Origin of the sequence: Actinoplanes sp. NPDC051513, from assembly GCF_044454685.1 — a bacterium.
In the GTDB taxonomy this organism is placed as follows: Bacteria; Actinomycetota; Actinomycetes; order Mycobacteriales; family Micromonosporaceae; genus Actinoplanes.
The window spans coordinates 1-109,158 of record NZ_JBITDW010000032.1; the positions used below are offsets into that span (position 1 = coordinate 1).

Annotated in this window: 105 protein-coding genes and 7 pseudogenes; 71 read left to right on the forward strand and 41 right to left on the reverse strand. The window is 69.1% G+C overall.

Annotated elements, in window-relative coordinates:
* The first annotated feature begins 253 nt into the window (after positions 1-253).
* From ACIA5D_RS46090 to ACIA5D_RS46115, 6 genes are all read left to right on the forward strand, one after another.
* Positions 254-853 (forward strand): NAD(P)-binding domain-containing protein, encoded by a 600-nt coding sequence (locus ACIA5D_RS46090; protein WP_396037035.1) that lies wholly within the window; start codon positions 254-256, stop codon positions 851-853.
* A 13-nt stretch (positions 854-866) separates the two neighbouring features.
* Positions 867-1,802 (forward strand): SDR family oxidoreductase, encoded by a 936-nt coding sequence (locus tag ACIA5D_RS46095; protein ID WP_396037036.1) that lies wholly within the window; start codon positions 867-869, stop codon positions 1,800-1,802.
* A 13-nt stretch (positions 1,803-1,815) separates the two neighbouring features.
* Positions 1,816-2,115 (forward strand): SDR family oxidoreductase, encoded by a 300-nt coding sequence (locus ACIA5D_RS46100; RefSeq protein WP_396037134.1) that lies wholly within the window; start codon positions 1,816-1,818, stop codon positions 2,113-2,115.
* 151 nt (positions 2,116-2,266) lie between these two features.
* Positions 2,267-2,902, forward strand: a complete 636-nt coding sequence (locus tag ACIA5D_RS46105; RefSeq protein ID WP_396037037.1) for an NADPH-dependent F420 reductase — start codon at positions 2,267-2,269, stop codon at positions 2,900-2,902.
* Entirely contained in the window at positions 2,899-3,624 is a 726-nt protein-coding gene (locus tag ACIA5D_RS46110) for a DUF998 domain-containing protein (protein WP_396037038.1), read from the forward strand. The genes ACIA5D_RS46105 and ACIA5D_RS46110 overlap by 4 nt, the downstream gene beginning before the upstream one ends.
* A 25-nt stretch (positions 3,625-3,649) precedes the next feature.
* Entirely contained in the window at positions 3,650-3,931 is a 282-nt protein-coding gene (locus tag ACIA5D_RS46115; RefSeq protein WP_396037039.1) for a hypothetical protein, read from the forward strand.
* Between the two features lie 132 nt (positions 3,932-4,063).
* Here ACIA5D_RS46115 and ACIA5D_RS46120 read toward each other — a convergent pair whose 3' ends face one another.
* Entirely contained in the window at positions 4,064-4,678 is a 615-nt protein-coding gene (locus ACIA5D_RS46120; RefSeq protein ID WP_396037040.1) for a TetR/AcrR family transcriptional regulator, read from the reverse strand.
* A 145-nt stretch (positions 4,679-4,823) separates the two neighbouring features.
* Here ACIA5D_RS46120 and ACIA5D_RS46125 point away from each other — a divergent pair, with 145 nt between their 5' ends.
* The 3 genes from ACIA5D_RS46125 to ACIA5D_RS46135 all read left to right on the forward strand — a co-directional run bounded on the left by ACIA5D_RS46125 (position 4,824) and on the right by ACIA5D_RS46135 (position 8,431).
* Positions 4,824-5,726, forward strand: a complete 903-nt coding sequence (locus tag ACIA5D_RS46125; protein WP_396037041.1) for an NADP-dependent oxidoreductase — start codon at positions 4,824-4,826, stop codon at positions 5,724-5,726.
* Positions 5,727-7,160: 1,434 nt separating this feature from the next.
* Positions 7,161-8,120, forward strand: a complete 960-nt coding sequence (locus tag ACIA5D_RS46130) for a hypothetical protein (protein WP_396037042.1) — start codon at positions 7,161-7,163, stop codon at positions 8,118-8,120.
* 83 nt (positions 8,121-8,203) lie between these two features.
* Entirely contained in the window at positions 8,204-8,431 is a 228-nt protein-coding gene (locus ACIA5D_RS46135) for a hypothetical protein (RefSeq protein WP_396037043.1), read from the forward strand.
* Positions 8,432-8,978: 547 nt separating this feature from the next.
* On the opposite strand, the gene ACIA5D_RS46140 is transcribed toward ACIA5D_RS46135, so the two are convergent.
* The 4 genes from ACIA5D_RS46140 to ACIA5D_RS46155 all read right to left on the reverse strand — a co-directional run bounded on the left by ACIA5D_RS46140 (position 8,979) and on the right by ACIA5D_RS46155 (position 13,566).
* Complete coding sequence (locus ACIA5D_RS46140) at positions 8,979-9,185, reverse strand: hypothetical protein (RefSeq protein ID WP_396037044.1); 207 nt, start codon at positions 9,183-9,185, stop codon at positions 8,979-8,981.
* 377 nt (positions 9,186-9,562) lie between these two features.
* A complete protein-coding gene (locus ACIA5D_RS46145) occupies positions 9,563-9,706 on the reverse strand; it encodes a hypothetical protein (protein ID WP_396037045.1) in 144 nt (47 codons plus the stop codon).
* Complete coding sequence (locus tag ACIA5D_RS46150) at positions 9,703-9,861, reverse strand: hypothetical protein (protein WP_396037046.1); 159 nt, start codon at positions 9,859-9,861, stop codon at positions 9,703-9,705. The genes ACIA5D_RS46145 and ACIA5D_RS46150 overlap by 4 nt, the downstream gene beginning before the upstream one ends.
* Positions 9,862-9,915: 54 nt before the next feature.
* Positions 9,916-13,566, reverse strand: coding sequence for a CHAT domain-containing protein (locus ACIA5D_RS46155; protein ID WP_396037047.1), 3,651 nt, complete (start codon positions 13,564-13,566; stop codon positions 9,916-9,918).
* A gap of 70 nt (positions 13,567-13,636) precedes the next feature.
* Between ACIA5D_RS46155 and ACIA5D_RS46160 the strand changes: the two genes are divergently transcribed.
* The 5 genes from ACIA5D_RS46160 to ACIA5D_RS46180 all read left to right on the forward strand — a co-directional run bounded on the left by ACIA5D_RS46160 (position 13,637) and on the right by ACIA5D_RS46180 (position 17,355).
* Positions 13,637-14,200, forward strand: coding sequence for a hypothetical protein (locus ACIA5D_RS46160; protein WP_396037048.1), 564 nt, complete (start codon positions 13,637-13,639; stop codon positions 14,198-14,200).
* Between the two features lie 6 nt (positions 14,201-14,206).
* Positions 14,207-15,103: a hypothetical protein gene (locus tag ACIA5D_RS46165; RefSeq protein WP_396037049.1), complete on the forward strand. Its 897-nt coding sequence runs from the start codon at positions 14,207-14,209 to the stop codon at positions 15,101-15,103.
* Between the two features lie 57 nt (positions 15,104-15,160).
* Positions 15,161-16,447 (forward strand): ABC transporter permease, encoded by a 1,287-nt coding sequence (locus ACIA5D_RS46170; RefSeq protein WP_396037050.1) that lies wholly within the window; start codon positions 15,161-15,163, stop codon positions 16,445-16,447.
* A gap of 15 nt (positions 16,448-16,462) precedes the next feature.
* The gene (locus ACIA5D_RS46175) at positions 16,463-16,654 is read left to right on the forward strand and encodes a hypothetical protein (RefSeq protein WP_396037051.1); all 192 of its coding nucleotides are present in this window, start codon (positions 16,463-16,465) and stop codon (positions 16,652-16,654) included.
* 134 nt (positions 16,655-16,788) lie between these two features.
* The gene (locus tag ACIA5D_RS46180; protein WP_396037052.1) at positions 16,789-17,355 is read left to right on the forward strand and encodes a phosphatase PAP2 family protein; all 567 of its coding nucleotides are present in this window, start codon (positions 16,789-16,791) and stop codon (positions 17,353-17,355) included.
* Positions 17,356-17,413: 58 nt separating this feature from the next.
* Here ACIA5D_RS46180 and ACIA5D_RS46185 read toward each other — a convergent pair whose 3' ends face one another.
* The 5 genes from ACIA5D_RS46185 to ACIA5D_RS46205 form a co-directional block, all read right to left on the reverse strand.
* The gene (locus ACIA5D_RS46185) at positions 17,414-18,694 is read right to left on the reverse strand and encodes a hypothetical protein (RefSeq protein ID WP_396037053.1); all 1,281 of its coding nucleotides are present in this window, start codon (positions 18,692-18,694) and stop codon (positions 17,414-17,416) included.
* Positions 18,695-18,969: 275 nt separating this feature from the next.
* A complete protein-coding gene (locus ACIA5D_RS46190) occupies positions 18,970-19,782 on the reverse strand; it encodes a PIG-L deacetylase family protein (protein ID WP_396037054.1) in 813 nt (270 codons plus the stop codon).
* Positions 19,779-20,984 carry a glycosyltransferase family 4 protein gene (locus tag ACIA5D_RS46195; protein WP_396037055.1) on the reverse strand — a complete coding sequence of 402 codons (1,206 nt, stop codon included), beginning with the start codon at positions 20,982-20,984 and terminating at the stop codon, positions 19,779-19,781. Before ACIA5D_RS46195 ends, ACIA5D_RS46190 begins: the two co-directional genes overlap by 4 nt.
* Entirely contained in the window at positions 20,906-22,048 is a 1,143-nt protein-coding gene (locus ACIA5D_RS46200; protein ID WP_396037056.1) for a YbhN family protein, read from the reverse strand. Before ACIA5D_RS46200 ends, ACIA5D_RS46195 begins: the two co-directional genes overlap by 79 nt.
* Before the next feature lie 543 nt (positions 22,049-22,591).
* The gene (locus tag ACIA5D_RS46205; protein ID WP_396037057.1) at positions 22,592-24,574 is read right to left on the reverse strand and encodes a putative bifunctional diguanylate cyclase/phosphodiesterase; all 1,983 of its coding nucleotides are present in this window, start codon (positions 24,572-24,574) and stop codon (positions 22,592-22,594) included.
* A 394-nt stretch (positions 24,575-24,968) separates the two neighbouring features.
* On the opposite strand from ACIA5D_RS46205, the gene ACIA5D_RS46210 reads away from it, so the two are divergent.
* Positions 24,969-25,091 carry a hypothetical protein gene (locus ACIA5D_RS46210; RefSeq protein ID WP_396037058.1) on the forward strand — a complete coding sequence of 41 codons (123 nt, stop codon included), beginning with the start codon at positions 24,969-24,971 and terminating at the stop codon, positions 25,089-25,091.
* Positions 25,092-25,307: 216 nt separating this feature from the next.
* Positions 25,308-25,588: pseudogene (locus ACIA5D_RS46215) on the forward strand (methyl-accepting chemotaxis protein); the annotation flags it as partial.
* A 262-nt stretch (positions 25,589-25,850) separates the two neighbouring features.
* Here ACIA5D_RS46215 and ACIA5D_RS46220 read toward each other — a convergent pair.
* The 5 genes from ACIA5D_RS46220 to ACIA5D_RS46240 are packed head-to-tail and all read right to left on the reverse strand — an operon-like array spanning position 25,851 to position 30,713.
* Positions 25,851-26,198, reverse strand: coding sequence for a DedA family protein (locus tag ACIA5D_RS46220; RefSeq protein ID WP_396037059.1), 348 nt, complete (start codon positions 26,196-26,198; stop codon positions 25,851-25,853).
* Positions 26,199-26,219: 21 nt separating this feature from the next.
* Positions 26,220-28,820: an ABC transporter permease gene (locus ACIA5D_RS46225; protein ID WP_396037060.1), complete on the reverse strand. Its 2,601-nt coding sequence runs from the start codon at positions 28,818-28,820 to the stop codon at positions 26,220-26,222.
* A complete protein-coding gene (locus tag ACIA5D_RS46230; protein WP_396037061.1) occupies positions 28,817-29,440 on the reverse strand; it encodes an ABC transporter ATP-binding protein in 624 nt (207 codons plus the stop codon). The genes ACIA5D_RS46225 and ACIA5D_RS46230 overlap by 4 nt, the downstream gene beginning before the upstream one ends.
* Positions 29,437-30,090 carry an ABC transporter ATP-binding protein gene (locus ACIA5D_RS46235; protein WP_396037062.1) on the reverse strand — a complete coding sequence of 218 codons (654 nt, stop codon included), beginning with the start codon at positions 30,088-30,090 and terminating at the stop codon, positions 29,437-29,439. Before ACIA5D_RS46235 ends, ACIA5D_RS46230 begins: the two co-directional genes overlap by 4 nt.
* Positions 30,087-30,713, reverse strand: coding sequence for a hypothetical protein (locus tag ACIA5D_RS46240; RefSeq protein ID WP_396037063.1), 627 nt, complete (start codon positions 30,711-30,713; stop codon positions 30,087-30,089). Before ACIA5D_RS46240 ends, ACIA5D_RS46235 begins: the two co-directional genes overlap by 4 nt.
* Positions 30,714-30,834: 121 nt before the next feature.
* Between ACIA5D_RS46240 and ACIA5D_RS46245 the strand changes: the two genes are divergently transcribed.
* Positions 30,835-32,097, forward strand: a complete 1,263-nt coding sequence (locus tag ACIA5D_RS46245) for an ATP-binding protein (protein ID WP_396037064.1) — start codon at positions 30,835-30,837, stop codon at positions 32,095-32,097.
* Here the strand turns inward: ACIA5D_RS46245 and ACIA5D_RS46250 are convergent.
* Complete coding sequence (locus tag ACIA5D_RS46250) at positions 32,076-32,786, reverse strand: response regulator transcription factor (protein WP_396037065.1); 711 nt, start codon at positions 32,784-32,786, stop codon at positions 32,076-32,078. The genes ACIA5D_RS46245 and ACIA5D_RS46250 overlap by 22 nt on opposite strands.
* Before the next feature lie 114 nt (positions 32,787-32,900).
* Between ACIA5D_RS46250 and ACIA5D_RS46255 the strand changes: the two genes are divergently transcribed.
* A complete protein-coding gene (locus ACIA5D_RS46255; protein WP_396037066.1) occupies positions 32,901-33,119 on the forward strand; it encodes a polysaccharide deacetylase family protein in 219 nt (72 codons plus the stop codon).
* Between the two features lie 8 nt (positions 33,120-33,127).
* Here ACIA5D_RS46255 and ACIA5D_RS46260 read toward each other — a convergent pair whose 3' ends face one another.
* The 5 genes and pseudogenes from ACIA5D_RS46260 to ACIA5D_RS46280 all read right to left on the reverse strand — a co-directional run bounded on the left by ACIA5D_RS46260 (position 33,128) and on the right by ACIA5D_RS46280 (position 36,048).
* Entirely contained in the window at positions 33,128-34,318 is a 1,191-nt protein-coding gene (locus ACIA5D_RS46260; RefSeq protein ID WP_396037067.1) for a hypothetical protein, read from the reverse strand.
* On the reverse strand, positions 34,315-35,064 hold the full coding sequence (locus ACIA5D_RS46265) for a polysaccharide deacetylase family protein (RefSeq protein WP_396037135.1): 750 nt from the start codon (positions 35,062-35,064) through the stop codon (positions 34,315-34,317). Before ACIA5D_RS46265 ends, ACIA5D_RS46260 begins: the two co-directional genes overlap by 4 nt.
* 140 nt (positions 35,065-35,204) lie before the next feature.
* Positions 35,205-35,375 carry a hypothetical protein gene (locus ACIA5D_RS46270; protein WP_396037138.1) on the reverse strand — a complete coding sequence of 57 codons (171 nt, stop codon included), beginning with the start codon at positions 35,373-35,375 and terminating at the stop codon, positions 35,205-35,207.
* A 94-nt stretch (positions 35,376-35,469) separates the two neighbouring features.
* Positions 35,470-35,568: pseudogene (locus tag ACIA5D_RS46275) on the reverse strand (ABC transporter permease); the annotation flags it as partial.
* A 117-nt stretch (positions 35,569-35,685) separates the two neighbouring features.
* Positions 35,686-36,048 (reverse strand): hypothetical protein, encoded by a 363-nt coding sequence (locus ACIA5D_RS46280; protein WP_396037139.1) that lies wholly within the window; start codon positions 36,046-36,048, stop codon positions 35,686-35,688.
* On the opposite strand from ACIA5D_RS46280, the pseudogene ACIA5D_RS46285 reads away from it, so the two are divergent.
* Positions 36,001-36,213: pseudogene (locus ACIA5D_RS46285) on the forward strand (response regulator transcription factor); the annotation flags it as partial. The gene ACIA5D_RS46280 and the pseudogene ACIA5D_RS46285 overlap by 48 nt on opposite strands.
* Before the next feature lie 57 nt (positions 36,214-36,270).
* Here the strand turns inward: ACIA5D_RS46285 and ACIA5D_RS46290 are convergent.
* Positions 36,271-36,714 carry a DedA family protein gene (locus tag ACIA5D_RS46290; protein WP_396037068.1) on the reverse strand — a complete coding sequence of 148 codons (444 nt, stop codon included), beginning with the start codon at positions 36,712-36,714 and terminating at the stop codon, positions 36,271-36,273.
* 232 nt (positions 36,715-36,946) lie between these two features.
* Between ACIA5D_RS46290 and ACIA5D_RS46295 the strand changes: the two genes are divergently transcribed.
* From ACIA5D_RS46295 to ACIA5D_RS46305, 3 genes and pseudogenes are all read left to right on the forward strand, one after another.
* On the forward strand, positions 36,947-37,669 hold the full coding sequence (locus tag ACIA5D_RS46295) for an ABC transporter permease (RefSeq protein ID WP_396037069.1): 723 nt from the start codon (positions 36,947-36,949) through the stop codon (positions 37,667-37,669).
* Between the two features lie 66 nt (positions 37,670-37,735).
* A pseudogene (locus tag ACIA5D_RS46300) lies at positions 37,736-38,002 on the forward strand (peptidase M75); the annotation flags it as partial.
* A 146-nt stretch (positions 38,003-38,148) separates the two neighbouring features.
* A complete protein-coding gene (locus tag ACIA5D_RS46305; protein WP_396037070.1) occupies positions 38,149-38,574 on the forward strand; it encodes an imelysin family protein in 426 nt (141 codons plus the stop codon).
* 165 nt (positions 38,575-38,739) lie between these two features.
* On the opposite strand, the gene efeU is transcribed toward ACIA5D_RS46305, so the two are convergent.
* Positions 38,740-39,573: an iron uptake transporter permease EfeU gene (efeU, locus tag ACIA5D_RS46310; protein ID WP_396037071.1), complete on the reverse strand. Its 834-nt coding sequence runs from the start codon at positions 39,571-39,573 to the stop codon at positions 38,740-38,742.
* A gap of 160 nt (positions 39,574-39,733) precedes the next feature.
* Between efeU and ACIA5D_RS46315 the strand changes: the two genes are divergently transcribed.
* Both ACIA5D_RS46315 and ACIA5D_RS46320 read left to right on the forward strand, forming a co-directional pair.
* A complete protein-coding gene (locus ACIA5D_RS46315) occupies positions 39,734-40,378 on the forward strand; it encodes a DedA family protein (RefSeq protein WP_396037072.1) in 645 nt (214 codons plus the stop codon).
* A 71-nt stretch (positions 40,379-40,449) separates the two neighbouring features.
* Complete coding sequence (locus tag ACIA5D_RS46320) at positions 40,450-41,289, forward strand: alkaline phosphatase family protein (RefSeq protein ID WP_396037073.1); 840 nt, start codon at positions 40,450-40,452, stop codon at positions 41,287-41,289.
* Here ACIA5D_RS46320 and ACIA5D_RS46325 read toward each other — a convergent pair whose 3' ends face one another.
* Both ACIA5D_RS46325 and ACIA5D_RS46330 read right to left on the reverse strand, forming a co-directional pair.
* Complete coding sequence (locus tag ACIA5D_RS46325; RefSeq protein ID WP_396037074.1) at positions 41,290-42,174, reverse strand: M56 family metallopeptidase; 885 nt, start codon at positions 42,172-42,174, stop codon at positions 41,290-41,292.
* Positions 42,171-42,548, reverse strand: coding sequence for a BlaI/MecI/CopY family transcriptional regulator (locus ACIA5D_RS46330; RefSeq protein WP_396037075.1), 378 nt, complete (start codon positions 42,546-42,548; stop codon positions 42,171-42,173). The genes ACIA5D_RS46325 and ACIA5D_RS46330 overlap by 4 nt, the downstream gene beginning before the upstream one ends.
* Positions 42,549-43,093: 545 nt before the next feature.
* Here ACIA5D_RS46330 and ACIA5D_RS46335 point away from each other — a divergent pair.
* Together ACIA5D_RS46335 and ACIA5D_RS46340 are read left to right on the forward strand one after the other, a co-directional pair.
* Positions 43,094-43,532: pseudogene (locus ACIA5D_RS46335) on the forward strand (response regulator transcription factor); the annotation flags it as partial.
* Positions 43,533-43,579: 47 nt separating this feature from the next.
* Positions 43,580-43,708, forward strand: a pseudogene (locus ACIA5D_RS46340) (glycosyltransferase); the annotation flags it as partial.
* Between the two features lie 444 nt (positions 43,709-44,152).
* Here ACIA5D_RS46340 and ACIA5D_RS46345 read toward each other — a convergent pair.
* Positions 44,153-45,790, reverse strand: a complete 1,638-nt coding sequence (locus ACIA5D_RS46345) for a methyl-accepting chemotaxis protein (protein ID WP_396037076.1) — start codon at positions 45,788-45,790, stop codon at positions 44,153-44,155.
* A 167-nt stretch (positions 45,791-45,957) separates the two neighbouring features.
* On the opposite strand from ACIA5D_RS46345, the gene ACIA5D_RS46350 reads away from it, so the two are divergent.
* Positions 45,958-46,170 (forward strand): hypothetical protein, encoded by a 213-nt coding sequence (locus tag ACIA5D_RS46350; RefSeq protein ID WP_396037077.1) that lies wholly within the window; start codon positions 45,958-45,960, stop codon positions 46,168-46,170.
* 227 nt (positions 46,171-46,397) lie between these two features.
* Here ACIA5D_RS46350 and ACIA5D_RS46355 read toward each other — a convergent pair whose 3' ends face one another.
* A complete protein-coding gene (locus tag ACIA5D_RS46355) occupies positions 46,398-47,087 on the reverse strand; it encodes a hypothetical protein (RefSeq protein WP_396037078.1) in 690 nt (229 codons plus the stop codon).
* Positions 47,088-47,432: 345 nt separating this feature from the next.
* Between ACIA5D_RS46355 and ACIA5D_RS46360 the strand changes: the two genes are divergently transcribed.
* From ACIA5D_RS46360 to ACIA5D_RS46400, 9 genes are all read left to right on the forward strand, one after another.
* Positions 47,433-47,741: an MSMEG_0570 family nitrogen starvation response protein gene (locus ACIA5D_RS46360; RefSeq protein WP_396037079.1), complete on the forward strand. Its 309-nt coding sequence runs from the start codon at positions 47,433-47,435 to the stop codon at positions 47,739-47,741.
* The gene (locus ACIA5D_RS46365) at positions 47,738-49,066 is read left to right on the forward strand and encodes an MSMEG_0569 family flavin-dependent oxidoreductase (protein ID WP_396037080.1); all 1,329 of its coding nucleotides are present in this window, start codon (positions 47,738-47,740) and stop codon (positions 49,064-49,066) included. Before ACIA5D_RS46360 ends, ACIA5D_RS46365 begins: the two co-directional genes overlap by 4 nt.
* Positions 49,063-49,875, forward strand: a complete 813-nt coding sequence (locus ACIA5D_RS46370; RefSeq protein ID WP_396037081.1) for an amidohydrolase family protein — start codon at positions 49,063-49,065, stop codon at positions 49,873-49,875. The genes ACIA5D_RS46365 and ACIA5D_RS46370 overlap by 4 nt, the downstream gene beginning before the upstream one ends.
* 13 nt (positions 49,876-49,888) lie before the next feature.
* Complete coding sequence (locus tag ACIA5D_RS46375; protein ID WP_396037082.1) at positions 49,889-50,401, forward strand: MSMEG_0572/Sll0783 family nitrogen starvation response protein; 513 nt, start codon at positions 49,889-49,891, stop codon at positions 50,399-50,401.
* A 10-nt stretch (positions 50,402-50,411) separates the two neighbouring features.
* The gene (locus ACIA5D_RS46380) at positions 50,412-51,464 is read left to right on the forward strand and encodes an MSMEG_0568 family radical SAM protein (RefSeq protein WP_396037083.1); all 1,053 of its coding nucleotides are present in this window, start codon (positions 50,412-50,414) and stop codon (positions 51,462-51,464) included.
* Positions 51,465-51,549: 85 nt separating this feature from the next.
* A complete protein-coding gene (locus tag ACIA5D_RS46385; RefSeq protein ID WP_396037084.1) occupies positions 51,550-52,908 on the forward strand; it encodes an MSMEG_0567/sll0787 family protein in 1,359 nt (452 codons plus the stop codon).
* Positions 52,909-52,945: 37 nt separating this feature from the next.
* Positions 52,946-53,785, forward strand: a complete 840-nt coding sequence (locus ACIA5D_RS46390) for a carbon-nitrogen hydrolase family protein (protein WP_396037085.1) — start codon at positions 52,946-52,948, stop codon at positions 53,783-53,785.
* 2 nt (positions 53,786-53,787) lie between these two features.
* Positions 53,788-54,618, forward strand: coding sequence for a carbon-nitrogen hydrolase family protein (locus ACIA5D_RS46395; protein WP_396037086.1), 831 nt, complete (start codon positions 53,788-53,790; stop codon positions 54,616-54,618).
* On the forward strand, positions 54,618-55,670 hold the full coding sequence (locus ACIA5D_RS46400; protein WP_396037087.1) for an MSMEG_0565 family glycosyltransferase: 1,053 nt from the start codon (positions 54,618-54,620) through the stop codon (positions 55,668-55,670). Before ACIA5D_RS46395 ends, ACIA5D_RS46400 begins: the two co-directional genes overlap by 1 nt.
* On the opposite strand, the gene ACIA5D_RS46405 is transcribed toward ACIA5D_RS46400, so the two are convergent.
* Both ACIA5D_RS46405 and ACIA5D_RS46410 read right to left on the reverse strand, forming a co-directional pair.
* Positions 55,655-55,804, reverse strand: coding sequence for a hypothetical protein (locus ACIA5D_RS46405; RefSeq protein ID WP_396037088.1), 150 nt, complete (start codon positions 55,802-55,804; stop codon positions 55,655-55,657). The two genes, ACIA5D_RS46400 and ACIA5D_RS46405, sit on opposite strands and share 16 nt — an antisense overlap.
* A 604-nt stretch (positions 55,805-56,408) precedes the next feature.
* Positions 56,409-57,065: a hypothetical protein gene (locus tag ACIA5D_RS46410; RefSeq protein ID WP_396037089.1), complete on the reverse strand. Its 657-nt coding sequence runs from the start codon at positions 57,063-57,065 to the stop codon at positions 56,409-56,411.
* Positions 57,066-57,149: 84 nt separating this feature from the next.
* On the opposite strand from ACIA5D_RS46410, the gene ACIA5D_RS46415 reads away from it, so the two are divergent.
* Positions 57,150-57,614 carry a MarR family winged helix-turn-helix transcriptional regulator gene (locus ACIA5D_RS46415; protein ID WP_396037090.1) on the forward strand — a complete coding sequence of 155 codons (465 nt, stop codon included), beginning with the start codon at positions 57,150-57,152 and terminating at the stop codon, positions 57,612-57,614.
* Positions 57,615-57,740: 126 nt separating this feature from the next.
* Here ACIA5D_RS46415 and ACIA5D_RS46420 read toward each other — a convergent pair whose 3' ends face one another.
* On the reverse strand, positions 57,741-58,280 hold the full coding sequence (locus ACIA5D_RS46420; RefSeq protein ID WP_396037091.1) for an AAA family ATPase: 540 nt from the start codon (positions 58,278-58,280) through the stop codon (positions 57,741-57,743).
* Between the two features lie 281 nt (positions 58,281-58,561).
* Between ACIA5D_RS46420 and ACIA5D_RS46425 the strand changes: the two genes are divergently transcribed.
* Together ACIA5D_RS46425 and ACIA5D_RS46430 are read left to right on the forward strand one after the other, a co-directional pair.
* Positions 58,562-59,179 (forward strand): dihydrofolate reductase family protein, encoded by a 618-nt coding sequence (locus tag ACIA5D_RS46425; RefSeq protein ID WP_396037092.1) that lies wholly within the window; start codon positions 58,562-58,564, stop codon positions 59,177-59,179.
* Complete coding sequence (locus ACIA5D_RS46430) at positions 59,179-59,964, forward strand: alpha/beta fold hydrolase (RefSeq protein ID WP_396037093.1); 786 nt, start codon at positions 59,179-59,181, stop codon at positions 59,962-59,964. Before ACIA5D_RS46425 ends, ACIA5D_RS46430 begins: the two co-directional genes overlap by 1 nt.
* Before the next feature lie 417 nt (positions 59,965-60,381).
* On the opposite strand, the gene ACIA5D_RS46435 is transcribed toward ACIA5D_RS46430, so the two are convergent.
* Positions 60,382-60,786, reverse strand: a complete 405-nt coding sequence (locus tag ACIA5D_RS46435) for a PPOX class F420-dependent oxidoreductase (protein WP_396037094.1) — start codon at positions 60,784-60,786, stop codon at positions 60,382-60,384.
* Between the two features lie 1,330 nt (positions 60,787-62,116).
* Here ACIA5D_RS46435 and ACIA5D_RS46440 point away from each other — a divergent pair.
* The 4 genes from ACIA5D_RS46440 (at position 62,117) to ACIA5D_RS46455 (ending at position 66,847) form a co-directional block, all read left to right on the forward strand.
* Positions 62,117-64,057: an ATP-binding protein gene (locus tag ACIA5D_RS46440; protein WP_396037095.1), complete on the forward strand. Its 1,941-nt coding sequence runs from the start codon at positions 62,117-62,119 to the stop codon at positions 64,055-64,057.
* A 34-nt stretch (positions 64,058-64,091) separates the two neighbouring features.
* A complete protein-coding gene (locus tag ACIA5D_RS46445; RefSeq protein WP_396037096.1) occupies positions 64,092-64,508 on the forward strand; it encodes a response regulator in 417 nt (138 codons plus the stop codon).
* Between the two features lie 31 nt (positions 64,509-64,539).
* Positions 64,540-66,573, forward strand: coding sequence for a response regulator (locus tag ACIA5D_RS46450; RefSeq protein WP_396037097.1), 2,034 nt, complete (start codon positions 64,540-64,542; stop codon positions 66,571-66,573).
* A 73-nt stretch (positions 66,574-66,646) separates the two neighbouring features.
* Positions 66,647-66,847, forward strand: coding sequence for a hypothetical protein (locus ACIA5D_RS46455; RefSeq protein ID WP_396037098.1), 201 nt, complete (start codon positions 66,647-66,649; stop codon positions 66,845-66,847).
* Positions 66,848-67,046: 199 nt separating this feature from the next.
* Here ACIA5D_RS46455 and ACIA5D_RS46460 read toward each other — a convergent pair whose 3' ends face one another.
* A complete protein-coding gene (locus ACIA5D_RS46460; protein ID WP_396037099.1) occupies positions 67,047-67,205 on the reverse strand; it encodes a hypothetical protein in 159 nt (52 codons plus the stop codon).
* Between the two features lie 682 nt (positions 67,206-67,887).
* Positions 67,888-68,355 (reverse strand): hypothetical protein, encoded by a 468-nt coding sequence (locus ACIA5D_RS46465; protein WP_396037100.1) that lies wholly within the window; start codon positions 68,353-68,355, stop codon positions 67,888-67,890.
* A gap of 844 nt (positions 68,356-69,199) precedes the next feature.
* On the opposite strand from ACIA5D_RS46465, the gene ACIA5D_RS46470 reads away from it, so the two are divergent.
* Positions 69,200-69,709, forward strand: a complete 510-nt coding sequence (locus ACIA5D_RS46470) for a hypothetical protein (protein ID WP_396037101.1) — start codon at positions 69,200-69,202, stop codon at positions 69,707-69,709.
* A gap of 111 nt (positions 69,710-69,820) precedes the next feature.
* Here ACIA5D_RS46470 and ACIA5D_RS46475 read toward each other — a convergent pair whose 3' ends face one another.
* Positions 69,821-70,213 carry a DUF309 domain-containing protein gene (locus tag ACIA5D_RS46475; protein WP_396037136.1) on the reverse strand — a complete coding sequence of 131 codons (393 nt, stop codon included), beginning with the start codon at positions 70,211-70,213 and terminating at the stop codon, positions 69,821-69,823.
* A gap of 367 nt (positions 70,214-70,580) precedes the next feature.
* Between ACIA5D_RS46475 and ACIA5D_RS46480 the strand changes: the two genes are divergently transcribed.
* The 8 genes from ACIA5D_RS46480 (at position 70,581) to ACIA5D_RS46515 (ending at position 78,561) form a co-directional block, all read left to right on the forward strand.
* Positions 70,581-70,979, forward strand: a complete 399-nt coding sequence (locus tag ACIA5D_RS46480) for a DUF308 domain-containing protein (protein ID WP_396037102.1) — start codon at positions 70,581-70,583, stop codon at positions 70,977-70,979.
* Positions 70,980-71,075: 96 nt separating this feature from the next.
* Positions 71,076-75,392 (forward strand): fibronectin type III domain-containing protein, encoded by a 4,317-nt coding sequence (locus ACIA5D_RS46485; protein ID WP_396037103.1) that lies wholly within the window; start codon positions 71,076-71,078, stop codon positions 75,390-75,392.
* Positions 75,385-75,783, forward strand: a complete 399-nt coding sequence (locus ACIA5D_RS46490; RefSeq protein ID WP_396037104.1) for a hypothetical protein — start codon at positions 75,385-75,387, stop codon at positions 75,781-75,783. Before ACIA5D_RS46485 ends, ACIA5D_RS46490 begins: the two co-directional genes overlap by 8 nt.
* A gap of 565 nt (positions 75,784-76,348) precedes the next feature.
* A complete protein-coding gene (locus ACIA5D_RS46495) occupies positions 76,349-76,777 on the forward strand; it encodes a YbaB/EbfC family DNA-binding protein (protein ID WP_396037105.1) in 429 nt (142 codons plus the stop codon).
* On the forward strand, positions 76,774-77,100 hold the full coding sequence (locus ACIA5D_RS46500; RefSeq protein WP_396037106.1) for a hypothetical protein: 327 nt from the start codon (positions 76,774-76,776) through the stop codon (positions 77,098-77,100). The genes ACIA5D_RS46495 and ACIA5D_RS46500 overlap by 4 nt, the downstream gene beginning before the upstream one ends.
* A 3-nt stretch (positions 77,101-77,103) precedes the next feature.
* Positions 77,104-77,598 carry a hypothetical protein gene (locus tag ACIA5D_RS46505; RefSeq protein WP_396037107.1) on the forward strand — a complete coding sequence of 165 codons (495 nt, stop codon included), beginning with the start codon at positions 77,104-77,106 and terminating at the stop codon, positions 77,596-77,598.
* Between the two features lie 6 nt (positions 77,599-77,604).
* Positions 77,605-78,099: an EndoU domain-containing protein gene (locus tag ACIA5D_RS46510; protein ID WP_396037108.1), complete on the forward strand. Its 495-nt coding sequence runs from the start codon at positions 77,605-77,607 to the stop codon at positions 78,097-78,099.
* A gap of 33 nt (positions 78,100-78,132) precedes the next feature.
* Complete coding sequence (locus ACIA5D_RS46515; RefSeq protein WP_396037109.1) at positions 78,133-78,561, forward strand: hypothetical protein; 429 nt, start codon at positions 78,133-78,135, stop codon at positions 78,559-78,561.
* Between the two features lie 668 nt (positions 78,562-79,229).
* Here ACIA5D_RS46515 and ACIA5D_RS46520 read toward each other — a convergent pair.
* Positions 79,230-82,142, reverse strand: a complete 2,913-nt coding sequence (locus tag ACIA5D_RS46520; RefSeq protein WP_396037110.1) for a M4 family metallopeptidase — start codon at positions 82,140-82,142, stop codon at positions 79,230-79,232.
* A gap of 234 nt (positions 82,143-82,376) precedes the next feature.
* Here ACIA5D_RS46520 and ACIA5D_RS46525 point away from each other — a divergent pair, with 234 nt between their 5' ends.
* From ACIA5D_RS46525 to ACIA5D_RS46535, 3 genes are all read left to right on the forward strand, one after another.
* Positions 82,377-83,411, forward strand: a complete 1,035-nt coding sequence (locus ACIA5D_RS46525; RefSeq protein WP_396037111.1) for a LuxR C-terminal-related transcriptional regulator — start codon at positions 82,377-82,379, stop codon at positions 83,409-83,411.
* Positions 83,412-83,520: 109 nt separating this feature from the next.
* Positions 83,521-85,638, forward strand: coding sequence for a S8 family serine peptidase (locus ACIA5D_RS46530; RefSeq protein ID WP_396037112.1), 2,118 nt, complete (start codon positions 83,521-83,523; stop codon positions 85,636-85,638).
* Between the two features lie 367 nt (positions 85,639-86,005).
* On the forward strand, positions 86,006-86,974 hold the full coding sequence (locus ACIA5D_RS46535) for an aldo/keto reductase (protein WP_396037113.1): 969 nt from the start codon (positions 86,006-86,008) through the stop codon (positions 86,972-86,974).
* Positions 86,975-87,126: 152 nt separating this feature from the next.
* Here ACIA5D_RS46535 and ACIA5D_RS46540 read toward each other — a convergent pair whose 3' ends face one another.
* Positions 87,127-87,996 carry a helix-turn-helix transcriptional regulator gene (locus tag ACIA5D_RS46540; protein ID WP_396037114.1) on the reverse strand — a complete coding sequence of 290 codons (870 nt, stop codon included), beginning with the start codon at positions 87,994-87,996 and terminating at the stop codon, positions 87,127-87,129.
* Positions 87,997-88,148: 152 nt separating this feature from the next.
* Positions 88,149-88,349: a hypothetical protein gene (locus tag ACIA5D_RS46545; protein ID WP_396037115.1), complete on the reverse strand. Its 201-nt coding sequence runs from the start codon at positions 88,347-88,349 to the stop codon at positions 88,149-88,151.
* Positions 88,350-88,644: 295 nt separating this feature from the next.
* Between ACIA5D_RS46545 and ACIA5D_RS46550 the strand changes: the two genes are divergently transcribed.
* Together ACIA5D_RS46550 and ACIA5D_RS46555 are read left to right on the forward strand one after the other, a co-directional pair.
* The gene (locus ACIA5D_RS46550; protein WP_396037116.1) at positions 88,645-88,986 is read left to right on the forward strand and encodes a carboxymuconolactone decarboxylase family protein; all 342 of its coding nucleotides are present in this window, start codon (positions 88,645-88,647) and stop codon (positions 88,984-88,986) included.
* A 26-nt stretch (positions 88,987-89,012) separates the two neighbouring features.
* On the forward strand, positions 89,013-89,867 hold the full coding sequence (locus tag ACIA5D_RS46555) for an aldo/keto reductase (RefSeq protein ID WP_396037117.1): 855 nt from the start codon (positions 89,013-89,015) through the stop codon (positions 89,865-89,867).
* A 276-nt stretch (positions 89,868-90,143) separates the two neighbouring features.
* Here the strand turns inward: ACIA5D_RS46555 and ACIA5D_RS46560 are convergent, their stop codons facing one another.
* Complete coding sequence (locus ACIA5D_RS46560) at positions 90,144-90,821, reverse strand: BON domain-containing protein (RefSeq protein ID WP_396037118.1); 678 nt, start codon at positions 90,819-90,821, stop codon at positions 90,144-90,146.
* Between the two features lie 137 nt (positions 90,822-90,958).
* Positions 90,959-91,468, reverse strand: a complete 510-nt coding sequence (locus ACIA5D_RS46565; protein WP_396037137.1) for a hemerythrin domain-containing protein — start codon at positions 91,466-91,468, stop codon at positions 90,959-90,961.
* 206 nt (positions 91,469-91,674) lie between these two features.
* Between ACIA5D_RS46565 and ACIA5D_RS46570 the strand changes: the two genes are divergently transcribed.
* The 5 genes from ACIA5D_RS46570 to ACIA5D_RS46590 all read left to right on the forward strand — a co-directional run bounded on the left by ACIA5D_RS46570 (position 91,675) and on the right by ACIA5D_RS46590 (position 100,459).
* Positions 91,675-92,517 carry an LLM class flavin-dependent oxidoreductase gene (locus tag ACIA5D_RS46570; protein WP_396037119.1) on the forward strand — a complete coding sequence of 281 codons (843 nt, stop codon included), beginning with the start codon at positions 91,675-91,677 and terminating at the stop codon, positions 92,515-92,517.
* 316 nt (positions 92,518-92,833) lie between these two features.
* Positions 92,834-93,331, forward strand: coding sequence for a hypothetical protein (locus tag ACIA5D_RS46575; RefSeq protein ID WP_396037120.1), 498 nt, complete (start codon positions 92,834-92,836; stop codon positions 93,329-93,331).
* Positions 93,332-93,668: 337 nt separating this feature from the next.
* Positions 93,669-95,405: a tetratricopeptide repeat protein gene (locus ACIA5D_RS46580; RefSeq protein WP_396037121.1), complete on the forward strand. Its 1,737-nt coding sequence runs from the start codon at positions 93,669-93,671 to the stop codon at positions 95,403-95,405.
* Positions 95,406-95,887: 482 nt separating this feature from the next.
* Positions 95,888-98,722, forward strand: coding sequence for a PQQ-dependent sugar dehydrogenase (locus ACIA5D_RS46585; RefSeq protein WP_396037122.1), 2,835 nt, complete (start codon positions 95,888-95,890; stop codon positions 98,720-98,722).
* 33 nt (positions 98,723-98,755) lie between these two features.
* The gene (locus ACIA5D_RS46590; RefSeq protein ID WP_396037123.1) at positions 98,756-100,459 is read left to right on the forward strand and encodes a ThuA domain-containing protein; all 1,704 of its coding nucleotides are present in this window, start codon (positions 98,756-98,758) and stop codon (positions 100,457-100,459) included.
* 104 nt (positions 100,460-100,563) lie between these two features.
* Here the strand turns inward: ACIA5D_RS46590 and ACIA5D_RS46595 are convergent, their stop codons facing one another.
* Complete coding sequence (locus ACIA5D_RS46595) at positions 100,564-101,025, reverse strand: hypothetical protein (protein WP_396037124.1); 462 nt, start codon at positions 101,023-101,025, stop codon at positions 100,564-100,566.
* A gap of 191 nt (positions 101,026-101,216) precedes the next feature.
* Positions 101,217-101,717 (reverse strand): multicopper oxidase domain-containing protein, encoded by a 501-nt coding sequence (locus ACIA5D_RS46600; RefSeq protein ID WP_396037125.1) that lies wholly within the window; start codon positions 101,715-101,717, stop codon positions 101,217-101,219.
* A gap of 302 nt (positions 101,718-102,019) precedes the next feature.
* On the opposite strand from ACIA5D_RS46600, the gene ACIA5D_RS46605 reads away from it, so the two are divergent.
* The 9 genes and pseudogenes from ACIA5D_RS46605 to ACIA5D_RS46645 all read left to right on the forward strand — a co-directional run.
* Entirely contained in the window at positions 102,020-102,280 is a 261-nt protein-coding gene (locus tag ACIA5D_RS46605; protein WP_396037126.1) for a hypothetical protein, read from the forward strand.
* A 106-nt stretch (positions 102,281-102,386) separates the two neighbouring features.
* Complete coding sequence (locus ACIA5D_RS46610) at positions 102,387-102,641, forward strand: hypothetical protein (protein ID WP_396037127.1); 255 nt, start codon at positions 102,387-102,389, stop codon at positions 102,639-102,641.
* A gap of 137 nt (positions 102,642-102,778) precedes the next feature.
* Entirely contained in the window at positions 102,779-103,132 is a 354-nt protein-coding gene (locus tag ACIA5D_RS46615; protein ID WP_396037128.1) for a VOC family protein, read from the forward strand.
* 288 nt (positions 103,133-103,420) lie between these two features.
* Positions 103,421-103,603 (forward strand): annotated as a pseudogene (locus tag ACIA5D_RS46620) (NAD(P)H-binding protein); the annotation flags it as partial.
* A gap of 32 nt (positions 103,604-103,635) precedes the next feature.
* Complete coding sequence (locus tag ACIA5D_RS46625) at positions 103,636-103,956, forward strand: hypothetical protein (protein ID WP_396037129.1); 321 nt, start codon at positions 103,636-103,638, stop codon at positions 103,954-103,956.
* Positions 103,957-104,324: 368 nt separating this feature from the next.
* Positions 104,325-104,579: a ricin-type beta-trefoil lectin domain protein gene (locus tag ACIA5D_RS46630; RefSeq protein ID WP_396037130.1), complete on the forward strand. Its 255-nt coding sequence runs from the start codon at positions 104,325-104,327 to the stop codon at positions 104,577-104,579.
* Positions 104,564-106,012, forward strand: a complete 1,449-nt coding sequence (locus ACIA5D_RS46635; RefSeq protein WP_396037131.1) for an RICIN domain-containing protein — start codon at positions 104,564-104,566, stop codon at positions 106,010-106,012. The genes ACIA5D_RS46630 and ACIA5D_RS46635 overlap by 16 nt, the downstream gene beginning before the upstream one ends.
* 16 nt (positions 106,013-106,028) lie before the next feature.
* The gene (locus tag ACIA5D_RS46640; RefSeq protein ID WP_396037132.1) at positions 106,029-108,716 is read left to right on the forward strand and encodes a ricin-type beta-trefoil lectin domain protein; all 2,688 of its coding nucleotides are present in this window, start codon (positions 106,029-106,031) and stop codon (positions 108,714-108,716) included.
* 21 nt (positions 108,717-108,737) lie between these two features.
* A partial coding sequence (locus tag ACIA5D_RS46645) for an endo-1,4-beta-xylanase (RefSeq protein ID WP_396037133.1) occupies positions 108,738-109,158 on the forward strand: 421 nt, incomplete at its 3' end.

Here is a 109,158-nt window from a genome sequence, read left to right on the forward strand (position 1 = left end):
TATCGCAACCGCTGAAAGAAGTCTTGGACACCGACTCAGGCCAATGGCACGCTTAATCGGTACCTGATGGAGCCGGAGCGAATTCGATATAAGAAATTCGGCATCGGGACTTGATGGCAGGGCCCAGAACCAGAATGGGCACATCGTGAATTGAGCCAGGCCGGTCGCGTCATTCAATGGCGTCGACGAGACCACCGTCAACAACGACAGGGTGGGCATGGCTTCCTATTCAGCTCCAGAAAGCAGGCACGCCATGGGCAGCATCAGCATTATCGGCCTGGGGAATATGGCCGGCGCCCTGGCCGGCCGCGCGCTCGCGGGCGGCAACGCCGTCGAGATCATCGGCCGCGACCCGGCCAAAGCCAAGGAATTGGCCGCCGCGCTCGGCAGCGCCACTGTCGGGACGCCCGGCGCCGCCCCGGCCGGGGACATCGTCATCCTCGCCGTGCCGTACGCGAGCGCGGCGACGGTGGTCAGCGAGTACGGGGACGCACTGCACGGCAAGGTCATCATCGACATCACCAACCCCGTCAACGCCGACTTCACGGGCTTTGTCACCTCCGACGGCAGTTCCGGTGCGCAGGAGATCGCCAAGGCCGCCCCCGAGGGCGCGCATGTCGTCAATCGAGAGCCTGGGACTGCGCCCGATGGACACCGGGCGGCTGCCAATGGCGCGGACACTGGAGAACGCCTCCCTGCTGGAGCTGGGCCTTCTCACTCACTCCGTCAAGCACACCAATTTCTTCCTCGGCGTCAGCATTCTCAGCTGAGCGCGCCCGCATCCCACTTCTCGCGCCACATCACGCCAGTCGATCTACGGCACGAGAAGGACAGCCCCTTCCACCTAATCTGACAAGGACAGTCGCATGCGCGTTTTCGTCACTGGCGGGACCGGCCATTCCGGTTCGTACATCGTCCCCGAGCTCATCGGTGCCGGGCACGAGGTCACCGGCCTGGCCCGGTCGGACCCGGCCGCGGCGGTGCTGTCCGCGCTCGGCGCGAAGGTGCGCCGCGGCGACCTCCGGGACCTCGACGGCCTCAAGGAGGCGGCCGCGGACTCCGACGGCGTCATCCACGTCGCGCACCGACAGGATCTGCTTCCGTCGGGCGGGATCAAGGCCGTGGCCGCCGCGGAGGTCCCGATCATGCTCGCGTACGGCGAGGCACTGGCGGGAACCGGAAAGCCGCTGGTGGTGGCCGGGAGCATTGGCTCGCCCGGGAAGCTGGGCCGGCCGGTCACCGAAGATGACCCGGCCCTTCCCGTCGGCGATGAGCACAAGGGCACCCTGCGGGCTCGTAACGTCGTGGAAACCACCGTAATTGGCCTCGCCGAACGGGGAGTGCGGTCCTCGGTCGTGCGGCTTCCCACCATCGCACACAGCATGACCGATCGTGCCGGCTTCCTATCCATGCTGATCGCGCTCGCGAAGGAGAGGGGCTTCGCCGGTTACCCCGGAGACGGCGCCAACCTGTGGAACGCCGTGCACGTCCGCGATGCCGCCTCCGTGTTCCGCCTGGCGCTGGAGAAGGGGCCGGCCGGCAAATATTGGCACGCGATCGGGGACGGGGGCATCCCGTTCCGCGAGATCGCCGAGGCCATCGGCAGCCGTCTGAGCCTGCCCGCCGTGAGCATTCCCATGGACGAACTGATGGTGCCGGGATACTTCGGGTTCCTCGCGAACATCGTCACGCAGAGCTACCCGGCGTCCAATCTCATCACCCGCCGGACCCTCGGCTGGGAACCCACTCAGCCCAGCCTGCTCGCCGACCTGGACAACGGCCATTACTTTCCCGCCGGCTGACGGCGGAACCCGAATCGAAACGAGTCCGGCGGGAAGCAAAGCCGTCCAGCACGCCGGGGCCCGCGTCTGGCTCAACGAACTGCGCGACCGCAAGATCTGGGTCAACGTCCTGACTCCCGGCCAGGTCGCCACCGCCAAACAAGAAGAACTGTTCGACGAGGCCACCAGGGACGCATTCGAGTCCCTCATCCCCCGCGGAAAGATGGGCCGCCCCGAAGAAATCGCCACCGTCGCACTTGTCCTCGCCTCTGACGACTCCAGCTACGTCAACGGCTTGGAACTGGTCGCCGACGGCGGCACCACCGCCATCTGAACCACACACCAGAAATACCGGGGGCACCCCCCACGACGAGTCGGTAAAGACGCGGCAGCCGGCTCAGAAGCGACGCGGCCGACGCCGTGCGCCTGACCCGGCCGGAACTAGACAGAGTGACACCTCGAGAAACAGGAAGAGAGCACACCTCATGAGCAGCATCACCATCATCGGTACGGGGAACATGGCCCGTACCATCGGCACGCTCGCGGTGGCCGGCGGCAACACCGTCGAGGTGATCGGCCGCGATCAGTCCAAGGCCGATGACCTGGCCGAGGCTCTGGGCGGTGGCGCCACGGCCGGGACATTCGGTGCCGCCCCGGCTGGCGAGATCGTCATCCTCGCGGTGTTGTTCGACAGCGCCGTGCCGGCCGTCCGCGAGTTCGGGGACGCGCTGGCCGGTAAAATCATCGTCGACATCAGCAACCCCTTCAGCGCCACCGGCACCGGGCTGGCTGTCCCTCACGACACGTCCATCGCGCAGAGGGTGGCCGAGGCCGCGCCCGCGAGCGTGCATGTCGTGAAGGCGTTCAACACCCTTTTCCGCCACGTCCTGGCCCAGGGCGGCCCGGTGGACGTGTTCTTGGCCGGCGACGATGCGCAGGCCAAGGCGAGCGTGTCAGCGTTCATCGAGAGCTTGGGACTGCGCCCGCGGGACACGGGCGACCTGAGCATGGCCCACTGGCTGGAGGGAGCGGGCGTGTTGACGATGGGCCTGGCCCGCTACGGCGTGGGGACCTTCGACTTCTCCCTCGGCATCAACAGCCTCGAAGGAGCGTCACGATGACCTCGTCTGCCCGAGACCTCGATGGAGCAGACATCGATCTGACGGCCGCTTCGTCCGGGAGGCGCGCGGCTGTGCGGCGATGGGCGTGGCTCGGCCTGGTCGCCCAGGCGGTCTTCGTCGCGAGCTGCCTTGTCCCGGTGCTCTGGCAGGGACCGCACTACAGCGTCGTCGCCCACACCATCAGCGACATGTATGCGGTCACTGCGCCGCATGCCGGGTTCCTGGTGGTGGTCCTGAGTTTGTGCGGTGCCGCCACGATCGGCTTCGCATTGCGTTCGGTGTGGTCGCAGCTGCGTACCGGCGGCTGGAGGGCAGCGACGGGTTCCGTCCTGCTCGCCCTGTCCATCGTCGGGCTCGGTGACCTGCTCTCTCCCGCCGAGAGGCTGGCCTGCCGGATGGCCGACCCGGGATGCACCGCCACGCAACAGCTGTCCAACACGGGCGGACAGCTTGACAACGCCATCAGCTCGATCGGCGTCCTGCTGCTCGTAATCGCCGCATTCTTCCTGGCCGCCGCGATGCGCCGCACACACGGCTGGGAGGGCTGGGCGCGCCCGACGCGCTGGACGGCAGTCCTGATCACCGTTTTCGCGGTGGCCAGCGTGCTGACGCAGGAGGCGGGCTACACCGGCCTGTTCGAGCGCCTGGTCGCCGCCACGGGCGCCGCCACGCTCGCGGTGCTCGCGGTCGGGGTCCTCCGACGGACCCGAGGCACATCCTGACGGCCGCGTCTACATCATGCACAAGGTGCCGGTCGACTCCGTCCACTACGTCGACCGGCCGATCTTCGCGCTGCCCGTCCCGCACACCTGGACGCCGGATGCGGCTGTCACCCTGCTCGGCGACGCCGCACACCTAATGCCCCCGCTCGGCGTCGGCGTCAACCTCGCGATGCTCGTCGCCAGCGAGCTCGCGCTCGCCGTGGCCGATTCGGCCACCATCGCCGACCCCCGCGTGGCTACGAGAACACGATGCTGCCTCGCTCCATCGAGAATGCGACAAGGTTGCACCATGGTGCCGAGTTCATGATCATGACCGACTAATACTCCAGCAGGAGATCTGCACCGTCCCGAATATGGTGGAGTCTTCAGCTCGACATAGGTCCGATTCGCCGGCCGGACTCGAACCGGATGATCTTTGCCTAGAACTGCGGTAAGACGGTTATCGGGTGAGCCAGCGATCCAGTTCGGCGACGATGTTCTCGATCTGCGGGCGGAGCGCGTCGGCTATCTCGGCCGGGGTCTGACCTTCGCGGGCGCGGTGGCCCGACTCGCTGATGATGATCTGGAACACGCCGGCCAGCGCGATGCCTTGAAGGCGGGCGATTTCCGGCGTGATCGGGCTCGTTTCGCCGATGGCGGCAGCGAGCGCGGTGGCCTGGCGGTCGGTCAGCTCCAGGGCGAGCCGGTTGACCGCTGGGCTGATCACCGCTAGGTAGCCGAGCGTGCCGCGGGCGATCTCCGGCTGCGTGTCGCGGATAGCCGACACGCTCTGCAGGACGAAATCGCGGATGGCGGCGGCCGGGCTGGTTCCCACCGGCCGGGAGCGGATCAGGTCGTCCAGTTGCTGCTGTATCTGCTGTTCGCGGTCGGTGACCAGCTGTTCCTTGGTCGGGAAGTAGTTGTAGACCGTCTGCTCGGCCACCTCGGCCGCGCGCGCGATCTCGCGGACCGTCACCTGCTCGTAGCCCTGCTCGGCGAACAGGCGGGCCGCGGTATCGGCGATGAGACGGCGGGTGCGCGCCTTCTTCAGGTCACGAAGTCCGGGTTCAGCCACTACGAGAGTGTATCAAGCCACATTAATATGGTGGACAACAACTTTATGGCATGATCCATGCACGGAGGCGATCCAGGGATCGAGCTGATCTCCGCCCTCCGATTTCAGCCAAGCAGCGACCCCGGGGTCGAGAGCGGAGCACATGATGAGGGCAGCCCGTTTCAGCCGGTTCGGCGGTCCGGAGGTTCTGGAGATCGTGAACGTTCCGGAGCCGCATCCGGGGCCGGGGCAGGTCCGGATCGCGGTGCGCGCCGCCGGGGTCAGCCCGAGTGACTGGAAGAAGCGCAAGGGCCTGATGGATCAGGAGCTTCCGCAGACCCTGGGTTATGAGGCGGCCGGGGTCGTCGACGAGCTCGGCGACGGCGTCACCGACGTGACCGTCGGCGATCCTGTGTTCGGCGTCTGCGCCGAGGCGGCGGCTCAGGCCGAACTGGCGGTGCTGTCGGCCTATGCGCCGATCCCGCCGTCGCTCGACTTCCCGGCCGCCGCTGCGCTGCCGGCCACCATTGAGACGGCCATGCGTGCGCTGGACCAGCTCGGCGTCGCCCGCGGCAGCACGCTGCTGATCAACGGTGCGTCTGGCAGCGTCGGCAGTGCGGCGGTTCAGTTCGCCGTAGCGCGTGGTGCACGCGTGATCGGCACCGCAGGCGCGGCCAATCACGACTACTTGCGCTCGTTGGGAGCCGAGCCCGTCACGTACGGCGAGGGCCTCACCGGGTGGGTACGGGCGCTCGCCCCCAAGGGCGTCGACCTCGCGCTCGACGTCGCCGGCAGCGGAATCCTGCCCGAACTCATCGAACTCGCCGGCGGCGCGGAACACGTCCTGACGGTCGCCGACTTCGCCGGCGCGCACAAGTACGCAGTGAGATTCAGCCGGGGCGACTCTGGTCGCGCGCTCCACGCGCTCGCCGAAATCGGCGAGCTGATCGAGTCCGGGCGCTTCGAGCCCCAGGCTGTGCGGACCTTCCCGCTGGCCGAGATCGCCGAAGCCCACCGCGTCAGCGAGCAGGGTAAAGGGCGGGGAAAGCTCGTTCTGCTGATCGGCTGAGACGCCTCACGCCGTCACTCCCTCCGTAAGGGAGCCCACGACTGCTCAGCACCACGAAGACGTCCTCGAATAGCCGGCGACCGTGCAGCTGCAGCTCGACTGCGGATGGTCGGCCGCACGCGCGGCCATCGGTATGCTGCCCCCAGGTCGTCCTCGTCGCGGCTGGTGCGTTCGTCAGTCCGTTCGGGCAACGGGTCGGTTCGGACCGGGTCGCCTGGATCCCGTGCCGCGGCTGTCGTGTTCGCCGACACTGCTTCCGAGTTGCCACCGGCGTCGGCGTCGGCGTCGGCGTCGGCGTTGCCGTTACCGGCGCCATCCCTCGCCGTGATCTTCACACGCAACATCGCCGCCTCGAGTTGAAGACCGGCCGAACAGCACAAAGGACTGTCGCTTTCCTGGTCCTCGCCGTGGTGGTCGTCGCTCTTATCGCGTGGGCTATTCGCGTACGCTGAAAGGCGGCAGACAACCAGCCAGCCAGCCAGGCCGACGGCGAAGGCGCGTTAGAGCCATCCCGCCTTGTGGGCGATCCGGGCCGCATCTGATGCGATTGTGGGCGCCGGCCTTGCTGATCGCGTTGGACAAGTGGTTGCGGACCGTCGCGCCGGACAGCTACAGGCGAAGGGCGATCTGATCCCCCGGATGCGTACGCAAAACACGAGGCGCGGGCTACTGAGATCGTCTCCGCGTACACCGGCGGCACGCTACCGACCTGTGACGGTGCGGCAATCGCCGCCTCCGGGTGGACCCGCCCCGTCGCGGGCACCGTGGGCTCCGGGTTCCGCACCCTGGACCGGCGGCGAGCCGATGGGCTATTGGGTAAACTGAGCGATGTTGCAAGAAACGCAACGTGTGGCCGAGTTGATATTTGTCCTGTTTCGCCGAAGGTTGCGAGTGTCAGACTTAGGTTGCGAGTGATCTTGCGAGGGTCAGGATGCTCTGCAAGTCGCAGCCAGGCTACGGGGATCGGCGCCGAAGAACGCTTGGCGACGGCGACGTTGAGTGCGGTCTCCGGCTCGGCTGACGTGGAGCGAAGCCGCTAGGCGGCCCGTGCCTGGTGCAACGGCCATGCGCCTCGCGCAGGTCGGCCAAGTTCTGCGCAAGCGCCGTGACCCTGTTGACGTGGCGGATGCCGGGCAGCGCGTGCTGGTTGGCGTGGGCTACCTTCGATGCCGGTCGCAGAACGCTGTCGTTCTTGCATGGGAGGGGCTCTTGCCAGCGATACCCCCGGCCGCATCGCCGCCTCCGGAGTCATCGCCATCCACTAGGAAGGCGTCCCCGCGAGGTCCGGGACCGGACGGAACACATCCAGTAACCCCCATCAGGCGGCCATCGCCCGCGCCGGGAAAGCCGGCGCCGTCCGCGGGTCGGACTGCCCCGACTGCGATTCCACACCCGGCCTCTCCACAGACGGCGAACGGGCCGTCCATCGCGGCCTTGCTGGCCAACCGCTTCCTTGACGGCGCAAAGGATTTGCCGCCACGAAAGCGGTGGGTTGCCTTGGCCGTGGTCGTGGTTCTTGTCATGGCTGGCGCATTGGTCGCACTCGGCTGGGACCTCGTCTCCGACACGTGGACGGCGAAACCACGGGCCGAAGCTCAGCGGGACGCGGACCGGGGGATCGACCTGGCGAAGACGCCGTTCACCAGTACTGCCGACTACGACACCTCGCTGCCGGAGTTCTGGAAGATTGTCCTTGATCGCACCCTCACGGAGGATGAACAAGCTGCCCTAGAGGCGATCCCGCTCGATGGAGCCGGCAAGAAGGTGTGGGAGTTCCTTCGTCCACTGGGTGGGCGCCTGTTGCGCTACCCGACATCGATGCTTCAGCCTCCTCCTAACTTCGATTCAGGAGAGGCGTTCTGGGCGGACGCGACCATCTTCAACATGAATCTGTTCAGCGAACGAACATCGCAGCTTTCGATTGTCGACATGCGGGCGATCAATGTGTCCTGTCGGCCGCCGTCGGCCAAGACCGTAGTGGAGTTCCCTCCTCAGGGCGAGGCCGAGTATCCCGGTGTCCTGTTCGACTTGACGACGAAGGACACTGCACCGTTCATCACCGATCCTGGAGACGACCAAGGCCAGCCGTACTTCAGCCGAAGGAAGATCGACCTCGGGGGCGGCACATCACCGGGTGCGCTTCGGGTCGAGGCGATGGTGAGAGGCCAGTCTTGCCAGTGGGAGATCCAGGCGCGCTACCGCGACTCCATCGGGAACGGCAGCGAGGTGACCCTGCGAGACGGTGACAAGCCGTTCTTCGCCGAGGCCTTGCCGGCGAAGCCCGAACAATACTGGGTCGTGGATTTTCTCCCGTCGGGAAGCTCTTACTTGTCCCCGTGTCACGAGGCGTCTACGGCCATCATGTGCACACACCGGGCTAAAGCCAACGGCTAACGAGAGCTGAGGCCCCGAAAGCGATCGCCCCGAGCCGCCTCGCCAACCGTTGCCGGCCGCCGGCCCGGCCAGGGCGGTGGCTGGTGAACGCGGTGCGGGCGGCGAACTGCTCCGCGCTGCATCTGGGCCAACTCCTCGACGCTGAGCCCGGCGCCTCCTCCAGCGGGCGCAGTTCGCTGCCCGGCGGGGGCTGGCCCGGTTGCCGGCGGGCGAAAGCGAGCGCGGCCAAGGCACAGAAGCTGGTCAACGTCATCTGCGCCGCGTCGGCGGCCCGGATCGTCGCCAGTTCCTCATCGGTGCACCCGGAGTGATCCGGTGATCCGCGGGGTCTGCCCGCGCGGCCGGTAATGGCGGCCCGGCGCCGTCCGGTCCACAGTGCTCGCGGTTTTCGGGGCGCTCCTGCCGTGCGTGGTGTCAGTCATGCCCTCGCCGCAGCTGCCACCAAGGAATCCGCAAGGTAAGTCTGATCAGATCCCTGCCGCGTCGGTCAGAACTACCTTGCAAGCGGCTGGTGAGCACGTCGGGCTTCCGCAAGGTTCGACTGAAACGGACAATATTCCTTTCGGTAGCCGACGTTCCGCTGTCGAAGCTGGCCAGTCTCGCGATGCTCGGGAGGTCCTACGAATCTTGCTGCGGCGAGACCGCAGCCTCTAGGTCCGGACGATCGAGCATGCGCGCCCGGAGCACCTGGCTGCTCCCAGCCCGCTTCCTCTCAGCGTGGGCGCTGACCGGTAAGGCGGGCGAATGCCGCTGCGAACAGATTACTAATCCATTCTGGAAGCTTTTGCACGCAGGACTAACAACTTCTTTGGTGCAAGATCGGCCGTCCTCTTTTGCCGCCGAGAGGGCGCGCGAGCGTCACTCAAGGTGATCGCAGTGCGGATTGCATTTACGGCCGATCGAGTGAGCAAGGTCTCGGAGAAGGCGTCCGAGCCGCTCGACTTCCTCGGCAGTCGGCGGAGTGATGGGCGCGCCGGCCGCGATATGTTCGCCGAGTTCGTTCAGCGCCACGTAGAGGTCTTCAGCGGTCGCCCGATCCAGTCGTATCACGACGTCGTCTTTCACCCGGGCGACGTCACTGTCATGCCGCCGACCGCGCCCGCTCGGACGGGTGTTATATGACGCGTGATGCCCTTGTCGCGGGTCGGCGAGGATGTTCACAATCGAGGCGACTATCCGTTCGGCGGCTGAGGTGTTGATCCGAGGGCTTGGTGCTTCATGCCCGGGAGTCGGCCACTGGCGGGCGAATCGCCGCGCTTCACCGGTTGGCAAGGTGACCGGAGGTGTGCGTGGTGGCCATTGTCAGAAGCTGTCGCGGACCCAACTGACCCCGCAGGCCAGCAGGATCAGCAACGCGACGGCGCCGATCCGCAACCACGGAATGTCGTGGATGCGGCGGTCCACTGCGATGGACACGCTGATCCCGAAGCACACGGCGAACATTACGGCGAGAAGACGGTCAGTGCTCGCCGGCCGCCGCTGTCTACGTCCCAGTAGAGCCAGCTGCACAGCGGTGTCGCGGCGAACGGCAGCGCCGAGAGGATGATCGGTGGGATGGCGATCCGCCAGCGATTGAACGGGCTCACTGCCGGTCTTCCTCGACCGTGCTGGCCAGCCGCTCGGCGGTTCGTTCGGTCTGGTCGCGTTCCTGCGGCGACATGCGGTCGAGGTCGGTTTGGGCCTTCTGCGCCGCCGCGGCCAGCGCATGGCTGTGCCAAGGCGGGAGGCCTTGTCGGGTCACTCGGCGTCAAGCTCGGCGTCGTCACACTCCGCAACGCGATCGACAAGATCCCCGTCACGCACCGACCAGGACATAGCCAGCCCAAAAGTACGGGCTCGCGTAAGGGGTCTCGGCCGGGGTTTCGGCCAGCAGTCGCCAGCGGCGGGCCGCTTTGGGGCTGGCCTCCTGGGTGGCCAGCTCGGCCACGGTGACGGATCGCAACCACAGCTGCGCCTCGCGCAGGGCCGCGTCCGGAGGCATGGCGCGGCGCACCAGACCGTCGTAGAACCGCCTCATCAGCAGGCTGCTTGCCAGGTCGTTGACGTTCCACAGGGTGGCGATCACGGCGGGCGCGCCGGCCCGCAGCAGCGCCGCCGCTAGGCCGGTGTACTCACCGGCGGCCGGGTCGGGCTCGGTCACCGCCGACTGGCAGGCCGATAGCACCACCAGGCGGGCGGCGGCTAGGTCGAGGCCGGCTAGCTCGGCGGCGTACGCGTAACCGTCCGCGAGCTCGACCACCGAGTGGTGCGGCTGGAACCAGTTCACCGCCGCGTGGCAGGCGACGTGGACGAGGCCGTGCCCGGCCGTGTTGCGGAGCAGCGCGGCGCGGGTGGCGGCCTCGCCGGTGAAGACATCGGCATCGGTGAGGGCGGCGATGGCCCGGACCTCGTCGAGCGCATTGGGCAGGTCGCCGGTGGAGTCTGCGAGCAGCAACGCCCGGCGGCCGGCCCGGGACGGCTGGTCGCGGCGGCGGATCGCCTGCCGCAGCAGTTGGGTGCTCGGGGCGTACGAGATGATCCGATCTTCGATGAGGGCGCGATGGCGGCCGCCCTCGGTGTGCCACGCGGCGTGCAACGGGAATAGCCGCGACAACGGGGACGAGACAATCCGCAGCGGCGTCTCCGCGGGGACGCCCAGCTGCTCCAGCCGCTCCTCCAGCGGGCCGGCGACCGCGGTCCACAGCCAGCCGGTGATCTCTTGCATCAGCTCGGTCAGCTGGTCGAGCCGGAGGCGGCCGAGTTCGAGCTGAGCCGCGGCGGTCAGCCATCGGACCTCGGCGTCCTGCACGGCGTGCCGCTCGATCTCCAGACGCACGACGGCCGGCTCGGATGCGCCGGGCGACAGCACGAACAACGCCACCCCGTACGCGCAGACCAGCGGCACCACCAGCACCGCGCCGACCGGTGCGGCGGTGTCCGGCCGGTCCGGCGTGACACCGGCGAGGGCGTTGGCGAGTTCGCGGCGGGCCAGCGCCAGCGTCCGGCCGAGTTGCGCGTCGCTCGGCCGGCCCGGCACCGGCGGCGCGTTGAGGGCGTTGCGGATCTGTTCGATCTGCCGACGGGCGCGCTCGACGCGGCCGCGGGCCGGTTCGGGCAGATCGTCCGGGCCCGGGTCCAGGACGTCCAGCAGCACCCGCGCCCGGCCCTGTTCCACCAGCGTCAGCGCCTCAGCGGTCCGTCCCCGCTCGAGCATGTCAAAGGCGAGGCACGCGTATGCGCGGGAGAGCGCCGGCAGGATCTGCTGCTGCGACGCCTCGGTAGTGGTGCCGCCCAACAGCCGCTCCCCTACGCCGATGATCTCCTCGAAGGCGGCCGCGCGCTCGATCCCGGTCTCGGCGAGGTCGACGCGGGCCCGGAACACGTCGACCTCGGTGCGCGGGGTGACCGCGGCCCTCGCCTCGTCGAGCAGCTCAGCCGCTGCGGCCACGTGCTCCGGCCGGTCGCCGCGGTCCGCCATCGTCAGACGCAGGTTCATGCCGGCCAGGCGCACCTGCACGTACTCGTCCGGGTGGTCCCGGCGGGTGTATGCGGCCAGGGCGATGCGCAGGTTGTCGAGCAGCTCCGCGGTGACCGCCGTCTCACCGGCCTGGATCCGCCGCTGCCCGACGCCGACCAATCCGATGTGCGCGCCGGCCGCCCAGGAGTCGCCCAGGCGGTCCAGCTCGGCGAGCGCCGCCCGGTAGTGCCGCTCGGCGACGGCCAGCCGCTCCACCGTGCCGAACCTGTTGGCCAGCAGGGCGGCCGCGATCTTGGTTTCGATGCGGGCCCACTGCCGGGCGTCGCCGCGCGCCCGGTAGAACTCGACGAGCGTGCTGTACAGCGCCACCGCGTCGTCGGTCGTCGTGATCGGGTTGCCGTAGAGGCTCAGCCGATAGGCGTCGGCGAGCTCGCCCGCGGCCTCGGCCCACTGATCCGGGAAGGCGCCCGGGGTGAAGACCGTCAGCGCCCGCTCGCCGTGCTCGATGGCCTGCGCGTAGTTGTCGGCCGGGTCGCCGGTGGGCCGCCACCGGTATGCGGTGGCGAGCAGCGCGTGCACCTGCGCCCACTGCACCGGCCGGCGGTCGCGGTCGGTCAGGGCGAGCGCGTCCTGCAGGGCGGCGAGCGCATCTTCCGAGGTCTCCGACGTCGCCGTCTCCTGCAGCGCCGCCACCCGGGCGAACTCCATCGCCGCCCGCGCCCAGTTGTCTGGATTGGTGGCCCGGTCGACCAGCGCGACCGACTCGCGCAGATAGGTCAGGCCGCGGTCGTGGTGGTCGTCCGGCCCGCCGCGGTCGGCGATGCGCGCCAGGGTCTGGTAGATGCCGACCGTGACGGCCGGATCGGTCGAGAGCTCCAGCGCGGCGTGCGCCTGCTCGTGGGCCTCGGCCAGGTTTCCGGTCAGGCCTGCCTCCAGCGCGTCGGCCAGCAGGGCGCGCGCCCGGGCCGCGTCGCGCGCGTGCTCGGCCGGATCGAAGCCGGCCACGGCCTGCCGGGCCTGGGCGACCGCCTCGGCCACGTTCTCGGCGCGGCTGCCGTGGACGCGCGCGAGGAAAGTGCCGGCGAGGTTGGTATGCGCGCTCGCGGCCGCGGTGACGTTGTCCCGCTCCTGTGCCCAGGCCAGCACGGCGCGATGGTGGTCCAGTGCCTCGTCGACCCGGTCGGCGCGGTCGGTCCCGTACGTCTCCAGCAGGGTCTCGCCGACGACGCTGTGGAACAACGCCCACAACGACGAGCCGGCCTCTATCAGGGCCAGGCCTCGCCGGGCCAGCTCGAGCCGGCGCTCAGTGCCCAGGTGGTCGTCGGTGAAGAGCAGCTCGTTGACGATGTCGTCGACCTCGCGGCTGCCGCTCACCGGCGGCTGCTCGTCGGCCGGGCCGAGGGCTGCCTCGACCGCTGCCTCGACGCCGTGCTGTCGCGCGTAGGAGAGTAGGTTCGCGAGGGCGTTCAGGTGCGGGTCGGTGCCCGCGATGCCGCGGACGAAGAACTCGGCGGGCGGGGTGCGGAGCAGATCCGCCTCGCGCCGCAGCACCGACCGCAGGCCGGCGCCGGTCTTGGTGTCCACGTAAGCGACGACGGCCGCCATCAGCACCTCGCGCACCGCCGGCCGGCTCGCCAGGTATGCCGCCATGGCCGGCTCGTCGCGCAGGCCGGCCAGGTCGGCCAGCACCTCGGGGGTGACGGCGCGCTCCCGATCCCGGTGCAGCCGAGCCCCGAACGCCTCGGCGACGCCGCGCTCCCGGCTCTCGAGCAGCAGCGCCCGGTCGGCCTCGATCCCGCCCGCGACCTCGGGGTCGGCGCCGTACTGCGCGATCAGCACCGCCAATAGCGGGTCGGCGTATTCGCCGAGCAGGTCCTCGGCGTGCGTCTCGAGAATGGCCCGCTTCTCGGAGAGCTCGGCCGTGTTGACGAACGCCTCCACGGCGTCCACCACCGACTGTGGAACCTCGACGCCGCGCGGCTGCCCCATGCCGCGACACTAACGGAACCGGACGCGCCGGGTCCTGGACTCGCGGCCGGGCGGCTGGTAACCAACTCATGTGACTGTGGACTGGGGTGAGGTCGGCGACCGGCCGCTCGCGGAGGCCGCGACCGTCGCCTCGTCGGGGACCGTGCACGACGCGGTCGGGCGGGCCGGAACCGGGTGGGTGGTCATCACCGACGGCACGGGATCCCCGCTCGCGGCGGCGGCGCCCGGCGCCTTCGCGGGGCAGCCTGCCGACCGGCCGCTGGCCGAGTCGATCCACGAGCTGCCGCCCACGGTGATCGTCCCGTCCGGCACCAGGATGCGCGACCTGCTCCGCTCCTGGGTCATCGACGAGATCGAGCCCGACTCGGGCTTCGTGGTCGTCGCCGGCGGCGAGGTGGTCGGCGTGTGGGCCGGCGCGGACATGCGGCACACGGTCGCAGTCAGCGGCGAGCGCGGCGCCTTCACCGACGCCGAGCTGCCCGGCGAGATCAAGATCCCGCTACTCACCCACGTCTGCGGCTACGTCGAGGGCGGCGCCCGCTGCTCATCGATCCAGCTGTTCCCGGAGCCGCCGGCGCAACCTGTGCGATGCGCGAACCCGGCCGGGCTGTCGCCGCACGCGTTCGCCTGGTAGGACGCTGTGTTCGGTGCGCTGCTCGACAAGACGACCGGCTGGCTGGACCAGCGCCTCATCACCACGATCGTGCTGCCGTCGCTGGTCTTCTGGGCCGGCCTCGGCGCGCTGCTGGCCACGCACTTCGGCTGGGCGGCCGCCACGCACCGGTGGGCGGAGCTGGACGGGGCACGGCAGCTCATCGTCGCGGCCGGCGCGGCCGTCGCCCTGATCTCATTCTCGCTGCTGGCGCAGGTGCTGCTGCCCGGGCTGATCCGGCTGTACGAGGGATATTGGCTGGTGGGCACGAAGCCGGCAGCCTGGCTGATCGACCGGCAAAAGAAGCGCTGGGATGGCCTCGACCTCACCCGGCCCCGGGACTACACCCGCCGCTACCAGCTCTACCCGCCGGACAAGGCCGACCTGCTCCCCACCCGGCTGGGCACCACGCTGAAGGCCGCCGAGGCGTACCCCGGCGACCCGCGGCGCTACGGCATGGACGCGGTGTTCTTCTGGCCGCGGCTCTACCCGCTGCTGCCGGACGCGCTGCGCCAGTCGCTGACCGCGGCCCGGTCGAGCCTCGAGCAGATGCTGTTCACCGCCACGCTTTGCGGCGTCTTCGCGGTCACCACGGCGGTCTTCGCGGCCACCCTGCGCCTGCCGCGTTCGGTGTGGATCCCGGTGCTGATCGGCACGACCCTGCTGGCCCTGCTCTGCCACCAGGCCGCGCTGCGCGTCGCGGTGAGCTACGGCGAGCTGGTGCGCTCGGCATTCGACACACACCGACGGGCCCTGCTGACCGCGATGGGCCTGGAGCCGCCCAAGACGCTGGAGGCCGAGCGAGCCTTGTGGAAGGCGCTGGGCCAGCAGCTCTACCGCGGCGGCGCCGACAGCCCCGACCTGATCGTCTTCAAGACCACCTAGCGCAGCATCTCCCCAGGGGCTCTGTTGCGTTCGCCCCGTCGGAAGATCGAGGCAGGCTTGTACTCGAGCAGTCTGTGTCACCTGCTGTGCTTCGCCGGAGTCGCCCCCGGTCCGCACGCGTTCGACATCGGCCTGGTCTGGCTGACCCCGGCCGATCTCGCGGCCGTGCACGACCGCACCACGCCGTCCGTCGTCTACCTGCTAGGTCTGCGCCTGGCCGACCCGTCCGCGGCGCCCGCCTTCGCGGCCGCCCACGGCGCGCTGCCCGGGCCCGGCGTGACGGCGCCCTTCGTGCTGACGTGGCAGCAGATCCGCGACGCGGACGGCGGGGTGACCCGCTCGGCGCAGGCCGCGCTGCAGGTCGGCGCGGTCCTGCTCGCCCTGCTCGCGGTTGCCGGTCTGACCGTGCTTGCCGGGCGCCGCACGCTGGAGCAGACCCGCCGGGTCGGCCTGCTGAAGGCCGTCGGTGGCACGCCCGGCCTGATCGCAGTGGTGCTGCTCGTCGAGCATCTCGCGCTGGCGGCGCTCGCTGCCGCCGCCGGGCTCGGCGCCGGCCGCCTGCTGGCCGGCCGGTTCACCGGGCCGGGCGCCGGGCTGCTCGGCTCGCCCGGCCCGGCGTCGCTGACCGGCTCGACCGTCGGCGTCGCGGTCGCGGCCGCCCTGCTCGTTGCGCTCGCCGCCACCCTGATCCCGGCGCTGCGGGCGGCCCGGTCCGGCACGATCACCGCTCTCGAGGCGCCGGCCCGGACGCCGCGCCGCCACGGCGGGCTGATCGCCGCGTCCGCGGCCCTGCCCGTCCCGCTGCTGCTCGGGCTGCGCCTGATCGCCCGCCGGCCGGTCCGGGCGGCGCTGGCGGTGCTGAGCAGCGCGGTCACGGTCACCGGACTGGTGACGATCGTGACCAGCGCGACCGTAGCCGGCCGCGACACCGGCGGGCTGCACAACCTGCGTACCGAACGGCTGGCCCAGGTCACCACCATGATCACGGTGATGCTGCTGGTGCTGGCCGCGGTCAACACGGTCTTCCTGACCTGGGCCACGGTCGCCGATGCCCGGCACGCCTCGGCGCTGGCCCGCGCGTTCGGCGCCACGCCAGGTCAGGTGACAGCCGGCCTGTCAGCGGCTCAGGCCGTGCCTGCCACGCTCGGGGCGCTTGCCGGCGTGCCTTCAGGGCTGCTCGTCTATCGTGCCGTGACCCAGACGTCGTTCGCCGTGCCATCGGTCGCGGTGCTGGCCGCCGTCCTGCTGGGTTCCGTGCTGGCGGTGGTGGTTTGCACCGCGGTGCCGGGCCGCGTCGGCGCGCTCCGGCCGGTTGCCGATGTGTTGAGCGCCGAGTCGGCCTAGGAGCGCCGGCTGCTCATGCTGCGCGCCCGGCCGCGGGCGCAAGCAGCGCCTCCGATCAGCCGGGACGCGCACCGGTTCGACGGCAGCCCGCACGTTGAGCCGGGGGTGGAGTTCGGCCAGGCGTTCCCGTTCGGTGTAGACCAGGTCGTCGAGGTCGACGTCCTGGCGGCGTACCCGGAGCTCGTGGTTGTCCGCCCGGGCGAGTAGCAGCAGGTCCGCCACCAGGCGGACATCCGCGTGCTCTCGGTCCGGATCCGGCCGACCGACCGCGCCGGCCAAACCTGATGGAGAGCTGAAACTCGTTCAGCGGGCTCTTACCTTTTCGTTGCCAGAGTGTCACGGTGAATTACCAGGTTTTTCAGGCGATCAACACCTTCGCCGGACGGTGGGCGCCGATCGACTGGATCATGCGGATCGCCGCCGTGTGGCTCATTTTCGCCGTTTTTGCCGTGGCGAGCGTCGTCGTGGTCCGTGCGCTGGCGCGGCACCAGATCCGCTCTGTGATCTGTCTGGGGATTTCGCTGTTGCTCGCCTTCGGGCTGGGGCAGGGTCTCGCCCGCCTCAGCCACGAGCAGCGGCCCTTCCAAGACCACGCCGTGCATCAGCTGATCCCGCACGCGCCGGGCGTCTCAATGCCCAGCGATCACGCCACCGCCGCGTTCGCCCTGGCCTTCGGCATGCTGCTCCTCCTCAACCGCAGGGCAGGCCTCGCGCTGACAGCGGCAGCTGTTCTGATCGGTTTCGCCCGGGTGTGGGCCGGAGTGCACTATCCCGGTGACATCCTCGCCAGCGCCGCGATCGCCGGCCTGTCGGCCTTCTTGGTGTACGTCACGGACCTTGGCGCCCGCGACGTTCAGCAACGCCACGCCTCGGCCGGGCAACCCCGGAAGCCTTCTGGTTCGGGCTAGACAGGTCGGGTGTTGGCGCGCCCCGCGCGCCAACACACGACCCACTTCTCCGACCCGGTCAGATGCCGTCGAACTTGTTCAGGGTGCTGACCAGTGTGGCCAGGGCCGCCGAGCAGGCGGACTGGCTTGGGTTGCCGGCGCGCAGGGCGGTGAGGGCGTCGTCGATCTCGCCGTCCAGCTGGTGCCATTTGCTGGAGTCGCGGGGCTTGAGCCCGGCCTCGGCGTCGTCCCAGGCCACCTCCAGGCCCTTGATCCGGGCCTTACCGCCGGCGAGATCATTCTTGGCGACTCGGGCTTGGACGTCGGTGACGATCGTGGCGAAGGAGGTGAGATCGCCGAGTCGCGTGGTCGGATGAGCCTTCCGAGCCGATGTCGCCGCGCGGGAGCTGCTACCGGATTGGCCTGGCAACGGCGCTTCCTGGTCGGTGACGGTCAGCGAGCTGCTGTCCGATGAAGGGGAGTGCGTTGCACTGAGCGCCAATCCCACGGCGGCGACCACCGCGAGGCCTGCCGCGGCCCAGGCGTAGTCCGCGCGATAACCGCCGGCCGGTCCACTTCCCTTGACCTTGACCCCGTGCTGGTTGACCAGCAGTTGCTCGCGGACTACCAGCACGATGATGACCGCGAAGAACAGCAGGCTGGTGGCGCTGGCGCCCAGCGCGAGCCCGCCGAATTGTTTGTCCTGGGTGAGCAAATCACCCATCGATGCGCCGAGCGGACGGGTGAGCACGTACGCGATCCAAAAGGTCAGCACCTGACCGGCGCCGGCCTTGTACGCGATCCAGCTGGCCACAATGAGCCCGCCGAAGATGAGCACTCCGTTGCGGAACCCGAGACTGAGCGCCTCGGTGGCCAGATCGCCCGCGGCGGTGCCGAGCGCGAAGGTGGTGAGAATGGCACCCCAGTAAAAACCTTCCCGGCCCGGTGTGTCGACCGAGGCGATCGCGAGTGTCCCCTCCTGGCGGTGCCAGACGACGAAGACGATCGCGAGAACGACCGCGAAGACCGCAGTGCTCAGATAGAGGCTGACCCCGAGCGTGTCGGTGAAGAAGTCGGTGATCTGGGTACCGACGATGCTGACCAGCACGACACAGAGCCAGTAGATCCAGGGCGTGTACTTCCTGGTCCGGAACTGGATCATCAGCGCGGTGGCGAGCACGGTCGCCATGACGGCGTCGGTGACCAGCGGGCCCAGCCCGACGTTGACCGTCAGGTAATCGGCGAACGTTTCGCCGATTGTCGTGGACAATACTTTGATGACCCAGAACGTCGCGGTGATCGCCGGAACTTTCGTCAACCAGACACGCGAGCGTTCCTCGGTGGCATAAGTCACCGACATTGTTTCTCCTTCAAAGGTCTCAAGAATGGCGCGGACGTCGCATGGTGAGAGTGCGACGGAATCGAAGGCTGCGCTGACTAAGAAGCCGACGGTTCAGGTAGCGTCGGAGGCGCGGCAGGTTCGCGAGCGGACGTCATGACTGGTAACGATCGGCCAGCCGACCTTAAATTTCGCTGAAGCGCCCATTCGAGCGACACGGGCAAGAGCTCGCGCGGGCGCGTCGCATCTGGTAAAACCGTGGGTCGCGAACCGGCGTCGTCATGACCGGCGGGCCGTCACCGCAAGGTGGCGAACACGTCACCGATTCGATGCACAGCCGGTGGACGACCAACTTCGATGAACCATTCCCGTCCGGCGACCAACCGGAACAGAGGACCGGGGAGCCGGCCAAGTAGTGCGACAGTCCGCAGCCGTGAGCCGCCCTCAGCCTGGCTCTCGTGCGCGCGCAGGGCAATGCGTTTCTGCCGCCAAAAGGCGCCGACGTCGATCAGATGAGTCGTTTCGGATACCGAGCTGTACGCGTCCGATGTTCGGTTCAACGGCAACCGCGGAAGCATGGGGCCGGCCAGGCGCATCAACCGAAGTGCCAGCGCTAGCCTTCCGCGGTCGACGGTCGCCTCAAGCAGCACGGGGATCGCCGCCGCAGCAGCGGCATAACAGGCCACGTGATGCAGGTGGCGGTGGTCGGGGTGACCGTAACCGCCATGTGCGTCGTAGCTGGTGAGCACATGTGCCTGTTCCGCACGGAGGATAGCGATCAAGCCCGCCGCGGCCTGCTCAACCGGCACGTCAACGAATCGTGGTGGGCGGCCGGACGCCGACGGCGCGTCGCCGTGCAGGCCGGAGTCGCGATAGCCGAGGACGGCGACGCGGGCACAGCCGAGTGCCTCGGCCGCGCGGCGCAGCTCGGCCTGCCGGCGAGCACCGAGCTTGTCATCGCCGTCGGCGCCGCCGGCCTCACCGAGGGTTGCGACGACGAGCACGACGCGGTGACCCTCGGCGGCGACGCGGGCCAGCGTGCCGCCCGTGAGCAGGCTCTCGTCGTCGGGGTGGGCGTGGAACGCGACCAGCGTGAACCGTCGCGTCATCCCGGCGCCCCGACTGTGCCCGGGACCAACGGGTCTGCCTGGCGCCGGATCGCTGCCTGGTACATGGCATCGGCGGCCTCGAGCACCGACGGCCAGCTCATGGGGGGTGTCGTGGTCCGGTTGCGGCCGGCGACGACAGCGAGCCGGGCCGGATCGTCCAGGAGGCCGGCGAGCGTCTCGGCGAGCTCCCCGTCGGAGCCGACCAGCCATCCCTCGACATCCGGCCGGATGAAGTCAGCGATGCCGGTTCCGGCGCGAGCCACGACAGGAAGGCCGGCCGTGCGCGCCTCCAAGGCGGCGATACCGAATGATTCGCGCGATGCTGGCGCGATGTACAAGTCGGCCGTGGCGAGAACGCTGCGGATCGCCGGGCGAGGCAGGGCGCCCATGAGCTGGATGCTGGGAGCCGAACCGGAGTTGGCGGCGCGCCTTTGCAGGCGCGGCAAGAGGGGTCCGTCGCCGACCAGGATGGCACGGAACCGGCCAGGATGGCTGGCCTGCAGGGCGAGCAGGACATCGACCAGGGCGTGTGGCCGCTTCCGGCGAACCATACGCATCACGCTGACGAGGGTCGGTATCGGTGGCCGGCCGGGCGGGCGGGAGATCCGCCAATCGCCAGGATCGATGCCGTTCGGCAATACCTCGACGACTGTGCTGTCCAGCGCCGCGCTCACTGCTCGTGCTGCCACGGTGCTGACGGCTGTCCACACCACGGGCCACGTGGTGGCACGCTGCCAGCGAGCGTACCGGCGGATCAATGGCAGAAAGTCGTGCCACATGGAATGCACTGAGATGACCGTTGGCAGCCCTGTCGAGCCCGCCATCCGGGCCGCCGTCCACGACAGCGGAGAGAAAGCGGAGATGTGTACGTGCACCAGCTCTGCGGCGCACCTGCGCAGAGCGGCAGCCAACTCGGCGTCGGGGATCCGGCGGTAGGGGCCCGCGCCGAGCCGGCGGGACACGCCGAGCCGATGAACGGGGACATCGGGTTCGTGATCGTCGCCGTGCGCGGTCGTGGTCAGAACGAACGAGTCGTCGCCGCGTCGCCGCTGACGTGCGACGAGGTCATGGACTTGCCACTCGACGCCGCCAAGCCGGGGCAGGTAGACGTCGCTGATGTGAGCTATGCGCATATCGGTGGGGCCCCATCCCGGCGCCGTCGTGCGTCCGAGTGACCATGCAGCCGCCTGGTGGCCCACCATCCAAGGCCCACTGCAGCGCCTACGGGAATCTCGGCCGCGAACACGAAGGCGCGGAAGAGCAGGACTCCCGCGAGCGCCTCGGTGGGGTGGACGCCGAGCGCGATCAGGATGGTCACCATGCCGGCCTCTGCCGATCCGGCGCCGCCTGGTGTGACCACCAGCAGCGTCATCATCCGCTCTGCGGCCAGAGCGGCGAACACCACTGACGGAAGCGGGTGCAGTCCGACGGCCACCAGACAGCACCACAGCAGCAGGGCCTGAGCGAGCCAGTAGCCGGCCATTCCGAGCGTCAAAGGCAAACGGCGGCGCCGCACCAGCACGTCGGTGCCCTTCAGCAGCGCAGAGACCGTGGCCGGCCACATCGTGCCTACCGGCCGTGCTCGCCGTCGGATAGCCCAGGAACAGGCCCGGGCCGCCAGGCTCACCATGCGATGCAGGGGTGCGGCCCGTCCGCACAACGCCCGGAGCAGCAGCACTCCGGCCACAAAGGCGACGGCTCCGGGGATCGCCCAGGTACCGCCGGTCGCCGGAGTGACGGCGCCCGCGGCGAGCAGAGCTGCCAATGCCACGGCGGGCATCAGCAGCTTGGCGATGATGTCGCAGCCCTTCGACACCACGACGAAGCGCGCGAAGTCGAGGCGGCTGTGCCCCCACGAGCGGGTCATGCTGAGGTTCAGCGCCGTCCCGGCGAGCCCGCCCAGCGGCAGCACGTTCGATACGGCGCTGCCGGTCAGGTTCAGTGTCAGGGCGCGGAGACGACTCAGCCCCGGCAGCGACGCGGCGAGCACGATCGCGTGCACGTACAGCCCCAATATCCAGACGAGGCCGAGCCCGAGGACGTCGAACCAGGGGAGCCTGCCGATCAGCCCGAGCGCGGCGGTCCAGGAGGCGCCGGCGGCCGATGCGCGGCTGGCAGCCCAGGCGGCCACCGCGATAACGACGACTATCAAGATTGCTCGCCACAACCGCCCGGCAGAATCGCGTGCGGGGGAAGTGGGCTCCTGCATGGCAGCTTTCATGTCCGGGCGCCGGCCGACGAAGGGGTCCACCACCACGTAGGGCATCGCGACTGGCTTCGTATCGGCACGCGATCCTCCGTCGCTCTACCGCATGGGACGGGTCACGATCACAAACGTCGACTGAGGGAACGCTGAAAGAGGGGCGCCGTCGATCGTCGGCGGCATCAGCTGAACGCAATGCCGCCCGATTTTCACGCATGTCGTCGAACACCATCTCGATGGTCGCAATTTGGCAATCGGGCCCCCGACATCCCGAATGGCTCGGACCCTGACGCGCGTTTCCGGCTCGGCTTCGTCGATCTTCGATCATCATCGGACCGTCATGCGAGCCCGTGACCGGCCTGCACGTGCTCGCCCGCCTGAAACCGACCTGGCGATTGACCGGATCTCGTGCCGCAACGCCGCCTGTGCTGGCTGCTACCGACGTGCCGCCACCCGGGCGGTCACATCTGTGGTCGCGATCTGACGGTTCTCCTGCTGTGGCCCACGACGGCTGGCTGGCGCGACCTGATCCCATCAGCGCCCGGAATGGGGGAGCGGCGGCTGGGTCTTTCAGGTTCGGGAGACCATCGATCCACAGCCCGGCGGTCAGGACATGGGCGGGGTATAGGCCGGGGGGTTTGATTCGATCGGGACCAGGACGCCGGTCGCCGGTCGTGCCGGCTGCTGGCGCAGCCAGTCGGTGAACGCGTTGGCCGGCATCGGGCGGGCGTAGTGATAGCCCTGGGCGATGTCGCATCCGAGCCGTTGCAGGGCGGCGACATGGGTGGCAGTTTCGACGCCTTCGGCGACCACGGTGAGGCCGAGGTTGTGGCCGAGGTCGATGGCGCCGCGTACGAGTGCGGCATCGTTCGGGTCGCTGTTCATGCCGAGGACGAAGCTGCTGTCGATCTTCAGCTCGTCGATCGGCAGGCGTTTGAGGTACGCCATGGAGGAGTAGCCGGTGCCGAAGTCGTCGATGGATAACGTGATGCCGAGGCCGTGCAGCTCGGTCAGGGTGCTCAGTGCGAGCGCCGGGTTGGCCATCACGGCGGTCTCGGTGACTTCGAGCCGCAGCAGGGTGGCGGGGAGCCTGAACTCGGCGAGGAGCTTGGTGACGTGCTCGACGAGCATGGGATCGAGCAGACAGCGGGGGGACAGGTTGACTGAGATCGCGGTGGGGTGATCGTCGTCGAGCCAGGTGCGGCCCTGCTTGATGGCGTGGCGCAGAACGCACAGGGTGAGCCGGTTGATCAGGCCGGTCGTCTCGGCGATGGGAATGAACTCGGCGGGCGAGACCGCGCCACGTACGGGGTGATGCCAGCGCAACAGCGCCTCTGCTCCGCGGATGGTCCCGGACGCCAGGTCGACCTTGGGCTGGTAGTGCAGCTGCAGCTGGTCGGTGGCGTCGAGGGCGCGACGGAGGTCGCCGAGCAGTTGTAGGCGGCCGGCATCCTCGGTGTGCATGTCGGGGGAGTACAGGACTGCACCGGTCTTGGCGTCCTTGGCCGCGTACAGGGCGATGTCCGCGTGCCTGAGCAACGCGTCCGCGCCCATCGGCCCGGTCGTGGTGGCCGCGCCGATGCTGGTCTCGACATCGACGGTGATGCCGCTGATGAGGAAGCTGCGGTGCAGCTCACCGGTCAGGCGGTCGGCGAGGGCGAGCGCTTCCTGGGCGCCGGTGCCGGGGAGCAGGACAGCGAATTCGTCGGCGGACAGCCGGGCGACCGTGTCGCCGGTCCGGACGGTGGCCGCGACACGTTGGGCGACCTGGCGCAGAAGGTCGTCGCCGTAGGAGTGTCCGAGGGTGTCGTTGACCTCTTTGAACCGGTCCAGGTCCAAGATCAGGACAGCGACGTCACGGCCTGCGTCCACGACGTCGGCCAGCCGTTCGTTGAGCAGAACCCGGTTGGCGAGGCCGGTCAGCTCGTCGTGCTGGGCGCGGCGCCGGCTGTCGGCGGCCTGTCGCAGCAATGCCCGCTGATATCCGATGGTGACGGCGGTGAAGGCGGCCAGCAGCGCCAGGCCGACCCCAAATCCGGCGACGGTGGTGGCGAAGACTGCGGTTTCCACCCGGTGCAGCTGCCGGAGAGTCTGCTGCGCTACGCGGGCATGCGCGTCGGTCGCTGTCTGGACCAGATCGCTGATGCGGCCGAACGCCGGATCGACCTCGTCGTTGTCGATGCGCAGCACGGTGGCCGGATCGCCGGTGTCCACGGCGGCGAACATCCGCGCGATGGCGGTGACATAGCCCGCGTGGAGCGACCTCAGGGAGGTCACCAGCTCGCGATCGGCGGGGGTGCCGCGCGTGTAGACGTCATCGAGTGCCTGTTGCAGGTCGTCGCCGGCCTGGCGGTGGCGCTCACGGACCTCCGTGCCCGGTTCCAGGCGGTACTTGCGCTCGAGGGATTCCTCCGCCGCGACGGCGTCGAACGCCCGGTCGTACGCCTTTGCGAGCATCGCCGACCGGCTCGCTGTCTGCGCCGAGCGGCGGGTGCTGGCGGCGCCGAGCACGCTGAGCGCGGTCAAGGCCAGCAGAACGCCGGCGAGACCGATCGCCGCGACGCGCCGGATCCGTTGTGAGCGACCCACTGCCCCACCCCCCAACTCTGCTGCCGTTCGCACATGTTGCGGTTACATCGGCGCTGCGGACACCGAATTGACGATTCCTTGTCCTCTGTGTTTGTCCGCGATGTTTGCTCAGGTGGGGCCTTTTACCGCCGATGGAGCGGACAACGGGGCGGGAGTGCGCTCGCCGAAAAGGCGCAGTGATGGCCGTTTGAGGACGTGGCAATGCCGGCGTCGCAAGGGGTTGGGCCGGTGGGTCGACGATAGGTGACCGCGTACCAAGATGCTCGCTCCGGTAGTGCTTGCGGTGCTCGGAACCGTAGTTGTGCTGTGGTCGGGGTTACGACGCTGCGTTCGGCGGACAGCCGCCCACGCTCTGTACAACCACACCGCCGTGCCGTTGGCGGATCTTGGCACGGTGCGAGACGGTATCGGCGATGCTCGCCGCGACCTGCGTGATCTGGCCGTCAGCGCCCCGAGCGGGCAGGCGCAAATGCTGAGCGCGATTCACGACACGGGCCAAACGGTGGCCGCGCTGTGACCGCTTCTGAAACGGACAGCGGGAGTCTGGACGCCACTCGCAGCGGTCTGTTGGCTAACGTGCGCACCGGATTGACTCTGTGGCGTGAGGTCCGCGACACCCACGTGGTGCCCGCGGCAGAGGTTGGCGACATCGCCGCGGCGCTTCGTGTGATCGCCGGAGCCCTCGACAACAGCGACGCCGCCTACGCCGAACCGTTGGACAGCCTGCCCGGGTGCCGCCGAAGCCGTCGCTCTGGCCAGGAACACTGCCCAGACCATGAGCAAGCTGGACGCGTCGTCCGCGCAGATCGGCACGGTCGTCAAGATGATCACTGCGATCGCCGAGCAGACGAACCTGCTGGCCATGAACGCCACGATCGAGGCGGCCCGGGCGGGGGATGCCGGCAAGGATTTCGCCGTGGTCGCCAGGAAGTCAAGGACCTGGCGCAAGAAACCGCGAAGGCAACCGAGAACATCTCCCGGCTCGTCGAGGCCATGCAAGGACGCGACGACGGGACAGAGAGCCGCCGCCGACGGACGTATGGTCGCGACTGGAGGAATGTCTCATATATTGCTTTTATCACCTGAACACGATTCGCGTGCCCGGAACGCCTAGCTTCCGGAGTTGTCCAGTGCACGCCGAGCCACACTCGCGACCAGCCGACCGCGCCGGCGTACAGCACGGCGACCAGCCAGAGGCCTGAGCGCCCGCTACGGGGCGCCGCCCGCAGCGACCGCGCCGCAGGTTCGGGGGAGGGTCGTTCGCGGCCGACGGCGTTCATCGGTGGACCGCGACCTGACCCACGCCCCCGGCCAGCATGACGATCAGCGTGGCGTTGGCCACGAGTTGACGGGCGTAGCGGTGGGCGAGAGCTTCCAGCTGCTGGGCGTGCCGGACGACGACGAAGGTCAGCACGCCGAAGGCGGCCGCGCCGATGCCGACGTACGTGATTTGGCCCGGCACCCCTTGCAGCTGCTGCCAGGACGCTCCGGCGCAGTGGCCGCCGAGCACCACGGCCGCCGCCCACACGCCTCCGCCGATGGCGTTGAAGAGCAGGAACCGGCGGTACGGCATGCCGGTCATGACGGCGAGCGCCGGTACGAGCGCGCGGTCGTGAGCACGCACCTGAAGGCGAGCGGCCGACGCTCACAGGTCCCGTAGGCGCGAGGGGTCCACTCGTCCGGCCCAGCGGGTGGCCAATGCCGTCGCGAACGCCGCGCTGGTGCCCACGGCGAGCAGGACCGCGCCGACGAACGTCCACGGCACCGCGGGATGTTGCGGCGGCGGGTCGAAGATCCCGTTCAACACCTTGATCAGCTCGGCGGCGATCACGGCCGCGGCAATGAGTCCGCCGATCACGCCGGCGATGGTCAGCGCGCGTGCCTCGGTCCACAGGAAGCCGGCTCGCTGCCGGGTCGAGGCGCCCAGCACCGCCAGCGCGGTGGTTGAGCGCCGCCGCTGGGCGGCGCCGACCACGAGCACCAGGCCGGCGCTCGCCGCGGCCAGCAGAATCCCGAAGGCCAGGGCCAGACGGGAAAGTCCGGACAGGCTGCCGGCGGCGAGGCCAGAGGCCGAGGGCACGGCGACCCGGGGAGCAGTGATGTCGTTGACCAGCGCCGCCGCCGGCGCGCGGATGGCCCCGGACACGGAGGCCGGCCGGTCGGTGCGTACCAGCAGGGTCTGCACCGCAGAGAGCCCGGTTGCGGAGGCTACGTACGAGCGGTTGGCCACGACGAAGCTGTCGCGCGGCGCGGTGGCGAACTCGGTGATCACGCCGACGACGTGGAATCGGACTGTGCGGTAGGCCCCACCGGCGTCCTTGAGGCGCAGCTGCACCAGGTCGCCGGTGTGCAGCTGGTAGTCGTGCAGCGTCTCCTGGGAGAGCAGGGCGCCGTCGGTCGTGGCGGCGAGCCGGCCGAGTGTCGACTTGATGGAGCTGCCGGGGGTGAACGCGTCCTGCAGGGGAGCGGCGCGGCCGACGGTGGCCGCGTCGATGCCGTACAGATCTTGCAGGTCTGGCCCGACGTAGACGAGCCGGTGGCTGACCTGTTCCACGGCCGTGGCCCCGGGGACGGCGGCGATTGCCGGATCCAGGCCGGTGGTGTTGTCCGGCGGGAGCGTGACGGCGACGTCGGACCCGACCGTGAGTGCCGTGTCGAGGCGCGCCTGCTGGTCGTAGGTGTGGGTGAACACCGCGGCCGAGACGGTGACGGCGACGGCTATCGCGAGGCCGGTGACACCGCGCGCTATCCGGACCCGGCGGCGGCGGACGACGTCGTGGCGCAGGTCGGGCATGCGGCCGTTGCGGTCGGCTGCCGGTGTGCGGGCGGGCCGGTTCAGGGTCAGTACTGTCACGCGCCAGATCAGCAGGGCCAGTCCCGGCCACGCCAGTGCCGGGGCCAGCAGGGCGGCATAGTTCACCGACGCCACCGGTACGCCTTCGGGAACGACCACTACCTGGTAGCCGCCGCGAGCGGTCAGCCAGAACACGATCGCCGAGCCGGCCAGCAACAGCCCGTCGAGGCCGAGGCGAAGCGCGAGCGGCGGTCGGGTCGACGGAAGCGGATTCACGCCCGCCTGCACCGTCGGCGAGGATCCGCGCAGCGTCCCGGCGAGCGGTGCGAGTTCGGTGGCCAGTGCCAGCAGCGTGCCCGCCAGGGCACCGGCGGCCAGCCAGCCCGCCGACGGATTGCCGTACGCCCCGAAGCGGGGCGCGAGCAGGGCGGCGCCGGCCCCGATGGCCGCGCCGAGCAGCCCGTCGAGCAGCGCGGTGCCGCCGATCAGGATCGCCGCCCGCCGGGGGCTGACCCCGCGTAGCCGCAGCAGCGTGAGGTCACGGTGCTGCCGGTCGTTGCGCAGCGAGACGACCAGCGCGGTGACCACACCGGCCAGCAGCAACCCGGGCACGCCGAGCAGCAGAACCAGCAGCCGGGCGTAGGTCGCGTCCTCCCGCGCCGCCGACAAGGAGGTTCCGAGGTTGTCGCCGATCAAAGCGCCGCCGGCCACCGCCGCGACGAGATGGTTGGCCCGGCGGGTGACTTCGTCGGCGGCCTTCGCGGGATCGGTGGGCAGCGTCGCGCGATCGAGCCGGACGTGAAATTGGTGCACCACGGTCGCGCCGGCGGTAAGCGTGGTGAACTGGGCCGGACTGACCAGCACGACATTGTCCGGTGGCGCGCTGGCGCCGGATCCGGACGGTGCCCCGACGACCTGGAAGAACGAATCGGCGTTGGGCAGGTCGGCCACGCCGGCGATCTGCGCCGTCCGCCGGGCGCCCAGGACGGTGACGGTCGTGCCCGGGCCGGCGCCCAGGTTGGACGCGGTTTGCTGCTGCAGGATCACCCCACCGGCGGCGCCGACGAGCGGGCGGATCTCGCCGGGGGCGAAGGATCGATAGTCATCGGGAACGGACACGACATAGGCCGCGCCCGTCGTGTGGGTCCCGGCGTCGGAGGAGGCCGAGCTCAGGCCCGGCACCTTGGCGTAGTCGACGGCACGGAAGCCGAGCAGTCCCGGGACCTCGCGCAGGGCCGTGGCCGCGACCGCGGGATCGCTGCCCGGCGTGACCTGGACCTGCCAGTCGACCGGTAACCGCTCTGCGGCCCGCAGAGTCAGCCGCGCTCCGGTCTGGGCGGTGAATGATCCGAGCAAGATCAGAAACGCGACGGTGAGCGCTACGGACACCGCGGCCGCGATCGTCTCGGCCGGGCGCCGCCGCATTGATTGCAGCACGTATCGAAGGATCATCGGGCAAGCTCCTGGTCGGGCTGCCAGGCGATCGCGACCTGCGCCGGGAAGCGGGCGGCGACGTTCGGGTCGTGCGTCGCGACGACGAGGGCGGTCGCGGTGCTCGACGCGTACGCGGAAAGGGTGTTGATCGTCTGGACACCGGTGGCCTGGTCCAGGGCCGCCGTGGGCTCGTCGACCAGCAGCAGGCGCGGCCCGACCGCCAGCGCGCGGGCGAGCGCGACCCGTTGCTGCATGCCGCCGGAGAGCTCGGCGGGCAGCGCGTCGTCGACGTCGTCCAGTCCGAGCGAGGTCAGGTGAATGCGGGCCTGCTCGTTCGCGTCGGCGGGAGCGACGCCACGGATCCGCAGGCCCAGGGCGGCGTTCTGCAGGGCGGTCAACTCGAGGACGAGCGACGGTGCCTGAGGCACGTAGACGACCTCCTCCGGTTTCAGGCGCATGTCCATGGATCCGGCCGAGGGGGTGATCAGCCCGGCGAGCACGAGGAGCAGGGTGGTCTTGCCGGAGCCGGACCGGCCGGTCACCGCGTATTGCTCGCCGGCCGCAAGCTCGAAGGACATCTTGCCGAGGACGACGCGGCCGCCGAGGCTGACCGAGACGTCAGTGGCGGACAGGATCACGTGAGCCTCCCGTCGACCAGGTGGAGAACGCGGTCGGCGTGCGCCGCGACCGCCGGGGAGTGCGTGACGATGACGGCCGCGCCGTCGCGGGGGCGCCAGGCGCCGATCAGGCCGAGGATGGTGGTCTCCTCGTCGCGGCTCACCTCCGCGGTCGGTTCGTCGGCGAGCAGTACGGTGGGGGAGCCGGCGAGCGCGACCGCGAGGCCGGCCCGGGCGGTCTCACCTCCCGACAATGTGCGGGGCAGGCTTCCGCGCACCGCCGCAAGCCCGAGCCCGTCGATGAGCTCGGCCGGGCTCGGCCCGCCGGGCCGGCCGAGCGAGGTCGCTAGCTGGATGTTTTCCCGTACGCTCAGATGGCCGAACAGGCCGCTGCTCTGGGTGAGGAAGCCGATGTGTTGGGCACGAATGCGGGCCGCGGCCGCCGGACTGCGGTGACTCAGCCGCTGGCCGGCGACATGCACCGCGCCTCCGTCCGGATCGTCGAGTCCGGCCAGCAGGCTCAGCAGCGTCGACTTGCCGGAGCCGGACGGCCCGGTGACTGCCAGGGTTTCGCCCGCCGCGCAGACGACGGAGACGTCCTTCAGAGCCGGGATCTCAGTGTCGCCGCGCCGGAAGAAGCGGTGCAGCCCGCGGGCTTCCAGCGGCGTCATAGGATCTTCAGGCTGGTGATCATGGTGTGGTACGCGTCGACATTGTCGGCGCCGACCGGGCCGAACAACTCGACGATGACCTCCCGGCCGTGGGACACCAGTTCGTAACGCTCGACCTCGTCGCGGTATTGCCGCCCGGTGACCGCGTCGGGCGCCGAGTTGCGGCGATAGACGATACGCACGCCGTGGCCGGCCGGCGCAGTTGCGTCGGTGATGGTGCGCAGCTCGAACGCGGCCTGACTGCGCGCCAGCACGGGCACATCCTGCTGTTTGGCGGTTGCGATAGTCGGCGCGGTGGTGGCGGCGCCGGTGGAGGCCTGCACGCCGTTGAGCTTGTCGGTGAAGGTGACGGTGGAGCCGTGAGTCTTCTCGGCCCAGCCCTCAGGGTGCGTGAACCGGTACCGCCCGGCGGTGTTCGAGTAGGCGACGAACGCGATGTTGTCCGGGATGTCGCCGGGCGGATTACTCTCGGCCGCGACAGCGGACTGCGCAGCGGCGCTCGGTTCGGCGCTCGGTTCGGTACCGGCCGTCGCCGCGGATGCGGTCGCCGCGGGAGCCGTGGCCGTCGGCGTGCCCGCGGTGGGGCCGCCGGAGCTGCACCCGCCCACCAGCACGACCAGCACGACCAGCACGATGTACGGATTTGGTCGTCTCATGCCGGCGACGCTAGGCGGGGATCGGCCAGCGCCCGGGCAATGAAAGGTAAACGCCAAGTTTGCCTTCGGCCGCCCTAAAGTCCAAAGCATGAGGCGATCGCGAATCCGCAGCACACGGACCCGGATTCACAACGCGATCGTGCTGGTCGTGACGCTGGCGCTGTTGCTGTTCGGGGTGCCACTGGCGGTGGTGCTGGATCGGCTGGTCACGAGTCAAGCTGTGGCCGGGTTGCAGCGCGACGCGACCAGGGGCGTAGCGGCGGTGCCGGACAACATCCTCGAGGCCGGCACTCCGGTGCGGGTGCCGCCCGGGACCAACGACTTCCTGATCGCGGTGTACGACGCGCAAGGGCTGCGGGTCGCCGGCGCCGGTCCGATGCGGTCGGCGCTGGCCGGCTCTGCAGTTGACGGACACGAACACGACGGTCACGACGGAGCGGACCTTGCGGTCGTCGTGCCGGTGCTGTCGGACACGACGGTCGCCGGCAGCGTACGGGCGGCCGTTCCGCTGGCACGGCTCAGAACGCAGAGCTACCGGATCTGGGGGCTCCTCGCCGCGCTGGCATTGTCGGTGATCGCCGTGGCGGTGCTGCTCGCGCGGCGATCGGCGATCCGGATCGCCCGGCCGTTCGAGAATCTGACCGTAGCTGCCCGCAGCCTGGGCGACGGCCAGTACGACGTGCACCTGCCACGCTGGGGAATCACCGAGGCCGACGCGGCCGGCGAGGCCCTGCGCGACAGCGCCCGGCAGATCGAGGAGCTGCTCGAACACGAGCGCAATTTCGTCCGGGATGCTTCTCATCAGTTGCGGACACCGCTCGCCGGCTTTCTGCTCGCCTTGGAACAGCCGACACCGGACGTGCCCACCGCCATCGCCCGGGCGCGAGATCTCGAGACCACGATCGCGGATCTGGTCCTGCTGCGGCGCCGGACCGGGCACGGCACCGCGGACCCGGTCATGATCGCCCAGGCGGCGGTCCGGCGGTGGAGTACAGCCGGCAGGCTTGTGGTCCTGCGCAGCGACAGCGATCGGTCCGTGGCGATCAGCGAGCCGGCACTGAGGCAGAGTCTTGACGTGCTGATCGACAACGCTTTGCGGCACGGCAGCGGGACCGTCACCGTGACGGTTGAGCCCTATGGCGACAGCGTGCTTATCGAGGTCGCGGATGAGGGCCACGGGTTCCCCGGCGATGCCCCCTTCGGAACGGGGTTGAACCTTGCGACCGGCGTCATCGAGCGCGCCGGGGGGTCGGTGCTGATCCGGCGGCGCGCACCCCAGCCGCGAGTGGCCCTGCTCGTGCCCGAAGCGCCTGCGCCGCAGAGCTTGCTTCAGTCCGGCTCGAAGCGGTAGCCGTAGCCGCGCAGGGTGGCGATCCGGTCCCACCGGTCGCCGGCGTCGGCCAGCTTGCGGCGGACGCTGGCCACGTGCACGTCCAGCGTCTTGGTCGAGCCCGCCCAGTGCTGGTCCCACACGACGTCCATCAGGTGCTCCCGGCGTACCGCTTCGCCCGCCGCGGCGACCAGGACGGCCAGCAGCTCGTGTTCCTTCGGCCGCAAGACGATCTCCTGTTCACCGACCCAGGCCCGCCTTGCCCCTTGATCCAGCCGGACCGGTCCGGCCCGCAGCTCCGGCGGGCCGGTCCCGCCACGACGCCGCAGATGGGCGCGTAGCCGTGCCCGCAGCTCCACCTGCCGGAACGGCTTCGTCACGAAGTCGTCGGCGCCACCGTCGAGCGCACGAACCGCGTCGGTCTCGTCGGTGCGGGCAGTCACCACCACCACCACGACCTCCGCGTACTGCGCGCGGATCGCCGCGCACAGGTCGAGACCGTCGGCGTCGGGAAGTCCTAGATCCAGGATGATCAGGTTGGGCACCCGATCGGCGATCAGCCGGTGGGCGTCCGCCGCCGTACGTGCCCAGCGAACTTCGTGGCCGTCGGCGGCGAGGAGGCCGGCCAGGCCGGAGCCGACGCCTTGGTCGTCCTCGACGACCAGCACCTTCGAAGGGATGTCCAGGCCGTTCACGAGCGGATCGCTCATATCTGGACGGTAACCCGGTGCGCTGCCGGTTCCCTAAACCGCCGGTTCAGCGAATCTTCAGCACCTCCTAGATGTTGCAGGCGCGGCCGGGGAGTGGCGAAGGCAGACGCGGACGTGACCGCACGTCTTCTCGGCCGGATGGCCGAGGAACTGCCCGACGTGGCACGGGCGATCGTGGACGCCGGGCACGAGGTCGGCGTGCACGGCTACGAGGATCTGCTGCTGGTCGAACAGGGCCCCGCCGTCACCTGCCACGACATCAGCCGCGCCATCGCGGCCATCACCGCAGATGAACGGCGTACAGCCGCGGTGGTGGCTCGGTCCCGGTGGTAGGCCGCCGGTCAGCGGAGGATGCCGGTGTGGCCGAGGGAGTAGCGGCCGGGCTGGGGCCAGACGCAGAGGCCGTGCGGCTCGGCGCCGACCGGGATACGGGCGATGAGGTGGCCGGTGGTGGTGTCGATGGCGTAGACCTCGCGGTCGTAGCGGCCGGAGAGCCAGAGCACGTGGCCGTCTTCGGAGACGCCGCCCATGTCGGGGCTGGCGTGGCCGGGTAGGCGCCATGTGGCTACCAGGTGGTTGGTGTGGAAGTCGAGGACCGAGACGCTGCCCTCGCCGCGGTTGGCGATGTAGAGGTAGCGGGAGTCGCGGCTGGGGTAGAGGCCGTGGGCGCCGTCGCCGGTGGGGATGAAGGTACGGGCGGTCAGTTGGTCGCCGTTGATGAGCCAGAGGCCGCTGGTCTGCATGTCGGCGACGTACCAGGTGTGGCCGTCGGGGGAGATCTTGATGTCCTGGGGCATGGCGTGGCCGGGTAGGTGCAGGCGGCCGGCGACGCGTTGGGTGGTGGTGTTGACCTTGATGAGCTCGCCGGAGAACTCGCAGGTGGCGATGAAGTAGCGGCCGTCGGCCGAGAAGTCGGCGTGGTTGATGCCGTCGCAGCCGACCGGGAGGACGTGCCGGGGGGCCATGGTGTGCGGGTCGCTGAAGATGATGGCCCGGCGGGACTCGGCCATCACCATCGCGAACTTGCCGTCCGGGGTGAAGTAGAGGTTGTACGGGTCCTGCACCGGTACCGGTTTGCCAAGCGTGCCGGTAGCGGGGTTGATCGGGATGAGGGTGTTGCCGGCGTTGTCGTTGATCCACAGTGTGCGCAGGTCCCAGGACGGGACGACGTGTTGCGGGCCGTGTCCGGCGGGGACGGTGCGGATCACCCGGTAGGTGCGGGGGTCGATCACCGAGAGGGTGTCGCTGCCGAAGTTCGGGACGTAGACGAGGGGCTTCGCGTGGGCCGTGGCGGGCGCGAGGTCGCCGGGGCGGTCGGCGGCGTAGACGTCTGCGGGGTCGATCGGCGGTGGCATCCCGGGCAGCAGCGCTCCGGCCGCCGTCGCGGGCAGCGCAGGCGAGGGTGCGGACGCTTGGGGAACGGCGGGCGCGGGAGCGGCCGCGCACCCGGCGAGCAACGCGAGCGCGACCAGGGCGCAGGCCCGGCGTCCGGCGTCTCGCGCGCGGCGGCTGTCGGCGGGCGGGCCTCTCATCCGAACAGCTCCGAGGCGGTGACTGCGTGCAGCCCACGGGTACGGAGTCCGGCCAGCAGCGGGGCGATCGCGGCGACTGTCCCCTGGTGGCCGCAGTGCAGGCTCACGATCGATCCGGGCCGGGCGGCGGCGAGTGTGGCGGAGACGATCGCGGAAGGGCCCGGGTCGGTGAAGTCGCGCGGGTCCACGTCGTACGACAGGCAGGTGGGGTAGCCGGCCCGGCGGGCGGCGCTTTTGATCGTCGGCGTCGCGTACTGGGTCTGGGACGGACGGAACCAGCGGCCGATCGAACCGGTCACGGAACGGACCGCTTCGGCGCAGGCGCTGATCTCGGCGTACGCAAGCTGGGGTTTCATGGTCTTGATGTCGGCGTGGTGCTGGGTGTGGTTGCCGAGTTCGTGACCGTCGGCCAGCACCCGTCGGCCGAGGGCGGGGTTTGCGGTCAGCCAGGTGCCGACAGCCAGGATCGTGGCGTGGGCGCCGCCGTGTCGCAGCTGGTCGAGCAGTCCGGTGACCAGCCGCGGATCGCCCTGCCCATGGAAGGTCAGGGCGATCCGGGACCGGTCGCGTGGTCCGTGTCGTACCTCGTCGGGGAGGGTGGGTGCGACCGGGGCGGTGGATCGGGGCGCGACCGCCGGAGTGGATGGGTCGGCGGTACGAAGGGGAGACTGCTCGGCGCCGTCGCAGGCGGCGACGGCGCCGAGGGCCACGGCGGTGACCGCGCGTAGGGCGTCACGACGTTGCATACGTTCGGACGCTACGCAGCCCGAGATGAGAGGGGGCTGAAGACGTCCTGCCTCGCCCAGGACGGGGCGTGGACCCAGTTGGCCGCCCCCATCACCGTCGAGTCTCGGTACTCGCTCGCGCGGGGCGCGCCGTGCCCGGCTCATTCCGTGCGTAGTGCGGTCGCGGTGGCGGAGCGGGCCGCCCAGCCGGCCGGGATCAGCGCGCCGAGCACGGCGATGACCGGGCCGGCCACGACCAGCAGAGCGAGCACGGCCGGCCGGTAGACGTGCAGCGCCTGGATCGGCAGGGTCAGCCCGATCGCGTTCCTCATGGCCGGCATCACCGCGGCATGCAGGAGGAAGCCGGCCGGCGAGGCCGGTCAGCAGCACCGAGGCGACGACCATGGTCACCGTCTGGCGCGGCGTCATGCCCAGCGCCTTGTAGACGCCGATGTCGTGCGCCCGGTCGCGGGTGTCGAGCACGACCGTGTTGAGCACACCGAGGGCGGCCACGGCCACCAGCATCGGCGTGAGCAGGCCGGTGAGCGCGCCCAGCGCGAGGATGGTGCCGCTGTGGCTGGACGCCTGGTCCCGGTCGACCACCACGCCGTACGGCTGCAGCGCGCCGCCGAGCCGGTTGATTTAGCCGGTGGCATCGGCGCCGGGCCGCAGCGTGATGTGGTACATGTCGGGTGGCAGGGCCGGCACTGTGGACGCGTCCACGAGCACCTCGGGATCGGTGTGCGGGTTGAACACCTCGCCGACGATCCGCACCGGGACCGGCCGGCCGTTCTCGGTCAGGACCACCGTGTCACCGATCCGGGCGTCAGCGGCGGTGAGGAAGTTGTGCACCGTCACCGCCTCGCCCGGCCCGTGGAACCACCGCCCGGAGACCATCTGGTAACCGCCCCGGCCGGCGTCGCCGGTGAAGGCGTACAGGTCGGCGGCGCCGCTCAGGCCGGGCTCACCCCCCGCGAACGGGAGGTGCTGCGCCTGATCGCGCACGGGCTCAGCAACTCCGAGCTGGCGAGCCGGCTGTACCTGTCCGAAGCGACGATCAAGACCCACGTCGTCCGGATCCTGGCCGAACTCGGCCTGCGCGACCGCGTCCAGGCGGTCGTGCTCGCCTACGAGACGGGGTTGGTCAGCCCGGGCCAGGAGAGCCCTTGAGCTCGCCGGTTCATCGATAGACCAGAATCTGGCCCGCGCTCGCCGCCACCAGGACGCTCAGCGCGGTCGCGGCGACGATCCGGCGACCGTACCGGCGGCCGAGCGTGCGTAGCTTCGCCGCATGCCGGACCGCGGCGAAGAGACCAGGACGCCGGTCACCGTCACCGGGCCTAGGACGTACGTGATGTTGCCCAGCACACCCTGAAGGTGCTGCCAGGACGGGACCAGCGCCCGCATCAACCCCACCCAGCGACCGACGAGCACCGCCCAGTTGCCGTGCTTGCAGGTGAAGGCCTCGGCTCTGGCCCAGCGTTGTTCGCCGACGAACCGGCCCGCCCGGCTCGACTTGATGGCGCCGCCGCCGTGCCGCCCGATCTCGTACCCCACCGAGTCGCCGCCGATCGCGGCGACGATCGCCACGACCACCACCAGCGGCAGGCTGATGTGTCCCGTGCCGGCCAGGACACCGCCGAGCAACAGCGCGGACTCGCCGGGCAGCACGAGCCGACGAACGCCGCGGACTCCCGGAACGCGAGCAGCCCGATCACGAGGTAGGTGAGCCACGGCGGGATCGACACGATGAACTGCAGCGCCTGAGTCACGATCGGAAACGTACGATGGCCGACCTTAAGATTCGGTGAAAGCCACCGCGCCGGCAATAGCGCGGCTCACAGGGCAGAGGTGGTCGAGGTTGTCTTCGGCGGCGATTTCGATCGGCCCGATTCTGCTCGTCGTGCTGGTCGCTCTGACGTTGCTGGCCGTGACCGCCGCGCTGATCGGGCGCCTCGGCGTGAGCCGGGCGGTCGTGTCGGCGTCGGTCCGCGCTGTCGTCCAACTGGCGGCGGTCTCGCTGCTGATCGCGGCGGTGCTGCGGTCCTGGTGGGCGACCGCCGCGTTCATCACGTTGATGGTGATCGTCGCCGCCGCGACCTCGGCCCGCCGGATCGGCGGCTGGGGCCTCGTCCGGTTCACCATCGTGCCGATCGCCGCCGGAGCCATGCCGGTCGGAGGTTTGATCGTGGTGGCGGGGACCGTGCCGAGATCGGAGGTGGCGGTGCTGCCGATCGCCGGCATCCTGATCGGAGGCGCCATGACCGCGACGTCTCTTGCCGGCCGGCGCGCTCTGGACGAGCTGCGCAACCGTTTCGGCGAGTACGAAGCCGCGCTGGCCCTCGGGTTCATGCCCCGCGACGCCGTGCTGGAGGTGTGCCGTCCTACCGCCGGTCAGGCGCTCGTCCCCGCCCTCGACCAGACGCGCACGGTGGGTCTGGTCACCCTGCCAGGAGCGTTCGTCGGTGTGCTGCTCGGCGGCGGATCGGCGGCTCAGGCCGGCGCGACGCAACTGCTGGTCCTGGTTGCCCTGCTGGCGGTCGAGGCCATCGCCGTCACGGTCACCATCGAGCTGGTCGCCGTAGGGCTGGTGCGGCGTACCGAGGCATCTCGAGGCGCGGCTTGACTTGCACCTACAAGTTGTAGGAGATTCAGCGAGTTAGGTAATCCTTAGCTCGAGGAGTGGACCTCCATGCGTGAATCCCGGCTGCTCGCCCTGACTGCCCTCGCTGGGCTGGCCGCCTGTTCCCACTCTCCGCAAAAGGCGGCCGATGGGATCGGCTCGATCACGGTGCACGCGAACGACACCGGCTGCACCGCCACCACCGCGGAGGCCCAGGCGGGCACCTCGGTCTTCTCGGTCGTCAACGAGGGCTCCAAGATCACCGAGTTCTACGTCTACGCCGAGGGCGACCGGGTCATGGGTGAGGTGGAGAACATCCTTCCCGGCGTCACCCGCGAGTTGCACGTGGAGCTCGGCGTCGGCGCGTACCAGATCGCCTGCAAACCAGGAATGGCCGGGACCGGGATCCGGACGGCGTTCCGTGTCAGCGGCTCGTCGGCGCCGCTGACCACGGACGCCGCGCTGGCCGCCGCGACCGCCCGGTGGCCCGCACCTACTGGGAGCGCATCGAACCGGTCGCCACGATTTTCGGCGACCTCGACCCGAAGATCGACGGCCGCGAGGACGCGGTCGAGCCCGGCGCTCAGTTCACCGGCTTCCACCGTCTGGAGAAGGACCTCTGGGCGATCGGCGACATCACCAAATCCGGCTCGATCGCCGACCAGCTGACGACCGACGTCGATGCGATCGCCACCAAGGCGACTGCGGCCAAACTCTCCCCGCTGAACCTCGCCGACGGCGCCAAGTCATTGCTCGACGAGGTCGCCACCGGAAAGATCACCGGCGAGGAGGACCGCTACTCGCACACCGACCTGTGGGACTTCGCCGCCAACATCGAAGGCTCGAAGGCGGCGATCGCCGCGCTCCGGCCGGTGTTGCAGGAGCGCGCCCCCGAACTCGTCAAGTAGATCGACACCGGATTCGCCGACGTCGACGCGGCTCTGGGCAAGCATCGGGCCGGCGACGGATACCGCCTGCACAGCGAGCTGTCCAAGGCGGACCTGAAGGAGCTCTCAGACGTGATCAACGCCGTGGCCGAGCCGATCAGCAAAGGTGGCCGCGGTCGTCGCCCGCTAGGCGGCGGCGGGAACCTTCTTCGGCGCGGGACGGAAGAACAAGAAGAGCACCACGATTGCGTACGCGAGCCAGGCCGTCACCTCGAGAGCGGTCGCCGACGGGGTGACATTGATCGTGGCGGCGAGCAGGGTGCCGTACCACGAGGTGGGCTCGATGGTGTGGGACAGGTCGTAGGCGACGGTGGTGGAGCCGGGCAGGAAACCTGCGACCTGGAACCCGTGCACGGCGTACTTGATGATCCCGGCGGCCACCAGCACCAGCAGGGCGCCGGTCCAGGTGAACAGGCGGCCCAGGTTGACCCGGGCGACCGCCGCGTACATCAGCCAGCCGAGCAGCACTGCGGACGCGACACCGGCGATCATGCCGAGCAGCGGCGCGACGGTCTCGCTGGCGGCCTGTGCGGCGGCGAACACCAGCAGCACCATCTCGACGCCCTCACGGATCACCGCCACGAACGCGAGCGCGGCAACGGCCGCCTTGCCCAGCCCGAGCGCGACGGTGAGCTTGCCGGTCATCTCGCCCTTGATGGTCCGGGCGCTACGGCGCATCCAGAAGATCATCCAGGTGACCATCGACACGGCGACCAGGGAGCTGATCGCCTCGAACAGTTCCAGGCGGACGCCGGACAGCAGCGAAGTGGCCACATAGGTGAGCACGACCCCGAGCGCCGCGGCGCACACCACTGCCACGCCCACGCCGGCCCAGAGCGGCGGCAGCCCGTCCCGTCTCTTCGAGCGGGCCAGCACGGTGACGAGAATCGAGACGACCAGCGCCGCCTCCAGGCCGTCGCGTAGTCCGATGAGGTAGCTGGCGAAGAAGGCGCCGCCCACGTGGTGCTCCTGGGTTAGTTAGGCTTACCTGACTCCGCCAAACTCCTACGACGTGTAGGAGTTTGTCAAGCCGGACTCGACTCCTACAGCGTGTAGGTTTAATCCGGTCGAGGCCGGGCAAGGCCGACGCTGAGAAGCCGATCGAGAGGGATGCAATTCGATGACGTCAGCGCTGGGTCCGTCCTTCCTCGACCCGCAATGGCTGATCTCGACATTCGGACTGATCGGGATCCTGGCGATTGTGTTCGCCGAGTCGGGCCTGCTGATCGGCTTCTTCCTGCCCGGCGACTCGCTGCTGTTCAACACGGGACTCCTGGTTGCCGACGGCACCTACCTGCATCAGCCGCTGTGGCTGATGTGCCTGCTGGTGTCGATCGCGGCGATCGCCGGCGACCAGTTCGGCTATCTGTTCGGCCGCCGCTTCGGGCCGGCCGTGTTCCGGCGGCCCGACTCCCGCTTCTTCAAGCAGGAGAACCTCGCCCGGGCTCGAGACTTCTTCGCGCGGTACGGCGCCCGGTCGATCGTGCTCGCCCGCTTCGTGCCGATCGTGCGGACCTTCACCCCGATCGTGGCCGGGGCGAGCCACATGCACTACCGGACCTTCCTGATCTACAACGCGATCGGCGGCACCCTGTGGGGCTGCGGCGTGACGATCCTCGGCTACTTCCTCGGCCAGGTGGGCTTCGTGCGCTCGAACATCGAGCTCATCCTGATCGGCATCGTGATCGTGTCGCTGATCCCGATCGGCGTCGAGTTGCTCCGTGGGCGCCGACGGGCTCGAACGAGTGGTTCCGAGCCGCGCTGACCGCGCGTCTCCCGCCGGATGCGCACACCAACTCCTACAACTTGTAGGAATCGGTGTGAAGGGAGACACGTATGAGCAAGGTCGGATGGGCGGCGATGGCCGGCGTCCTCGTCGGGGCCATCGTTCCCGCAACCGCGGCGCAGGCGGCGCCGGTCGCGGTTCCGAAAGCCGATCACGTGGTGATCGTGATGCTCGAGAACAAGCGGTACGACGCCGTCGTCGGGCACCCGAAGACGCCCTGGATCACGGCACTGGCCGGCAGTTCGGCGAACATGACGCAGTTCTACGCCGAGACGCATCCCAGCCAGCCGAACTACCTCGCGCTATTCGCCGGGTCGGAACAGGGAGTCACCGACAACGGCTGCCCGCATGATCTGGGTGCCCGGGGAAACCTGGGCCGGCAGCTGATCGACGCGGGCCGCACGTTCGCCGGGTATTCCGAGGATCTGCCGCGCGCCGGATGGAAGGGCTGCTCCTACCGCGGTTACGTGCGGCGGCACAGCCCGTGGGTCAACTTCAGCAACCTGCCGGCCGCGGTGAATCAGCCGTACAGCGCCTTTCCCCGGGACTACCGCCGGCTTCCCACCGTGTCCTTCGTCATCCCGAACCTCTGCCACGACATGCACGACTGTCCCAAGGCGCAGAGCGATGCCTGGCTCCGGCAGCAGTTCACCCCGTACCTCGCGTGGGCGAAGACGCACAACAGTCTGTTCGTGCTCACCTTCGACGAGGACAACCGGACCGGCGGCAACCGCATTGCGACCATCGTGGCCGGCGCCGGTGTGCGCCCGGGCCAGTACGCGAGCCGGCTGGATCACTACGACCTGCTGCGCACCTTGCAGACGATGTACGGGCTGCCGCTCATCGGCGCGGCGCGGAGCCGCGGCGGGTTGCCTGGCATCTGGCGGTAGTCAGAGCCACACCCGGGCGAGATCGAGGAAGGACTGCGTGGCCGTCGCGCCAACGGCCAGGATCGCCGCGGCGACCAGTACCGGGCCGGCGAGGCGACGCCTCAGTGGGGCGGGCGTGGGCTGGCTCAGTGCCCGCACCCGCCGGACGACGACGCCACCGTCGATGCCGAGCACACCGTTCCATCCAGAATCGGACGCCGCGAGCGCGGCGCGGGCCACCGTGCGGGCGGTCAGATCCCGGCTGCCGACATCGGCCGCGGCCACCTCGTCGGCCCAGCGCTCGACCAGGAACTCGACCGCCCGGCGTACCGGGACAAGGAGCGGATTCACCGCTGCTGCCGTGGCGGCAGTGGCGGTGAGGCGGTGATGCCGATGGGCCAGGTGCGCCCGCTCGTGGGCGAAGACGACCTTGCGTTCGGCGGGATCCAGCAACCGGAGAATGCCAGTGGTGACCAGGAGATGACCCTCCTCGCGGACCCGGCCCGGAACGGCCAACGCCATCGGCTTGGCCCAGTCGGCGACGACCATGTCGTGACGCGGATCGCCGATGGCACGCAGCCGCCGGTTGGTCACGACCCGCCGCCGCACGTCGATGAACAGTCGCACGCCGCCGCCGATCAGCAGCAGGCCGGCGATCAGCGCGACCGGGCCCGGCACCGGCTCGGGCAACTCCAGCGTCGGATGATCGTCGAGCGCCGACAGCGGCGGGACATCGTCGAACATGGTCAGGGCCAGCATGACCAGCGACCAGGTGGACGCGAGAGCCGCGAGGGCCGCGGTCACCGCGAGTGTCGACGCGGCCGATCCCGGCGCGCCGCGCGCCGCGATCCGTGGCGCGGCGAGAGGGAGCGTCAGCAGCAACGGGAGGTAGATGCTGATGGTCATGGCTGACGCTGCGGCGGGGTTCTGGTCAGATAGTGCCGCAGCAACGCGGCGTCGGTCTCGTCGAGAGAGGCCGCGAACAACTGGAGCACGGCCTGACGGTCAGCCCGATCCGTCAGAGCCTCTCGCATCCGGAAGGCCGCGGCCGCGATGGCGTCGCGGGCCGGCCAATAGGCGTGTCCGCGGCCGGCTCGATGGCGCTCGACGGCCTTCTTGTCGTGCAGGCGGAAGAGGACCGTCTGCACGGTGTTGTAGGCCAGGTCGCCGCCCAGCGCCCGATGCACCTCGGCCGCCGTCATCGGGGCCTCAGTAGCCCACAGCGCGCCCATGACCTCGGCCTCCAGGGTTCCCGGCGGCCGCCGATTGTCCTTCGTCACCGTCGCTGACCTCCGCGACCAGAGTATCCCCCACCCGCGTGGGCACGGTGCCGGCGACACGGGGGCGGGAGCGGGCACGCAGTAGCTCCATGGCGATCGGGACGACCGAAAGGGCGACGATGCCGATCAGGATGAGCTCGATGTGGTCGCGGACGAACGCGACCTGGCCGAGGAGATAGCCGAGCGTCGTGACGCCGCCGACCGGTGGTCGGTACCGGCAGCCGTTGGTGCAGGTTGCGGGAGGTAATTGACGCGGCCTGTCGGCGCATCGCCTCGACCGGGCGCAGGGTGCGGCCGACGAACAGGAACGTGGCGCAGCCGACGACCAGCGCCAGCAGCGGCAGGCCGAGCAGCACGGCCACGAGCACCGCGTCGGTGCCGTCGTCGACGAGGTCCAGCGACTGCGCGACGAGCACGATCCGGTCGCCGGTGGGGGTGGTCACGCCCTGGGCGACGATCCAGAACGGCTCGTCGTGGGCGTCGGGCAGGTGCCGTTGTTCCTTGACGCGTACGCCGGCGGCCGGCGGGAGTGTGGAGATCGCGGTCTGCCCGGCCAGGACGGTGAGTACGACCAGGCCGACGCGTTCGATCTCGGCGCCGACGACTACCTGACCAAGCCGTTCTCGTTCGTGGTGCTGATCGCGCGGATGCGGGCGCTGATCCGGCGCGGCGCCCCGGAGCGGCCGGCCGTGCTGAAAGCCGGTGACCTGTCGCTTGATCCGGGGGAGCGGCGGGTGTGGCGGGGCGAGGAGCCGATCGCGATAACGCCGCGCGAGTTCGCAATGCTGGAGTTCCTGATGCGCCAGCAGGGGGCAGGCGGTGACCAAGCGAGCGATCCTGGAGAACGTCTGGGACGCCCATTTTTCCGGCGATCCGAACATCGTCGAGGTCTACATCGGCTACCTGCGCAAGAAGATCGACCATCCGTTCGGCAAGGCGTCGATCGAGACCGTGCGCGGCGCCGGCTACCGACTCGTGCCCTGACCGGGGCGTATTCAGTGCCACGGGCAAGGTGATCACGCTGGGCTGGGGTCGACGACATGCCCTCGCTGCTGCACGCCGCCGACGTCGTGGTGCAGAACGCCGGCGGCCTGACCAGCATGGAGGCGCTGGCCCGCGGCGTGCCGCTGATCAGCTACCGGTGCTCGCCCGGACACGGGTGGCCAACGCCGCCGCGCTCGAACGGCTGGGCGGGCTCCTGGCCCGGGCGGTGATCAAGCAGCGGCCGGGCACCCGATCTGTGCACGGCCCGCGGCCGACCCGGCAGTCATAGCTCAAGCGTACCGAGAACCCCCCCGCCGGCCGTGAAGCCAGGCGGCGGCAGCACGAGCGGGCGAAGGACTGCTCCGCGCATTGTCCGCGGCAAATGAGTGTGCACCGAGGTGCGTTTCTACAGAGGGAAAGAGATTCTCGCCGGGCCGCCAGCTCGCCAGATGCCTCGGCAGCGACCTTGACAGTATGTGATCCGCCGGGCGATGAGCTGAGCTGATAGCTCAGATCTTCCAGTGGCGCGCTCGACTTTCGTCTGGTCATTCCCTGCGCTCAGGTTTGCCGCGCTGTTGGGGCGGTATGGGCGGGGGTATGGCAGGCGTGGGTTGCGGCGGTTAGATGCGGAAGGTGGCAACCAGACCGCTGAGTTCGGTGGACATGCGGGCGAGTTCGGCCGTGGCCTGCTGGGTTTCGGTGACGCCTTGGCTGGTCATCCGGGCGGCTTCGGCGACGCCGGTGATGTTTTGTGCGATCTCGCCGCTACCGCCGGCGGCCTCGCTGACGCTGCGATTCATCTCCGCGGTGGTGGCGGTCTGTTCCTCCACGGCCGAGGCGATGGTGGTCTGGAACTCGCTGATCCGTCCGATCACGACCGAGATCTCGTCGATCGCGACGACCGCGCCGCTGGTGTCGGCCTGGATCGCCTGCACCCGGCGGGAGATGTCCTCGGTGGCCCGGGCGGTTTCCTGAGCGAGGTCCTTGACCTCGGAAGCGACCACGGCGAATCCCTTACCCAGTTCGCCGGCCCGGGCGGCCTCGATGGTGGCGTTGAGGGCGAGCAGGTTGGTCTGCTCGGCGATCGCGGTGATCGTCTTGATGACGTTGCCGATCTCGGCGGAGGAGTCACCAAGTTTGTTCATGGTGGCTGATGTGTTGGCGGTGATGGTGACCGCCTCCGAGGCGACCCGGGCGGCCTCGGCGGCGTTCTGCGAGATCTCCCGGATCGAGGCGCCCATCTCTTCGCTACCGGAGGACACCGTTTCGACACTGCGGGAGACCTGTTCGGCGGCGGCGGACACGGCCAGCGCCTGGGTCGAGGTTTCTTCCGCGGAGGCGGCGATGTTCGCGGCGGTGCTGCTCATCTGCTCGGAGGCACCGGCCAACGAGGTGGCGGACCCCTCGATCGTCGTGATCGTCTGCCGCAGCCGGGTCAGCGCGGTGTCCAGTGCCCGAGCCATCCGGCCCGGCTCGTCGCGTGTGTCCAGGCCGGTGCTGCGGGTCAGGTCGCCGTCGGCGAGCCCGTCACACACGTAGGTGACCTTCGTCAGCGACTGCACTATCTTGCGGGCAACGAAGACACCGACTGCCAGGGCCACGATCAGGCCCACGGTCAGCGTGATGATGGAGGTGGTCCGGCTGGATTCGTAGCCGGACTTCGCCGCCGCGGCCTTTTGGTCCGCGTCCGCGGTTTCCGAACGGTCCATGGTGGCAAGTCCATCGAACAGGCGCGTCAGGATCGGCAGCACCTCGGTGTCGCGGATCTTCGCCCACTCGACCAGCGCACTGCGGTCGCCGGCCGGCAGCAGCTTGCTCGTCGCGACGTCGGCGTAGGCGTCCCAGTCGGTCTGCAACTGGTCGATCACGGCCGGGTCCGACGCCGGGTTGGTGGCCCGGTAGTCGGCCATCGCGGCGGTGAAGTCTTGAAGATCGGTGGTGAATGAATCAGCGAACTTGTTGGTAGATGCGGCATCCACCGACAGTGCCTGGTTCGCGGAGTCCACGCGGGCCTGCAACACGATCGCTCTCAGATGCCCGACCGCTTTGATACTGGGGACCGTGCTGTTGGAGATCAGCGCGGCGGAGTTGCTGGCGTCGCGTAACGACATCAGTCCGAGGATTCCGACGATCAACGCGACCAGCGCCGCGGTTCCGACCGCGGCGAGAACCTTCACGCTGACGCTCAGATCGGCGAATGAGGGCCGTCGGGCCCCAGCTCCGACCCCAGCACCGGCAGTAAGGGTCATTGCAGCCATGATGGTCCTCTTTCGAAAGAAAGATCAGAGTCTTAAATCTGGCGGGCTTCTACGCCCTAGCTCTCACTATGTGGGCACCGGTCGGCCCAGTGTCCCTATTTCGACAGATTCAGTGGCCATCGATGAAAAGTCCGATGCTGGCGGCGGACGCGGCCTACCGTGAGGGCGTGAGGGTCACCGAGCAAAAAAGTACGATTTTCCTGCAGGCAAGGGCGTCGGCGGCGTTCGCCGACATACAGGTCCGCCTGATGCGCGACCTCGCTACCCGGCTGAGAACAAGCGGAACAGCCGCCGACCACACCCTTGCTTTGGAAGCCGCGGCCGATCAACTCGAGGCAGCGGCACGGGAAACCCTGCACGCCTTGCGGCACAACCAATGACTCAAAGGCTGATTCAAACAAATCATTAAATGACATGTGCTGAATGCGCGAGCAGGACGAATACACTTCAAATATGCGTGCCGACCGCTCACTCGGCCATGGTCAAATGCACTGACATCGGCAGATGCGCGCGTTGGGCGAGCGCCCCGCGGGCCGTGTGATGGCGTCGGCCCGCTTAATTCATGGCGATGCTGCGCCTTCGGTGGCGAATCCGCGCTGGAGTTCCTTCAGCTCCCCATCGTCGCCGATCCGGGGGCGCCGGTCCGGGTGCTCGAGGTACCAGCGGATCGTGTACGCCAGGAATGCCGAATCGATGTGCAGTCCACTGGCCGGCAGCGACAGCCGCCCGGCGGCCGATCCTGCGCGGTCGGGGAGCGGCGCAGTTTGATGGTGGCCGGGTTTCGTTTCGCCGGTCGCGGCGGGCCGCCGGGCAGCAGCTCGTCCCACCGGATCTCGTCCCGGCGGGCACGACGGTGCAGGCTCAGCCCATCCGGACTCAGTGCGATGCCCGGCCTGTTCATCATCGACCGCAGCACGGCGTCGACCAACAGCACCACCACGATGAGGAGAAGGACCGTCGTCAGCAAGCCGAGTTGCGCGATTCGCGCCCGATCCTGATTCGGCACGCGCTCAACAGGAACGAGCCGGGCAACCACCCACCCCCAGATGATCATCGCTACTGCTTGCCGCGGAGACGACGGCACGCTGAACCGGTGCGCATCCGCGTCGCTGTCCCAAGCGACCGGCCGGCGGCGGTACGCCTCGGCGATCAGGGCGTACGCCCCCGCGGGAACGGCCACGCTCGCCGCAGCGAAGAGCCCGTAAACCGTGAGCCCAGCAAGGGCAGGCTCGACCTGCCAGGTGAAAGGCTGCAGCCACAAAGCCACGCCGAGCGACAGCGCGAAGGCCAGAACCACGAACGGTGGTGCGAGCAGCGCGCGGACGCGTGGTGACATCGCCGGATCGTACGGCCAGGAAGATCAACCGCGCTGGGAAATGCTCCACAGCGCTACCCGTCCAGCGGGCACCCGACGCGGAGCCGCCCAGAGAGCCAGATTACGTACGTATCCGTGAGTTGGCCCCTGGCGAGGCCGGCGGTCACGGTGGGGGGACGCGGTTTCGAAACACCGAGTCGGGGCTGCCGCAGCATGCCCGAAACGCCGCAGACACGCCGAGCCGTTGTGCGGTCTTTCTAACGCCCACCTGTTCCGGATGAAACCTCGCCGAAATCGCAGCTGCCTTGACTGGCTCTCACTAACAGCGTGATTCTCCTGGTCGGACGTGGTGCCACCATGCCGGAACGGTACTTGTTGGTGCGCTGGCCCGGCGGGCCGGAGCAACGGATCTACTCGCCCTCGACTGTCGTCGAGGACTACTTCAGGGCCGGGCAGAAGCTTCCGATCGCGGACTTCGTCAGACGTAGCCACGAGGCCCTGACGATCGCCAGTGATCGGGTCGAGGCGGCCTACGGCTTTCCCTGCAACCGGGCGGCCCGGTCGATGGCGGAGATCGCGGAGTTCGCCGCCGTTCATCGCGACGGGGACGTCACGATAGAAGGGATCGAAGCGTGAATCTCGACAACACGCACCGGGCGGTCGCGGTGGTCGGTGGCGGGCAGGCCGGCTTGTCGATGAGCTGGCACCTGCGGCAGCGCGGCGTCGACCACGTCGTCATCGAGCGGGAGCGGGTCGGCCACGAGTGGCGCGACCGCCGGTGGGACTCGTTCTGCCTGGTCACCCCGAACTGGCAATGCCGGTTGCCCGGCTTCGGGTATGCGGGCGGCGACCCGGACGGGTTCATGATCGGCGCGGACATCGTGGGCTACCTGGAGAAGTACGCCGCCAGCTTCGACCCGCCGCTGGTCGAGGGCGTCGCCGTGAACCGCCTACGGCGTACTTCCAAGGGGGTTTTCGAACTGGTCACGACGGCGGGGACCTGCACCGCGGACCAGGTGGTGGTCGCGACCGGGCCCTACCACAACCCGGCCGTGCCACGGATCGCCGAGCGGCTGCCCGGCGACGTCGTGCAGGTCCATTCGTCGCAGTACCGTAACCCGGAGCAGCTGCCGGCGGGTGCCGTGCTGGTGGTGGGCACCGGCCAGTCCGGCTGCCAGATTGCCGAGGACCTGCACCTGGCCGGCAGACGCGTGCACCTCGCCGTGGGCAGCGCGCCGCGTGCCGCCCGCAGGTATCGGGGCCGCGACACGCTGGCGTGGCTGGACGAGATGGGCCACTACGCGAAGGGCATCGACGAGTTCGGCGACGCGGATGAGGTGCGGCTGCGCGCCAACCACTACATGACCGGCCGTGACGGCGGCCGCGACATCGACCTGCGGGCCTTCGCGGCCGAGGGGATGCGCCTGTACGGGCGGCTGACCAGTGTGGACGGCTCGGCGGTGACCTTCGGCGGTGACCTGAAAGCCAATCTGGACAACGCCGACGCGGTGGCCGAGGGCATCAAGGACGCGATCGACGGCTACATCGCCGCGGTGGGCATCCGGGCGCCGGCCGAGGACCGCTACGTGCCGGTGTGGGAACCCGCCGGCCGCGCGACGACGAACGACATGGCCGCCGAGGGCATCACGGCGGTCGTCTGGGGCACCGGGTTCCACCGCGACCACCGCTGGGTCGAGGTGCCGGTCTTCGACGGGCGCGGCTACCCGACCCACGACCGCGGCGTCACCAGTTGCCCTGGCCTCTATTTCCTCGGGCTGCCGTGGCAGTACACGTGGGGCTCGGGCCGGTTCGCGGGGGTGGCCCAGGACGCGGGTTACCTGATCGAGCGGATCACCGCGGCCCGCCGGGAGCGGATCACCGAGGGCGTCAGCTGGCTCGCCGGCACGCCGACCGAGACGTACCCGGATCTGGACTGGTTCACCCCGCGGGCCGCCGCATGAAAAGGACCTTGAACGATGCGCACCGGCACCTCGGCGTGCTTCCCGCATACCCGTTCTACGGTGGGCCGCCGGTCAGCCCGGACACCACCGCCCGCGCCACCATCGACGAGCTGATCGCCGACCTCGACGCCGAGGGAACCGCACGCGCCCTGATCCTGCCGAACTACGGCGTGCCCGACCCGGACGTCGCCTTCGGCTTCAACGAACTCGTCGTCGAGGCGGCCCAGCGCGACGACCGGATCCGCTGCGGGCTCTGGGTCTCGGCGCAGGAACGCGACCGGGAACGGACCGCGGCCGCGCTCGCGCTGGCCGGCGAGGACGGCGTCCGGGCGCTGAAGCTGAGCTTCCTGCTCGGAGGGAGCGTGGACGACCCCGGCCTGGAGCCGATCTTCGCCGCGGCCCGGGCCCACGATCTGGTCGTCCACGTGCACACCTCGCCCGGTGCCGCCTCCGACATCGACAAGGTCGGCCGGCTGGTCGACCGGTACGCCGACGACGTGAAGGTGCACCTCGTGCACTTCGGCGGTGGGATGAGCGGCCACATCAAGCTGATCGGCACCCGGTTCTTCGACTGGGTGGCGGCAGGCAAGCAGATTTACACCGATCTCTCCTGGGCCATCGGGTTCGCCCCGCGCTGGCTCGTGGCCGAGATCGACCGCCGGGGCCTCGGTCACGACCGGGTGCTGTTCGCCAGCGACGAGCCGTGGGGCGACCACGCCGGCGAGCTGGCCCGGCTGCAGGCCGCCGTCGGGGGCGGCGAACTGTCCGAAGCTGTTTTCGAGACCACGTTCGACAAGCTCTACGCCTGAAGGAGAAGCAACCATGACGGACCTGACCGACCTCGAGCAGAAGAGCCTGACCGAGATCCCCCACCCGGCCCTGGCGGAGGGATCGAGCATCTACGGCGGCACCAAGGTCTTCCCCGACTACAAGGCCGAGGAGGGGCAGAGCTACTTCACCCTCGTGCATGGCATCGCGCACGAGTCGTCGGTCAGCTTCGTCGCCGTCCTGCAGGCCACCCGGGCACTGCGCAAGGGCTTCGAGTCGGCGATCTACTTCTACGGCCCCGGCTCGCTGAACTGCCTGGCCACCCGGGGCTTCCCCACCACCGGCGCGTCGGCCTTCCCGGGCGAGCACAACATCAACAACTCGCTGAAGACGTTCATGGCCGAGGGCGGCAAGGTCTACTGCTGCCGGTTCGGGCTGTCGCTGCACGGCGCCCGCGAGGAGGACCTGATCGAGGGCGTCATCCCGACGCATCCGCTCGACGTGCAGGACGCGCTGATCCACTACGCGCGCAAGGGCGCGATCATCAACTCGACGTACATGTTCTGAGGTGGCGACGATGAGCGTTGGCATCCGAACTGACATAGCCGTGCAGGGTGTGCGGGTCGAGGCGCCCGTGCGGCGCCCGGCCGGCGCCGGGCCCAGCGACGACGGCCACCTGGTCATCGACGGTGCCAACGCCGCCCTGCCGATCAACCCCGACAGCCCCTACCAGGTACGCGGTGAGCGGCTCTGGCGGGGCGACGTCGACACCGGGCTCTCACTCGAGGTCGTCCGCCGGCCCAGGTTCTACGACCTCGTCACGGGCGACGGGGTGCGCTACGAGCAGATCGCCCGGCTGCACGGCAAGGACGTGCTGGCCACGACCGTGGTGCAGACCTGCATCCGGTACGCGCAGAAGCAGCGCTGCCGGTTCTGCACGATCGAGGAGTCGCTGCGCGAGGGTTCCACGATCGCGGCCAAGACGCCGGCGCAGCTGGCCGAGGTGGCCGCGGCGGCGGTGCGGCTCGACGGCGTGAAACACATGGTCATGACCACCGGCACCACCACCGGCCCGGATCGTGGCGCCCGCAACCTGGTCCGGTCGGTGCGGGCCGTGCTCGACGCTGTGCCGGGCCTGCCCATCCAGGTACAGATCGAGCCGCCCGGCGACCTGTCGGTCATCGACGAGCTGCACGAGGCGGGTGCGGCGTCGATCGGCATCCACGTCGAGTCGCTCGACGACGAGGTACGCCGCCGGTGGATGCCGGGCAAGGGCGCGGTCCCGATGGCCGAGTACGAGGCCGCCTGGGACCATGCCGTGCGCGTCTTCGGCCGCAACCAGGTGTCCACGTATCTCCTGGTCGGCCTCGGGGAGGATCCGGACGAGCTCGTCGCCGGCGCGGCCCGGCTGATCGAGCGCGGGGTCTATCCCTTCGTGGTGCCGTTCCGGCCGACGGCCGGGACGCTCGCCCGCCGCGACGGGGTGCCGGGACCGGCGCCGGCGCTGGTCCGCGACGTCACCGTGCGGGTCGCCGCGCTGCTCAAGGACGCCGGGATGCTCAGCACCGGCCAGAAGGCGGGCTGCGCGGCCTGCGGAGCGTGTGGCGTGCTGCAGGCGGCAGGCGCATGACCGCCCGCACCGAGCGGCACCCGGCCGCACCTGCGGACGGCCTCGCGCGCGAGGGCCGGACGGGCCTGCCTCAGGAGGGCACAGCATGACCGATCTGGTGCCCACTCTGCTCGGGCCGCACGTCATCGTCGAGCGGACCGAGGACCTGGCCGGCTATCACCGGTTACGCGAGCGGGTCTTCGTCGACGAGCAGGGCCTGTTCGACGGCTCCGACCTCGACGACCGGGACGACGACGCCCGCACGGTCGTGCTGGTCGCCAGGTCGGCGCGCGGCGAACTGCTCGGCGGCGTGCGGGTCGGCCCGGCCTCCAGCGGGCCGGACATCGGCTGGTGGGTGGGTGGCCGGCTGGTCGTCGACCCCGCGGTCCGCGGGGCCGGGGCCATCGGACCTGCTCTGGTACGCGCGGCCTGCGCCTATGCCGAGAACGCGGGTGCGTTGCGGTTCGACGCGACAGTGCAGACCAGGCACGAGCGGTTGTTCCGACGGCTCGGCTGGCGCAGCGTGCGCCCGGTCACCGTGGCCCGGCGGCCGCACACGCTGATGCGCTGGCCGATCGAGCGGTTGTCCGCGTTGGCCGCCGCCACCAAGAATCCGCTCGGTGCCCTGCTGCGCGATCTGGCGCCGGGCGGCCCGGGGTTCGTCGGCGACGACGGCGCTCCGGTGCCCGGCTCGGACCTGATCGCCGCGTGCGACGCGATCCTGCCGTCCATGGTGGAGCGCGACCCGGACTGGGCCGGCTGGTGCGCCGTACTGGTGAACGTGAATGATCTGGCCGCGATGGGCGCGACGCCCGTCGGCCTGCTGAACGCCGTCGGCGCCCGGGATGCGGCCCTGGCCGCGCGGATCCTCGGCGGATTGCGCCGGGCCGCGCGGGCCTACGGCGTGCCGGTCCTCGGCGGGCATACCCAGCTCGGCGTGCCCGCGGCCCTGTCCGCGACGGCGCTGGGCCGCACGGCCCGGCCGGTGCTGGGTGGTGGCGGGCGGCCCGGGCTGCGGGTGCGGCTCACGGCGGACCTCGGCGGGCGCTGGCGGCCCGGCTACCAGGGCCGGCAGTGGGACTCCACCAGCCACCGCACGCCGTCCGAACTGCGCGCCATGCTGTCGTTCGTGGCGAAGGCGCGGCCCGCGGCCGCCAAGGACGTGTCCATGGCCGGGATCGCCGGGACGCTCGGCATGCTCGCCGAGGCCAGCGGCTGCGGGGCGGTGCTCGACGTGGCGAGCGTGCCCCTTCCGCCGGCCGCGACCGCCGGGGACTGGCTGACCTGCTTCCCGGGCTTCGCCATGGTCACCGCGGGCGAGCTGGCCGGCACCGAGGCCGGACCCGCGGTCACCGCCGCCTGCGGCGAACTCGTCGCCGGCCAGGGGGTCCAGCTGCGCTGGCCGGACGGGGCCCTCACCGAAGGCATCGACGCGGGAGTCACGGGACTGGGGACGGCGGCATGACGGAGCGCAACTGGCCCACACGAAAGGCAGGCAGGGCATGAGTGTGATCAGGATGGCCGCCGTTGCCGAGGCGTTCGATCGGGATCTCGAGGGGGACTTCGCGACGATCGAGAAGCTGATCGCGACGGCGCGGGCCGACGGCGTACAACTGCTGGCCCTGCCCGAGGCTTGCCTCGGCGGCTACCTCGCGCATCTCGACGGTGGTTCCGACGAGCCGCCGGCGTTGCGCGTCGACGGTCCGGAGATCGCCCGGCTCGCCGCGCTGGCCGGGGACACGGTCGTGTGCGCCGGCTACTGCGAGGCCGACGGGGACAAGCGGTTCAACAGCGTGGTCTGCGTGCACGACGGGCGGGTCCTCGGCAACCACCGCAAGGTGCACCAGCCGCTGCGCGAGAGCGCCAGCTACGACTCCGGCGACTCGTTCGCCGCGTTCGACACCCCGGTCGGCCGGATCGGGCTGCTGATCTGCTACGACAAGGCGTTCCCCGAGTCGGCGCGGGCGCTCGCGCTGGACGGCGCGGAGATCATCGTGGTGGTCTCGGCGTGGCCGGGCAGCCGCACCGACGCCCCGGCCGACCTGGCCGACGACCGGTGGACCCGGCGGTTCGACCTGTTCGACCGGGCACGCGCGCTGGAGAACCAGGTGGTCTGGGTGTCGGCGAACCAGTCCGGCCGGTTCGGGTCGCTGCGCTTCGTGTGCAGCGCGAAGGTCGTCGACCCGGGCGGCGACGTGTTGGCCACGACCGGCACCGCACCTGGCCTGGCGGTGGCCGATGTGGACGTCAGCACGGCGCTGGCGGCGGCCCGCCGGTCGATGGGTCACCTTCGGGACCGCCGCCCCGACACCTACCGCGGGCACGCGGCGTCGATGATGTGAGCGTGTTGACTCGGATCGCCGCCGCCGCGGCACACTTCGGCCGCGACCTCGACCACGACCTGGGGCGGATCGGCAAGCTCATCGACGACGCCCGGGCAGCGGGATCCGCGCTGCTGGTGCTGCCCGACGCGGCGATCGGCGGCTACCTGGCCGACCTGCGCCACCCCGACCCGGCCGCGTTCCCGCCGGCGCTCAAGCCGGACGACCCGATCTTCGAGCGGATCCGTGGCCTGGCCCGGGACATGGTGGTCTGCGTCGGGTTCTGCGAGGCCGACGGCGGCGACCGGTACAACGCGGCCGTCTGCCTGACCGGCGACGGCATACTCGGACGGCACCGCAAGGTGCACCTGCCGGCCGCCGAGGGGATCGCCTACCGGGCCGGGAACACGTTCGCGGCGTTCGACACCCCCGTCGGCCGGGTCGGCATGCTCATCGACTACGACAAGACGTTCCCCGAGTCGGCACGCACCCTGGCGCTCGACGGCGCCCAGATCGTGGCCTGCCTGTCGGCGTGGCCGGCGAGCATCACCAACGCGGCGCCGAAGCTGTCCCAGGACCGCCAGTCCCGGCTGTTCGACCTCTACGACTGCGCCCGGGCCGCCGAGAACCAGATCGTGGTGGTCTCCTCCAACCAGACCGGCGCGGCCGGCGGGATGCGTTTCCTCGGCCAGGCCAAGGTGGTCGGCCCGGCCGGCAACGTGCTGGCCCGCACCTGGGCCAAGGCCGGGCTCGCGGTGGCCGAGCTGGACGTGGTCCAGGAGATCGGCAACGCCCGGCGGGTGCTGAACCACCTGCGCGAGCTGCGACCGGCGACCTACCGGGCGGCGGAGTGATGCGGATAGCGCTGCTGAGCTATTCGACCCGGCCGCGCGGCGGTGTCGTGCACACGCTCGCCCTGGCGGAGGCGCTGGCGGAGCGGGGACAGGATGTGACGGTGTGGACGCTGGGACGCGGCGGCGACGCGGGCTTCTTCCGGCCGGTCGACCCGCGGGTGCGGCTGGTCGTCGTGCCGTTCCCGGAGGTGCCGGACGAGGGCGTCGGACCGCGCATTCTGCGCTCGATCGCGGTCCTGCGGGCGGCCTTCACCCCGGAGGCGTACGACGTGGCGCACGCCCAGGACTGCATCAGCGCGAACGCCGTCGACCGGTGCGTGCGCACGATCCACCACCTCGACCAGTTCACCACCCCCGAGCTGGCGGCCTGCCACGAACGCGCGATCGTCCGCCCGTACGCGCACATCTGCGTCTCCGCCGCCGTGGCGGCCGAGGTACGGGCCGGCTGGGGTCTGACACCGGCAGTGATCCCGAACGGGGTGGACGCGGCCCGGTTCGCCGCCGCTACGCCGGACACCCGGCACGGCTCCTATCTCCTGGCCGTCGGTGGCATCGAACCCCGAAAGGGCTCGCTGGACCTGCTCGACGCCTATGCGCTGGTGCGCCGGGAACTACCAGGCACACGGCTGGTCATCGCCGGTGGGGAGACACTGTTCGACTACCGCGACTACCGCGCCGCGTGGGAGGCACGCGCTCGCGATCTCGCCGTCGAGCCGGTGGTCCTCGGCCCGGTCGCGCACGACGAACTGCCCGGCCTGGTCGCCGGGGCGGCCGCGTTCGCCTTCCCCTCCGTCAAAGAAGGCTTCGGTCTGGCCGCCATGGAAGCCCTGGCCGCCGGGATCCCGGTCGTCGTGCGTGACCTGCCGGTGCTGCGGGACGTCTTCGGGTCCGCCGTCGGCTACGGCGCGGATCCGGTGTCGCTCGCCACGGCGTTGCTGCTCGCCGTCAAGGAGCCCGACCCGGCCCGCCGAGCCCGGGGTGTGGCGCTTGCGCAACGGCACACGTGGACCGCGGCGGCGGCGCGGCACCTCGACTTCTACGCCTCGCTGTAGAGAGCCTGCGGCGGCTCGACGGTCAGGCAACGGTCCCGGCAGTCGACGTCAGGACCGCACGGCCCGAGGATGTGCCGGGCCGTGCTGAAGCCGAGGAAGGCGGGGGTCGCGTCGGTCGGGATGCCGATGCCCACGCCTCGCGGTTCTCGCCGTAATCGGGGGCCATCCGGGCGGGCTGGCCGGCCGTCCGCGCCGCCGTGGCTAACAGCTTCTGGTGTACCTCCTGCGAGCGCATGGCGGTTCTGATCCGCCCCCGCTTTACCCACCGAGAACAGCGCGAACTCATGACAAGCGAGGACAAGCCACGGAGGCCGCCCGGCTGCGTTTGAGCTTGTCAGGCCATACTTTCGACAGCCAATGCAAAGCCTTTTGCCCGAACGGGCGTACGGTTTGCGGAGTTGTCGTTGATCGCGTCCTTCCTTGTGGCTTGTGGGGGAGTGCGGCGTAAGGGTCTTCGCGTAAGCGCAGCATTTCCCGAAGCTGGCCTTGAGCAGGTATTCCTTGCCGCGATCTGCCCGGCCTTCGGCGTGTGGCGGCGACCTTGGGTATTGCGATTGTGCGGTGTCCACTCTGGATTATCGTGACACCTCGGTGACACGAACTTCCGTACGGTGATCTCGGTCCGACTGCTGGGGTGCGGGCCGTGGGTGGTGGGCCTGGCGGGTGCCGTGGTGGTTGCCTGCTGGCGGTTGGCGGCGGCGGCATGCCACTCCGGACACGTCGCGGGGCGCGGATTGGTCAGCCCGGGTTGTGGGTCGCCACCGCCCGGACGAGTGGGAGCGCGGAGGGCTGGGCCGGGTCTCCCGCCGGTACCAGGCGGGTGACCGCCTGCGGCATGCCGCCGACCGTGAACGCGCGGACGGCCGGTCCGGCGGACACGGTGACGAACGAGGCCACGGACGGCACCTCGATGGGCAGCGGGATGACATGCTCCCCGGCGTCGAACTGGGCGTCGATCACGCGCATTGAGGTGCTCGTCGGCTCGGGCGGCGCGAACGAGGTGCCCCACCAGGCCTCGACGAGCACCCGGGCGGGCTCCCGCAGAGCGAGCCGCACCGATCGCCGCGTCGCGTCGTACGCCACGGTGTCGTCGTCGTCGGCCGATGACGCGGCGCCCTCGACCTGGACGGCGATGAGGCCGGCGATTCCGGCGAGTCCCTGCACGAAGGTGACGCGGTCGTTGACCTTGGAGATTTCGTCCCTTAGGTGCTGCTTTGTGGCGGGCGGAACCATGCCGCCGAAGACGACGATGTCGAGGTTCGCGGTGTCGTACTCCGTCAGGACCTCGTCGAACTGATTGGTCGCGTCGGCGTGGAAGCCCCGGCCGCGCAGGATCTCGGTGGTGTCGAGAATGACGCTTGGGCTTCGGCCGATGATGAGAATCCGCTCGGTCATGCGATGGTCTCCTGAGTCGAAGTAATTGTTGGCATGGCCAACATAGCAAGCGTTGGGCGCACCAACAACTGGTAGTGTTTTGACATGGATCACCGGCCGAGTCCGCCCGCACGCATTGCGGACCGTCCGACCTGGCTCATCAGCCGGACCTTCGCCCTCTCGTCGGGTCTGCTCGCCGCCGGGTTCGAGTCATACGGCCGCGGCCTGCGCAGTTACCACTACCGCCTGCTGGCCGCGCTGGAGGAGTACGGGCCGGTGAGCCAGGCGGACCTGGGCCGCGGGACCGGGATGGATCGCAGTGACGTCACCGGTGTGCTGTCCGAGCTCGAGTCGCGCCGGCTCGTCGTGCGTTCGGTCGACCCCGAGCACAAGCGCCGCAACATCGTCACGATCACGCCAGCCGGCATCGAGCAACTCCTGGAGCTCGACAAGGTCATCGAGGACGTGCAGGAACAGGTGCTGAGGCCTCTGACGGGCGCGCAGCGGCATCAGTTCATCGCCCTGATGATGAAACTGCTGGCGGGCGCGGGCCGGCCGCCCGGGGACTGACTCCGGCGGCCGCCGATCGCGTTCTACAGCGTGTCGAGGTCGGTCGCCCTGGCGATCGCGCGCATTCCCGCGTCGTTGGGGTGCGGGCGCTCCGAGGGTTGCTCAACCAGGTATCAGTCGGCGTCGTCAACGCCTGGAGGCGTCAGGCCCCAAGGCGATCCTGATGGCCGCCGCGAGGGCTGCCGTGTCGACCGCCTGCGCGGTGTTGACCTCCACCAGGGGTCCCACCCCGAGAGCAGGGACCTCGCTTCCCCAAAGCTCCCCTTCGGTGCGCAGGCTGTCCAAATGCCGCTCATCTCGGACACGGCGTCGATACCGCTCGCGAGCAACCTCCACGTCAACTTTGCAGCGAACCTCGACGAAGGGACCAGCGAGAGCGCGCACCAGTGGCAGGGCATACGGATACCACGTGCAATCGATGACGGCGGCCGGACATCCTCGAGCGACACCGAGAACGGCGTGCACAGCCGCAACACCCAGCTGACGTGATTGCTCGACGGTTCCGGGTGCGCCCAAGGAGTCCATCAGCGCCTCCTTGACCTCGTCCTTGGAGAGGTAGGGGACTCGGAGGCCGGACGCGAGAGCTTGAGCGACTGTCGTCTTTCCTGAGGCGGGCCAACCGCCCACGAGTACGTGTCCGCTCACGTACGGATTGTTCTCGATCATCGCTAGCCCAACTCCTTCTACCGCCAGGCGCTTCGCTACACAGTGTTACGTAGCCCTGGGACTGGCTTCCGGACAAGTAGCCGATGAGCGCGCACGTGATCATGCGCGAATTCCGTCCGCGCCGCCCACTTCAGCCGGCTCTTCCGCGCCGTGCACGGGGTGCCGCCGAGCGTCTACCGCGAGATGGTCGACGCGGCGCGGTAACGCAAGCCCGCGGCGCTGATTCGCAAGACAGACCCCGCCCCGCGGGCCAACCTTGGGGTGAGCGATAAGGGGTATGCATGCGAAGAATCGTCGTCTCACAGTTTGTGACGGTTGACGGCGTCATGGAGGGTCCCGGGAACGACCCGGCCTTCGACCGCGCCGGTTGGGCGTTCAAGTTCGACCGCGGCAGCGAAGGCAGCGCCTTCAAGCTCAACGAGGTGATGGAGGCCGGCGCGCTCCTGCTCGGGCGGGTCACCTACGACGGGTTCGCGGCGGCGTGGCCGAACATGACCGACGAGGTCGGGTTCGCCGAGAAGATGAACGGCATGCCGAAGTATGTCGTCTCCAGGACGCTGAACGCGCCGTCATGGACCAACACGACCGTCCTGAGCGGCGACGTCGTCGCGACGATCAGTCGGCTCAAGAAGGAGCCGGGCGGGGATCTGCTCGTCAACGGCAGCGGCCAACTGGTGCGCACCCTCGCCGCTAACAACCTGGTCGACGAGTACCGGCTGATGGTCTTCCCGATCATCGTCGGCGCCGGCCAGACGATGTTCGGCTCCGACTTCCAGCCCTCCGCCCTCACCCTGGTCGAGGCCCGTCCGGTCGGCCCCGACGGCGTCCTCGTGCTGACCTACCGACCGAACACGACAGAGCAGCTACAGCGGCCGACAGCCGCAGAGGAGACTCCCTGATGAACCACGTCACATCCGCCGACGGCACCGAGATCGCCTACGAACGTGAAGGCAGCGGACCGGCCGTCGTCCTGGTCGTCGGCGCGTTCGGCGACCGGAACGAGCCGGTCACCGCCGGGCTCGCCGCCCAGCTCGCGGCCGACTTCACCGTCTACCGCTACGACCAGCGGGGTCGGGGCGACAGCGGTGACACCGCCCCGTACGCGGTGGAGCGCGAGATCGAGGATCTGGGCGCGGTCGTGTCGGCCGCCGGTGGCGAGGCCATGGTGTTCGGCGGCTCGTCCGGCGCGATCCTGGCCCTGGGAGCCGACGCGGCCGGTGTGCCGATCACCCGCCTCGCCGCGTTCGAGCCGCCCTTCGTGACCGACCCGGAGCGCCCGCCGTTGCCGACGGAGAAGGAGCTGACCGACCTTGTCACCTTGGGCCGGCGCGATCTCGCGATCGAGGATTTCCTGACCCGGGGCGCCGACATGCCGGCCGAGATGGTCGCCGGGATGCGGACGCAGCCGTTCTGGCCGGTCATGGAGGCGGTGGCGCACACCCTGGCTTACGACGCCGCCATCGTGGGTAAGGGGCCGGTTCCGGTCGAGCTGCTGGCGTCGGTGACCGCGCCGACGCTCGTGCTGGTGGGCACCGCCAGCCCCGTGCGCATGCAGACCGCGGCCGCGGCGGTTACCGAGTCGGTGCCCGGCGCACGGTCGCAGACGCTGGAAGGGCAGGCGCACGGCCAGCTCGACCCCGCCGTCCTCGGCGAAGCGGTGGTGGCGTTCTTCCGCGCCGGGTAGCTCACGTCACGCAGGCGGAGCGCGGCCGGCCGGTCACCGCAATCGGGGACCGGCCGGCCGCTTTCGCCTTTCCGGCGAGCACGGCGGCGAGTGCCCGCATCGACGCCTCGGACGTCGAGTAGGTCGCGAGCAGGGTGCCGGACTGTCCACGCAGGACGGCCGGCGGATGACGGCCAACCGTTACTTCCGCCGTTCCCGAATCGCGCAATGGTTCACTGATGTCTGCCGCGACGGGAGCTCTGGTTTTTGATCAAGAGACGTGACGCACGGTGAGGCGCTGCTTCCTCGGCATTGAATCTTCGGTAGATGGGTCTGTTCGCATCTGGTATCCGTGGTGCTGTCCGCCTACTCGGCTGCCGCCGGGGAGGGCCCAGGTGCATGCGGTGGACCGCGGTCTGATCGCGGCCCGGGTGGCTGTCAGGAGCGGCGGCTCTGCCGGCCTGGGGTCTCGGGATCGATGCCCCAGCTGGTGACCCAGGTGGGGGTGATCCGGATGACCTCACGACTCATGAACGGCACCGGCGGGTCAACGTCTTGCAGCGCGACCGCGGTGCTGCGGATCTCCAGACCCCGCACGGTCCATGGGTCCCGTGAGACGAGGTCGTCGACGACGACGGCGACCCGGCCGTTGGCCTGAACGTTGCGGAACTTGCGGGTTGTACCCATGGCGGCGCCGCCGATCAGGATGTCGCCGGTCGCCTCGTCGAGGAACACCCCGACCGGGTTGTTCTGCGGCGCGCCGCTCGCGTCCACGGTGGCTAGACGTGCCAGCGGCTCGTTCTTCAGGTAGGTGCGCTCGGCCTCGGTCAGGGCGACTGTCATACCCGCAGCGTACGACCCAAGCGGTGTTCGCGGCCTGATCCGCCTCGCTGCACCAGGCAGCGCCTCATCAAAACGCGCCTTACCCAACGTGACCTCAGCCGGGGACCAACTCGGCGTACGGTCATGCCGCGATGTGCTCGCTATGGCGCGCCGTGCTCTCGCTCGCATCGTGGCCATTGTCCGGGCCGGCGCCCGCGGGTGAAGGACGATCGGCTTCACCCGCATGGCCGACACTCTCATCCGCCGTAACGGCGTTCACCACATTGTGGCCGGTCTTCCTCCCAGGGATGCGTCGATGGGGGAGCAGGTTGGTGCCGAACGCTGAGGGCCCGAAAACGCGCCCTCAGACGCGGCCGGACACTGTCACTGAGCTGCGCGAATACGGTCGAGGTGCAGGTCAATCTCGATGGCCGGATACATCCCAAACCTGCTCCCCGCCCGGACGTTTGGCCATAGCTGCTGACCTGCCCATTTAGGCATTCGGTGGTGATCCGCGGCGGCCCCGACTGCTGTCGGCACCCTTACCGCGGCCAGCACGATCGGCGCCCGGTCCGCTTCCTCACGCGCGGCCGGTCGTCCGTGTTGATCAGCGTGAGTTCCAGCCATACCAGACGCGCCTGCCTCCCCGACGGCTGCCGTGACCCGACGAGCGCCACGTACCGTCATGATGATCGTGTTAATCGCCGACGAGGGTTTCCGGATTTGGCGAGTTGAGTACGCCAGGCCATATTCAAGTCCGTGCGCTGAAATGAGGTGGAGGAAAGCTCTGCCAGTGTTTCGGAAAGCAATTTCCGGGGGGTCACGATCACCGCGGTGCTGCGAGTCATCAGGGCGCCGTCGATCAGCGGCAGGCCGTGATCGCGGCACGCTCGCTGCCGCCACGGGCAGTGGACGCCGGCCCCAATGCGTTCACGTACCAGTGGTCGGCGGACGGGGTGCGGTTCAAGCGGCCACCGCCCGACGTGGGTGATCCCGGCCGCGATGCTCGGCAAGCGGCTCACCGTGACGGTGATCGGCGTCAAGAAGGGGTGCATCGACGGCACCGCGACGAGCTAGTCGGTCACCGTACGTTGAGCTTCCGACGGCCGTTTCGTCGCCTTCGACGGCCGGGACGCCGAGGTCAGGTCGGCCGGGTCTGCGGGAACGACAGGGCGCGGGTGAGGATCCCGGTCGGCGCGGCGGCCGAGTCGACGCCCATACCGTGCATCTGTATCCCGATCATCGCGAGTCTCCCGGGCACCCCAAACGGTGATACCGGAGGAAATGCCGTTCAGCCTGAATTGCTACCAAGCGTCCTTAACCTTGGGCTCAGGCTCGGGGAGGGACGGCCATGGTCACACTGATCATCGAGGCATTCTTCGCCCTGGTGTTCGTGCGGGCCCTGATCGCGTACGCCTGGCGCCGGGACACGTTGCAGCGCGATCTGGCCCTCGTCTTCTTCCCAATGACCGTCCTGCTCGTGTTGGAGATCATCAGGCAGGTCGAAGGGATCCCGCGGCTCCCGACAATCCCGGGGTTGCTGGGGATCACCCTTCTGCTGGCCCAGCCGTGCCTGACGCTGCGTCTGGTCCGGGCCGTGCGGCCGGTGTCGCGTGCCGTCAGCTGGGGCGCGTTCGCCGTGTTCGCGGTGACCACGGTGCCGTGGTACTTCCTCGGTACGCGGCAGGTACCAGTGGTCACTTTGAGCACGGTCATCGCCTTCTTCATCGTGCAGGGCTGGGCGGCCACCCTGTTGATGGCCGAGGCGCGGCGACGTGTCGGCGCGCCCCGGGCCCGGCTGACACTCGCCGCCTCGGCGACCGCGGTGCTCGGGCTGTGCCTGCTGGCGGCGGGGGCCGGCCCGGCCTTCGACCGGGCCGAGAACGTCATTCACCTCAGCAGCGAGGTGCTGGCCCTGTTGTCCGGAGTCGGCTACGTGGTGGCCTTCCTGCCGCCGCGCTGGCTGCGGCAGGTGTGGTCCGGTGGAACCGCGTACCGGGTGCACCGGCAGATGGCGAACGCCCCGATCAGCGAGACGCCGGAGCAGACCTGGCAGCGGTACGCGCGGACGGTCCGCGAGGCCAGCGGCGCCAGCACGGTGATCGTGCTGCTACCCGGCGAGAACGGGCCGGTCTGCGTGGCGATCAGCGGGGACGCCAGGCCGGCCGAGGTGGTCACCACCGCGCAGGATCTGCAAGAGGTGCTGGACCTCCCTCAGCCGGTCCCGGCACCGACCGCGACGGGCTCGCCGCTGCTGGCGTACGCGCGGCAGGCCGGCGCCCGGGTGTTGACCGCGGTGCCGTTGCAGCTGCCCTCTGCCGAACAGGGTGCGCTCGTCCTGCTGAGTCGACGCCGGCCGCTGTTCGTGGAGGACGACGCCCGGCTGCTCGGTGAACTGGGCGCGCAGGCCGCCATCGTCGCCGAACGCGGTGCGGCCGCCGCCGCGATCCGGGCGATGAACGCCCAGCTGGAGAACCGCGTCCAGGAACGAACCGCCCAGCTGCGGGTGGCCCAAACCGCGCTGGAGGACGTCAACCACCAGCTCGAGGCGCAAAACGCCATGCTGGCCAGGTCGAACGAGGAGCTGCAGCGGTTCGCGTACGTCGCCTCGCATGACCTGCAGGAGCCACTCCGCAAAATCATCAGCTTCTCCGGGCTGTTGGTGGAACGGATGCCGGCGGGCCTGGATGCGGACACCTCGATGTACGTCGACCGGATCGTGGGCGCCGCCGCACGGATGAAGCGCCTGATCGAGGACCTGCTGATGTTCTCCCGGGCCGGTGGCCAGGTCGAGATGCGTCCGGTGGACTGCGAAAGCGTTCTGACCGCGGTGCTCGACTCGCTCGCCATCGCGATCACCGAGTCGCAAGCCACCGTGACGCACGACCCGCTGCCGATCATTCAGTCGAACCGCGCGTCGATCGAACGGCTGCTGCAGAACCTCATCGGTAACGCCCTCAAGTACCGCTCGGACGCCCCACCGCGAATCCATGTCGGGGCCGAGCGCCTCGATGAGGGCTGGCGACTGACCGTCACTGACAACGGGATCGGCCTCGACATGGCGTACGCGGACCGAATCTTCCAGGTCTTCCAGCGCCTGCACCCGCGGGGGCAGTACGACGGCACCGGCATCGGGCTGGCGGTCTGCAAACGCATCGTCGAATCCGTCGGCGGTCGGATCGGCGTCGACTCGGTTCTCGGGGCCGGCTCGACGTTCTGGTGTGTCCTGCCCGCGCCGCCCGACGAGCCGAGCCGAAAGGAATCCGATGCACTCGGTGTCCACGCCGGCTGAACCACAGGCCGCCGTACGTCCGATTACCGTCCTGATGGTCGAGGACGATCCGGACGACGTGTACCTCACCCAGGAGGCGCTGCGCAGCGGCCGTTTGCAGATCACCATGCAGGTGGTCTCCGACGGCGCCTCGGCCATGCAGTACCTGCGCGGTGAGCAGGAGTACGCCGGCAGCCGACGACCCGACCTGGTGCTGCTCGACCTCAACCTCCCCCGGATGGACGGCCGGGAGGTACTGGCAGCGATCAAGGAGGACCCGGAGCTCAGCGACATTCCGGTGGTCATCCTCACCACCTCAGAGGCCGAGGAGGACATCGCCTCGAGCTACCGGCACCACGCCAACTGCTACATCTCCAAACCCGTCGGCATCGACGAGTTCCGCTCGGTGGTGGGCTCGATCGAGTCGTTCTGGTTCACCATCGTCAAACTCCCACCGGACAACGCCCAGTAGGACCCGTAAGACGACGAGCGAGGTGAGCGCCATGCCCGACAGCGATCCAGCCGCGCTGCGAGTCCTGCTGGTCGAGGACGACGAGGACGACGTCCTGCTGTGCCGTGACGCGATCGCTCACGGCTCCGTGCGCTGCCGTCTCGAGGTCGCAGACACCCTGCAGACCGCCATCCAGCACCTTGAGCGCGACGGCGCCGACGTCGCGCTCGTCGACCTTTCCCTGCCCGACGCCCAGGACCTGCAGGCCGTCACTGTCCTCACCGAACGCTTCGACGGGCTGCCCATCGTGGTCCTTACCGGACTGCACGACGAGGAGACCGCCGCGCGGGCCCTGCACGCCGGGGCGGAGGACTATCTGGTCAAAGGCGCCACCAGCGACGCGATCGGGCGCGCCATGCGATACGCCATCGAACGCAAACGGGTCGAGGAGAACCGGCGGGCCAGGCAGGCCGCCGAAATGGCGAAACACCGCGCCGAACAGACCGCCCGCGAACTCGAACACAACTACCGCCAACTGTTCGACAGCAACCCATACCCGATGTTCGTCTTCGACACCGAAGCCCTCGGCTTCCTCGAGGTCAACGACGCCGCGGCGAGCTACTACGGGTACCCTCGGCCCGACCTGCTCGCGCTGGACATCACCCGGCTGTGCCTGCCCGAGGACGTGGCTATGCTCACCGAGGCGATCGCCGATGCCGGCGCCGTCGACCGCTGGGGCCCGCTGCGTCACGTCAAGCGGGACGGTACCGTCGTGGAGGTCAACCTCACCTCGCATGCGCTGTCGTTCAACGGCCGGCCCGCTCGCTGCGCGGTCATCGAGGACATCACAGAGAAGGAACATCTCGAACGCCGCCTGCGTCAGTCCCAACGGCTGGAAAGCTTGGGACAACTCGCCGGGGGCGTCGCGCACGACTTCAACAACCTGCTGAACATCATCATCGGGTACGCCACAATGTGCGTACGCGACCTCGAGGACGCCGGGCAGGACGATCCCCGCTGGCTTCCGATGCGCGACGACCTGCAGCAGATCGTGCGGGCCGGTGACCGGGCCACCAACCTGACCCGCCAACTGTTGTCGTTCGCGCGAGCCGAAGTCAGCCCGCGCCAGATCATCGACCTCAACGCGGTGGTCCATGGCATGGAGGAGCTGCTACGCCGGACCATCGGCGAGGACATCGACCTCATCACGCGCCCGGCCGACGAGGTGTGGCCGGTTCGGGCCGACCCGGGCCAGATCGAGCAGGTCCTGCTCAACCTAGTGGTGAACGCCCGCGACGCGATGCCGACGGGAGGCACCATCACGGTGCAGGTCGACGCGTTCATGGCCGACGAGTACTACGCTGCATACCACCCCGGGGTCGACGTCGGTCGACACATGCGGCTCCGAGTGACCGACACCGGTACCGGCATGAGCCAGACCACCATTGACCGCGCCTTTGAACCGTTCTTCACGACCAAGCCCAAAGGACAAGGTACGGGCCTGGGGCTGGCAACCATCTACGGCATCGTCACCCAGACCGGCGGGCACGCACAGATCACCTCCGAGGTCGGCATGGGCACCACGTTCACCGCGTCGTTCCCGGTCACCGAGCAGACCGTGGACGAACAGGCGCAGACGCCGCCCGACGCCCGAGATCCGGACCCTCCACACCGGCCCAGGGAAACGATCCTGCTGGCCGAGGACGAGGACAGCCTGCGTCTGCTGACCCACCGCATTCTGACCCGGCACGGGTACACCGTCATCGCCGCCTGCAACGGCCAGGAGGCGCTCGAGCTCGCCTCCCAGCACGCCGCGAGCATCGATCTCGTGCTCACCGACGTGATCATGCCGCAGATGAACGGGCATGACCTGGCCTGCCGCCTGCAGGCCGCCCACCCCGGCCTACCGGTGATCTACATGTCCGGCTACGCCGAACCCATGCTCGCCTCCCGCAGCACCTTGCCGGCCGGCGTCAACCTGCTCAGCAAACCGATCAGCGAACACCAGATCCTCGCCGCGCTCCGGCGCGAACTCGACACCCGTCGCCACGGCACGCGCCAATCCGCACCCGGACCGGCGAACTGACCGGCACGGACGGGGCCATCTACCACGCAACAGAGCCGCCTGGCCGTGGGGCTGCTCGACACGGCATGATCCAATGGTATTCGTGAATCCGCAGCGTTTGGTTGCCGTAGTCCTGTTTCTGGCCGCCTTCCTCGTGCTGGCCGCTTCCCGTGCCTTTCCCTTCCTGAACGACATCCCAGGCGTCGTTCAGACAGCTATCGTCCTCCTCGGAGTGGTATGCGCCCTGGCCGGCGTCTATCTGTGGCTTCGCAAGTCGCCCGACTCCAAGGCGTAGGCCAACCGGCGCTGGCACGCGCTGCCTGCAAATCTCGATACACGGACCTGCCGCCGATAAATGCGCGAAGGCTGTAATCCGCAGCGAGGACACACCGACGGGTCGGCTGTGGCATCCTCCGGGAGTTCGGCGACCGCGGGTTGAGGAAGCTCGGCTTCGCCCGCATCGCCGCCCTTCATCCTCGGCCGGCGGATCAACTTCACTGCAGCTGGCCCGGTTTCGCCAGGATGCGTTCGAGGGGGAGCAGGTTGGTGCCGAATGTTGGGCCCCGGAACGCGGCCTCGAGCGCGCTTGGATCATGTCGCTGAGCTGCATAAATACGGTCGGAGTGCAGGTCAATCTCGATGGCCGGATACATCCCAAACCTGCTCCCCACGGGGACGCCTGTCCGTAGCGGTTGACCTGCCCAATTAGGCATTCGGCGGTGATCCGCTGTGGCCCGTAGGCGCCGTCGTACGAGGCCCCGTACCGTCAAGACCCGTACGGCCAGCCCGGTCCGTTGCCTCACGCGTGGCCGGTCGTTCGTGTTGAGCAGCGTGAGGTCCGGCAGTACCAGACGCGCGGGCTTCGCCGACGCTGCCTTGGCCCGACGAGCGCTACGTACAGTCATGATGATCGCGTTCATCGCCGACCGGGGTCTTTACGGATTTGCCGAATTGAGTGCGCCGTTCAAGCGTGGCATCGCCTTCATATGTCCGGCAATGGGCTTCGCGCTACACCATTCCAGTCCACACGAACATAGCTCGGCAAGATTACACGAACGCAAAATACAGCCAGTCCAGGAAATGGCAGTGGCGCACAATCGCCGTACAACTGATTGTCAAGTATCTAATAGACGTTAGCAATTCGGTGGAAGCACTTTAAAATGTGGGCGGCGCATCCACACCGCATCGAGGAGTTGGTCTGGCGCGCATGACGCGACCACTCTGCCAGGACGTCCCGCAGCGCGACTCACTCGACGGACAAAGCCGCCCGCCCCAGGTCACCCCAACCTCCCCGAGCAAGGGCCCCTTGGCCCGAGCGGGACCGCCGGCCCTGGCTCAGCTCGGATCGGGCGGCACGTCGGCGAGACGCCATCCGCGCGTCACCTCAGGATCGGCGGGCACGTCCGGCCCCAGGTCGAACCCGATCCCCTCCCCGGTGCGCCACCGCAGATCGTCCGGATAAGGCGGCGGCGCGTCGAACCGTTCGATGTACGCCGCCCACCGCCGGGCCACCACGTCCGCGTCCGCGCGAGGCATGGGCCGGCTGCGCCGCATCCGCATCTCGACGTTGAACGGAACCGTCACGTAGCAGATCACCGGCCACCGGTTGGTGACCGCCCGCCACGGCAGCACAACGATGGTCGCCAGCAGGCAGAACAGGGCGGAGTACGGATTCGAGTTGTATCCGGGCGGCGCGGACGGCCACCACGACTCGTAGCGAGCAGGCCGCCAGGCGAGCCACTGCCGCCCAACCCGCCACATCACCCACTCGCCCCGAGCTCGGGACACAACCAGCACGTCCATATCGTCCTCCCACCCCGCAACCCCGCACGTTTCGCACCGCAGGATCGCGGCAGGTTCAGCAGATCGCAGACCGTGCGGTGGCTCGTCCAACAAGATCGAGGGCCTCCTGTTCGCCGGACCGGTGGCGAACGGCAGCAACGTGTAGAACCGTCCGAGCATCCGAGTGCACTGACCACTCGATCCCTCGCGGCTTGCGCATGGCTACCTGGCGTGCGGCTAACCGTGATTGGTCAGGTCGCTACCGGTTCTCTGGGCGCCGCTCCGGACGTGGACTGACAGAGGCGGATGGGCATCCTCCGGCTCCACACTCGTCATCGGGATCGAACGGATCGTGCTCGAACTCATAGTGGAAGCAGACGTAGTGCATCCCTTCGAACACCTCGTATTGGTCACGGGAGACGACCACTGGCCTGTTGCACCGCCGACAATTCGGCGCCGGCTCGTCCTCGCCCATTGTTCGATCCTCGCACGGGATTCGTTCCAGCCGAGGCAACTTACTGTCATGCCGCAGATAATGCTCACGGCTTCATGATCTTGATCGTGAAGTTACTCACCGTGACTCCGGTCGATCTCGCACTCATGATCTTGTCGGGAGGCGCGGTATCGAACCGCCGCGATGGCCACTGATGGCCCCTGAACTGGGAAGATTCGGGTTCCTATTCTGCCACGTATGGTCCACCAGTGTTAGCGCAGGTCAAGACTGGTCAAGGCTCGTTACCAGTTCGCTGTTAACGAGCCTTTCGCGTTGCGGCCCTTACGCTGGGTGCCGCCGCTCGGTCTCTTGGCCTTGCTGACAGCCAGAAGGCGGCGACAATGAGGCTAGGTACAGGTACAGGGAGGCCGCATGGCGGACGCAGGTTCGGCCGGCGCGTGGTTCGCGTTGGCCGGCGCGCTTGGCGGCGTGGCCCTAACCGGCGCGGTCGGCCTTGGAACTGCCGCGCTAACCCATCGGTGGAACGAGCAGGCGCGTTCCCGCGCGGCCCACGAGGAAGAGGCGCGGGCAATGCGGAATCAGCGCCGCGAAGCCTGTCACCATTACCTGGTCGCGACGAATTCGTTTTACCAGGCCGTCGATCAGATGTATCGGAAGGCACTTCGCAGAGAGCAGTTCGATCCTCGTGAGCACACACGCACCGCAATCACTGCGCTGCAGGACGCTTACGTCTACCTCACCATCAGCACCGGCGCCGCGGTCAGACAACTCGCGCGCACCTACAACATGGTCCTGTACGATCTTGAGATAGCTGCCCGCGCAGCAGAGGAAGCTACCTGGTCGCAACTCGAGCCGAAGACGCATCTCGCGCGCGACGAGTTGCGGGCGGCCATGCGCGCTGAGCTCGGAATCGTGGACTGACACCCCTCCCACGAGCAGACCCAATTGGCAGGACTCGGAGGCCGACGGGCGGCCCCTGACTTCCACGGATCGTTGCGGGTTGTTCGGCTTGGCCGGCGGTTGCGCCGCGCGTCATCCGATCAACCGCGGTGTCAGCTGATCCTCGGGAACCTCACCGGTGTGCTGCTCGATCCGCCCGGCCAACGCGCGGGCCCAGGTCGTCAGGGCGGCAACCGCGACACCGTAGGGCGCGGCGGCGGCGTACGGCTCGATGCGGTCGGCTGCTCGCGTGAGCAGCCGGATCGCTCCGGTGTCGTTGCCTCGCCGGACGTGGGTGATACCGACCGCCAACTGGGCGAGGCCTTTCCACAGCTCGCGCGTATCGTCGTTGCAGGCCTTCCACGCGCCTTCAAGCACCTCGTGAGCGTGGAATGGACGGCCGGCCGCCAGCAGACGCTCTGCTTCCCTGAGCGATTCCGCAGGGGACAGGGCGATGTCTTCGGGCGTTGTCGACACGCCCACCATGCCTCGCGGCAAGGGGCGCCCGAGCCCGTCACGCGGGCGGGCGTTGCGGGCCCGACCGGCCGAATCGCGATCACGGGGTACACGGCCGCCGTCCTCCGCCGGAGTCGGCGCACGAGACATCATGACCCCATAATGCCGCTCCGGCCGCGGCTCCTGGCTTCCGACCCGGTTCGCCGCCGCCCATGCACCAGCCCGAGCACCAGTCACGCTCCGTCGATGACCCTGCGGGTACTGTGACCTAAACTGCCGATGACAACGCATCTGATCTTGGCCATGTGCCCAGGGTCATTGCGTTGTCGGATAGCTGCTGGTCACGGCCGTAATCAGGTCGTGTGAGCGGCGGTTGGCCTGGCGGGTGGAGCGGGCGATGTTGGTGGCGCCGGTGGTGCGGTGCCAGCCGATCGCGGTGTTACGCAGGGTCGCGATAACGGCAGGGCCGTTGCCGGTCCGGGCTTGGTGCAGATCTTCACGGAAAGTCACGTCGCGGACGTGGTGGAGGCGGCTGGTCGGCCTGGTCGGCGCGCTGTCGGTCGCCGCCGGCCTGCTGATCCTGTTCCGCCCGGCCGCCGGTGCGGTGGCGCTGGCGTGGATCATCGGCGTGTACGCCATCGTCGCCGGCGTGCTGATGCTCGCCGCGACCTGGCAGCTCAGCCACTCGCCGATGGGCCGAGGCACCGGCCGCCCGGCCGCCGCGGGCATCCGACCCCACGCGAGGAGGAGCGTCGGTCAGCCGAACGTGCAAAACCGGGACCTGGCACTGTCCTGAATCTTGCTCACGGGTCCGGCGCGGATCACAGTGTGGGGACACTGCACCCTCCTCACACCGTGTGGGGGCTCGCCCTCGTCGGACACAGGAGCAGGCATGCGGTCGTTGTCCCGGAAGCTGGCGATTGGCGCGGTATGCGTGGGGTTGACCGCCGCCGGCGTGACGGCCGGCACGCCCAGCTACGCCGCTGCCACGCCCAGCTTCGTCCAGCAGGCAACGGCGCACGGGCTCGGTAGCACCCGCGCCGTCACGCTGCCGTCCAACACGGTCGCCGGCAACCGCCTCATCGTCGAGGTCGGGGTGTGGAACTCGAAGAGCGCCACGATCAGCACGGTCACCGACAACGCCGGCGACACGTTCATCAAGCTGCTCAGCTACACCGCGGCCGACCACACGGAGATGAGCGTGTGGACCGCCGTCGTGGCGACGGGCGGCACGAAGCCCACCATCACGGCCAAGCCCACGTCGTCGGCCGATGTGGGGGTACTGGCGTTGGAGTACTCGGGACTGTCCACCGTCACCGACGCGACGGTGCTGGACCAGCAGGCCCACGCCGCCGGTACCACCTCGAGTGCGGGCAGCGTCAGCTCGGGAACCACGGGCGCCACGAGCGCCGACGGTGAGCTGGCGCTCGGGCTCTACGCCGACTCGGGCTTCGGCGCCTCCCTGACCGCCGGCAGCGGGTTCTCCCAGCGGGCCAACCTGTCACCGACCAGCGACATGGAGCTGCTGGCCGAGGACAAGGTGGTGTCGGTCGGCTCGACCGTCTCGGCGACGGTCGGCACCGGCGCCAACACCACCTGGCTGATGGCGGTGCTCGTGCTGCGCGCGGGCAGCGGCTCCGGCAACCCGCCCACCGCGCCGTCGGCACCCAGCGGGGTGACCGCCACCGCGGGCGGCGGCGTTGCCACGGTCACCTGGAACGCGCCCGCCAACGGCGGCAGCCCGATCACCGGCTACACCGTCACGCCGTACGTGGGAACGACGGCGCAGGCCACCAAGACCGTCACCGGCAACCCGCCGGCGACGACCGCGACGGTGTCCGGGCTGACCAACGGCACCGCCTACACGTTCACGGTCACCGCCACCAACGCGGTCGGCAGCGGGCCCGCCTCGGCGGCCTCCAACGCGGTCACCCCCGGCTCCTCACCCGGCGGCTCCTGGTCGAGCCTGCAGACCTGGCCGATCGTCGCGCTGTCCAACACGCTGCTCTACAACGGCAACGTGGTCGCCTGGGACGGCTGGCAGCAGCCGCAGCCGTCGGTCATCTGGAACCCATCGACGCCGGACACGTTCACCACCGTCAACGCGCCGACGAGCGTCTTCTGCGACGGCGGGGCTACCCTGCCCGACGGCCGGGTGCTCGTCGTCGGCGGCTACGGCGGCCTGACCACCGGCAAGATCGGCATTGTCGACACGAACATCTTCGACCCGGCCACCAACAGCTGGTCGCGCGTCGCCGACATGCACTTCCCGCGCTGGTACCCGACGGTGACCGAACTGGCCGACGGCCGGTACGTGGCGCTCAGCGGCAACGACACCACGGCGACACACTGGGCCGAGACGCCCGAGGTGTACGACCCGTCGACCAACACCTGGACCCTGCTGTCCAACGTGTCCACCCCGCAGATCCACGAGACCGAGTACCCGTTCTCCTACCTTCTGCCCAGCGGGAAGATCTTCGCGATCGGGCCGGACGAGGACAACTCGTTCCTGCTCGACGTCAACGCGCAGACCTGGACCCAGATCGGCGGGACCAGCGGCGTCCACAATGGATCGTCGGTGATGTACCGGCCGGGAAAGGTGCTCTACACCGGCGGCGGCGCCAACGTCAATGCGGCGGGGCCGGCGTTCAACACGGCCGCCACCATCGACCTCACCTCGGCCAGCCCGACCTGGACGGCGGCGGCGCCGATGAGCTCGGCCCGCGTGTATCACACGCTGACGATGCTGGCCGACGGCAAGGTGCTCGCGGTCGGCGGCAACACCGACACCAACCAGGGCATCGTCACCTCGGGCGTGCTGTCGACCGAGATCTGGGACCCGGCCACGCAGGCGTGGACGACCGGCGCCTCGATGGCGGCGGCCCGCAACTACCACTCGACCGCGCTGCTCATGCCGGACGGCCGGGTGCTCGTCGCGGGCGGCGGCCACCCGTACGGGCAGGGTGACGCGGGACAGTACTCGGCGCAGTACTACTCCCCGCCGTACCTGTCCAACGGAGCGCGGCCGACGATCAACTCGGCGTCGGCGGGCGCGTCCTACGGCGGCAGCATCACGGTGTCGACCCCCGACGCGGCAAGCATCAGCTCGGTGAACCTCGTCTCGCTGGGCGCCGATACCCACCAGATGGACATGAACCAGCACTTCGTGCCGCTGAGCTTCACCGCCAACGGCTCCACGCTGTCGGTGCAGGCGCCGGCCAGTTCGGCGCTCGCGCCGCCCGGCTACTACATGCTGTTCATCGTCAACGACAAGGGCGTGCCGTCGGTCGCCTCGATGGTGCAGATGTCCCAGACGCCGACCGCGCCCGCCGCGCTGACCGGGGTGAGCGCCACGGCCGGCGACGGGTTCACGACGGTGCGGTGGACCGCGCCGCCGAACAGCGGGAGTCCGGTCACCGGATACACCGTCACGCCGTACGTCGGCACTACCGCGCAGACCCCGATGACGGTGACCGGCAACCCGCCGGCCACGACCGCGACCGTGACCGGGCTGACCAACGGCACCACGTACACCTTCAAGGTGGCGGCGACGAACGCGATCGGGACGTCGCCCGCCTCGGCCGCTTCCAACGCGGTGACGCCGGGCACGGTGGCCACCCCGACGTTCGTGCAGCAGACCGGCGCCCAGGGTACGGCCGGCACGCTGTCGGTCACCCTGCCGGCGAACCTCGGCTCGGGCAACCGGCTCGTCGTCGAGGTCGGCACGTGGAGCGGCACCGGCGCGACCACCAGCGGGGTGACCGACTCGGCCGGAGACCCGTTCACCGAAGTGGCGCACTGGAAGGCCAGCGACAACACCGAGCTGAGCGTCTGGACCGCGCCGATCACCGGCGGGGGAGGGCAGGCACCGGTCATCACCGCCCGCGCGTCCGGCACCGCCGATGTCGGCGTCGTCGCAATGGAGTACAGGGGACTGTCCGCTGTGGCCGATGCCAGCGTGGTCGATGTCGCGGCCACCAACTCGGGCACCACGTCGGGTGCCGCGACGGTTCAGTCAGGCGCGACCGCGGCCACCGCGACCGGCAACGAGCTGGCGATCGGCTTCTACGGCGACTCGGGCTTCAACCACCCGCTCACCGCCGGCAGCGGCTGGACCGTGCGCGGCAACGTCTCACCCAACGGCAACATGGACCTGCTCACCGAGGACCAGGTCGTCGCGGCCGGCGCCAAGCCTAACGCGGCGGTCGGCGCCGGGGCGAGCACGAACTGGCTGCTCGGCACGCTCGTGTTCAAGCCGGGCACGGCCGGACTGCCGACCGCCCCGGCCGCGCCGAGCGGGGTGACCGCCACCGCCGGCAACACTTCGGCGACCGTGAGCTGGTCGGCACCGGCCAACGGGGGCAGCGCCATCACGTCCTACACGATGACGCCCTACATCGGCAGCACCGCGCAGACCCCGGTGACGGTGACGGCGCCGACGGCGACCGTGACCGGGCTGACCAACGGCACCGCGTACACCTTCAAGGTGTCGGCGACGAACGCGGTCGGTACCTCACCGGACTCCGCCGCCTCCAACCCGGTGACCCCGACGAACGTGACCGCGCCGGCCTTCGTCCAGCAGGTATCGGCCCAGGGCGCCGGCAAGACCAGCCTGGGCGTCACCCTGCCGGCCAACGCGACGACCAACAACCGGCTGGTCGTCGAGGTCGGCGTGTGGAGTTCCGGGTCGGCGACGGTCAGCACGGTCACCGACAGCGTCGGTGACGTCTTCACGAAGCTCACCTCGTTCACCGCGTCCGACCACTCGCAGGTCAGCGTGTGGACCGCCGTGGTGGCGACCGGTGGCGCCAAGCCCACCATTACGGCGAAGGTCAGCGCGTCGGCCGACGTCGGGATCGCGGTGGCCGAGTACTCCGGCCTGTCGACCGCCTCGGGCGCCGGCGCCGTCGACCAGCAGGCGACCGGCACCGGCACCACCACCAGCCAGCAAGTGGTGAAGTCGGCCGCCACCCCGGCCGTCACCGGCGACGGCGAGCTGGCGATCGGGCTCTACGCCGACTCGGGCTTCGGCAATACGTTGACCGGGGACTCGGGCTACACGACGCGGGTGAACCTGTCCCCGAACGGCAACATGGACATGCTCGTCGAGGACACCGTGGTCGGCGCCGGCGGCACCCCGGCGGCCAGCGCGACCACGGGCGCGTCGACGGTCTGGCTGATGGCGACGGTGGTGTTCAAGCATGCCTAGGCTTCCGGCCCGTCTCACCCCGCTGTTGGCCGAGATCCCGGTCCTCGTGGCGGTCGGGGTGCTCGCGGTGGTGCTGACGCCGGCCAGCACTCCGGTCGGCCCGCAGCGCGTGACCGCCCGCGTCGCCTCCTGCGACCTGCAGAACGCGGGCTCGGCCAACGTCACCTACACGGTCGTCAACGGCGACCGCGTGGAGCACGCCTACAAGGTGGAGCTCACGGTGGCCGCGGCCGGCAGCCCGCTCGGCGCCGGCGTCGGCCTGGTCAACCGGGTCGCACCCGGCGCCACGGTGACGGGCCGCGCCCTGATCGTCGTGCGCGCCAACCCCCCGGACGCCGCGTGCACGCTGAGCGCGACCGCCCACGACGGCCACGCCGGCCACGGATCGTAGCCCCGCCGCGTTCCGGGCGAACCCGTTCCGGAAACTCGGCCTCCGGCTGATGCTGTCGCCGGAGTGCTATCGGCCGCGTCGCGCATGTTGCTGATGGTGATCGGCAACGCGGAAGGCGCGCTCGCCCCGCTGACCCTCACCGTGATCTATGGCCGACCGTTGCTGGGCGGACGTAGCGGTCGATCACGTCCGGGCAGGCGACGACGCGCATCCCGAGCTGCAGGCGGCGTTCCGTGAGATCTACGAGCGGGCACGGCAAAGACGACGCGACCTGGACGAGGCCTTCGCGGGCCGGCTACAGGCCTGGGCCACCGCGGGGCCGGGCAACGACGGCGGCCCGAACTTCGGCGGCACCCGCCGTGTCGCCGGACTACGCCGGGCCGAGGTCGCGATGCTCGCCCGGCTCCTCCGTCGCTCAGCGGGTCACCGTCCTCACCGAGATTCGTCGAAGCAGCCAGCCAGGCCTTGCACCTCTCCATTCACATGGATGACGTCGACCTTGTTGGACAGGCTTCGATATGGTTTCGGTCTGGGGGAGACTGCCTGCACGAGGAGGCTGTTGGAGATGACCAGCCCTATCGATCCGACCGGCCTGGGCGGCACTCTGGCCGACGTGGTGGCCGCGCTCGGCCGGGCTCAGGCACCCTCCGGCGATCAGAGCGAGCAGGAACCGACCATCGGTAGGGGCGAGGCCGCCGACGGCCGGGTCCGGGTCCGGGCGGTGCTGCCCGGGCGGATCGAGAACCTCGAGCTGGATCCCTCGGTGCTGCGGCTGAGCGGCGAGGAATTCGCACGAGCGATCGAGTCGGCCGTCAACATGGCGCTCGCCGACCTGCAGGGACGGGCCGTGGCCACCGCTGGCGCGGCCGACCTCGGCGCGCTGACCGACCAGCTCAAGGACATCCAGTTCAACGCCGAGCGCCAGTTCACGAAGCTGACCGTGTCATTGGTCGAAGCGCAGGAGCAGCTTACCCGCCGGGCCGGTGACCGATGAATGGCTTTACGATCGATCCTGAGCGGCTCTCGGCGTCCGGATCGGCCCTGCAGAGCGTCGCCTCGCGGCTCTCCTCCGAGCTCGTGTCGTTCCAGTCCGAGCTGGCCGGGTTCGGCGCGCCCTGGGGAAGTGATGACATCGGCTCGCTGATCGGCGCCGCCCACGACGAGGTGTCGTCGTGGGCGTTCGAGTGCTACCAGGACGCCCTGGACGAGATGGCCGCGGCCGGAGCCGACGTGGTGGACATTAGTGCGCAATACACCGACGTGGACGAAAACGTCGGCCGCCGGCTCCACGGGCTACTTACCGAGTTGGGGAACTGACGGGTGGGCATGGAGATCCCGGGGGAACTCCGGTCGCTGCTTGGCATCCTCGGTTACCACTGGCCGGAGGCTGACGAGACGGCGCTGTTGGAGATGGGCAAGGCGTGGATTTCGTTCTCCGCCCGGCTCGAGGCCATCGTGTCGGACGCGACGTCGACCGCCACCGAGGTGTGGACGCAACACGAGGGGGAGGCCGTCGCCGCGTTTCAGGACTGGTGGACCAGAGAGGACAGCCCGGCCAAGACGCTCCTGGACGGCGCGAACGCGGCTACACTGACCGGCACCGGCCTGATGATCTGCGGCGGGATCGTGCTCGCCCTCAAGGCAGCGGTCATCGCCCAGCTCGCCATCCTGGCGGTGGAGATCGCGCAGGCGGTGGCCACGGCGGCACCCACGTTCGGTGCGAGCCTGCTCGAGATTCCGATTTTCCAGCAGCTGACCCGGACGATCGTCGGGAACCTCGTGCAGGACGCCATCCTCCAACTGCTCGACGGCTGACTGGACATGGCGAAGGGCTCCGGACGGCTCATGCGGGCCGCGCTGCGGTTCCTCCGCAAGACGCGCAAGCGCGCCCGCCCGGACCGAATGAATCCGCACTTCACGACCCACACCATCGGCGGCGGCCACGCGCGGCCGGGCCAGCCCAAAGGCTCCGGTTATCACTACCGCCCGGGCGGCGAGGATTTCCCCGACCGCCGGCTCGTGCCCGGCTCGGAGGTTACCTACCCGAATGGCGTGTACGAGGCGGAGCCCGAGTTCTTCGACCCGACCCTGAACCCGCCGGCCGGCGCCTGGAAGCCGAAAGCCGGCAACGGCGGCGTCAGCACATTCTTCCCCGACGACTGGACGCCGGCGCAGGTGGACAACGCGGTGTCCGGTGCTTTCATGAACTCCACGCCGCTCCCCGGCAACATGTGGGCCGGTACCTACAATGGCGTCACGATAAGAGGCTTCTACAACCAGGCCGGTGGCTTCACGCACGGCTGGCCCGTTCCTTAGCGCATCGAGAGGCTCGCGGTGGGTGTTATCAGCTTGGGGATCGATCCCATGTACGGCCTGCCCGTGTACCAGGTCGAGGACCAGCGGTACGACCTGCTGGGTCAGTGGCTGACCGCTGACCTCGACAGGTACTTTCTGGCCACCCTGGACGCGCTGGCGATGGTCGATGACGTGGCTCGCGGCGAGCCGCCGTTCGAGGAATGGAGCAGCGAGAACTACGCCGTGTCGTTCACGCCGTCGGCGCTGCTGATCACCAACCTGTGGGTGCCCGGTGCCGAGGGGGAGTTCCCGGCCGACGTCGCTCGGGCGGCGATCGAGGACTACTGGCGTTTCCTGGTCGCTCAGCCGGAACGACCAGCCGTCCGGGAGTACCGCCCCGACCTCCCGAAATGGCAGGCCGACCTGCTCCGGTGGGAGGAGAAGTGGGGCCGCACCCATCCATACCGGGGGCGGCTCTTCTAACGGTTTCAGCCGTGAGGCGTCGGCCGACGCGGCCGGCCCGCTACAGCGGCTTGTCGGTCTCCTTCGTCACTGCGCGGACCTGGTCGGGATCCGGCTTCCGGCTCGCGACGCGGACTTGATTGGCCGTGGTAACCCATTGCAACGCGACCTCCTGGGGGTCAAGGGGTCGCGGGTTCAAATCCTGTCAGCCCGACTTGGTGAAAGGCCAGCTCAGCTGGCCTTTTCCATTTCCCGCCGTGAATGCTTCCCGATCACCACGACACGCATTTTTGTCCGAACGCGCGTACGGTTTACGACGTTGTTGTTGATCGCGTCCGTCCGGCTGGCCTGTGGGGAATTGCGGTGTCGGGTCGCCGCGTGAGCATCGCGGTTCCCGAAGGCGGCGTTGAGCAGGTATTTCTTTCCGCGGTCTGGCTGGGCTTCGGCGTGCGGCCGCGACCTTGAGTATCGTAATTGTTGGATGTCCACTCTGGATGATCGTGATACATCGGTGACACGAACGCCCGTACGGTGATCTTGCCCGAGTGTCGCGCTCGACCGGCGGATCTGCTGGAGCGCACTTCAAATTCAAAGGAATTGCGATCGGTGGGTGAGTGACCCGGCGTGCTGGGGCCTTCGATGAGTGGGTCCCAGCACGCCACCGTCTATCGCGTCTTCCTAGCGGGATCTCAGTTGCAGGACTTGGCTCCTGACGCGTGCGCCAGGCCGAAGCCGGACGCTGACGAGTCCATGAAGACCACCTCGCGCCCCACCGCTGCCGTCGCGTACATCTGGGCGCCCGGGCTGCATGACGCCGGGCCGATGTACCTCCCCTGGAAGGTGTACTGCTTGAGCTTCGGGTTGAGTGAGTTGTCCGGGTAGCCGCCGGTTTCGAGCCAGGCCTTCACCGGTGCCTCCTCGGTGATGGAGAGGGTCGTGTCGGACAAAGCGACGGTGTCGGCGCGGACCGCCTGTGGCGAGTTCTCCTCGAAGAGCAGGTGGCTGGTGCGGGTGGCGAAGTCGAAGAGCCGCACCGAGTCGTAGTACGCCCCCTGGCTCCACTCGCCGTTGACAATGGTGCCGTAGTCGCGGTCGACCATCCACGCGACGCCGGTGCCGGACAGGTCCGGATAGCTCATCCGCTCGGCGCCGGCATCGCCGCCGGCGTAGGTCGTCCTCCCGGTCTTGAGGTCGTACACTTCGACGGCCAGCGACCAATATTGGCCGTTGGCGTCGGGCTGCGTGTAGATCTCGTACCGGACATAGGAGATCTTCCCGGCTTTGACGCTCGGTGCCGTCGCGGGCCCGAACCAGTCGGGATGCGTGAGGGTGTGCACGGTCGGCGAGTTGCCTCGCAGGTAGCGAACGACGTCAAGGTATCCCTGCGTCGGATCGTTCTGGCTCCACGTGACGACGTCGCCGTCGAAGCCCAGGCCGTCGATGCGTTCCGGGGAGCTGTAGAGCTCCTTGACGGGGCCGCCGCCGATAGGCGCCGACAGGATGCGGTTGGTCTCCCAGGTCGGCGAGTCGGGGTCCGTCGCGATCGACAGCCACACGACCCGCTTGCCATCGGTGTGCGGGAAGCTGTGAGTGCTCCCGTCGTCAGGGGAGATCCGGTACGGCGTGCCCTTGCCGTTGGTGCGGCCGACCCAGATCGAGGTCGGCTGGGTACGGTTCGCGTCCGTCCGCGGTACGGCGAACCATCCGCCCGCCACGCTCGCCTTCATGTCGGCGTACATGCCGGTGTTGAGTCTGTCGATCAGCACGTCGGTGCCCTTGCCGTACAGGTTCGCCTCCCATTTCGCGGTGATCCCGCGGGAGTCGAACGCCGTTTGCACCACCTTGAGGTCTTTCTTGCTCAGGCGGAACGACCTGGCCGAGGCGAGTACGGCGTCGCGCGCGTCGACGAAGTCGGACATGGGCGTCAGGTAGTCGGTGAGGGCGCGATAGATGATCTTGTCGGCGACCGCCTTGCCGAGCGCCTGACGCAGGTCCCACAGCGCACCGGACACGATCGTCGAGTTGAGGTGCACCCCGCCGTCGTCCATCGACGGGATGTCGATGAGGTGCTGGAAGTCGGCCGTGGTGGCGCCGTCGTCGAGGTCGCGCAGGGCGCACTGGGCGGGCGCCAGGTTACGGCAGAGGTCGCCGCCGAGCAGGCTCGCCTGCGGGTCGGACATCGAGGTGCCCGACGCGTCGACGTCGATGGCGTTGCCGAAGTAGTCGGCGATCGCCTCGTTGAGCGCGCCCGGCTGTCCGGCGTAGACGAGGCTCGCGGTGTGTTCCACCACGCCGTGCGTCATCTCATGGCCCACGACGTCCGGGTCCGCGGCCAGCGGCAGATACTCGTCGTCGCCGCTGCCGTACACCATGCGGGTGCCGTCCCAGTACGCGTTGACGAACGGGGTGCCGCCGTACGTGATCCCGACGATCGAGTTGATCGGCAGGCCGGCGTCGTCCAGGCTGTTGCGCCCGAGCTTCGCCTGGTACCACTCGAACACCTGCGCGGCGTCCCAGGCGGCGTCCACGGCGCCGGCGTCGGTCAGGTCGGCGCCGAGCTTGGTCGACGGCGACGCGAACGGCGTCAGGCCCTCGGGCCACTGGCCGTCGAGCAGGTTGTAGTAGTCCCAGCCCCGGCCGTCCCAGGTGGTGATCGGCACCGTCGCGCCGCTCGGCTGGCGGTGGGTTTCGTCCTTCATGAGGTAGGAGCCGGTGTCGGACTTGACGAGCGGGAGCGACACGGAGGCGCCGTGCAGGGTGGTGCCCTGGCCGGCGACCGCCGCCGTCCCGTTGCCCGCGGGGCGCGGCTTCGTCGTGGCCGGCGGCGCGGCGGCGGTGCCCTCGGCGGCCAGGGCGGCGGCCTGCTGGCCGGCGGCGAAGGACTTGATCCGGCTGACGCTGAGGAGCGGCACCCCGTTCGTCGCGCCCAGGTACACGTCGCGGAGCACGGGCTGGCCGGTCGCGGTGTCCTTGCCCTTGACGAGCACGCGCCGGGCGAGCACACCGGTGCCGGTCGGCATGACCAGGAGTCCCTGGTCAGTGCCGACAAGGTCGGCCGCGCCGGTACGCGAGGCCACGACCGCTGCGCCGGGGTGCAGGCTCTTGCGTACGTCTTCGACCGCTCGGGAAACGGCGACCGCGGCCGGGATCGGGGTGACGGTCGTGTCGACGTCCAGGTTCGTGAAGTAGGTGCCCGACGTTCCGGTCACCGTGCGCTTGCCGGCTGCCTTCTCCGTACGCACGACGTACTGGGCGCCGAACACGGGCAGGCCCTTGTACCTTTGGTCCAGGCGGACCGTCTCCCGTTCGCCTTCCGTCTCGACGCTCGCGGTGGTGAGCGTGCCGGCCGGATCGCCGATCTTGTAGCGGTCCTTGTGGGCGGCGAGGTGAGCTTTGGCGGCCTTGTCCGGTGCGACTGTGGCGTCGACCGGGTCGGCCACATCGTCCACCAGCGCGGGGGTGTCCGTGGCCGGCGCCACAGTAGCCGGGACGGACTCGTCCGACGGCGGCGGCGTCGCCGCGTTCGCGGGCTGGACGGTGGTTCCGAGGATGGCGGCCACCGCCAGAACGGCGATTGCGGGTAGTGCCTTGGGTCTACGCAACTGTTGCTCCTGCGAGGTTGTGGACAGGTTCCAGCCACCGGCCGGCTGGTTCCGCGCCGGTTCGCCCACCTCACCCCGGTGCCGGCGTTCGCCACAAGGACGACCTTGTGCACTTGCGCAAGTGCGCAGGATCGTCCACGGCGGACGGACGGGCTCTTACAGGTTCGTAATCCCCGATTCATCGGAGCGAGAGGCGCTCCGAGCATGCTCAGGCCGGAGGGGTGCAAGAAACGTATGGACGCAACGGACATACCGTGGTCGGCAACTGGTCTTGATCCGCTGTCCGGCCGGGTGTTGGAGCACCTGATGGCCGTACGATCGGCGGACCGCGACGAGGTGGCGTCCGCGGCCGGGGTGCCGCCCGCAGAGGCGGAACAAGCGCTGCGGCTCCTCACCGACTTGGCACTGGCGTCGCGGATCGGTGGTGCGGTGCCGCGATGGGCGGCCGCGCCGCCGCGACCGTCGCTCGGTGCCCTCCTGGCCCGGCGGCGGGCCGAACTTGCCCAGGTCGAGGCTCTCGCGGAGCGGCTCTTCGAAGTGCACGAAGCGGTCTCCGGGCCACGCGCCGCGGACGTGGTGGAGGTGCTGAAGAGCGAGGACGAGGTGCCCGCGCGCTATCGCCAGTTGCTCATGGGAAGCACGTTTGAAGTGCTACATCTGGCAAAGCCGCCGTACGTGACGAGTGCGTCGGCTGAGGCGGTGGGAGTGACGCCCGGCGTGCGGATGCGATCGGTGTACGAGACGGACGGTTTCACCGACGCGGTGTCGCTCACGACGGCTCTGCGGGGGACCGGCCAGGGCGGCAAGCTGCGGCTCACCTCGCAGATCCCGGTGAAGCTGGTGATTTTCGACCGGGCGGCCGCTCTGCTGCCGATCTGGGGAGAACGCCCGTCGGCGGGTTCGGTGGTGGTGCACTCGCCCGCGATGGTGACGGCGCTCGTGGCACTGTTCGAGAGCGTGTGGCAGCGCGCCGAGCCGGTGTCGCTGACGAGGCGGCACGACCTGGCTGACGCGGACGACGGCTTGCCGGCTTCGGGGCGAGACCTGCGAACCCGGGAAATCCTGCGCATGATGGCGGTCGGCATGAAGGACGAGACGATCGCCCGGATCCTCAACGTCAGTCGCCGTACGGTTCAGCAGCACATCAGCGATGCCGGCGCCGTGCTCGGTGCCCGGACTCGCTTCCAGATGGCCGTGCTGGCGGCGAAGCAAGGGTGGCTGAGCGACCAGGACGACACCGCGCAGCAGCCGGCGCCGGGTTCCAGGTAGGACAGCGAACCCTTCTCACCCGAACGCGACTCAAGGACACTATCAGGATCATCTAAATAGTAATGTGTCGATGTCTTGGCCCCGTTCTCAACACCCATGAGGAGCCGGAATGCCGACCAGGAAACAGATGCTCGTGGTGGCGCTGACCCCCATCGTGGCGCTGGGCGTCGCTGCGCAACCCGCGGCGGCCCACCCGCACCGACCGCAACCGATCGTGACCTATGACGGGGACCCGGGCCGACCCGTCGACCCAGCGAGCTGGCGTACCCCCGAATTCGTCTCGGACACCGGGCTGGTGTCGATGGGAGCCGAGTTCGCCTATGCGGCCGGCTATGCCGGCGCGGGCGAGAACATCGGCCTGGTCGACTCGGGCTTCTTCAACGGTCACCCGGTCGAGCAGCAGAACCGGTACTTCTCGGTGGTTGCCGAAGGCGGGCAGACCGGCCCGACGCCGGGCTACTACGACCCGGCGTTCAACGACACGCACGGCACCCATGTCAGCGGCACCGTCGGCGCCGCCCGGGACGGGGTCGGCCAGGAGCAGCCGCAGGGCACGGCGGCCAACATGCACGGCGTCGCGTTCAACGCCAACGTGTACATGGGCAACACGCACAAGACCGACGCCGTGCTCTACGGGCAGCTGCCGCCGGGCGCGACTGCGGAGCAGACGCCGGACAACGCCTACCTGGCCAATGTCTACCGGGCCGTCAACCGGGCCCGCACCACCAACGGCAAGCGGATCCGGATCGTCAGCAGCAGCTGGGGCAGTGCGCCCGCCATCGAGAGCTACAACACGTACGAGGGTCTGCTCGCGGCCTGGCGCAACCTGGCCCTGCCCGAGGGGGTGCCCGACTCCAACGGCACGACCAGCCACTGGATCAACGGGCCGTTCGACGTCGCCCGTACCGGCACGATCATCGGTTTCAGCGCCGGCAACGGCGGCGTGGCCAACCCGACCCCGCGCGGCGCCGCCACCTACTTCAAGCCCGAGCTGGAGGGCAGCTGGTTCACCACCTCAGGGACCAACGACAACGTGGGGCGCACGTTCAACCCGGACGGCTCGGTGCTGGTTCCCGGTCAGCAGCGGTTCAACCAGTGCGGCGTGGCCAAGTGGGCCTGCGTCACCGCGCCCAGCACGCTGATCAACAGCACCACCGTGGAGCTGGTCGACGGCGTCCCGCAACCCCGTTACGCCCGCTTCTCCGGTACGTCGATGGCGGCGCCGCACTCGGCCGGCGCGCTCGCGCTGATCATGCAGCGGTTCCCGTACCTGACCAACGAGCAGGCGCTGTACACGATGTACACGACCGGCCGGCAGAACAGCACCACCAACGACGCGGCCGGCGTGCAGATCCCCAACCCCACGGCCGGGCAGATCGTGCAGGTGCCGGATGCGCGCAACGGGTGGGGCACGCCCAGCCTGCGCGAGGCGCTCAACGGGCCGGGCCAGCTGTTCGGTGCGTTCGACGTGAACACCCGCAGCGCCGGTGACGTCTGGTCCAACGACATCTCCGACGTCGCGATCCGGGCTCGCGAGCTGGAGGACGACGCCGAGGCCGCCGCGTGGCAGGCGACCAAACAGGCCAAGGGCTGGACGAGCGGGCTGCCGGCCGACGCGACCGACGCCGACCGGGCCGACTATGCGATCGGCACGGCAAGGGAAAAGGCCAGGAAGATCCGGGTGTACGCCGGGAGCCTGACCAAGCGTGGCGGGGGCACCCTGTTCCTGACCGGCGACGACACCTGGACCGGGAAGACCACCGTGCTCGGCGGCAAGCTGTCGGTGGCCGGCACGCATGCGAGCGCGGTCCGGGTCCGCGGCGGGGTCCTCGGTGGCACCGGCACGGTGGCCGGTGACGTCGAGGTCACCGGCGGCGAGCTGCGCCCGGGTGTCGCGGCCGGCGAGTCGGCCACGGTCCCGGCGGGCACTACGCTGAGCGCCGGCGGCGGGGTGCGCCTGGGCGGCGCGAGTCGTTACGCGGTCACGATCAAAGGCACGAGCGACTACACGCGCGTACGGGCGAATGGCGCTCTTGAGCTCGACGGCCGGCTCAGCCTGGACGTGCGCGGCCCGCTGACCCGCGGCGCCGTGCTGACCATCCTCTCCGGATCGTCGGTCCGCGGCACCTTCGACGGCCTCCCCGAGGGCAAGCTGCTGGCCTCGGGCGGCCACCTGCTCCGCGTGTCGTATCGGAGTCACAGCGTGACCCTGACCGTGATCCGATAGTCCAGGACGAGGGTGCCGCCGCGGCGGCACCCTCGTCGGCCGACTCCCCGCGTACGGTGGCGACGTTCGACTGGACCGGGCAGTTCATCGCCGTGCTCGGTCTCGCGGCCCTCACCTATGGGGTCATCGAGCTGCGGTGTTGGCTTTGAGCGTCTGCTCGGGCACCAGTCGTCTTTGACCTTGGGACCCAGGAGCTTTCGGCCGTTTCTTGTGTCCGCCGGTTTCGGACCCACCCGGCCTCCGCGGCTCGGGGTCGGGGTGGGGATCTGCCGGTGACGGCCGGTTTCGCGTGCGAGGCTGGGCGGTGTGATCGCGGCGTGCCGACGGTGCGCCTAGGGTCGTGCTGCCTAGTTTGGGAGGTCTTGCGGTGGAGTACACACGGCTCGGTCGGACCGGGCTGCGGGTAAGTCGCATCGGGCTGGGGTGCATGAGCTACGGCCAGGCCGCGGCCGGCATGCACCAGTGGACCCTGGACGAGGACGCCGCGGCGCCGTTCTTCCGGCAGGCTGTCGAGTTGGGTGTGACGTTCTGGGATACCGCGAACGTCTACCAGGGCGGCACCTCGGAGCAGTTCGTCGGCAGGGCGATCACCCGGTTCTCCCGGCGCGAGGAGATCGTGCTGGCCACCAAGGTCAGCGGGAAGGTGCACGACGGACCGGGTGGCAGTGGTTTGTCCCGCAAGGCGATCCTGGAGCAGGCAGATGCCTCGCTGCGCCGGCTGGGCACCGACTACATCGACCTCTACTACATCCACCGCTTCGACCCCGAGACGCCGGTCGAGGAGACCATGCAGGCCCTCGACGACCTGGTCCGGGCGGGCAAGGTCCGCTATCTCGGTGCGTCGTCGATGTGGGCCTGGCAGTTCGCGAAGGCGCAGCACGCCGCCGTGGTGAACGGGTGGACGACGTTCGCGGCGATGCAGGACCAGTACAACGTGCTCAAACGCGAGGAAGAGCGGGACATGATCCCGATGTGCCTCGATCAGGGCGTCGGCCTGACCCCGTACTCACCGCTGGCGAAAGGCCGGGCCGCCCGCCCGTGGGGTCAGCAGACGACCCGGTCGTCGTCGGACAACGTGGCCAAGGCGTTCGACCGCGACGTCGACGAGCCGGTGGTGAACGCGATCCAGAAGGTCGCCGAGGTTCGCGGCGTCGCGATGGCCCCGGTGGCGCTGGCCTGGGTGCTGTCCAAGCCCGTCGTTTCCTGCCCGATCGTCGGAGCAACCAAGCCGCACCACCTGCAGGACGCCGTCGCCGCCCTCGAACTCAGTCTCACCGAGGCTGAGATCGCCGCACTGGAGGCCCCGTACCTGCCTCAGGACAACTACTGGTGGTGATCATCGCCCGATGACCGGATCCGGGGGTGGAACCCGATGACCAGGGATTTGTTTCGCGGTTCGGGTCCCACCTCGATGGGGTGAATTTGATCGACCTTGCCGGTTTCGCCGAACTCTCGGCCGGTTGCGGTGTTCCAGGTCGTGAAGTTGGCTTACTGATCTGCCGGGGTAGTCGCCACGGTGGTGACGGCCCAACTGGCCAGCAGGCGCAGCGCGTCGTGGGTGGCGGTGCCGGCTTCGGCGCTGTAGGCGGTCAGGGTCAGGCCGGGGTCGGCGGGCAGTGGCATGGCTTCGAAGGCGAGGTCGAGCCGGCCGATGGCGGGATGGTGGAAATGTTTGACGCCGGTGTGGTGCAGGCGCACGTTGTGCGCGGCCCAGCGGGTGCGGAAGTCGTCGCTACGGGTGGCGAGCTCGCCGATCAGGTCGGTGAGGTCCTTGTTGTACGGGTCGCGGCCGGCTTCGGTGCGTAGCAGGTTGACGGTGGTGTCCGCGGCGTCGCCCCAGTCGGGGTAGAACTCCTCCGCCGTGGGGTTGAGGAAACAGTATCGGGCCAGGTTGGCCGGCCGAACGTGCGAGACGAACGCGGGCGAATACAGGGCCTGGCCGAGGGGGTTGATCGCGAGGATGTCGAGGCGGCCGTTGCGGACGAAGGCGGGGGCGTCGGTCATGGCGTCGAGCAGGCTTTGCACGCCCGGCCGGATCTGCTGTTTGACCGGCCGGCGCCGGGCCCGGGGACTCGTGTTGGCGGCGCGGGCCAGGTCATGCAGGTGGGAGCGTTCGGCGTCGTCGAGTTGCAGGGCGCGGGCGATGGCGTCCAGGACACTGTCGGAGACTCCGGAGAGGTTGCCCCGTTCGAGGCGGGTGTAGTAGTCGGGGCTGACGCCGGCGAGCATCGCGACCTCGGCTCGGCGTAGTCCGGCGACACGGCGGGTGCCGCCGAAGTTCGGGAGCCCGGCCCGTTCGGGGGTGATCTTGGCCCGCCGAGTAGCCAGGAACTCGCGTACGTCGCCCTGGTTGTCCATGCTCGCCACGGTACGGGGGCCGGCTGGCGGCAGAGGGGTTCTGTCATTACCTGCTAAGCCGAGCCCCCCACCGGCCGCGGCTAGCGGGTTTCATGGATGACGTAACCCCTGGCCGGTAAACGTTTCTGCTGGTCAGCTGCTTGTTGCGCGGTTTAGGGAGCAGGTATCTCATCGCAATAGCATCCGAAGCGGTCGAGCGCCCGGCGGCGGGCGGGCAGCTCGCCCTGCTCGGCCTGCACCCCGGCGACCCCGTCGTCCGGCTGCTGCCTGGTCTGCTGCTCGAGGGCGCCGCGAACGGCGTCCTGAACGCCGCGCTGGGCCGGCAGGCCGTTTCCACCGTACCGGTCGAGCAAGCCGCGATGGGCAGCGGCGCGAACAACACCGCCCGCTACGTAGGCTCGGCGATCGGACTGGCACTGGTCGCGATCATCGTGACCCGCGGAGGTCACGACCCGGCGGCCGTCGTGCACGGCTGGAACACCGCCGTGCTGCTCACCAGCGCGTTCTCTCTCGCCGGGGCGGTGATCGTGCTGCTCGCCCGGCAGCGGGCCGCCGTCGCCGAACCCGCGGCCGTCTCCGCAGCTGCGCGATGCCCTCACCGACGGACTGGACGCTGGGCTGAGCGTCAACCAGATCAGAGAGATCCTCGTGCAGATGTACGCCTACGCCGGCTTCCCGCGCAGCCTCAACGCCCTCGGCACGTTCAAGGCGCTGCTCGAGCAACGCCGTGCCGACGGCATCACCGACCCGGCCGGCGACGAACCGAAACCGCTGCCGGCCGGCACGAACATGCTGGAGCTCGGCACCGCCAACCAGACCCAGCTGTCCGGCGCGCCGGTATCCGGCCCGCTGTTCGACTTCGCCCCCGCCATCGACAGGTTCCTCAAGACGCACCTGTTCGGCGACATCTTCAGCCGCGACAACCTCGACCGGCGGAGCCGCGAGATCGCCACCGTCGCCGCCCTGGCCACCGGCCACCACACCCGCTGAGACGACAAATGCGAGAAGGCATCCACATGATTCTGAACGAGACGTACACCCTGTCCAACGGAGTAAAGATCCCCAAGCTCGGCCTCGGCACCTGGTTCATCGAGGACGACAAGGCCGCCCAGGCCGTCCGCGATGCCGTCGCCATCGGCTACCGCAACATCGACACCGCCCAGGCCTACGGCAACGAGCGCGGCGTCGGTGAAGGAGTACGTACCAGCGGCGTTCCCCGTGACCAGATTTTCCTTTCCACGAAGCTGGCCGCCGAGGTCAAGAGCTACAACGACGCGGCCGCCGCGATCGACGGCTCCCTGACCACGCTGGGGCTCGACCACATCGACCTGATGCTGATCCACAGCCCGCAGCCCTGGTCCGACTTCCGCGGCGGTGACTACGCCGAAGGCAACCGCGAGGCGTGGCGCGCGCTCGAATATGCCCACAAGGCGGGGAAGATCCGCGCCATCGGCGTCTCGAACTTCGAGCAGCACGACATCGAGAACATCCTCGAAGCCAGCACGGTCACTCCACACGTCAACCAGCTACTCGTCCACGCCGGCAACACCCCGGCCGAACTGATCACCTACGGCCAGGACAAGAACATCCTCGTCGAGGCGTATTCGCCTATCGCTCACGGCGAGATCCTGAAGAACCCGGACGTCGCCGCGATGGCCGACCGATACGGCGTGACCGTCCCGCAGCTGTGCATTCGCTACACGCTGCAGCTGGGCACCGTGTCACTGCCCAAGACCGCAAATCCCGAGCACATGCGCAGCAACGCCCAGGTCGACGTCGCGATCTCCGACGATGACATGAACCTGCTCCGCACCCTGCAGGCACACGACTACGGCCAGCACAGCGAGTTCCCGGTCTACAGCGGTAAGTAGCCGAGTCTCCACACCGTTCTACGCCGCTGGCAAGCCCACCTTCCCGACCGGGCGATGTCGCCAGCGGGATGAGCCCGGGTGGGGGCACACCGGGCAACCTCGACCCGTCGAATCGGTGCGGCGTGACTGCCACACGCCGTCCACGACACACCTGTAGCAGACAACGAGTTGGCAGCCGATCTACCCCGAGGTGCGGTTTTCCTGATCTGAACGGCACTCGCAGCCGCCGCGGTGTTCGTCATGGACAAGCACCGCGGCGGACTTATGGATCACGTTTCACGCGTTGATCGAGATCAGGTTCTCCACTTCCGCGACACCGGGCGCCGACCAGGCGACACGCTCGGCCTCGCGGCGCTCGGCCCACGAACGTACGCTCCCTGTCAGGATCACCTTACTGCCGTGGGTGGCGACGTGGATCCGTTCCGCGTCCGTTTCGGCCGTCCGTACCAGGGCGTCCTCGATCTTCTTCTTGAGCTCATCGGGCGACGGGCCGGTATGCGGCCGCACGGTGATGAGGTTGCTGATCCCCTTGACGCCGGTGAGGTTCCGGACCACCCGTTCCGCCTCCCGCCGCTGGTAGTCCCAGTTCGTCTCGCCGCGCAGGGTGACCCAGCCGCCGGACACCGAGACCTTCACCGTTTCATCGGGTACGAGTGAGTCCATCTCGAGCGCCTGCGCGACGGATCGGGCGAGGTCGACGTCGGTCTGCTCCTCGCTGGGGACCAGGCGGACCTCGATGTTGTTGACGACGGCCTTGACCCCCCGGATACGAAGCGCCGCGCGTTCGGCGGCCCACTTCTTGCTGAACGTGTCCACCTGGCCGGTCAGCGTCGTCACTCCGCTCAGCACGGCTACGCCGATCTCGTTCGGCGCGACCTCGGCGTCCCACTTCAGCTCGCGCAGTACCTCACGCTGGATGTCCTCATCGGTCTGGGTAGTTACTGTGCTGGCCACGCGATCCTCCAAGACTTCTCGGTCGTCAGCTGTGCGGGCCTGCTCGCGCCGCGGTCAGGCGACGGCCCCGTTTCGATCCTCGGCCCGGATCGGATGACTGCGGCTCACCCGCGGCAGGGTAGAAGCGCGCCTGCTCCTCAAGAGAAGCCGGCGAGCGCGTCGCGGACGCGGTCCGCCGTTTGTGCCACGGCCCGCGGCTCGGCCCACGCCGGGTCCCGGGGACCTGCCTCGTCGGCGGCCGCCGCCTCGGCCGCGCGGACCGCCCGGCCCATCTCCCTGCGCTCCTGCACCGGCACGGTTCTGCGGAGCTTGGGGAACTCGTCGTGTTCCTCACCGCGGGAGTGGGTGGTCACCATGTCACGCAGCCCGCCGATCGTGTCGTCGAAATGGCCGTGGGCGGCGGCGCGTACGGCGTCGGACAGTGCGTCGCTGATCCGGCTCTCCTCGTCGACGAGACGGTCGGCCAGATGGTCGTCCGGGCGCAATCGCCGGATCAGCGGGTGGACTATTCGCTCCTCCGCGATCTCGTGCACTGCGATCAGCTGTGCCAGGTCGCCGAACGCCATGCGCGCGTCGTCTCCGGTTGACCTGGCGGCACTGTCGAACAGCCGGTTCGTCCGAGCGTGGTGCGCGGTCAGCAGCTCCAGGACGTCTTGCCCTCGGTCCGGCCGCGTCCGGTCCCGCGTCCGTCGACGGCGCGGGCGGGCACAGCGGGCGCGTTCCTGCCGGTCCCGGCTGCTGGGCGGTGTGCGTTACCGGCCGGGCGTGCCCGGCGGGGGCCAGGAGCGGGAGGCAGAGGCAACGGACGTCGAGGATCAGGCCCGGGCCGCCGTGGCCGGACTAGCCTGGAATCATGGAGATCAGCATCGGTTTGCCGAACACGTTGACACATCCCGGGCCGCTTATGATCGAGTGGGCCAGACGGGCCGAGGAGCGCGGATTCACCTCGCTCGGGACTATCGACCGGATTGTCTACCCGAACTACGACACCATCGCCTCGCTGTGCGTCGCGGCGGGGGCCACCTCCCGAATCGGCCTGCTCAGCGGGGTACTGCTAACGCCGCTGTATCCGCCGGTGTGGCTGGCCAAGGCGGCGGCGAGCCTGGACGCGATGTCCGGCGGCCGGCTCACCCTCGGCCTGGGCGTCGGCGGACGCGAGGACGACTTTGTCGCGATGGGCCGCTCGATGCGCGGGCGCGGCCAGAACATGGACGCAGCGCTCGAGATCATGCGAACGGTGTTCGCGGGCGAGAAGCTCGCCGGCGACGCTTTCCCGGTGGCCGAGCACGGCCACCCGAAGGTGCTCATCGGCGGCACCAGCGACGCGGCCGTCCGCCGCACGGTCGAGCACGGGCAGGGCTGGATCGCTGGCGGCGCCTCTCCCGCGCAGGTGAAGCCGATGGTCGACCGGATCCGCCGCGAGTGGCACGACGCCGGCCGTGAGGGCGAGCCGCGGTTCGCCGGCCTGGCGTACTTCGGACTCAGCGATGAAGAGACGTCCAAGCGGTCACTGCGCAGCTATTACGGGTTCCTCGGCGACTTCGCCGACGTCATCGCCAACGGCGCGCTGCGGTCGCCGCAGGCGCTGCGGGACGCGATCAAGGCGTTCGAGGATGCCGGCCTCGACGAGCTGATCCTGGACCCGACCGTGCCCGACCTCGCCGAAGTCGATCGGCTGGCCGACGTCGTCTTCTGACCCGGTGGTGATCGACGACCGCCAGCGGCTCCGGCACGGGCTGTCGCACACGTCGCCGCTGCTCGCCACGAGAAACTGACCTGGACGGCGACCGGCAAGGTGGCCACCGCCGCCACCGGCCGCGGCACCACGACGTACGGGTACGCCGCCGACGGCAGCCAGCTGCTCCAGCGCGACCCGGCCACCACCACGCTGTACCTCGGCGACGAGCAGATCGTCATGAACAACAGCACCAAGGCGCTGACCGGGACGCGGTACTACACCATCAACGGCGCGGTCGTCGCGGCCCGGGCCGGGGCCAGCCGGGATGGTCCTCGTGGACACGACCGCACCGCGCGAGACACCGCCTGCCGCAGGGTCTGCCGACCCGAACCGCTACTACGCCATGGGACGGGTCGCCACCCTGGTTTCCACCTCGGCTCGCCTTGGCCTGACCCGCCTGTACGCGCCGACCGAGGCCGGTACTCTGCCGCCGCAGTCAGAGGCCGAGGCACGTGCCAACCTTGCCACCGGCAGTAACCTGCGCAGCTTCGTCGACGAGTTCGCCCAAGCCAACGCCTCCGCGGTCGAAGCAGGAGCATTCACCGACTTCGGCGCCAAGCCGTTGGTGGTGCTCACCGCCGGAACCGGAAGCGACGCCGACCTGATCGCCAGCCATGTCCGCCTCGCCACCATGTCGACCAATAGCGCGCACCGAGTCATCGACGGCGCCAGCCATCAAGAGCTCCTCGCAGACGAGAAGGACTCGACCGCGACCAGTCAGGCGATCCTCGACGTGGTCGCAGCGATCCGGAACGCGGCGCCGCTGGCGTGACAGCGCAAGCAGATCCCGACCTCCGCGGTGGGCCATTCCGCCCGGCAGATCAACATCGATGCATGACCTTGGCAGGACCGCCGACAAGCGGTAGCGCTGGCTGAAATGGGCGCGAGCATGAGCAGCGGCCGGGGCCGCAACCTCTGGCTGGGGGCATCGACCCTTCTGCCAACACGGCCTCAGGCATAGAGTCAAGACGGCACATATTGATGCCCAGCTTCACGGCTAGCCCGCGCATCTCGCGGACCGTTGGTGCCCCCATAGTACGTAGGCCATCAGATCTTGATGTCGCGACGGTGCGATGCACGGACAACTGCGCCCGCATGGGGAGGACACGATGCCGACACCGTCCGATCGACGTACCTTCGAGATGTGGCGTCAAATCTCACAAACTGTACATCGCCTTCGACACACGGCGCGTCCGACTGCTAGTAACGAACTGTTGCAGGGCAATGTCGATGCCCACCAGGACGAGCCATTGGCTGGCCTATTGCTTCTGTGGCTCGGTGACAACTTCCTGCTGGAGTCACGTTTTGATGCTGGGGTCCAGATCTATCAGGACATTATCAGTCGATATCCTGATCGTCGGTTCGGCAGTCAAACGCTGCTGGGCCTTGCCCTGCAGCAAGCCGCGACGTGCCATGAAGCGATGGGGCGATTTGAGCAGGCGGCGGACTGCTTTAAACAAATCGTGCAAGCGGGCACAGGGGACACGTCTCCGGCCTGGTGCTATCGCGAGATCGGACGACTGGCCGAGGCTGCCGGGCGCCGGGAAGAGGCGACACAGGCGTATCGGCAGGCGGCCGAAGCGATCGATGTGCCGTCGCGCACCATGGCGAACATTCCCGATCTCGCCAGACGAGATGCTGAGCGCTTGACCCGCGGCCCCGATTGGGTGCGCGCTCCGGAACAACTGGCGCGCGAATTGGCAGACGCACTACGAAGAGGTGACGGCGACCATCTGGAACGACTTGCGTCTCCGACCCATTTCACCATTGGACTGTCCGGCGGTGAACGGCAATTCGTCGAGCCAGGTCCGTTACTTCGGGAGCTTCGGTCCGATCTAGCCGACTCTGATGTCGCCGTCGACGCGGCAGCAATTCGGGGAGCTGGTGGCAAGCTGTATCTGGAAACTCATGGTTGGAACGGCAGTTTTTTCTCCGGCAGCGTTCTGCTTATTATGGCTCGTGCTCCCGGCGGATATGAGTGGGGAGGCATTGGTCTGACTCAGTTGCCGCACCGCAACGGCGATCGCCCTGATCGCCCGGATCTTCCTCATGACGATCCACCGGTTCTTCCTCCAGATCCGCCGCCCGGTGAAGGTTCGACGCCGACCAGTCCACCTGTCACTCCGGCCTCGTTGATGATGAAAGCCCCGTGGCCGGCCGGCCAAAACTTCCGCGCCGGGGGCATCGTCGGCTTCAGCGCCGAGATCGCAGGTTTCTACGCGATCGCCGCTCCATTCGGTCCTTTCGCGCCATTCATTTACGCTGGCCTCGTCGAGACTGCTTCGCTTGCCACGCCATGTGGTTTCGGTCCAGGCGGCCTCTACTACGGACAACCTACTACCCACGTGGGCCGGGACACCTTCGCCGTCGACTTTTCCCGCTTTGTTCAAGGTGTACCGCTATTCCTCGACGCTCGAGGCAAGGCGGTTCTTGCTGTTGCCGACGGCATTGTGAGCTTCGTTCGTGGCAGCACAGTCACTGGTGACCCAGCGATCGACAATCAGGTTGTGATAGGGCACATCACCGAGATCGAGATCTTCATAGAGTTCCTCAACCAGCTTTTCGGAGGCCAGCCAACCTTGCCAAAATACAGTACGGAGTACCTGCATCTCGATGGTCCCGGACTGGTGCCAGTAAGCACGGGAATGTTCGTCAAGCAAGGCGCACGACTCGGGCTCGTCGATGACACCGGGCTCTCGGTGGCTGATCACTTGCATTTCTCACTGCATGATCGTGACCTACCTGGGTCGTCGGACAGCGTCCGACCGACGCCAATCGATGGGCAGAGTCTTGAGGACTGGGATGACGGCCGTTGCCTATCCTCGACCAACGTGCCTATCCCCTGATCCCCGACTGCACCAACCTGGATCCCGATCAAGCAGCGGCGAGTTCATGCCGGCACCGAGAATGTCGTGAGCTCGCGTGGCTTCAGGGCGCGCCGCGAGCTCGGTAGCCGACAGCGTTTGCGCACGTGATGGGCCGGGCTGGCGCCGGCGGGGATGAGGTCGTCGGCGATGGCGCGGGTGTAGAAGGCGCTGGGCCGCGCTGATCACGTTCTCGCCGGCGTGCCGCCGCGGATGGTCCATCTGAGCCACGGTAGCCAGGAGAGTCGACTGTCGCGGCTCGGGCCGAACTCGGCCTCATCCGGTGGACGCAGCTTTCGGCTCATGATGCAAAAGATATGTCTGTCGATGCGAAAGTGTGGAATGTTTCGAGCAGGTAACCAGCTCCCCGAGCCTGCCCGGGCACATCGGTGCCACAGCACTCCCCGGCTGCGGCGCAGCGGCCTGCGCCCCCGCCTGGCAATCCCCAGTCAGGAAGGGACACCGTGAACCACCGAACAAAGGTCCGTCGATCAGCCGCGATATCTACGTCCGTCCTCCTCCTCTCCACCGCCCTCGGCGTCACCGCCGGCCCGGCGGCAGCGGCGATCGATCCGGCCGACTTCCAGCAGGTCACGCTGGCCAAGGGCGTCGCCGAGACCGGCGAGCCGATGAGCATCGCGGTGCTGCCCGACCGATCGGTGCTGCACACCGCACGCAACGGCACGCTGCGCCGCACCGACGCGGCCGGTAACACCGCGGTGGTCGCGACGATCCCGGTCTACACGCACGACGAGGAGGGCCTGCAGGGCGTGGCCGTCGACCCCGGCTTCGCCACCAACCGGCGCATTTATCTCTTCTACGCGCCGCCGCTGAACACCCCGGCGGGCGACGCCCCGGCCACCGGCGCCGCAACGACCTGGGCCACCTGGGCGGGCGTCAACCGGCTGTCCCGGTTCACGCTCAACACCGACTTCACCGTCAACACGGCGAGCCAGGTCAACGTGCTCGACGTGGCGACCGATCGGGGCATGTGCTGCCACGTCGGCGGCGACATGGACTGGGACGCCGCCGGCAACCTCTACCTCTCGACCGGCGACGACTCCAACCCGTTCGACTCGGCCGGATACTCCCCGATCGACGAGCGCACCGACCGCAACCCGGTCTACGACGCGCAGCGCAGCGCGGCCAACACCAACGACCTGCGCGGCAAGATCCTGCGTATCAAGCCGAACGACAACGGCACGTACGCGATCCCGGCGGGCAATCTCTTCGCGCCCGGCACGGCGAACACCAGGCCCGAGATCTACGCGATGGGCTTCCGCAACCCGTTCCGGATCAGCGTCGACAAGTCCACCGGCGCCGTCTACGTCGGCGACTACGGCCCCGACGCGGGAACGACGTCGGCGACCCGCGGCCCCTCCGGGCAGGTGGAGTTCAACCGGGTCGTCGCACCCGGCAACTACGGCTGGCCGTACTGCACCGGGACGAACACGACCGCCGAGACGTACAACGAGTGGGACTTCGCCGCGGGGACCGGCGGCGCCAAGTACAACTGCACCGGCGGGCCGACCAACAACTCGTTCCGCAACACCGGCCTGACCGCGCTGCCCGCGGCCAGAGCGGCATGGATCCGGTACGCCGGTGATGCCGGGTCGCCGCCCGAGTTCGGCGGCGGATCCGAGTCACCGATGGGCGGTCCGGTCTATCGATACAGCGCGAGCAACACGTCGGCGACGAAGTTCCCGCAGACGTTCGACGGGCAGTTCTTCGCCGGCGAGTTCGGCCGCGGCTGGATCAAGCCGATCGTGGTCAACGCGAACGGCACACCGGGCACGATCGACACGTTCCCGTGGAACGGCAAGCAGGTCATGGACATGGCGTTCGGCCCGGACGGCGCGCTCTACGTCCTCGACTACGGCACCGGCTACTTCAACGGCGACGCCAACTCGGCGCTCTACCGCTACGACTACGTGGCCGGCGGCAACCGCGCACCGACCGCGGTGGCGGCCGCGAACCCGACCTCCGGCGCCTCGCCCCTGACCGTCACCTTCTCGTCGGCGGGCAGCACCGACCCCGAGGGCGGCGCGCTCACCTATTCCTGGGCGTTCGGCGACGGCACCACATCGACGGCCGCCAACCCGACCAAGACGTACGCCACCAACGGCACCTACACGGCGACGCTGACCGTGCGTGACCCGCAGGGCGCGACCGGCACGTCGAGCGTGAGCATCAGCGTCGGCAACACCGCCCCGACGATCGTCATCAACGCCCCGGCCTCGGGCCAGCTGACCTCGTTCGGCGACACCGTTCCGTGGAGCGTGACGGTCACCGACCCCGAGGACGGGACGATCGACTGCACGAAGGTGACGATGGCCTACGTCCTCGGCCACGATCAGCACGCGCACCAGATCACGTCGCAGAACGGCTGTTCCGGCTCGATCACGATCCCCGTCGACGGGGAGCACGACGACGCCGCGAACATCTTCCCGATCTTCGACGCGTCGTACACCGACAAGGGCGGGCTGACCACGCACGCGCAGAACATCCTCACGCCCCGCAAGCGGCAGGCCGAGCATTACAAGTCCTCCTCGGGCGTCAGCAAAATCGCCAAGACGGCGGCCGAGGGTGGCCAGACGGTCGGCGATGTCAACAACGGTGACTGGATTCAGTTCGACCCGTACAAGCTGAACAACGCCACCTCCTTCACGGCGCGAGTCTCCTCGGGCGGCAGCGGCGGCACACTTCAGTTCCGTACGGGCTCGCCGACCGGCACCGTCATCGGCTCGGCCGCCGTGACGCCGACCGGGTCGTGGGAGATCTTCGTCAACGTCACCGGCGCGATCAGTGGAGCGCCGGCCGGTACGACGTTGCTGTACCTGACGTTCGCCGGCACCGGCACGGGCGCTCTGTTCGATGTGGACAGTTTCACGTTCACGACCGGTGCCGCCGCCGGACTCCTGTCGCTGAACAAACCGGCCACGGCGGCCAGCGTCGAGAACGCCACCTACCCGGCTTCGGCCGCGGTGGACGCCTCGACGACGACCCGCTGGTCGAGTCAGTTCAGCGATCCACAGTGGATCCGGGTCGATCTGGGTGCGACGTACACGGTCTCCCGGGTACGGCTGCTGTGGGAGGCGGCCTACGGTTCCGCGTACCAAATTCAGACCTCGACCAACGGCACCGCTTGGACCGCCGCGCGGTCGGTGACCGGAGGCAACGGTGGCGAGGACGACAACACCGGGCTGAGCGCGCAAGCCCGCTACGTGCGCATCAACGGCACGACCCGGGCCACGGCCTGGGGCTACTCGCTCTTCAACCTCGAGGTGTACGGCAACTGACCCCGCCGCTTTCCCCCCAGCACAGGAGGTTCCATGCGTAAGCTCTTGGCCGTCGCGACGATCCTGTTCGCCGTGGCCGCCTGCACGTTCACGGCATCCCCGGCGTCCGCGGCCGACACCCCCTACGACGTCCTGGTGTTCTCCAAGACGGCCGGGTTCCGGCACGACGCGATCCCGGTGGGCATCCAGACGATCCGCGATCTGGGCGCCGCCAACAACTTCACGGTCACCGCGACTGAGGACGCGGCCGCGTTCACGGCCGGCAACCTGGCCGCGTACGAGGCAGTCGTCTTTCTCAACACGACCGGCGATGTGCTCAACGATTCGCAGCAAGCAGCCTTCGAGGCGTACGTGCGCGGCGGTGGCGGTTACGTCGGCGTGCACGCCGCGGCCGACACCGAGTACGGCTGGCCCTTCTACGGTCAGTTGGTCGGGGCGTACTTCCAGTCGCACCCGGCGATCCAGCAGGTGACCGCGCGGGTCGAGAACCGGGCGCACCCCAGCAGCGCCCACCTGCCGCAGGCGTGGACCCGCACTGACGAGCTCTACAACTACCAGAGCAACCCGCGCAGCAGCGCCCGTGTGCTCGCCACCCTCGACGAGTCGACGTACTCGGGCGGCAGCATGGGAGCCGACCATCCGATCGCCTGGTGCAAGACGGTCGACAGCGGCCGATCCTGGTACACCGGTTTCGGGCACACTCAGGCCTCATACGCGGAGGCAAACTTCCGCGGCCATCTGCTTGGCGGCCTGCGCTACGCGGCCGGCCGGGCCAAGGCCGACTGCCGGCCCGAGACCGGATACACCCCGCTCTACAACGGCGGCACCACCGGCTGGTCCCAGTCCGGGCCGGGCAGCTTCACCAACAGCGACGCGACGCTGAGCTCGGTCGGCGGCATGGGCCTCTACTGGTACTCCGCCAAGCAGTTCACGTCGTACTCGCTGAAGGCCGACTGGCGCCTGACCGGCGACAGCAACTCGGGCATCTTCGTCGGCTTCCCCAACCCGGGCAACGATCCGTGGGTGGCGGTCAACCAGGGCTACGAGGTGCAGATCGACGCCACCGACGCGGCCGACCGCACCACGGGCGCCATCTACACCTTCAAGTCGGCCGACATCGCCGCCCGCGACGCCGCGCTGAACCCGCCCGGCGAGTGGAACGCCTACGAGCTGCTGGTCGAGGCCCAGCGGATCCGCGTCTACCTCAACGGCCGGCTCATCAACGACTTCACCAACACCGACCCGGCCCGCAACCTGGACGGCTACATCGGCATCCAGAACCACGGTGCCGGCGACCAGGCCGCGTTCCGCAACATCCGCGTCAAGGAGCTCACCGGGCAGCCGCCGGTGACCAACCTGGCGCTCAACAAGGCGGCAACGGCGTCCAGCGTCGAGAGCGCGAGCTATCCGGCTTCGGCCGCGGTGGACGCCTCGACGACGACCCGCTGGTCGAGTCAATTCAGCGATCCACAGTGGATCCAGGTCGATCTGGGTGCGACGTACACGGTCTCCCGGGTACGACTGCTGTGGGAGGCGGCCTACGGTTCCGCGTACCAAATTCAGACCTCGACCAACGGCACCGCTTGGACCACCGCGCGGTCGGTGACCGGAGGCAACGGTGGCGAGGACGACAACACCGGGCTGAGCGCGCAAGCCCGGTACGTGCGCATCAACGGCACCACCCGAGCCACTCCGTGGGGTTACTCGCTCTTCACCTTCGAGGTGTACGGCAACTGACCGGTCGGACCTCCCCAGCCCGGGCCCACAGCCCTGACTGGGGAGGGACCGTTGCGTTCAACGGAAAGTGGCAACAAGCGGCGGAACGGTGGCCCGGCACTCCGTCAGGCGTGCCGGACTGCGACCGCCACCCAGCGTGGCGTGGCATAGATCTCGCCTGCCCAGCCGTCCGCGTTGCGGAACGCCAGGCTGGTCGTGTCCGGTCCGGCTCGGTCGGCGACGATCGTGAACGCGCCTCGCGGCAGCTCGCGTCGATAGAACGCGAGCACAGCGTCCGGGTCCGGCGCGGTCAGCGTGAACGAGGCGCCGGACTCGCGGTCAGACAGCATGGTCACCCGGCTGTCCGGCGGCAGTCGGAAGGCGGACGGCAGATGGCGTACGCCGGCGTCGGCTCGGGCGGCGGCCTGGACCTCTCGCGTGGCCGCCCGGACGTCGTCCGCCGAACCCGGCGCGATCGCGACCGGTTCGTTGCGCCGTGCCTCGACGGTGGCGGCGCTACCACAGGCGCCCAGGCCGGTGACGGCCAGCAGGGTTGCCACCAGGGTGGCGATCCGCCTCGCGATCATGCGTTTACTTCCCTCCCGGTGCCACCGCCGGCGCGGGCCGCGGTCAGGTCATGAGCGCCGCCGATCTCCATTCTCGATGATCCCGTCAAGGTTGTGGCAACTGGCTCAACGTCTGCGCCGGTGAGCTCGACCAGAGTGAGGGCGGCCGCGAAGACGGTTCGGTCGGCTGGGGGCTGAGTCGTGGCCTCGTGTCAGGTGGTGATGAAGTTGGCCATCATGGCCATGTCCTCGTGCTCGAGGTTGTGGCAGTGCAGGACGTACTTGCCGGGATAGCCGTCGAAGTGGACGAGGATTCTGGCCTGTTCGCCGGGGCGCAGGTCGATGGTGTCCTTCCAGCCGGCGTCGTAGGGTCCCGGGCCTTCGCTGCCGCGGCTGAGGACCTGGAAGTGGCTCAGGTGCAGGTGGACGGGGTGGTGGAAGTCGGAGTTGAGTTGCCAGATCTCGGTGGTGCCGAGCTTGACGCGGGCGGCGATGGTGTCGGGGTTAAACGGTTGGTGGGAGATGAGCCATCCGTCGTGGCCGTCGACGTCGCCGGTACGGAAGTCGAATTTCCGGGTGGTCACCGCGTCCTGCTCGCGCAGCGGGGTGACGGTGGACAGCCGGTCGGGGATTGCGGTGGGTTCGGGCCGGCTGTCGTCGACGACGAATTTTATGATCTGGCTCATGGCGGCCGTGTCGAAGTCGTTGACCATGGTGACCCGGGTGCCCGGGGGCGTAGGCGGAGAAGTCGACGAGGATGTCGAACCGCTGTGCGGGCGCCAGCTCGAGGTGGTCGTGCCGCAGGGGTGCGGCGAGCAGTCCGCCGTCGGTGCTGATCTGTGCGAGGCCGGGTTCGGGGCGACGGATCGAAGCGTACCGACAGGAGGCGGGCGTTGCACGCGTTGAGCAGTCGTAGCCGGTATGTGCCGCGGCTGACGGTGAGGGTGGGCCAGGGCCGGCCGTTGACGAGCACGACGTCCCCGAGCACGCCAGCCACGTAGTCGGCGGTGACGCCGTGCCGGTTGACGAGGGTGGGATCGACGCTGGGGTAGAGCAGCGTGCCGTCGGCGTCGAAGCTGCGGTCGGCGATCATCAGCGGCAGGTCCCGGTCGCCGGCAGGCAGGCGCAGCGCGGCTTCCTCGTCGTCGTGGTGCAAGTGGAATCCGTCGAGTCCGCGCCAGACGCTCGGGCCGGTGAAGTCCATCCGGTGGTCGTGGTACCAGAGGGTCGCGGCGCGCTGATCGAGCGGGTACGTGTAGGTGCTTTCACACGCTGAACGTCGTGCGCCGTCGGGCGACCGCGGAACAGATCCACGCCCTGGGTGGTACGGAAGTCATCTGCACCGAGGACGAAGACCCGCACACCGCCAGACCGACCCAGCCATGCTCACCATCCCGTTGTCCGCCGGCTGCCTCGTCTTCGGCAGCAAGCAGGTGCGAGGGTTCTTCCTCTCACACTGGTTCGCCACGACATCCCAGGACGACATTCGGCGCGGATTGGCGTCGGCGATCGCGCTGGTCGAGAACTCCGTGATGGTCATCCCTGAGGGACAGCCGGTCCCCGCCCACCGGGCCGTACATGCAGCCCACCTGGCCGAGGCGGCCGACCGGGGCGGGAAACCACTGTTGGTGTTCTGACCCTCAGTCCGTGGCCCGCGAAACGGTCGCGAGCAACGTGGGCTAGGGCACATCCACGCCGCGACCGATCACTTCCCGGCTGAGCCCGAGTCTGCATCACGAGAGCCCGGACACAAAGGCAACGAGGAGTTCTGAAAATGACCACTCCGAAACCTGGCAGCATCCTTCTCGGTTCCGCCAAGCCCGTCGAACTGCGCGACTGGTACCGCAAGACACTCGCGCCCGACCATGAGGGCGAAGGGCCTATCGACCTAGGCGGCTTCCGGGTGGCCATCGAGCACCGCCTCGACGTCGGCACGAAGAACAACGAGCCGGGCCGGATGATCCTCAACTTCCACGTCGACGACTTCGACGCCGCTGAGGCGCAGCTGCGGGCGGCCGGGGTGGACTGGCTCGTTCCCGCCGAGGACCGTCCCGCCGGCCGCTTCGCGACATTCGTGGACCCCGACGGTAACTACCTCCAGATCATTCAGTTCAACCGGCATTCGTGAGCCGTCACGACCTCCGGGAATCGAGCTGAGGTCGCTCTTGTCGGAAGATCAGCGGTATGCGCCACGAGAGCTTGAATCGAGAGGAATGTGCCGACACCGCCCGCTGGGGCGGTGTCAGGACACTCTGGAGTCAGCCGCCACCTGCGCCGGGAAGCGCCACGGTGTGCCTGTCGGCCAGGCAGTGCGTGGCAGGTGCGCTGTTGGCGCCGGTGAGCAGGCGACCCGCTCCTAGAAATTAAGTGTGAGCGTAAGGAGATCCAATGATTCTGGTGACGGGGTGCCGCAGGACTTAGCGGTCGTGCAGTGATCGACGAGTTCACCCGGCACGGCGTGCCGGTGCGGGCCCTCGTCCGCGACGGCGGCCGGCTCGATGGGCTCGCTGACCGTCAGGGCGTGGAGGTCGTAGTGGGCGACATGCTGCGTCCGCAGACCCTGGAGCCGGTGCTAGACGGCGTGGAGCGGGCACTGCTGTTCGCCGGGTACGCCGCGGCCGCCGCCTGCTGGTGGCGGTCCTGCACGGCTGTCCGGCATCGGCGGGCGCCGGGTTGCTCGCGGCGGCCGGTGTGGCCGGGGCGACCCTGGTCACCTGGCGTCTGCTCGGCGCGCGGCCGTCCCGCCGGACCTCCCGGGTGGTGGTGGCGGCGCTCGCCACCCTGATGGCCGGCACCGGCCTCGCTACCGCGTCGGGCGCGTCCCGGGCACACCCCACGATCATCGCCATCCGGCGGCGGCGCCCCCGGGGCGAACCGACGAGACGGTTCGCCCTGACCGCCGGGACCACCACCGGCGACGTGCCGGCCGTCGCCGGGTGCGTGGACCGCTGATCGCCGGCGTCCAGCCGCGAATCGCCGATGTTAACCTTCACAATTCTTTTGTGCGTCTGCCGTGAATAGACGCGATCAACTGACCGCCGAAAAAGCGTTACGCAGCATCTCTGCCGGGGGTCGCACCCCGCACTGAAACCTGTCAACTGCCCGAATCGCGGCGGCCTTTCCGGTCTATGGCAGCTTCGTCCCAGTCTGCGCCCCCGGCAATGCCGTCCGCGCTCGACCGCCCAACAGCGAGCCAGGGCGACTCGTACATCGACATACGTCATTCGAATGATGTAGTAGTTAACGCTAACTTAACGACCTAGTGACGCGATCAGCAGGGAAAGCCGGTCACGGCGCCTCGGCGGAAGGGAAGCGACTTCATGACAACATCTGAGGACCGGCCGAACCGCCGGTCGTTGCGCAGGCCGTGGCGATCGCGCGGGTGGGCGGTCGTGCAGATCTGGTCCGGCAACCGCGGCGCCAACGAGCAGTGGCTGATCAACGCGGACGGCACCATCACCGGGGTCCAGTCGAAGCTCTGCCTCGACTGGACCGGCTCGGCCACCACCAACGGCGGCGCCGTCGAGTTGCGGACCTGCAACGGCGGCAGCAACCAGCGATGGACCAAGTCGTGACCGGCGCCGGGAAACTCGGCCGTACCGGGCGGATCCTGCTCGCCGCCGTGCTCGCGCTCGCCGGGGCTGTCGTGGCCCAGCAGCCGGCGCGCGCCGACACCATGCAGTTCCGCGGGGTGAACTGGGCCGACCAGCGGGACAACTTCGTCAACGGGGTGCTCTACGTGTCGGGCCTGGGCTCGGCCGACACGTACGCCTCGGCGGCCGTCGTCGCCGATCGGGTGGTCGGGCAGCTGTACGCGATCACCGGGGCCAACACCGTCCGGATGCCGATCAACGAACCGACCGTCGCGAACTACTGGAACACCTACACCGGCGCGATCGATCAGGCACTCACCAAGGGCAAGGTGATCCTGGCGTACTGGGCCTACAGCGGTGGCCGGCCGAGCACCGTCGCGGCCTACGACCGCATGTGGGACACCGTCGTCGCCCGGTACGCCGGCAACAGCAACGCCTACTTCGAAGTCATCAACGAGCCGTACGGGTACTCCACAGGCGACCTGAACAACCTGTACAACGCGTGGCTCGGCCGGCACTCCAACGTGCCGCGCGGACGGGTCATCCTGGACGGCGCCGGGCTCGCCCAGAACGTCGCCGCCGTCGGCCAGGACGGTCGGCTGAACGACACCCTGCTCGCCGTACACGATTATTCGTTCTTCGCCGGGTTCGAGGACGAGACCTCGTGGGCCAACCACATCGCGAGCTCCATCGGCGGATACGCGGCGCGGACCGTAGCCACCGAATGGGGCGGCCCGATGAGCCCGGGCAGCAAGAACGGCGTCTCGTACGACACCATCGACTACAACATCCCGAGCGGGTCGTTCTTCGCCGACTACATCCGGGGCGTCAGCAGCAAGCTCCGTGAGCTGGGCGTCGGCGGGGTCTACTGGCCCGGCCTGCGCGACGGCGACTGGTACAGCCTGACGAAGCGCAGCGGCAGCGGCTCCACCCTGAACCTGACGCTGACCAACCCTTCCGGGCTCAACCGGCTGCAGTACTCCTGGGGGATCGGCACCGGCGGCAGCACGACGGTCCGCATCGTCAACGCCGCCACCGGCCGGTACGCCGACGGGCTGGGCCGCACCGCCGCCGGATCCGATGTCGGTCAGGCGCCCGCCGGCACCGGCCTGAACCAGCAGTGGGTGGTCGAGAACTCCGGGACCTACGTGCGGATCCGGAATCTCGGCAGCGGGCTGTACGTGGACGGCATGGGCCGCACCGCCAACGGCAGCGCCGCCGGCCAGTACACCGGCGGAACCTCGGCCAACCAGCAGTGGTCCGTGGTCACCGACGCCAACAACGTACGACTGCGGAACCGGGCCACCGGCCTCTATCTGGACGGCATGGGACGCACGGCGACCGGGGCGAGTGCCGGCCAGTACAGCGATTCCACCAGCGCCAACCAGCGCTGGAAGATCGTCGCCGCCGGATGAGGCAGAAGGAGCACGCATGAGGAGCACCTTTTCCACCGTCGGCCGGTCGATGCTGGCGGCTGCCATGATCATCTCGGCCACCTCGGCGGTCGCGGCCGTGACCGCCGGATCCGCCGCGGCCGCGACCCAGGCCACGTTCTACGTGGCGCCCGACGGCGACGACGGCAATCCGGGGTCGATCACGGCACCGTTCCGCACCGTGCAGCACGCCCGGGACGTCGTTCGCACCGCCAAGGCCACCATGACCGGCGACATCTACGTCTACCTGCGCGGTGGTAGCTATCCGGTGAGCAGCACCATCGAGTTCGGGCCGAGCGACTCCGGCACCGGCAACTACCGGGTCGTCTACGCCGCGTACCCGAACGAGACGCCGGTGCTCGAGGGCGGTGTCCGGGTGACCGGATGGACCCAGCAGAGCGGCAACATCTGGAAGGCCCCGCTCGACCGGGCCAACAAGCTCCGGGCGCTGTACGTCAACGACAAGCGGGCGTACATGGCCGCGAAGACCATCAGCTCGGGCGGATGTTACGGAACGTACAACATCACCGCGGGGCAGGCCGACTGGGCGTGGGAGTCGGGGTCACAGTGTGCCGGCGCCAAATACAACCAGTCCGACTTCCCGGCCATCGCCCGCAACCAGGACGACATCGAGATCGAGACCGCGACCACCTGGACCTCGGCCATCGTGGGAGTCCGCCAGGTGACCACCGACGGCGGCAACCGGGTGGCGCTCTTCCAGCAGCCGGGCGCGGCGATCGCGCAGGGCGCGTTCAACGGCAATGCCCAGGTCGGCGGGGTCCACAAGGTCATGAACGCCTACGAGTTCCTGGACACGCCGGGCGAGTTCTACTTCGACCGGACCAGCCGGACGCTCTACTACTACAAGACCGACGCCGAGAACATGTCGACCGCGACGGTGTTCGCACCCGACAACGTGTCCACCGTGCTGCGGGTCGCCGGCACCTCGACGAGCAGTCACGCCCGCAACCTCACGTTCTCCGGCCTCACGGTGCGGCATTCCGACTGGAACCTCGTCTCCGTGGCCGGCTCGGCGTACAAGCAGGCGCAGCAGGGCAATCTCAGCGCGATCGCCTACGCCAAGCAGAACTTCCACGCCTACTACTACCGCAACGTCGACACCGTTCCCGCCATCGTGCAGATCCAGAACGCCGACGGGATCCTGTTGCAGCGCAACCGGATCCAGCACACCGGCGCCGACGGGATCAGCATGCTCAACGACGTGCAGGGCAGCCAGCTGATCGGGAACTACACCGGCGACATCGCCGGATCGGCGATCTCGGTGGGGCATCCGCAGCATGTCTACATCGGCGACTACACGTCGACCAACCGCGAGAAGTATCCGGTCCAGGTCGAAGGGCTATGCCGGAACATCGAGATCAAGAACAATTACGTGTACGACAGCGCGGTGCTGTTCAACGGCCACAGCCCGATCTCGGCGTACTTCGTCGACACCCTGACCGTGCAGCACAACCGGATCGAGAAGGCGCCCTGGGCCGGCATCACGCTCGGCTGGGGATGGTGGAACTTCGACGGCTCGTCCGGCTCGATCGCGCCCGACCGGCCCACCACGACGGCGCGGAACAACACCATCAGCTACAACCAGATCGTCGACACGGTGCAGCGCCTCGGCGACACGGCCCCGATCTACACGCTCGGCAGTCAGCCGGGGACCACGATCACCGACAACTATCTGCAGGGCGTTCCGTCCGGGCACAAGTACGGGCTCCATCCGGACGAGGGCTCGGCGTACCTGACCTTCCGCGACAACGTGCTCAGCGTCGACAAGAACGTCACCTGGCTCATCAACTCCGACGACTTCGGGCGCAAGCACGATCTGAGCATCACGCAGACGTACGGACCGATCAACAAGGTCTCCAACAAGAACCTGCCGAACAGTACGATCCAGGACATCCTGGTGTCGTCCGACTATGTCTGGCCGGCCGCCGCGTACGCCATCGCCGTCGACTCCGGGCTCGAGGAGTCGTATTCCGACATCGTCCCGCCGGGCAACCTCTCCCTGCCGGATCGCGTCCTGCCGGCCAGCACGTTCGTCGGCAGCGGGACCGCGTCCGCGCGGATCCGCAGCACCGGCGACGCGAGCAGGCGGATCTGGCTGGCACCCGCCGGCACGACGACCTTCGTCGCCGGACCGACGATGACGACCGCGGGCGGCGTCGCCACTTCGATCGCGGTTCCGTCGTCCGCGGGTGACTACCGGCTCTATGTCCTGGACGCGCAGGGCAATCGATCCGCCCAGTCCACGTCGATCGTCCGGCGGCAGGGCGGCGGCCAGCAGAGCGGGCAGCTCGTGGGCGGCCAGTCCGGGCGGTGCGTGGACGTGCCCAACGCCACCACCACCAACGGAACCCAGGTGCAGCTGTGGGACTGCGACGGCAGCGCGAAGCAGCGATGGGCCTACACCGCCGGCAAGCAACTGATGGTGTACGGCAACAAGTGCCTGGACGCCTCCGGCAACGGCACGGCCAACGGCACCGCGGTCATCATCTGGGACTGCCATGGCGCGCTCAACCAGCAGTGGAACCTCAACGCCGACGGAACCGTCACCAGTGCCCAGTCCGGGCTGTGCGTCGACGCCAACAACGCGGCCAATACGAACGGCACCAAGTTGATCCTCTGGTCGTGCAATGGCGGCGCGAACCAGCGATGGACCCTGAGCAGCTGACCTCGAGAAGGAAGCGCACCGATGAACGAAGTTCCCGTCCGACCGAAACGCCGTACCGCCGGTCTGCTCCTCGCCGGCACCCTGGCCGTGGTGACCGCCGTGGCCTCGGTGGCCGTGGCCACCGTCGCCCACGCCGATCTCAGCGGCCCGCCGGGGACCACGCTGAAGGCGGCCGCCGAGCGGAGCGGCCGCTATTTCGGCGCCGCCATGGGGCGCGACCGCCTCACCGACTCCGGCTTCCTCACCATCGCGAACCGCGAGTTCGACATGATGACCGCGGTCAACGAGATGAAGCCCGACGCGACCGAGCCCAATCCCGGCCAGTTCTCGTTCACCGCCGGCGACGCGATCTACAACTGGGCCGTCCAGCACGGCATGCGGGTCCGTGGCCACACCCTGGCCTGGCACGCACAGCAGCCGGGCTTCTGGCGCAACCTCAGCG

What these genes read in the sequence shown, in the direction of transcription:
- ACIA5D_RS46455 (WP_396037098.1), top strand. Translation starts at nt 66,647, where the DNA reads ATGGTATTCGTGAATCCGCAGCGTTTGGTTGCCGTAGTCCTGTTTCTG.
- ACIA5D_RS46445 (WP_396037096.1), top strand. Translation starts at nt 64,092, where the DNA reads ATGGTCGAGGACGATCCGGACGACGTGTACCTCACCCAGGAGGCGCTG.
- ACIA5D_RS46185 (WP_396037053.1), bottom strand. Translation starts at nt 18,694, where the DNA reads ATGTCGGTGACTTATGCCACCGAGGAACGCTCGCGTGTCTGGTTGACG.
- ACIA5D_RS46375 (WP_396037082.1), top strand. Translation starts at nt 49,889, where the DNA reads ATGACGGACCTGACCGACCTCGAGCAGAAGAGCCTGACCGAGATCCCC.
- ACIA5D_RS46450 (WP_396037097.1), top strand. Translation starts at nt 64,540, where the DNA reads ATGCCCGACAGCGATCCAGCCGCGCTGCGAGTCCTGCTGGTCGAGGAC.
- ACIA5D_RS46385 (WP_396037084.1), top strand. Translation starts at nt 51,550, where the DNA reads ATGACCGATCTGGTGCCCACTCTGCTCGGGCCGCACGTCATCGTCGAG.
- ACIA5D_RS46465 (WP_396037100.1), bottom strand. Translation starts at nt 68,355, where the DNA reads ATGGACGTGCTGGTTGTGTCCCGAGCTCGGGGCGAGTGGGTGATGTGG.
- ACIA5D_RS46430 (WP_396037093.1), top strand. Translation starts at nt 59,179, where the DNA reads ATGAACCACGTCACATCCGCCGACGGCACCGAGATCGCCTACGAACGT.
- ACIA5D_RS46600 (WP_396037125.1), bottom strand. Translation starts at nt 101,717, where the DNA reads ATGGTCAACGACTTCGACACGGCCGCCATGAGCCAGATCATAAAATTC.
- ACIA5D_RS46530 (WP_396037112.1), top strand. Translation starts at nt 83,521, where the DNA reads ATGCCGACCAGGAAACAGATGCTCGTGGTGGCGCTGACCCCCATCGTG.
- ACIA5D_RS46580 (WP_396037121.1), top strand. Translation starts at nt 93,669, where the DNA reads ATGCCGACACCGTCCGATCGACGTACCTTCGAGATGTGGCGTCAAATC.
- ACIA5D_RS46495 (WP_396037105.1), top strand. Translation starts at nt 76,349, where the DNA reads ATGACCAGCCCTATCGATCCGACCGGCCTGGGCGGCACTCTGGCCGAC.
- ACIA5D_RS46510 (WP_396037108.1), top strand. Translation starts at nt 77,605, where the DNA reads ATGGCGAAGGGCTCCGGACGGCTCATGCGGGCCGCGCTGCGGTTCCTC.
- ACIA5D_RS46250 (WP_396037065.1), bottom strand. Translation starts at nt 32,786, where the DNA reads ATGAGCGATCCGCTCGTGAACGGCCTGGACATCCCTTCGAAGGTGCTG.
- ACIA5D_RS46125 (WP_396037041.1), top strand. Translation starts at nt 4,824, where the DNA reads ATGAGGGCAGCCCGTTTCAGCCGGTTCGGCGGTCCGGAGGTTCTGGAG.
- ACIA5D_RS46390 (WP_396037085.1), top strand. Translation starts at nt 52,946, where the DNA reads ATGAGTGTGATCAGGATGGCCGCCGTTGCCGAGGCGTTCGATCGGGAT.
- ACIA5D_RS46540 (WP_396037114.1), bottom strand. Translation starts at nt 87,996, where the DNA reads ATGGACAACCAGGGCGACGTACGCGAGTTCCTGGCTACTCGGCGGGCC.
- ACIA5D_RS46640 (WP_396037132.1), top strand. Translation starts at nt 106,029, where the DNA reads ATGAGGAGCACCTTTTCCACCGTCGGCCGGTCGATGCTGGCGGCTGCC.
- ACIA5D_RS46270 (WP_396037138.1), bottom strand. Translation starts at nt 35,375, where the DNA reads ATGAGGAACGCGATCGGGCTGACCCTGCCGATCCAGGCGCTGCACGTC.
- ACIA5D_RS46425 (WP_396037092.1), top strand. Translation starts at nt 58,562, where the DNA reads ATGCGAAGAATCGTCGTCTCACAGTTTGTGACGGTTGACGGCGTCATG.
- ACIA5D_RS46590 (WP_396037123.1), top strand. Translation starts at nt 98,756, where the DNA reads ATGCGTAAGCTCTTGGCCGTCGCGACGATCCTGTTCGCCGTGGCCGCC.
- ACIA5D_RS46235 (WP_396037062.1), bottom strand. Translation starts at nt 30,090, where the DNA reads ATGACGCCGCTGGAAGCCCGCGGGCTGCACCGCTTCTTCCGGCGCGGC.
- ACIA5D_RS46110 (WP_396037038.1), top strand. Translation starts at nt 2,899, where the DNA reads ATGACCTCGTCTGCCCGAGACCTCGATGGAGCAGACATCGATCTGACG.
- ACIA5D_RS46090 (WP_396037035.1), top strand. Translation starts at nt 254, where the DNA reads ATGGGCAGCATCAGCATTATCGGCCTGGGGAATATGGCCGGCGCCCTG.
- ACIA5D_RS46260 (WP_396037067.1), bottom strand. Translation starts at nt 34,318, where the DNA reads ATGAGAGGCCCGCCCGCCGACAGCCGCCGCGCGCGAGACGCCGGACGC.
- ACIA5D_RS46265 (WP_396037135.1), bottom strand. Translation starts at nt 35,064, where the DNA reads ATGCAACGTCGTGACGCCCTACGCGCGGTCACCGCCGTGGCCCTCGGC.
- ACIA5D_RS46500 (WP_396037106.1), top strand. Translation starts at nt 76,774, where the DNA reads ATGAATGGCTTTACGATCGATCCTGAGCGGCTCTCGGCGTCCGGATCG.
- ACIA5D_RS46490 (WP_396037104.1), top strand. Translation starts at nt 75,385, where the DNA reads ATGCCTAGGCTTCCGGCCCGTCTCACCCCGCTGTTGGCCGAGATCCCG.
- ACIA5D_RS46225 (WP_396037060.1), bottom strand. Translation starts at nt 28,820, where the DNA reads ATGATCCTTCGATACGTGCTGCAATCAATGCGGCGGCGCCCGGCCGAG.
- ACIA5D_RS46470 (WP_396037101.1), top strand. Translation starts at nt 69,200, where the DNA reads ATGGCGGACGCAGGTTCGGCCGGCGCGTGGTTCGCGTTGGCCGGCGCG.
- ACIA5D_RS46555 (WP_396037117.1), top strand. Translation starts at nt 89,013, where the DNA reads ATGATTCTGAACGAGACGTACACCCTGTCCAACGGAGTAAAGATCCCC.
- ACIA5D_RS46610 (WP_396037127.1), top strand. Translation starts at nt 102,387, where the DNA reads ATGCTCACCATCCCGTTGTCCGCCGGCTGCCTCGTCTTCGGCAGCAAG.
- ACIA5D_RS46480 (WP_396037102.1), top strand. Translation starts at nt 70,581, where the DNA reads ATGTTGGTGGCGCCGGTGGTGCGGTGCCAGCCGATCGCGGTGTTACGC.
- ACIA5D_RS46380 (WP_396037083.1), top strand. Translation starts at nt 50,412, where the DNA reads ATGAGCGTTGGCATCCGAACTGACATAGCCGTGCAGGGTGTGCGGGTC.
- ACIA5D_RS46420 (WP_396037091.1), bottom strand. Translation starts at nt 58,280, where the DNA reads ATGATCGAGAACAATCCGTACGTGAGCGGACACGTACTCGTGGGCGGT.
- ACIA5D_RS46570 (WP_396037119.1), top strand. Translation starts at nt 91,675, where the DNA reads ATGGAGATCAGCATCGGTTTGCCGAACACGTTGACACATCCCGGGCCG.
- ACIA5D_RS46435 (WP_396037094.1), bottom strand. Translation starts at nt 60,786, where the DNA reads ATGACAGTCGCCCTGACCGAGGCCGAGCGCACCTACCTGAAGAACGAG.
- ACIA5D_RS46460 (WP_396037099.1), bottom strand. Translation starts at nt 67,205, where the DNA reads ATGTATCCGGCCATCGAGATTGACCTGCACTCCGACCGTATTTATGCA.
- ACIA5D_RS46175 (WP_396037051.1), top strand. Translation starts at nt 16,463, where the DNA reads ATGCTGCGCGCCCGGCCGCGGGCGCAAGCAGCGCCTCCGATCAGCCGG.
- ACIA5D_RS46245 (WP_396037064.1), top strand. Translation starts at nt 30,835, where the DNA reads ATGAGGCGATCGCGAATCCGCAGCACACGGACCCGGATTCACAACGCG.
- ACIA5D_RS46195 (WP_396037055.1), bottom strand. Translation starts at nt 20,984, where the DNA reads ATGGTGGGCCACCAGGCGGCTGCATGGTCACTCGGACGCACGACGGCG.
- ACIA5D_RS46525 (WP_396037111.1), top strand. Translation starts at nt 82,377, where the DNA reads ATGGACGCAACGGACATACCGTGGTCGGCAACTGGTCTTGATCCGCTG.
- ACIA5D_RS46400 (WP_396037087.1), top strand. Translation starts at nt 54,618, where the DNA reads ATGCGGATAGCGCTGCTGAGCTATTCGACCCGGCCGCGCGGCGGTGTC.
- ACIA5D_RS46630 (WP_396037130.1), top strand. Translation starts at nt 104,325, where the DNA reads ATGACAACATCTGAGGACCGGCCGAACCGCCGGTCGTTGCGCAGGCCG.
- ACIA5D_RS46105 (WP_396037037.1), top strand. Translation starts at nt 2,267, where the DNA reads ATGAGCAGCATCACCATCATCGGTACGGGGAACATGGCCCGTACCATC.
- ACIA5D_RS46485 (WP_396037103.1), top strand. Translation starts at nt 71,076, where the DNA reads ATGCGGTCGTTGTCCCGGAAGCTGGCGATTGGCGCGGTATGCGTGGGG.
- ACIA5D_RS46410 (WP_396037089.1), bottom strand. Translation starts at nt 57,065, where the DNA reads ATGACCGAGCGGATTCTCATCATCGGCCGAAGCCCAAGCGTCATTCTC.
- ACIA5D_RS46635 (WP_396037131.1), top strand. Translation starts at nt 104,564, where the DNA reads ATGGACCAAGTCGTGACCGGCGCCGGGAAACTCGGCCGTACCGGGCGG.
- ACIA5D_RS46415 (WP_396037090.1), top strand. Translation starts at nt 57,150, where the DNA reads ATGGATCACCGGCCGAGTCCGCCCGCACGCATTGCGGACCGTCCGACC.
- ACIA5D_RS46440 (WP_396037095.1), top strand. Translation starts at nt 62,117, where the DNA reads ATGGTCACACTGATCATCGAGGCATTCTTCGCCCTGGTGTTCGTGCGG.
- ACIA5D_RS46475 (WP_396037136.1), bottom strand. Translation starts at nt 70,213, where the DNA reads ATGGTGGGCGTGTCGACAACGCCCGAAGACATCGCCCTGTCCCCTGCG.
- ACIA5D_RS46370 (WP_396037081.1), top strand. Translation starts at nt 49,063, where the DNA reads ATGAAAAGGACCTTGAACGATGCGCACCGGCACCTCGGCGTGCTTCCC.
- ACIA5D_RS46200 (WP_396037056.1), bottom strand. Translation starts at nt 22,048, where the DNA reads ATGCCCTACGTGGTGGTGGACCCCTTCGTCGGCCGGCGCCCGGACATG.
- ACIA5D_RS46095 (WP_396037036.1), top strand. Translation starts at nt 867, where the DNA reads ATGCGCGTTTTCGTCACTGGCGGGACCGGCCATTCCGGTTCGTACATC.
- ACIA5D_RS46155 (WP_396037047.1), bottom strand. Translation starts at nt 13,566, where the DNA reads ATGGGGCAGCCGCGCGGCGTCGAGGTTCCACAGTCGGTGGTGGACGCC.
- ACIA5D_RS46325 (WP_396037074.1), bottom strand. Translation starts at nt 42,174, where the DNA reads ATGACCATCAGCATCTACCTCCCGTTGCTGCTGACGCTCCCTCTCGCC.
- ACIA5D_RS46315 (WP_396037072.1), top strand. Translation starts at nt 39,734, where the DNA reads ATGACGTCAGCGCTGGGTCCGTCCTTCCTCGACCCGCAATGGCTGATC.
- ACIA5D_RS46190 (WP_396037054.1), bottom strand. Translation starts at nt 19,782, where the DNA reads ATGACGCGACGGTTCACGCTGGTCGCGTTCCACGCCCACCCCGACGAC.
- ACIA5D_RS46595 (WP_396037124.1), bottom strand. Translation starts at nt 101,025, where the DNA reads ATGATCGCGAGGCGGATCGCCACCCTGGTGGCAACCCTGCTGGCCGTC.
- ACIA5D_RS46615 (WP_396037128.1), top strand. Translation starts at nt 102,779, where the DNA reads ATGACCACTCCGAAACCTGGCAGCATCCTTCTCGGTTCCGCCAAGCCC.
- ACIA5D_RS46320 (WP_396037073.1), top strand. Translation starts at nt 40,450, where the DNA reads ATGAGCAAGGTCGGATGGGCGGCGATGGCCGGCGTCCTCGTCGGGGCC.
- ACIA5D_RS46345 (WP_396037076.1), bottom strand. Translation starts at nt 45,790, where the DNA reads ATGGCTGCAATGACCCTTACTGCCGGTGCTGGGGTCGGAGCTGGGGCC.